The sequence below is a fragment of the Flavobacterium sp. HJJ genome, assembly GCF_015351475.1.
Taxonomy (GTDB): domain Bacteria; phylum Bacteroidota; class Bacteroidia; order Flavobacteriales; family Flavobacteriaceae; genus Flavobacterium; species Flavobacterium marginilacus.
On sequence record NZ_JADKPR010000002.1, the window covers coordinates 1 to 115,343 of the forward strand.

The following is a 115,343-nucleotide window of genomic DNA, read 5'->3' on the forward strand; positions in this document are numbered from 1 at the left end:
CTAAAAATGAGGTAATGAGTATCTGCGGGTGTGGCTATGTGTTTTTAGATAAAATTTGGACTATATAACATGTGTGATTGGTATGATTTATATTACATGACTATCCGCAAAGCATACTAAATGTTTTTTTTGCCACAGATTATACAGATTCTCACAGATTTTACATGCTATTTTTAGAAATCTGTGTTAATCTGTATAATCTGTGGTCAATTTTATCGATTTGGTATTAGTCACGGATAGTGATATTATATGGTGTTTTTGTATCAGGATATAATTCAAATATTATCTACGTTCTTCTTTCTTGAGAATATACATTCATAAACAAGCTGCCCAATTGGAGCAGCTTTTTATTTTTTTTTTAAACTTAAAAACAATTAAAACGAACCACAAGTATTACCTGTAAAAGTAGCTCCAGCACCACCAGTAATATCTGCTTTAACTGCAGATGCTAAAAGAGTTACAATTGTGTACGGAGGTGTAAAAGCAGTATTACTTCCTGCAGTATTTCCTGTAACATTTGTAAAAACATTTCCAATAGCAGTAACCGCCGTATAACCAGTCATTAGATCAATAGGCTGTTTGACATTTTCGAATACATTGTTTTCAACACGGATGCTCGCTTCAAAACCCGCTGCAATACATTTGTTGCTAACAGTACTGTTGAAATAGCTATTTATAATGTGTATTTTTCCAAAACGAACTCTTGGCATTCTTTCTCTACAGCCACTAGCCCACCAGCAACGAGCGAATGTAATTCTCAATTTGCCGCGATCACCAGTTGCTCCATCACTAGAACCAATTAAATTTGAATATCTATGATCGTCAGATCCACCGGAACCTCCTGCTTTTGGCGCTTTTAAGTAGCTGAATTTTGTGTAAGATACAGTAATATAATCAGACATGTTTTTTACATCGAAATTACCATCAACACCGTCTCTAAACTCACAATGATCAACCCATACATTTTGGCAATTATCCAAAGTAGCATTGTCCCAGCCATCGGTATCATATGCACCAGGACCTTCGAAAATTAAATTTCTGATTATAATATTGGTACATCTTTTAATATATATAATACCTGAATTAGCTTTCGTTTGGTCAGTTGAAACAATTTTGGCACCACTAGCCCCATATATTGTTTTTCCAGATTGATCTTGAAAAGCTAATCTACCTGTGGAAGTTGCCGGAATTGTAATAGTACCAGTAACTTTAATCACTTTTACGGCACTATTCTCAATAGCCGATTTTAATTGAGCATAGTTAGTAACTACAGTTTCTGTAGAACTTCCACCTCCAGTTGTTCCGCCATTTTGAGATGCCCAACCAGGGACTGCAGAACAATTTCCAACTTTTGCAGTTAAACTTTTTTGAGTTGTCACTTCGGCATTGTTAGAAATACTAGTTTGGTTCTCTTCAGTTATTTTAAGATCTTCATTAGTACAACTTGCAAAACTGAAAAAAATCGCAAGTAAAAAGGTTGATAATTTTGATTTCATACTTTTTTTTATTTGGTTAATGTTAAGTTATAACACTGCAAATCTGTTAAAAACTTTAGATATAAAAGTTGAACAAGTTCAACTTTTTGTAAAAAAAATTATGGTTTTAATTTTTAATTAACAATATTTTTACATGTATTGTAATTTTTTATATTTTTGCGTAATCGATTACATTTTTTGCATCAATATGTTTTAATAAAAAAACACTTAGAAAAATTTAAGCACATATAAAACTCAACTGACATGTACGAATTACTAAGGAAGAATATAGAACGTAAAATTCCACTCACAAACAATGAATGGAAGACAATCATTGAGAAAACGGAATTTATTAAATTGAAAAAAAATCAGTTTTTACAAATTCAAGATTCAAATAGTAAATACGAAGGTTTTATTTTGAAAGGATCTTTTAAAATTTATATGCTAAAAGAAGATGGAACTGAAAGCGTTTTGTTTTTTGCATTTGAAAATGATTGGCTCTCAGATATTGAAAGCTTCTATTATCAAAAGCCAGCTAAATACAATATAAAAGCTCTCGAAGACAGTGATATATTAGTAATCAATAAGGTCAATAAAATTTTATTATTTGAACAAGTACCAAAATTAATTCAATTTCATACTTTAATGGTTGAGAGAACTAATATTGTTATGCAAGAAAGGCTTCTGGATGTGTTAAACAAGACATCGAAACAACGATATGTGGAGTTTGTAAAAAAATACCCCCACAAAAGTCACAAAATCAACAACAAAAATTTATCATCATACCTTGGAGTTTCCCATGAGTTCTTATCAAAAATTAAAAAAAGTTTTATTTAAAACAATACTGAATGTTTGAGCAATCTTAGAATAAGATAATTCGTTTAATATTTCGAATTAATAAAACACCTCTTCTTAGAGACTCATTTAAACAAGCGTTTTTTACTTTATAGTATCTTAAAACTTAAAAACCCGTTCTGAAACTTTCAGAACGGGTTTTTAATTATAAACTAACTAGCGATTAAGCCAACATAGTCACTGGATTTTCGATGTACTGTTTTAATGTTTGTAAAAACTGTGCTCCAGTGGCACCGTCAATTGTACGGTGATCACAAGCTAATGAAAGCATCATTGTGTTTCCAACTACTATTTGTCCGTTTTTAACAACTGGTTTTTCAACAATAGCTCCAACAGATAAAATTGCAGAGTTTGGCTGGTTGATGATTGAATTAAATTCAGTTATACCAAACATTCCAAGGTTAGAAACTGTAAATGTGCTTCCTTCCATTTCTGCAGGTCCAAGTTTTTTGTTTTTAGCTCTGCCTGCAAGATCTCTAACGCTAGCGCCAATTTGAGAAAGGCTCATTGTATCAGTAAATCTTAAAACAGGAACTACTAATCCATCTTCAACAGCTACAGCTACACCAATATTAACGTGGTGATTGATGATGATAGCATCTTCTTTCCATTGAGAATTGATTTTTGGATGTTTTTTCAATGCTAATGCGCAAGCTTTGATTACCATATCATTGAAAGATACTTTGGTGTCTGGAACGGTATTGATAACTGCTCTTGACTGCATTGCATCATCCATTGCAACTTCAATTACAAGGTTGTAATGAGGAGCAGTGAATAATGATTCAGCTAAACGTTTCGCAATGATTTTACGCATTTGCGAATTTTTGATTTCTTCTGTAAAAACTTCGCCGGCAGGTACAAATACTTTTGGAGCTTCAGTTTTTACAGCTTCTGGAGTTTTTGATGCAACAGCTGCAGGAACAGCTGCAGATGGAGTAAAGTTTTCGATGTCGCTTTTTACGATACGTCCATTTTCGCCAGATCCTTTAACTTGGTTTAATTGAATTCCTTTGTCAGAAGCTATTTTCTTAGCTAATGGTGAAGCTAAAATTCTTTTTCCGTCAACAACAGTTTCAATTGGTTGAGCAGTTTCTGCTGATGCAGTTTTAACTTCTTCTTTTGCAGCAGCAGCTGATGGAGCAGCTCCGCCTGCTTTATAGTTTTCAGCGATTCCGCTAATATCAGTTCCTTCTGGTCCTATAATTGCTAAAAGGCTGTCAACAGGAGCTGTGTTTCCTTCTTGAATTCCAACAAACAATAATGTTCCTTCGTTGAAAGATTCGAATTCCATTGTAGCTTTATCAGTTTCGATTTCGGCTAAAATATCTCCTTCAGCAACTTTATCTCCTACTTTTTTCAACCAAGAAGCAACTGTTCCTTCAGTCATAGTATCGCTCAAACGTGGCATTGTTACTACGATTACTCCTTTTGGTAAAGCTGCTGCTGGAGCAGATGTAGGTGCTTCGGGTGCTTTTGCTTCAGCTGCTGCTGGAGCAGATTCTGCCGGTGCAGGAGCTGTGCCTCCAGCGATTAAAGCAGATACGTCTTCTCCTTCTTTTCCAATAATTGCTAATAAAGAGTCTACTGGTGCAGTTTCTCCTTCTGGTATTCCAATATATAAAAGAGTTCCTTCATTGAAGGATTCAAATTCCATTGTTGCTTTGTCGGTTTCAATTTCTGCAAGGATGTCTCCTTCGCTGATTTTGTCTCCTACTTTTTTAAGCCAAGCTGCTACCGTTCCTTCAGTCATAGTATCGCTCAAGCGGGGCATTGTTACAATTGTTGCCATAATTGATTTATAATTTATGAGGTGTGAATGGATAGTTTTCTTGTTCGTACACTACGTCGTATAGTTGCTGGATTTCTGGATAAGGAGATTCTTCAGCAAACTGAGCGCATTCTTCAACCAAATCTTTAACTCTTTTATCGATTACTTCGATTTCTTCTTGAGTAGCGTATTTTAAATCTAAGATTACATCCAAAACTTGTGTGATTGGATCAATTTTTTTGTATTCTTCAACCTCGTCTTTAGAGCGGTATAATTGTGCATCAGACATAGAGTGGCCTCTGTATCGGTATGTTTTCATTTCAAGGAAAGTAGGTCCGTCACCGCGTCTTGCTCTGTCTATTGCTTCAGTCATTGCTTCAGCAACTTTTACAGGATTCATTCCATCAACTGGACCGCATGGCATTTCATACCCTAAACCTAGTTTCCAGATATCAGTATGGTTTGCTGTTCTTTCTACAGAAGTTCCCATTGCGTATCCATTATTTTCTACGATGAAAACTACTGGAAGTTTCCATAACATCGCCATATTGAATGCTTCGTGTAAAGAGCCCTGACGAGCTGCTCCATCACCAAAATAAGTCATAGTAACTCCGCCAGTTCCATTGTATTTATCTCCAAATGCTAGTCCAGCTCCCAATGGAATCTGACCTCCAACAATTCCATGTCCGCCATAAAAACGGTGCTCTTTAGAAAAGATATGCATTGAACCACCCATTCCTTTGGATGTTCCAGTTGCTTTTCCTAAAAGTTCGGCCATTACACGTCTTGGGTCAACCCCCATGCCAATTGGCTGAACGTGATTTCTGTATGCAGTAATCATTTTGTCTTTTGTCAAGTCCATTGCATGTAAAGCTCCTGCTAAAACTGCCTCTTGACCATTATATAAGTGTAGAAAACCTCTAACTTTTTGCTGAATGTATAATGCTGCAAGTTTGTCTTCAAACTTTCTCCAAAGGAGCATGTCTTCATACCACTTTAAATAAACTTCTTTTGTAACTTCTTTCATCTGAAATAATTCTTTTGCTTAAGTGTTATTGTTTTATCAATCATGACCTAGTAACGCAAAATAGTTTCCTCACCACAAATTTGCGCCCCAGAGGGGTCGGGATGCAAAAATAAGACATTCCTGCTAAGAACTAAAATTTAAAAGCTAATTTTTAGTTTCTTTTTTAAAGTAATTTGTTATCAAACATAAAAGGGAGTAAATTTTTTAGGGATTCAGATTGATGAATTTCTCCTGTCTCGCCAGTATAGTAAATTTTTATAGGGCTGTTCTGACGTACTTCATATTCGGATATTGATTGCCTGCAGGCTCCGCATGGAGGAACCGGAATCACCGTAGGATTATTGTCTGAAGCGGCAGAAATTGCTATTTTTAGTATAGTGGCTTCAGGGTAAAGTGCTCCAGCATGAAATACAGCAACTCTTTCTGCGCAGAGTCCAGAGGGATAAGCTGCGTTTTCTTGATTAGAACCAACAATTATTTCTCCATTGTCTAACAGAATAGCAGCTCCAACTCTGAATTTAGAATAGGGGGCATAGGCATTTTGTCTAATTTCAATTGCTTTTTTTATTAAATTTTGCTCTGCTTCAGGTAATTCTTGAATGGATCCAAAAACATTAATTTTTGAAGTAATTGTTATTTCTTTCATTCGAATATTATTTTAAACGATTTCTATATAATTTAGAATTACGATTTGTGATTATTGCAGTGACAAATGAACAATATAAAACTAAAAAAATCCAATTTCAAAATAATGAAGTTTGGATTTTTTTTAGTTTTTAAATATTAAAATTCACACTACTAATAGTTTTCATATTTTTCTCCAAAATTGAATGATAATGAGAAACGCAGAGTGTTTTCTAAAGGATTTTGAATTTTGGAAGTAGAGAATAAATAAGAAACATCTATTTTGACAGTACTGTATTTAAATCCAGCCCCAAGCGAGAAAAACTCCCGAGATCCTTTGTCTGGGCTTTCATGAAAATATCCAGCGCGAAATGCAAAGGCATCCTGATAAACATATTCTGTTCCAAAAGAATAGGTGATTTCTTTTAATTCCTCACTAAATCCGCCAGGTGCATCCGTAAATGACTTAAACATTCCTGAGAACCAGCCTGTAGAGTTGTATTCAGTTTTAGCAAGATCACTGTCAGTTTTGTTAATTATTCCGTCTCCATTAATGTCAGCTCCTTGATAACTGTCGCCATCGTATGAAACTTGAGGAGTAGGAACCATTAATTTGCTAAATTCCAGATTAACGCCGATGGTGCTGTATTCGTCCAAAATAAAATCAAAACCTCCTCCAAGTCTCATGTTTGCAGGCAGAAAATTGGCATTTATGTCGTCGTTGTCGTAACTCATTTTAGGTCCCATATTCTGAAAATTAAATCCTGCTCTCCATCTTCCATTAAAATCATTATATGCAATTTCTTCAGATTGATAAAACCCTGCAACATCTACAGCAAAACTGCTTGAAGAAGAAGCATCATTATTATCGGTTGCTACTTTAAGGTTAGAATTGATGAAACGTCCGCCGACTGCCATTGAGAATTTTTCGCTTAGCTTCATCGAATAAGATAAGTCAAGCGCAAATTCATTTGGGGATACTCTTTGCACTGGACTGTCAAAATCTTGTCTTAGATCAATATCTCCTAACCCAAAATAACGGAAACTGGCAGCGAATGCACTTTTTTCACTGTATTTATTGTAATATGTTAACTGCGCTAATGAAATGTCATTTACCAAGGCTGTTAAATAGGGAGTGTAGCTTACTGAAAACCCATGCTGATCCGTAGCAAAGGCATATTTGGATGGATTCCATTGCTGCGAAAAGGCATCTGGAGAGGAGGCTACTCCGTTATCGGCCATACCTGCGGCTCTAGCGTCTGCGGCAACTAAAAGAAAAGGAACTGCTACTGTTATAGGTCTTTCTTGGGCATACGTAAAATTAAAGATGTAAAAGAATACGATTAATAAGGACGTTTTTTTCATCACTTTTAAAAAAAATTAATTGGTATAAATATACTATATTATTAAAGAATCACAAGTTTTTCAATCTTTTCAGCTTTCTTGTTTGACAAGACTGCTTTTACTGTGAGCCTGTACACATAAACTCCTTTTCCAATTTTATTTCCAAAATCATCTCGAGCATTCCATGTTATATCTCGCGATAGAAAGCCTGGAGTAGTAATAGTTTGGTTTTTTGTCCAGACTATTTTTCCAGTAATTGTCAATATTTGAATTTGGACTTCTAATGGTTCATTAGGTTTATTATGGGTAAACCAAAACTCAGTATAATTGACACATGGATTAGGGTAATTTAATACATTTGTCAATGTTACTGTTTCGTTGCCAACTACTAAAAATTGTATTTCAGAAGTTGCTGCGTTATTATAAACATCCCAAACAGTAAATGTAATTGTATGAAGACCAGCTTTTAAATTTCTTAAAGGAAAATGTAAATTCCCAGTCATATAACTGTCTAATTCTGTTTGGTAATAATCATTTAATATAATAGGATTGCTTACATCACCGTCTAATACAGCTACTATATCATGGCCAATTCCCCCTGCGGTGTTTATCCCGCTTTCATCCTCCATATTCGCAATAAAAACGGGAGATTCATTGGTTATTCCTCCTGAGACAAAAGTTTCATCATTCATATATAACTTCACTTTTGGGCTATTATTGTCTGTGGCAGCATTTTCATTTATTCCGCCTACTTTTATTGTTGTGTCATAACCTGTGACGTCTTCTGATAATTGATTTTTTTGGGAATAAAAACTTATTTTTCCGCTGCCTAATGGAATACGGATATCTTTCGGGACAATAAAATTACATTCAAACTGTCCATTAATTACAGATGCATTTCCTCTAAAAATTGCTTCGCCTAATGTTGTAAAGTTTATCGACGGGCTGTATCCGTCATTGTTTAAAGTTTTTTTTGTTATTTTCTTATCAAACAGGACTGCAGACAAAGAACCATTGTAATTTGGCATCGGAATATTATTTTCGTCTGTTATTTGTCCTGATATTTTCATTTTAGCTAATGATTTAAAATCAGGAATTGTTTGATTGATTGGGATATCGTTTACTTTTGTAAGTATTACTTTTGGTTTGGGGATAGCAAGGAATAATGCAGGATCTCCTATATATAACACAACATTCGTTGCTGCATTTGGATTTTCATTTTTAGAAACTCTTAAAGCTTCAGCAATAGAAACATATTGATTTGTACCATAAGCGAAAAGATTTTTTGCAAAAACATCATTAAAGTTTTCAGCACTAAATTGCCCAATTTCCCGAATAGTTGAAATTAGAGAAATCGCCCCCCCTTTTGAATTCCAATAAATATACTCTCCAGCGGTAGGTCTTTTTGGGTTATCAAAACGAGAAAATTCGCATGTTATAGTAATAAATAAAGGATATTTGTATTGATTACTTAAGCTTTGACTGTTAGTTTTGTCCCAAATTCGTTCACTTGCCAGTCCATCTTCTCCTCCATGTCCTAAATAATTAAAGACTAATGCTCCTTTTTCAAATTCGTTGTAAAATTCAGATTTTGCAGCTGGATATCTTTCACCGCCCGCAGCGGCTTCTTGTGTGTAGGAATCGAGGAATATTTTGGACACATTTAAAAAAGGTTTTTGAACTTCAATTTCATCAGCCAGAGTATTTTGTCTTGACTGCAAAGTGGCATCTGTAGATTTGTCGGAATCATCCGCAAGAGTTACATAATTATTTCTCCAAGAGCCATAAGCTTTTTTGTTATAATATTCGAAAATCTTATTTATCATTTCATCAGCTTGGGCTGTAGTGCTTACTAACATTCGGCCAACGGCTATGTCAATACCTCCATAATCATTAGTAATATTACCTTCAGAATCGTCCATCAATCCAAAAAAATCATCCGATGCAAAAGAATCTTCACCAATGGTGTTGCTAATTAGGGCTTCATAAATAGGGACAATGTTATTATTGTTAGATATTCTGTTTTTGTAATCGAATGAGGCATCTCCAAAGAGATTTATATATCGTACTTTTTTATCGCTGGAAGATGCATTATTGTAAATGTATTTAATACAGTTTCTGATTGCGGCTATATCTTGTTTACCAGAAGAGAATTCTTGGTAAATAGATTCCAGAGTAAGAACTTTTGTGTTCAAATTTGAATTTGCCCGATGAAAAGCGGCTAGTTTTTCTGCTTGAATTTTTAAGAATTCAGGTGTAATAATTATGTAATCAATATCTTGAAATTGTCCTTGGGTGTTTTTAAATACGGTGCCTTTTATATTGGCGTTGGCTATTTTAGATTTGTTTTCTTTTAGAGGAATATAGTAATCGTTTTGATCAACGGCGATGTATTTTTGCGAATCTCCAAGATTTGCCTTGAATGAAAATGTATTTGCATTCTTGTTTTCTGTTTTTGTTACATTATAAATATCAGTTATATTCCAAATTTGAGATATAGAAGAAGCATTTGTGAAATTATAAGAAACAACGCCAATACTTGAATTTGCTAAGTCGTATTGAAAATGAAATTGTTTTCCATATCCCTGCAGTTTGCTTTTTGCTTTTAATTGTATAAAATCCAAAAAGCCTTTAGAGCCAGGAACACCATTATTATTATAGGTTAATTTGATTTTTATAGTTGAAGAACCTGTAAATGCAGCGTTAGTCAGTTTATTGCTGGAATATTGTATCTCAGAACCTGTATTCAATGAAGCAAATGATACTGTGCCAATATCTGATCCATTAGCAGCAACTTTAAAAGAAGTAGGAGTGTAAGCTGCAGAAGCTAAAACAACATTTGAAGTTACAGGGACAGAAGAGTCAATATTTGGAAAGTCAAATGTGAATTCCTGAGTATCATTAATTTCGAATGATTCTCCAACCCATTGACGTCCAAGCTGGGCTATATTTGTTAAATCAACTTCATGAAATTGCTGGTCATCATATGATGTTAGCGATATAGTGCTTGGTGCTGCTGGTTGTGATACATCCATAATTCTTTTACCGTCATCTCCCTGTATAGTTACGTAATAGTAGGATTTTGTATCATATAAATTAAGGTTAGTCTGGCTTTCTTCATTCCAATCTGATATTCCTTGGCCATAGAATAAAATGTAATCTTCAGAATTGAAAACACCATCGCTTTCTCCTTGAATTTGAATAGCATTTTCAGTTAAATCGGCTGGGTAGTAACTGCTGTTTGCAAGCGGAAGCATTTTGCCTCCGTTACCGTAAATCTTTATTCTTTTGGGATTAACTCCGTTTAGATTGAGTCCGAGCTGCTGCAGGAAATCTTTAGAAATTTTATAAACTCCAGATTTTTCGATATAAAAGCGATACCAGTCTCCGGAACTCAGAACTGAATTGGTAATGCTGGTGCTGTTTTTAATTGATGAATTTTTCTTTGCCGAGCCGCTATTAAGAGTGTATGAAAAGGATTTTATTCTTTTGTACCCTGAATTGTCTCTGATTATTGGAGAAATCTTTAGGAAATTTTGAATACTGTTTCTGGATTTTGTGCTGTAAAGTTTAGTTTTTATTGTAAGAGGAATGCCTGCTGGATTTAAATTTCCAATAAAAGATGGTGCTGCAGATTCGTATATTATGTTAGTAATTTGGATACTATTCGGGTCTAAATCTGAGCTGTTATTTAGATTTAAATTACAATAAACTGCTTGGTTAAAATGATCATAAAAGTAGCTATTCCCTTTAAAAACTGGGGCTTGAGGTTTGTTGCCGACAGATGACGCAGCATTGTTTTCAATCCAGTCTATAACAACATCTCCATTAGTCTGAGAAAACGTTATTAGGGGGAAAAGTATGGTAAAGCAAAAGACTAGATTTTTCATGAAAATGGATAACGATTTGGAGTGTAAATAATTGCTAAAAGTAAATAAAAAATTTTAAAAGTCTTTTTCCTTGTTTTGTGTAATAAAAAATATATTTTTGCGTTTTAATTAGATCTAAAAAAACGTTAAAAATTATATTAAAAAGGGTTTTGCAGTTTAATTTTAATTATTACATTGCACTACCTAAATTTTAATAATTACCTACCAGAAACTATGAGAGTAAATAAGACTATTCCGCTAAAAGTAATGCTATCCCTTGCATTAATATTAGGATTAGCTAGTTGTAGCAAAAAATCTAAATCCGATAGCGCATCAAGAGGCACAGGTTGGAATGTAAGCAGTTCCAAAGGAGGTTTTGCTAAAGGAACAGCGGGTAAACCACAAGAAACAGGTCCAGGATTGGTATTTGTAGAAGGCGGAACTTTTACAAAAGGACTAGTTCAAGACGATGTGATGCACGATTGGAACAATGTACCAAGCCAACAGCACGTCATGTCTTTTTATATGGACGAGACTGAGGTGACAAACTTAATGTATCTTGAATATCTTGAGTGGCTGAAAAAAGTATACCCTCCAACAGAAGAAAATTATAAAAACATTTACGAAGGAGCTTCGCCTGATACACTTGTATGGAGAAATAGATTGGGATATAATGAAACTATGACCAATAACTATTTAAGACATCCTGCTTATGCTAATTATCCTGTTGTTGGGGTAAATTGGGTGCAAGCTGTTGAATTCAGTAAATGGAGAACAGACCGTGTAAATGAAGCGGTACTTGAAAAAAATGGATATTTAAAGAAAAATGCTAAAACATTAGATGTTTCTGCTGAAAGTAATTTCAATACTGAAACTTATTTGGCTTCTCCAACATCTACTTACGGAGGAAACGAAGAAATTCTTTTGAAAGGCAGAGGAGCTCGTAAAAAAGCACCAAAACCAGATAAAGATGGAAATGTTGCTGAAGAGAAAAATGTTTATGCACAAAGATCTTCAGGAATTCTATTGCCAGAATACAGACTGCCAACTGAGTCTGAGTGGGAATACGCAGCAGCTGCTGATGTAGGACAAAGAGAGTATAATATCTATAAAGGTCAAAAGAAATATCCTTGGTCTGGAAGCTACACTCGTTCAGGAAAAAGATCTAATAAAGGTTTCCAATTGGCTAACTTCAAACAAGGTAATGGTGATTACGGCGGAATCGCAGGCTGGTCAGATGACGGAGCTGATATTACAAATGAGGTTAAACAATATCCAGCAAATGATTTTGGATTGTATGATATGGCTGGTAACGTTGCGGAATGGGTTGCTGATGTTTACAGACCTATTGTAGATGTAGAAACTAATGATTTTAATTATTTTAGAGGAAATGTTTATACCAAAAATAAAATTGGTAAAGACGGAAAAATTGAAATTATCACTAATCAAGATATTGTTTATGATACATTAAGCAATGGTAAATTAGTTCCAAAACATTTACCAGGTGAAATAGCTCAAGTACCAGTTGATGATAATGAAACGTATTTAAGACAAAACTTCAGTACTAGTGATAATATCAATTACAGAGACGGTGACAAACAGTCTAGTAAGTATTATAAGTTTACAAGTTCAGATGCTGATAATGGAAAGAAATCAGATAAAGAAATCATGTATAATTCACCTAAACAAAATGTAAAAATTGACAGTTTAGGTAATATGGAAAGAAAATACGATAAGTCTAACAAAAGAACTACTTTGATAAATGATGCTGTTCGTGTATACAAAGGAGGTTCTTGGAGAGATAGAGCTTATTGGTTAGATCCTGCACAAAGAAGATTCTTCCCGCAAGATATGGCTACAGATTATATTGGATTCAGATGTGCTATGTCTAGAGTAGGTTCTAAATCAAATACCAAAAAAACACCAAGAAATTAATTTTTTTTAGATAATACCAATAAAAGCCCTTTCATTAGGGCTTTTATTTTTTAAAATATATTTATATATGGATATTAATTACATTCATAGTCTATTTTTGAAATGCAGTTCGGTTTCAATAGATACACGTAAAATTTGTGCTAATTCATTTTTTGCTGCGATCAAAGGAGATAATTTTGATGCAAACACTTTTGCTAAGGAAGCTTTAGATAAAGGAGCTTCGTATGTATTGATTGATAATAAAGACTATTTTATTGACGAAAGAACTATTTTGGTTGATAATTCTCTGGCTGCACTGCAGGAATTAGCTAAGTTTCACAGGAATTATTTGAAACTGCCAATAATTGCTCTTACCGGAAGCAATGGTAAAACAACGACCAAAGAATTGATAAATGTTGTTCTTTCCAAGAAATTTAAAACCAAAGCAACCATTGGAAATTTAAATAATCATATTGGGGTGCCATTAACATTGTTGTCTTTTAATGAACAGACAGAGATTGGAATTGTAGAAATGGGGGCCAATCATAAAAAAGAAATTGAGTTTCTTTGTGAAATTGCACAGCCGGATTATGGGTATATTACTAATTTTGGTAAAGCACATCTTGAAGGTTTTGGAGGTGTTGAAGGTGTTATTCAGGGGAAAAGTGAGATGTATCAATATCTTTCAAATAATGATAAATTAGCTTTTGTAAATTTAGAAGACCCTATCCAGGTTGAAAAGACAAAAGATTTAAAGTCGTATTCTTTTGGGGTAAATAAAAATGATGCAGATGTAAATATTGATCATATTGAAGCTAATCCTTTTGTAACTGTATCGTATTCACTAAATCAGATTTCATCACATTTAATTGGTTTGTATAACGCTAATAATATAAATGCAGCAATTGCAATAGGGAATTATTTTGGTGTTGAAGGAGGTTCTATTAAAGAGGCTCTCGAAAGTTATATTCCTGAAAACAACAGATCGCAGCTAATAACTAAAGGGACAAATGAAATTATTTTAGACGCATATAATGCAAATCCCAGCAGTATGAAAGTGGCGATTGAAAATTTCGTGCTTTTAGATAAAAAGAAAAAAACACTTTTTCTTGGCGACATGTTTGAATTGGGAGATGAAAGTCTGGCTGAACATAAAGGAGTCTTAGAGCTGCTTGTGAATCAAGATCAGATTGATTGTTATTTTATCGGAAAAGATTTTTATCAAAATAAAATAGCAAAATCAAATTTTTTCTTCTTCGAAAATTTTGAAAATTTTTCTGAAGCCATTAAAGTGAAAAAAATTGATAATAACATGATTCTCATTAAAGGGTCCAGAGGAATGGCTTTGGAACGTACTCTAGAATTCATTTAAAAAGAAAACCAGCATTCAAATGCTGGTTTTCTTTTTTTAAATACTCATTAAAAAGCCTATTAGATTTTCTTTTTTATTCAATCCTAGTTTTTTTCTAAGTCTGTATCTGGCTAACTCAACCCCTCCAATAGAAATGTTCATAATTTCTGCAATTTCTTTTGTAGACATATTCATCAGTAAATAAGTAGATAGGTCTAGTTCTCTTGGTGATATTGTAGGGTATTTCTCTTTAAGTCTTTTTAAAAAATCGAAATGGACATTTTTGATGTGTTTTTCTAAGTCTTTCCAGCTTTTGTCGTTATTAACTTCTTTTACGATGCTTTTGTTTAATTTATTAACTTGAAATTTCATAGGTTCATCTAAATTCTTAGTGTCAATTTCTTTTACTTTTTGTAAAATTCCATTTAGAACCTTATTTTTTTTCACAACCTGCAATGAGTTTGTAACGAGTTCTTTGTCTTTCGCAAGAATTTGAATCTGCAGTTTGTCATTTTTTAACTTCTCAATTTCTTTTTCTAATTCAAATTGTCCTTGGCGTATTTTGGATTCTTTTTCCAGATACAGCCTTCGCTGTTCTATGGTTTCGTAGTATTTGTTTTTTCTTATTTTTAGCTTTACTCTGTTGTATCCAATATAAACAGCTAATATGATAAGTATGAGATAAGTCAAGTATGCTAAAGGGTGCCTGTACCATGGCGGGGAAATTGTGAAGTATAATTTTGCTGGTTCAGATTCCACACCGTAGCTGTTTTTAACCTTAACTTTCATGACATAGTCGCCTTCTCTTAAGTTGGTGTATTCTTTCATTGAACTAGAAGTCCAGTTAGTCCAATTTTCTTCAAAAGGTTCTAATTTATAGGAATAGGCCGTGTTTTGAGAATTCTCGTATATAGGTGACGAAAATGTAAATTTTACTTGATTTGCACTGTAAGCTAAATTGTAATTTTTATTACTGTTAGATAGGTTTCCGGTTACAATAGTATCTTGAAGGGTACTAAAGCTGTCTATATAAACTTTTGGTTTTGTGATAAAATTGTTCGGAATAGTAAAATCAAAATGTGCTAGACCTTCCGTAAGTCCGATGAAAACATTGTTTGGATTTACTGTGTTAATGGATATGTAATCGGTAACTAAATTAGCTGATAAATTAGTGAAAGGAGCTTCTCTTTTGGTATAATTGCCATTCTTGTCTTTTTCAAGCACGCCTAATAATGTATTATGACGATACCATATGTTTCCAATTTTATCTTCTATTATTCTATTTAATTGGTGTGTATTCTTGAATAATGATGATATTTTTTTGTCCTCAAAAAAGATTTCCTGTTCTTTGGAATATCTAAAAAAATGATTTTTTGTCTGAAAATATATTTTATCGTTTAGTTTTTGGATGCTTTCAATACCGTTGTATTTTTTACTAATTTTTGGGTGAATTGTAATTTTTTTAAATTTTTTCAAATCGTCTGATAATTCCATTTGATATAAAACGGAATTTTTTTTAACCCAAAGGAAATCTTCATCTAAATATGTTTCCAGCATGTTAGCTGCTTCATCAAAACCTGCTACAGAATTTTCAAATTCGAATTTATTATTCTTTTTTTTGAATATTGAAAAGCCGTTATAGTTTTCTCCAAGAATACTGCCTGGATGATTTGGAATGCTCAAGAAGCCAAAATACCCCTGATGATTAAGTACCTTCGCAATTCTATTGTTTTCTATTAATAATGCTCCATTATTGCTGGCGCAAAGTAATTGTCCGTCAATAAGCTGAATGTTCCATGCCTGTGAGATTGTGCCTTCTACTCTGTTAAATGGTTTGTCAAAACGCATTTCATCATATTTTTGATAAAAAAGACCTTGATTTGTTGCGACATATAATATGTTTTTGTGAACCAAAGAAGCATAAACGGTTCCCATGTTATAACTATAATCGAAATAAGTAAACGGAGAATTTTCGGTTATAAATGTAATCCCATTATCAAGTCCCAGCCATAGATTGCTGTTTTTGTCGACAAATGATTTTAGGACAGTATTATTTTGGATGCCTTTTTGTCTGTTTAAATGCTGAATTATTTTCCCGTTTAAGTCAGAAATTATAACTCCATTTAGAACGGTATTAAATACAATGAATTTGTTTTTAATCATACATCCGCCTAAGGAAGAGTTTTTTTGAAGATAATCATTAGCCTCAGTACGCCACGGCTGTATTGAATTGTTGTCATATATAAATAATCCGTTTTCTAAAGTGGCTATTATTAGTTTGTCGTTTGGAAGAGGAAATATAGCCCATATTTCAGAATTGTTTAATGCGGCAGTGCCTTTTAACGGGGTGAATTTCTCTTTTGAGTAGGATAATAATCCTAATTTTTTGTCTTGAAAATAAAGTTTATTGTTTACTAAAAATGAAAACTGGAAATTGTTTTTACATTCATAGTAACGTAATTTATTTTTTTTTAGAAAAAACACTTTTGTAAAAGATTGAAAAATCACCTCATCTTGGTAACAATGAATTTTCCAAATTAGATTTATTTTTTTTGAAATGTTTTTGTTTTTTATAAAACCTTGTGATAATGAGTGATAAGTAAGGTTTCCTTTCTCATTGTTTAAAAAATATCCAAACTCATTATTTCCTCCCACATAAATTCTGCCTGAATCATCAGTTTTTAAACTTTGCAAAACGGAGGCGTTAGGGAGCAAAAATTTATGCCAGTTTGTTCCGTCAAATTTTAACAGACCGCTGCCATTGGCAAAGTAAAGATTTCCTTTTTTATCTTGATCGATATCCCAATTTTGAGGTCCTCCTTTATATTCATTTCTTTTATAATTTCTAATGTCTGGTATTCCTAACTCTTTAACTTGTGAATAAGCCGTTCTGGCAGGCAGAATGGCTAATAATAGAGATATTGTGAGTATTGCTGATTTCGTAAATTTCATCTAATTTTTTAATTATTCTGTAATATGTCTTGATTTTTAGGCATCATTGGCAATGCGTATATGTCATTATTTTATTAGTGAATATTTAATGTTTATTATTTATGTAAATGTAGGGTATTTTTTTTAATTAACATATTGATAACAATTCAATTTTAATTTTAAAATATTGATTTAGAGTTATTTGAAAAAAATATGATGTGTTTTTGTAATATATCAATTTGGCATTTGATGGGTTTTTGTTATGTTTATTTTTTATTGATTTTGTTTTTTTTAACTTATTATTGCATCAAATTACTAATTAATTAACCAAAATTTTTAGAAAAATGAAATTAACAAAATTACTTATTTTTTGTGTTTCGTCTTTACTCTTTACGGTAGTCATGCAGGCGCAGGACATTACTATTAATGGAAAAGTAAATGATGAAAAAGGGATGCCTGTCCCAGGAGCAACTATTTTAATTAAAGGGACGCCAACAGCTGTTTCCTCGGATTTTGATGGAAAATTTGAAATTAAGGCTCCTTCTAATGGTGTCTTGGTAATCAGTTTTGTAGGCTATACAACATTGAATATACAAATTAGCGGCAGGACACAAATAACGGCGCAATTGAATCCAGAATCGCAAAACCTGAATGAAGTTGTTGTAGTTGGATACGGAACCCAAAAGAAAATCTTGACAACTGGCGCAAGTCTTAGCTTAAAAGGAAAAGATATTGCGGCATTGAAAACAGGTTCAGCTATGGAAGCTCTTCAAGGGATCGCTCCAGGGGTTAGTGTTACTAGAAATAGTGGTGCTCCAGGTGCAGGTACTAAGGTGACGATTCGTGGACTAGGAACTGCAGGAAATTCAAACCCATTATACATTGTTGATGGTGTATCTGTAGACAATATTGATTATTTAAGCCCTTCAGATATTGGTTCTATCTCTGTATTAAAGGATGCAGCTTCTGCTGCGATTTATGGGTCTAGAGCTGCTAATGGAGTTGTTTTGGTTACTACCGTAAAAGGAGTTAAAGACCGTCCGGCGAAGATTAGTTATGATTATTTCTTCGGTATTCAAAATATATACAAAAACTTAGATCCATTGAATGCACAAGAATACATGTACATAATGGATGAAGGAATGGTTAATGATGGTTTGGCTCCAAATGATTGGCATACAATGCTTACCAATAATACTTGGCTAAATAACACTTATCCTGGAACTGGTACTCAACCAGGAACAGGAACTCAATATGGTGAAGAAATATGGAATAAGCTTCAAGGTGGCTGGCAAGGTACTAACTGGATTAATGAAATGACCAAGAAAGATGCTCCAGTTGTGAATCATGCCTTAAATATTACTGGCGGAACTCAGGATGTGACGTATTCTATGGGTATTTCTTATTATGATCAAGATGGTATTATAGGAGGCAATATTATTGATGCAGGTTATAAAAGGCTTACAGCAAGAATGAATACAGACATTGTATTAAAAAAGAATAGCAGTCATAATATTATTACTGTAGGGGAAAATTTTACTTATACGAATACGCAAAATAGAGCTGTCGCTGCGGGTAATATTTATTATAACGATTTGCACAACGGATTGGTGCAGAATCCTTTGCAACCAGCGTATTGGCAAAATTCTATAGATAAGAATATCAATCAATTTGGTTTTTCTCCAACTTTGGATGGAGTATCTCCATATCAAACCAACCCTTTGGCAGTTATGTATTATCGTAATAATTACAATTACGGTAAAGGAAATTCTATTACAGGAAATGTGTATGCAGAAATAGAGCCTATTAAAGATTTGAAATTTAAATCTGTTTTTGGTATCACATCATGGTTTGGTCATAGTAGATCTATGAATCCAATGTATAATCTAGGGGAAAAGTATAGAGATAATATTGATGGCGCTTCACAAGGAGAATATATGGGAGCAAATACTACTTGGACCAATACACTTACTTATAATAAAAATATTGGAGATCATAATATTTCGGGTTTAATAGGGACTGAATTAATTAGAAATGATTTAAATGATCAGGTTGGCGGTTCAAGAAATGGGTTACTTTTCCCAGGTGATCCAAAATATGCTTACATAAACAATACTAAAGGTGCCGCTACTATAGGCGATATTAGCAATTATGGTGCTGATTATGCAGCTGGAGGCGGAGCTATACAATCATTTATGGCTAGATTACAGTATGATTATAAAGAAAAATATTTGCTATCTGCAACAATGCGTGCTGATGGTTCTTCCAATTTTGCTGCCGGAAACAGATGGGGCTATTTTCCATCAGTATCGGCGGGATGGATTTTAACCAAAGAAGATTTTATGTCCAGCACTTCAGGTTTTCTTGATTATGCTAAATTAAGAGCCAGCTGGGGGCAAAACGGAAATCAATCGATAGATAATTTCATTTACTCTTCTCAAATAGCATATGCATTTCCAGGTTATTTCTTTGGAGACACTAAGCCTGTTTCTGGAACTACTTCGTATCCTCAAAAAGTTGTTAACCCTGATGTTACTTGGGAAACATCAGAGCAATTGGATTTAGGATTAGATGCTCAGCTTTTTAATTCAAAACTGGGATTGACTTTTGATTGGTATAAGAAAACAACTAAAGATTGGTTGGTTGAAGCCCCTATTTTAGGTACGTTCGGTGCTGGTGCACCCTATATAAATGGAGGAGATATTGAAAATAAGGGATTTGAAATTTCTGTTACTTGGAATGATAAAATAGGAGATTTTAAATACGGAATAACTCTTAGTGCAGCTAAAAATAAAAATACAGTTACTAGAATTGCTAATGCTGATGGAATAATTCATGGTGATCCCAATATATTATCACAAGGAACAGGAGAAGTATCTAGAATTGAAGTAGGACAGCCTATTGGTTATTTTTATGGTTATAAAACAGCAGGAATTTTACAAAATCAAGACGAAGTGGATGCTTATGTAGGTCCTGATGGAAAACCATATTTTAAGGATCAGCGCCCGGGTGATGTTCGATTTGTGGATTTAAATAACGATGGAGTTATTGATGAAGATGATAAAACCTATTTAGGAAAACCAAATCCTGATTATGAAGTAGGTCTTCAGTTGAATTTTGAATACAAAGGAGTGTATTTGAACACTACTTTGGCTGGGAAATTTGGGATGCAGGTAATGCAATCCTATAGATCATTTGCAGACAGCCCTACTCAAAATTACACCACGGATATTTTTAATCGCTGGCATGGTGAAGGAACCTCAAATACAATGCCTAGGTTGAGTTCAGTTTCTAATAGAAATACAAATGAAATTTCAGATATTTATATGCATAATGCTGATTATTTGAGGATTAATAACTTAACAATCGGTTATAATTTTAATGAAGTTTTATCAAATGTTAAATTTATTTCCAACCTAAAAATGTATATGGCTGTTAATAACCTTTACACTTTTACTAATTATAAAGGAATGGATCCTGAGGTACGTTTTGCTGGAACTAGTCCTGACGGTTCAGGTGCTCACCCCAAAGGATGGGCATCTGGAATCGATCTTGGATTATATCCACAGGCAAGAACAGTAATGTTTGGAATGAGTGTTGACTTTTAATCTTAAAATTTTGAAAATGAAAAAAATAAAATATTTTATAGCTATTTCAACCATTTTTGTTGCATCTAGCTGTACGGACTACTTAGATACAGAAAATATTTACGGTAAAAGTTTGGAAACTTATTATAAAAATCCAACAGATATCACCGAAGCTATGTCCGGTGTTTACAATGCAATATATACTACCAATAATGGTACTAGTCAAGAACCTATCGCTGCTAACCTTATGGATAATATGATGCTAGGTGGAGGTGGAGCAGATGATAAAGCAGCTAAAGCTGTGGATGTTTTTGAAGATCCTACTGAAGATACATATCGCAATATTTGGGTACAGTCTTATAATGGTATAGCTAGAGCCAATGCTATTATTGAAAATACTGCGAAAGCGGATTTTTCTACCTATTTCAAGACTAAAGCTGAAGCAGATGAATTTAAAAAAACGTCAATTGGTGAAGCAACATTCATGAGAGCCTTTTTCTATTTTAGATTGGCAAAATTCTTTGGGGGTGTTCCATTAATTGTACATGTGAGTGACTCCAAAACTGTTGGGAGATCTACCTATACAGAAACCTTTGCACAAATTGCAACTGATTTAAAGGATGCAATTGCCATGATGCCTGCAAAAGCTTTTCCAAACATTCCTACATCGGAGTATGGGCATGCTAATAAATGGGTTGCTGAGGCCTATTTGGCACGTGTTTTTTTAATGTATACGGGTTATATGACTAATATTGAAAAAACGGCAACAAGTGATTTGCCAACAGTTGGTGGTCCAAGTTTGACAGCTGCCGATGTCACCACTTATTTGAATGATTGTATTGCTAATAGTGGTTATAAATTGGCTGAGGATTTTAGAAATTTATGGCCTTATTCTTATATAAATAAAAGTGCGGGAGCTATTGTATTGCCTTGGGCTGCTACTAATAATTTATCTTGGGTAGGACAGGATGGTTCTCACCCAACTTTTGGTACAGGAAATTACGAGACTATGTTTGTACAGCGATTTTCATTTGGAGATTGGTCATGGGCAAATGGATCCAATTATACTAACAATTTGGCTTTGTATACCTCAATACGTGGTAATTCTTTAACTCCTTTTGGAGAAGGATGGGGCTGGTGTACAGTCAATCCAAAAATATTTAACGAGTGGGCTGATGCAGATCCGAGAAAATTAGGCTCAATCCTTCAAGTTGGTAAAGCAGAGCAGGGTACTGATGGATATACTGCGGGCAAAGGCGATCATGAAACAGGATATTTTAATAAAAAATACACTTCCCTTCAACACCCTGTTCCAGGTACAAGTACCGTTAAAGGAATGTTTGTACAACTGTATGCTTGGTCTAATGCTGATTATCAATTAATGCATGCACAGGATTTTATTTTTATGCGTTTTGCAGATGTATTGTTAATGCATTCTGAGATTACAAAAACGGCGACTGGTATCAATGCAGTAAGATGGAGAGCTGGTAAATTAGCTCCAGTTGGTTATTCTTTAGACGCTTTAAAAGAAGAGCGTTTACACGAATTTGCTTTTGAAGGATTACACTGGTTTGATTTAGTACGTTGGGGTGATGTTAATACTGCGTTCAATGGCTCATTCCCAGTTAAAAATTCAGGAAGTGACGGGACCTATACATTGAAGTATAGACCCGAAACTAAAGGATTGGTAACTATTCCAGAAACAGAAGTAAGATTGGCTAACGGAGCTTATACTCAAAATCCAGGGTGGTAAAATTGATAACGATAAATAATTATAACTATGAAAATTAATAAAATAACATATCTCATTATTGCTTCGTTTATGCTGGTTTTTTCAGCCTGCGAACCAATTGTAGAGGAAGAACATTTAGTAAATAGTACAAATATTGATGGAGTTCAATTAGTAGCTACTCAAAGCACTCCAGGCGGTAATGAAATTACTATTGATATGGTAACTCCTGGTATTACAGGATATTGGTCGAATAAAATCATTGGAAAAAAGCTTACTAATAAAGTGAAATTTGTTTATCCAGTACCCGGAAAAGCTACATTTAAGTATACAGGGTCTTTGGGAGCAGAATTTTTTACAAAAACAATAAATGTTCAGATCGATAAATTGGATCATCCATTAGATCAGGACTACTATGACTTGGTTGGTACAAACACAACAGCAGGTAAAACTTGGGTTTTTGATAAAGGAAATGCTGGGAATCTATGGTGGTTTATGTCACCTCCTGGCAGTCCAGATGGAGCTATGTCAGTTTGGTGGAATGCAGGTGACTGCTGCGGACCTAGTGATGCAAATGGGAAAATGCATTTTGATTTAAATGGTGCTCCAAACTATACACATTACGAAACCAGTAGTGCAGTTGGTACTAAAGGAGCCTTTAATTTAGATGTAATCAACCAAACACTTACAGTTGAAGATGCAACCATGTTAGGATCCGCTGCTGGGAATAAAAATGGTGTGTATACCATTGTTACTTTAACAGCTACCAAAATGGTTCTCTATTTAAGTAATAGTGAAACTTATGGTACAGGTTGGACATTTGTTTTCAGACCAGAATAATTTGAATTAGTTTATTTTCGAAAAAGGAAGATAAAAATGCTTCCTTTTTCGATTTTAAAATTTTAAAAATGCAGTTAATTATATATGAAGATTTAAAAAAACGGATAGACTTTTTTAAATCCTATTTTCATATTAAAATCTAAACCTTGATTCCTTACTTTCTTACAATGAAAAAAAATATTACAATTATATTACTGGTATTAAATTGTCTGATCTGTTTTTCCTGCAGTAAAAATCCAGAGGATTCAACAGATTTAGTAATAAGTACAGGACTAGCAAATTTAAATGTCACTGCAGTTATTGCGGGAATTACGGCTGACAAACCAAATGGTGACGGAAGCGGAAATGTAAATTTTACTATTAATGCAGATAATGCCACTTCTTATAAAATTGATTTTGGAAATGGTGAAATAAAAACAGTGCAGGGAGGCAGTTTTAGTTATAGTTATTCAAATCCTGGAACCCAAACGTATACTGTACGTGTCTTCGCTTATAATCTAAATAAAGAAATTAGTACCACAATCCCAATGACCCTATTTGTTGCATCAAAAACTATTTGGTCCGATGAGTTCAATGTTGACGGTGCACCAAATAGTACTTATTGGGGGTATGATTTAGGAGCAGGCGGCTGGGGAAATAACGAAGAGCAATACTATACAAATAGACCGGAAAATGTAATAGTGAAAGACGGAGTTTTACAAATTAAAACAATTAAAGAAGCGTATCAAGGAAGTAAGTACACGTCTGCAAGGCTTTTAACCAAAGGTAAATTTTCATTCAAATACGGAAAAATTGAATTTAAAGCCAAACTTCCAGTCGGAGGCGGGACTTGGCCTGCACTTTGGATGCTGGGAAATAATATAAGCACAGCGGGCTGGCCGGCTTGTGGTGAAATGGATGTAATGGAACATGTGTACAATCAGTTAAACAAAATTCATGGAACATTTCATTATCCAGATCATTCAGGAGGCAATGCTGTTACAGCATCTAAAATCGTTGCAAATGTTACATCTGAATTCCATATTTATTCAATGGACTGGAGAGCAGATTATATTAAAATATATGTAGATAATGAAAAAATTATAGAATTTCCTAATACGAGTGCTGCACCATTCAATCAGGACTTTTTTATAATTATTAATTGTGCAATTGGAGGCAATTTTGGCGGAACAATTGCATCTGATTTTACTTCTTCAACTTTTGAAATTGATTATGTAAGGGTTTATAATTAATTGTTTTGATTAAGTTAAGTTAGTAGTTTGTGTTTGTTCTTCAGTGAAGGTTTTTATTTGGTTAGTTAATAAAAACCTTTGCGAAGAATGAAAAAATCAGCTTTGAAACAAGAACAGTTTGTTTTTGCAGTTTTAAATTTTATTCTCTAATTCTTATTCTGTGAGTGTTTTTTAATGCTTATTAAATTATGGCATTTCAAGTATTTGAAATTGCTAGCGGAGAATTATTTCTATATATGAACCTAATATGTGAAGAAATTTTATTTATGAATTAATACAATTTAGAAATATTAAAGTAATCCAATTCTAGCTCACTTTCCTTTGGATAGGGCTGGGGTGAGCTGAAAACAAAGGTTTGAGATTTTGGCATTTAAATTAAAAAAAAAACAGCATAAGAAATGAAAAAAAATAGTTTAAAAATTTTCTGTTTCCTGTTAGCGTTTAATTGTTTTTCACAGCAAAAAAACGATAATGAACTGCAAAGAAAAACTAATATTGGTAAAACAATTCAGGTATTTACAACTGCTGAAAATTTAAGTAATCGCTTATCTCCTTCAGCAGAAATAGTTTTTGAAGCCGCATCTCAGCCAGTTGAAACTGAAATTTCTGTAGTAGTGGAACCAAGAATTAAATTTCAAAAATTCATGGGCATAGGCGGAGCTGTTACTGATGCAAGTGCCGAAGTTTTTGCACAATTATCCAAGGAAAAACAGCAGGAATTTTTAAACGCTTATTATACTTCAGATAAAGGTATCGGCTACACATTGTTGAGAACCAGTATTCACAGTTCAGATTTTGGAAGCGGGAGTTATACCTATATCAAGGAAGGAGACAAAGAGTTAAAAACATTTTCTATTGAACCAGATCGAAAGTACCGCATTCCAATGATAAAACGAGCGATCACTGCCGCAGGAGGAAAACTGCTGACTTATGTAGCTCCCTGGAGTCCGCCGGCTTTTATGAAAAATACCAATAATATGCTGAAAGGCGGTGTTTTATTACCTGAGTATAATCAGGTATGGGCAGACTATTATGCCAAGTTTATCAAGGCTTATGAAAAAGAAGGAATTCCTATTTGGGGAACTTCTACCCAAAATGAACCATTAGCAACGCAGACATGGGAATCCTGTTTGTATACAGCGGAAGCAGAAAGGGATTTTATAAAAAAATATTTGGGACCAACATTAAAAAAAGAAGGTTTAGGAGATAAAAAAATTATTGCCTGGGATCACAACCGTGATTTAATGTTCCAAAGAGCCAGTGTCATTTATTCTGATCCTGAAGCGTCAAAATATGTTTGGGGATTAGGTTTTCATTGGTATGAAACCTGGACAGGAGCAGAACAGAATCTTATTAATGTTGCTAAAGTTCATGAAGCATATCCTGATAAAAATTTAATGTTTACCGAAGGCTGCATTGAAAAATTTGATCCTGCAAAATACCAATTTTGGCCAAATGCAGAACGCTATGGAATATCTATGATCAATGATTTTAATAACGGTACAACAGCTTGGACAGACTGGAATATTTTATTGGACCAGAAGGGCGGACCCAACCACGTAGGTAATTTTTGTTTTGCACCCATACATGCAGACACAGCTACAGGCGAATTAATTTACACTCCTTCCTACTATTATATTGGTCATTTTTCAAAGTTTATAAAACCAAATGCCCAAAGAATAAGTTCGGCAGTAAGCAGAACTACTTTGTCCAGCACTTCATTCATCAATACAGACGGAAAAATAGTAACAGTTATCATGAATGCAACAGACGCTTCTATTGATTACAGTTTATATGTGAATAATTCAAAAGCGAAACTCCAGATTCCAGCACATGGAATTCAAACATTGATATATTAATAGATAAAAAATAGAAAGCTTAAGAGCTTCTAAAAAATAATAAAAATGAAAAAGAAAGTTTTATTTATCTGCGCATTGTCTTTTTACAGCGTATCGTGGTCTCAAACGTCCAATACTCAATCAGCCGAAATTAATTCTAAAGTTTCTGAATTGATTTCAAAAATGACTTTGGAAGAAAAAGTGGGACAAATGACTCAGATTACCGTTACCATATTTGAAAAAGACGGCAAGAAAGGAATATTGGATCTCGAAAAATTAAAAGATGGTATTCAAGCCCATCATATTGGTTCTATATTGAATGTGCCAAATCCAGGCGCACCAACGCTGCAGAAATGGCAGGAAACCATGACCACGATAACCAATGAAGCAAATAAAACAAGACTTAAAATTCCTATTTTATATGGTATTGATGCGATTCATGGAGCAAGTTATACAGCAGGAGCAACATTATTTCCGCAGCAGATTGGTCTAGCAGCTACTTTTAATACCGATTTGGTAAAACGCGGCGCACAGATTTCGGCTTACGAAACCAGAGCTTCTTCAATACCTTGGGTTTTTTCACCAGATTTGGATTTTCCAAGAAACCCAGCCTGGTCTAGAATGTGGGAATCTTTTGGAGAAGATGCTTATTTGTCATCTCAAATGGCTGCTGCATTGGTTGATGGTTTTGAAGGAGATAATAATGTTGGATCTAAGTATAGTGTAGCGGCCTGTATGAAACATTACATTGGTTATGGAAGCACTACATCTGGAAAAGACAGAACACCAAGTATTATTCCGGAACGCATTTTAAGACAATATGATTTGACTATTTATCAGGCAGCGATCAAAGCTGGGGCAAAAAGCGTAATGGTAAGTTCCGGAGAAATTAACGGAACTCCCGTACATGCCAGTAAGCATATCATTACTGATATTCTTAAAAATGAATTAGGGTTTACTGGCGTAGTTGTAACAGATTGGCAGGATATCATTTATCTGCACACACGTCATAAAGTTGCCGAAACTAATCGGGATGCTGTCCGTATGGCTGTTATGGCTGGAATTGATATGAGCATGGTTCCCGAAGAATATTCATTTTACACAGACTTAATTGATTTGGTTCAAAAAGGAGAAGTGCCAATGTCGCGCATTGATGATGCGGTTTCACGTATTTTAAAGATGAAATTCGAATTGAATCTGTTCCAAAATACTGTTGCCAATTTAAAAGATTATCCAAAATTCGGATCTGCAGAGCATATTGCGGAAGCTTACAATACAGCTGCTGAATCCATTACACTGCTGAAGAATGACAAGTCGGTGCTGCCATTGGATAAAAATGAAAAAATATTAGTTACAGGTGCAACCGCCAACAGTATGAAATATTTGAACGGTGGCTGGTCTTACACTTGGCAGGGTGAAAACTCAGATACTTATGCAGCAGATAAATTCACCATTCTGGAAGCTTTTCAGAATAAATTAGGGAAGGAAAACGTATTGTATACAAAAGGAGCTAATTTGGATGTTGAAGATGATGCTGAAATTCAGAAAGCAGTTGATTTAGCCAAAAATGCTTCTAAAATTGTATTATGTCTTGGTGAAAAAAATTATACAGAAACACCTGGAAATATCAGCGATTTGTACATGAGTAAATCTCAGGTTAAGCTGGCATTGGCATTGGCAAAATTAAACAAACCGATTGTTTTGGTTTTAAATGAAGGAAGACCAAGATTAATCAGTGAGTTTGAAGATCAGATGAGTGCTGTTTTACAATGCTACCTGCCAGGTAACGAGGGTGCAAGAGCTTTGGCTGATATTCTGTACGGTGATGTAAATCCAAGCGGAAGACTGCCTTATAATTATCCGAAATACCCAAATTCATTAGAAAAATACAATAGAAAATATACAGAAAGCATTGCTGAAGATGAACAAAACAACGATGCTAAATACGAGAAAAGTTATTCACCTCAATTTGAATTTGGCTCTGGTTTGTCTTATACCACTTTTAAATATTCGAACTTAAAAATTGATAAAACTGAAATTTCAAATTCTGATAATGTAAATGTTTCGGTTACGGTTACAAACTCAGGAAGTAAAGCTGGTAAAGAAACCGTTTTATTATACCTTACGGATAATTATGCCAGTATAACCCCCGAATATAAATCATTAAAAAGATTTCAAAAAATCAATTTAGCTCCAAATGAGTCCAAAACAGTGACGTTTACGTTAAACCAAAAAGATTTACAGTTTGTAGACAATGATTTAAAATGGGTTTCAGAAAAAGGAACATTCACTATTCGGATTGCCGATTTGAAACAGGATTTTTTATTGAAATAAGGAATGACAAAAACTGAAAATCTCAAAGCTGATTTAGAAGTTCATCTGTATAAATTGCGTAAATTTATTGGATAAAATAATTCCTTAATAATTGGATAAATGTTTAAAAAAAATAGCACATTAGTAATTTGTTTTGGTTTAATGAACCTTCTCTTAAATGCTCAAACCTTAAAAATAATGACATATAACATCCGGCTTGATATTGCTTCGGATGGAGAAAATGACTGGACACATCGAAAAGACTTTTTTAATGCACAGCTTCAGTTTTACGCACCGGATGTTTTTGGAGTTCAGGAAGCAAAACCAAATCAGGTTTTAGATATAGCGGCGGCGCTTCCGCAGTATGGATATGTGGGGATAGGAAGGGAAGGAGCTGGAAAAGGGGAATCTTCGAATATTTTTTATGCTAAAGAAAAATTCAAAGTAATAGAATCTAACACCTTTTGGTTATCCGAAACGCCGGATGTTATTTCGATAGGCTGGGACGCTGCTTGCAACAGAGTCTGTACTTATGCACTTTTAAAAAATGTGAAGAATAATAAACTGATTTGGGTTTTTAATACGCATTTAGATCATGTTGGAGAACAGGCTAGAACCAAAGGATTAGAACTGATTCTGTCAAGAATTGAAAAATTGAACAGCAGGAAGTATCCCGTAATTTTAATGGGAGATTTTAATTCTGAACCCGAGACAGCCCGAATAATTGCATTGAAGAGCAAAATGGATGATGCCAGAACAGTTTCGAGAGAAAAACCTTTTGGTCCTTATGGAACTTTTAATGGTTTTAAATATCATGAAGCAGTTACACTTTTGATAGATTACATTTTTATATCCAAAGGAAAAGCTATTACTGTGAATAAATATGCTGTTTTATCAGATGCTAAAGATTTGAAATACCCATCGGATCATTTTCCGGTTTTTGCCGAAATTAATTATAAATAGCAGTAAATTTTTTCAAGGATGACATAGTTAATTTTGACTTGCACGTCACTCCTGGAGGCCAGGGAAAGATGCTGCAATATCCGACTGAGATGATTCAAAATCGTCACTCTGGGAGAGTACTGCAAATCAGGATGAAATAGCTTTGCAGTTAATTCATGAGGCTGTTTCACGAGTGAGACAGCCTCTTTTTTATTTATTTTATGCTCATGAAATACCCAATTAAGTTTTCTTTTTGATTCAATTCCAGTTTTTTTCTTAATCGGTATCTGGCCAAATCTACTCCGCCTGTTGATATATTCATGAATTCTGCAATTTCTTTGGTGGACATGTTCATTAATAAATAAGTTGCCAAATCCATTTCCCTAGGAGTAATGGAAGGGTGTTTTTCTTTTAATTTTTTAAGGAACTCGAAATGAACATTTTTTAAGTGTTTTTCAAGATCTTTCCAGCTTTTGTCGGTGGTGACTTCCTTGATGATACTTTTGTTCAGTTTTACAAATTGAGTCTTTGCAGCTTCGTCAAAAGAACTCGTATTGATGTCTCTCAGTCTTTGAATAATTCCGTTTAATATCTTGTTTTTCTTGACAACCTGTAAGGTATTGTTCACCAATTCCTTGTCTTTGGAAAGTAATTTTATCTGCAGTTTTTCATTTTCCAGTTTTTCAATTTCTTTTTCTAATTCATATTGTTCCAGCCTTATTTTAGTTTCTTTTTCTAAATATAATCTTCGCTGTTCCAGTGTTTCAACATATTTGTTTTTTCTTATTTTCATTCTTATTCTAAAACGGGTGTAGTAAACTAAACCGGCGGCCAGCATTAAGTAAAATATGTAGGCGAGCGAATGTCTGTACCATGGAGGAAACACTCTGAATTCAATAGATGTTTCGTCAGATTGAATTCTAAAGCTGTTTCGTGCTTTTACTTTCATTTTATAATTGCCCTCTTTTAAATTTGTGTATTCCTTTATAGTGTTGTTGGACCAATCACTCCAGTTTTCATCAAAACCTTCGAGCTGATAGGAGAATTCTATGTTCTCCAGATTTTCGTATGAAGGGGACGAAAATGTAAACTTCACTTGATTTGAGGAATAAGGGAGTTCATATTTTTCACTTTTATCCTGTTTGTTTCCGAGATATATAGTGTCGCCGGGAAATGTAAAACTTCTTATATGAGCAATTGGTTTTAATGCGGATTTAGCTTCAATAGCCGCGTCATAATGTGCAAGACCATCGGTTAAGCCTATAAAAGTGTTTTTGGAATCTATAGTGTTTATAGACATATAGTTGGCCACTAATTTTCCCGTTAAGTTTGAAAACGGCGTTATAACATGTTTGTATTTGCCGCTGCCCATTTTTATCAGTGCTCCCATTGATTCATTAAAATTGTACCAGATATTCCCATTAGCATCTTCTGTCAGTTTTTTAATTTTTGGAATTGACTTGAAGATATTGGTCATTACGGCATCTTCTTCAAATGTGCCATGAGTTTTAGAATAGGTGTAAAAAATATTATTAGATTGAAAAAAGACTTTGCCGTTTATTTTTTGAAGGCTTCCAGTACCAGAATTTTGTTCTGAAAACTGAGTAAAAGTTTTAATGGTATTGGCTTTGCTTACATCCTTATTCAGCGTAATCTGATGTATGTACTGGTCTTTTTTTAGCCATAAATAATCTTTATCAAGTTCAAATGAATTGGATGATTTATCGATGCCTTCTATTTTATTTCTGAATTTCATCCCTGAATCTGTCTTTTCAAAAATGGAAAAGCCATTGTAATTTGCCCCTATAAAATAGTTGGGATGATTAGGTATTGATTTAAATCCAAAATATCCTTTCGGATCAAGATTTTTAATCATTTTTCCATTCTGCAGGAGCAAAGCACCTTTGTTGCTGGCACATATCAATTCGCCGTTTATTATCTGTACATTCCATGCTTGGGTAGTCGTTCCTTCAATAAGTTTAAAAGACCCTTCTTTGAAATCAGTATCCCAGGGATGGTAAAAAACACCTTGATTGGTTGCGACATATAAATTGCCTTTATACACAACAGAAGAATAAACGGTTCCTAAATTGTAGCTGAATCCAAAATAGGTAAGAAATGAGTTTTCGTTTACATATGCAATTCCGTTATCTAATCCCAGCCATAGATTATTGCTTTTGTCAATGAAAGAAGTAAGTACTGTGTTATTTTGAAGTCCTTTGCTGCGGTCGATGTGCTGTATGATATTTCCGTTTAGGTCACAAATGATAATACCGTCAAGAACCGAGCTGATTACAATGTATTTGTTTTTATAAAGAATACATCCCAGAGAACCATTCTTTTTTATAAAGGTATTGGCCTCGGTATTCCACGGCAGTGCCTGATTATTTGTTATTATAAAAAGACCTTTATCTAAAGTAGCTGCGAGGATTTTATTGTTTTCCAATTCAATCATGCCCCAAATTTCAGAATTATTCAAAGTATTTAATCCTTTAAGGTAATTTAGTTTACCATCTTTATATTCCAAAATTCCTGACGAAATATCTTGTAAGTATAATTTGGAATTAATTAGAAAAGAGAATTGAAACTTTTTTGGAGCATTTATAATTTTAATTTTATTGTCTTTATATATATAGATGCGGTCAAATGCCTGAAAAATTACTTCGTTTTTATAAAGGTGTATTTTCCAGACAAAGTCAATTATGCCTAATTTTTTTTTATCTAATGAATTGGAAATTGAAAAATATTCGAGTTTCCCTTTTGAATTGGCTTTAAAATAACCGAACTCATTATAACAGCCTACATATATTTTACCAGATGAATCTACTTTTAAGCATTTGATAGCATCAGAGTTTTTTGCTTTGTATTTATTCCATTTCGATCCGTCAAATTGTAAAAGGCCGTCATTGTTTCCAAAATAGATATTTCCGTTTTTATCCTGATCAATATTCCAGTTTTGTGTTCCTCCTTTATAATCTGTTCTGCTGTAATTTTTAATAAAGGGAAGGCCAATTTTTTTTACCTGCCCAAAAAAAAGTATAGGCATGTTAAGTAAAATAAATAGTAAAAAATGTCTGGTAAATTTCATGGATAGTTCTTTTTTATTATTTCGGATTGTATATAATCTGGTGTTATTATCTAGAGTATGGTAAAGAGCCTTTTAGATGTTTTTTGTGCTGATTTTCACGGCTGTTTTGCAGATTTTAAGCTAAAGTATCTAATTTATGGTAATTGTAATAATTTTTTTGAATTAATATTTTTTTAAGTAATGTTTTTTGGTTTTTAAAATATTTGTAATCAGATAATTATATTTTTTTTGATAATATTTTGTAATACTGCGATAACGTTATTGATGTGATTTTGTAGTGATTATTAATTCTGAAATTAGAAATTTTAGGTATACTATTGCATCAAATAACTAATTAATTAACCAAAATAATCAGAAAAATGAAATTATTAAAAGCATTTGTTTTTTGTATTTTATCGGTCTTATTTTCAGTTTATGGGTATGCACAGGATGTATCTATAAGTGGAAAAGTGATAGACGAAACGGGGTTGCCAATTCCAGGAGCAACTATATTATTAAAAGGAACTTCAACTGCAGTCGGCAGTGATTTTGACGGTAAGTTCCAAATTAAAGTTCCTAAAAATGGAGTTTTGACAATCAGTTTTGTAGGATATAAAACTGTAGAGACTGTTATTGATGGTCAGACATCACTGCAGGTAAAAATGTATTCTGTATCACAAGACTTAAATGAAGTTGTGGTAGTTGGATACGGTACACAAAAGAAGGTTGTGTTAACCGGAGCAATATCAGGAGTTAAAGCTGCTCAGCTTAAAGATTTACCAATAACTAGAGTAGAACAAGCTTTGCAGGGCAGAGTTTCTGGTGTTACTATAGCAGCAAATGCTGGACAGCCAGGGTCTTCTTCAACAATTCGTGTAAGGGGGATTACTTCAATTGGTAACAATGATCCTCTTTGGGTTGTTGATGGTGTCGTAGTTGATAACGGAGGAATTGGTTTTTTAAACCAAGCTGATATCGAAACTATGGATGTTTTGAAAGACGCAGCATCTCAGGCAATATACGGTGCCCGTGCTGCCGCGGGTGTAATTCTTATTACTACCAAAAAAGGAAAATCGGGTAAGATGAGCGTGTCTTATAATGGATATGCAGGTTTTTCTCAAGCGGCAAGAAAGCTTAATTTATTGGATGCGACTCAGTATACTACACTAATGAACGAGCGTTATGCTAATGGTTATGTTCCATCTCCAACCAATCCTTTTGTACTTCCTTATCAATCTACTACTGCTTATGGAAAAGGAACTGATTGGCAAGATGCCATTTTTAATGACAGTGCAGTGCGGACTGGACATGAATTAAGTTTAAGCGGCGGAAATGATGTTTCAACTTTTTATGCATCTTTTGGATTGTTAGATCAAGAAGGGATTGTTGCTTCTCCAATTTCTAATTATAACAGAAAAAACATTCGTTTAAATTCTACGCACAAAATTATGAAAGGCTTGACTTTTGGTCAGACATTAGGTTATTCTCATGAGAAAAATATCGGATTAGGGAATACTAATAGTGAGTTTGGAGGACCTTTAAGTTCTGCCATTAATCTTGACCCTACAACTCCACTTGTTGTAACAGATCCTGTAGAGGCTAATCTTCCGCCATATAGTAATCAAGCAGGGATTTTTAGAGATGCAAATGGACATCCATATGGTATATCTCAGGTAGTTACTCAGGAAATGAGTAATCCATTAGCTTATATTCAAACGCGATTAGGAAATTACGGATGGTCTGATAATTTTGTTGGGAATGCATATTTAGAGCTGGAAGTGATTAAAGGATTGAAACTGAAAAGTACTGTAGGCGGTAAATTAGCATATTGGGGTTCTGAAAGCTTTAATCCTGTATCATACCTAAACTCTTCAACTATAAATGCTGTGAACAGCTTAGGCAGAGGAACTAATAAAGGTTTTGGATGGACAGTTGAAAATACGATTTCGTATACCAAAAAAATTGAAGACCATACTTTCACCGTTTTGGGCGGTCAGGGAGCGTATGTTGATAATATTTCGTCAGGGACTTATGTAACTTATAAAAATATTCCGGCTGATAATTTTGATGACGCATCATTCAATTATGGTGCTGTAAAAGATAATATTACTGCATCTGCTTACGATGGATATGAGCATGTTGTGACATCTTTGTTTGCTAGAGCTACTTATGATTATAAAGAAAAATATTTATTTACTGGTAATATTCGCCGTGATGGTTCATCTCGCTTTGGTAATAACAATAAATATGGTGTTTTCCCATCATTCTCTTTAGGCTGGGTTCCTACAAATGAAGATTTTTGGCCGCAAAATGATATTGTAACAAGTCTAAAAGTTAGAGGTGGTTACGGAATTGTAGGCAGTGATGCAATTGGTGATTTTAAATATGAAGCTACTGTAAGCGGCGGGCGAAATTACACTTTAGGTAATCAAGGATCGGTTGTAATTGGAACCAGTCCAAATGCGCCGGCTAATCCTGATTTAAAATGGGAGGAAACCAGTCAAAGTAACATCGGATTTGATGCTGTATTTTTCAAAGATCTTAACTTAACAATTGATTTTTATAATAAAAAAACTATTGGTATTCTACAAGATATTAAGCTTCCAGGTTATGTTGGTACTACTGGAAATCCTTCTGCAAATATTGCCGATATGGAAAACAAAGGTATCGATATCGAATTTGGGTATAGAAAAAAAATAGGGCAGGTTAATTTTAAATTGGGAGGTAATATTTCTTATGTCGAAAATAAAGTAACCAATTTAGGTAACGGTATCAAGTTTATAGACGGAAATGCTTCTTTCCAAAGTATGGGTAATATCACTAGAACACAAGTTGGTCATCCAATAAATTCATTTTACGGTTATAAAACTCAAGGAATTTTTCAAAATCAAGATGAAGTTAATGCCTATACAAATTCTTCAGGAGGTTTAGTGCAGCCGAATGCTCAGCCAGGAGATTTTAAATGGCAGGATACAAATAATGATGGAAAAATTACTGATGATGATAAGACTTTTATTGGAAATTCACTTCCTAAATATACTTACGGTATTACATTAAATGTAGATTTCAAAAATTTTGATCTAGTAATCTTTACTCAAGGAGCTGTTGGAAATCAGATTTTTCAAGGGTTAAGAAGGTTAGACATTGGAAATGCTAATTATCAGACATCTGCTTTGGGCCGTTGGACAGGAGAAGGAACTAGTAATTCGTATCCAAAATTATCAACAGTAGATGGAAATAAAAACTTCACAAATGCATCGGATTTTTATTTAGAAGATGGTGATTATTGGAGATTCAAAACGATTCAATTAGGATATAGTTTACCAAGTGATATAATTGGTAAAATAGGATTATCTAAAACTAGAATTTATGTAACAGGTGAAAATTTATTCACATTTACGAAATACACAGGTTACGATCCTGAAATTGGGGGTGGTGTAATTGGAGTTGATAGAGGGTATTATCCGCAGGCAAAATCATTTATGTTGGGCGTTAATTTACAATTTTAAAAAAAAGATTATGAAACTTAAAAATATAAAAAATTTAGGCATTGCTGTTGGAGTACTTTTTACAGTCTCCTCCTGTAGTGAAGAATTCTTACATGTTGAACCTAAGGGTTTAGAATTGGTTGGGAATTATTATAAAAATGAAGATCAGGCTTACTCTGGTTTAGTCGCTGTTTATGATGTTATGGGCAAACAGTCCAGAGGGTTTGAAAACATGATCTGTATGCTGAATGCTGGTTCAGATGATTTTTTTGCTGCCGGCGGCGGAGCAGGAGACGGAGCTGGAATTCATGCATTCGATAATTATACTTTAGATCAGATCAATATACCAGAAAGTTTTTGGAGTGATTTTTATCAAGGGATTTCAAGAGCTAATATTTTATTAGAGAGGCTGCCGGAAACTAGCATGGATGCAGATAAAAAAGCACGCTTTACAGCAGAGACAAAAGCACTTCGAGCTTACTATTATTTTGAGTTAGTGCGTACATTCAAAAATATTCCATTGATTCTGCATTCTATTTCACCATCAGAAACTTATAATATTGTACAAGCTTTGCCAAATGAAGTTTATGCTCAAATAGAAAAGGATTTGATCGAAGCGAAAGCAGTTTTGCCTAATAAACTGTTATCGGCTGATACCGAAGCAGGCCGATTGACTAAGGGTTCTGTGCAGGCTTTATTAGGTAAAGTGTACTTGTATGAAGGGAAAAACAGTTTAGCAGCAGCTGAACTGGCCGAAGTAAACGGTACGCCAGGAGGAACAAGCGTGTATGGATATAAATTATTAAGCAAGTTTGCTGACCTATGGAAAATTAGCAACAAATTTAATTCAGAAGCCATTATTGAAATTACACATACCGACAAGAGCAATGCGGATTGGGGATTTTGGGGCAGCGGTGCCGATGAAGGAAACAGTGTAAATATTATGGTTGGTCCGCGCGGTTATACAAGACCAACAAATTCACCTGCACCAGACTATGTTTCTGGATGGAGTTTTAATACAGTAACACCAGCCTTGTATAATGTTTTAAAAGGTGATCCGCGTTTTGATGCAACCATATTAGATATGAAAGCATTGAAAGCTGATGGAACAGCAGATTGGGCACCTAATTATCAAGATACGGGATATTTCTTAAAAAAATTCGCCCCTTTAAATTCTGATACTTCAACAGGAGGGGGAGCAACAGCATTGAATTACAAACAGGATGTGTATGCGATTCGTTTAGCAGATACTTATTTAATGGAGGCTGAAGCACTTGGAGGAACAGGAGCTAGAGCACAAGCACTATTAGATGCAGTTAGGGCGAGAGTAGGTTTAGCTTCGGTACCTGTTTCTAAGGATGCAATAATGTTAGAAAGAAGAAAAGAATTAGCAGGTGAAGGACACCGTTGGTTTGATCTGGTACGTACTGGTGCTGCGCCGGCAGCTCTGGCTAGTAAAGGTTTTGTGCCTGGTAAAAATGAAATTTGGCCAATACCTTACAATAACATACCGAACACAAAAATTGTTCAAAATCCTAATTACTAATTGTTAAAATCCTATTTTATGAACTTACATATAATTAAAAAGAAGGGAGCATTACTATTGCTTATTGCCGCTGCGATTGTAAATTTCACAAGTTGTCAGCCTGAAGATTCGTTTGCTGACAATGGTTTAACTTCGACAGCAGTTGATGCATCATTTACAATAACTCCAGTTGAGGGCAAAGTAAATGTATACAAACTTGCAGCGCAGCCAAAAGGAGTTTTAAGATCACTTTGGGATACTGGTGATGGATTGGCTGCTGGAAAAATGACTTATGAAATTTCTTTGCCAGATGCAGGAACCTATACTATTTCTCATACAGCTGTAGGGGCAGGTGGTGCAAAAGCTGAAGCTAAACAGCAATTAGTTGTAGCAACTTCAGATCCTGTAAAAGGAAATATCCTTAAAGGAGGAAAACTAGCTAATAGTGATGACTGGGCAAAATGGACGGTTACAAATCCGGCTTCCAGCGCCAGTATTATTTTTGGAAGCGGTTCGGCTACATTGACAGCCAGTGGCTGGGCAGGTAATGGAATATATCAGGCAGTTAATGTTGTAGCAGGAAAAAAGTACGTAATCGATATGGTTACTTCTTCAACTACAGGCTGCAGTAATACTTGGCTTGAAGTGTATTGCGGTTATGCTGTACCAGTAACTGGAACTGATTATTCCGAAGGAGGAAAATTAAGAGCATTAAGTACTTGGGACGGTTGTGCAACTACTGCTTTTTCAGGAAAAATTTCTGCTGTGGGCTGTAAGGCAGAAAACAATTTAGGAATATTTACTGCTACTCAAACAGGTATAGCATATCTGGTAATAAGAGGCGGCGGTGAAGATATGAAAGCTGGTATCAAAATTCAGAATATTGAAATGAGACCGTCTTTGTAATTGTTTTTTAATTAAAGAAATTAATTAGTAGTTAGTTAGGTTGAGTTGGTAAAATGGCCCATTCTCTATGATTATGGGCCATTTTTTTTAATGGAATGTTTTAACGAATAGTGAAAAAATGAAAAAATATCTTTCTAGAATTAATTTAATTATTGTGCTGAACTGCCTGCTGTTTATTTCCTGCAGCGGTTCAAATTCAGATGAGCCGGTAACAGCAGATCAAACACCTGAAAATTTAAAAGTTACAGCTTCAATTGTTGGGGCTACGGCGCAAAATCCAAATGGAGACGGTACCGGTGTTGTAAATTTTACTTTATCGGCGGCTAATGCATCATCATATAAAATTACTCTTGGAAATGGAGAAACAAAAGAAGTGACAAATGGCAGTTTTTCTTATACTTATACCGCATCGGGTACTAATACTTATGTGTTATATGTGTCTGCTTATAATGCTGGTAAATTTGTCAGTACATCGCTCTCTATTACCGTTTTGGTAGAATCCAAGTTAATTTGGGCTGATGAATTTAATACTGATGGCGCACCAGATCCAGCCAAATGGACTTTCCAGATTTGGGATCCGGGACACGTTAACAGCGAACTTCAGTCGTATACCAATCGTCCTGAAAACACAATTGTTCAAGGCGGTGTTCTGAAAATAAAAGCTATTAGAGAAAAATACGGAAAAGGTGACTTCACCTCTGGAAGATTGGAATCCAATGGAAAATTTGATTTCACGTATGGTAAAATTGTAATCAGAGCAAAACTGCCTACTGGTGTTGGGACTTGGCCTGCAGTCTGGATGCTGGGCAGTAATATTGGCAGCGCTGGGTGGCCTGCCTGTGGCGAAGTTGATATTTTAGAATCGGTTGGAAAAGAGATGTATGTCAATCATTCCTCATTACACTCTCCCGGCCGTTCAGGAGCAACTCCAGATACTGGAACTATAAGCGTGCCGAATGATAATACCGAATTCCATATTTACACTGCAGATTGGAGAGCAGGTTATATAAAGTTTTATGTAGATGACAAGCTGTATTACACTTTTATAAATTCGGATAAATTCCCTTTCAACAAAAACTTTTACCTGATTGTCAATTTTGCTATGGGAGGAGTTTGGGGAGGTACTGTAGATCCAAATTTTACGTCTTCAGTTTTTGAGGTGGATTATATAAGAGTGTATAATTAAGAAACTGCAGAGCATTGATTAGTCTGAACTCGATTATTAATTTTTGGAGCAGAAAAATTAGGCATTTTCAGCAAGCATCGTCCCGCTTTCCGTTGCAATCTTTTGTGCCGAACACCGGCACAAAAGGATTTTCACTGCAATCGGGGCTAAAAGGAAACATTATGCTTTTTTGCCGTCATTCAAAAAAAAATACTCGAGATTATCAGGAATAGAAAATCAAATAACAATAATTCAGAATCCAAAACAGATTATTATCTGGTTTTTATCGAATTAATTATAAATAAATAATGAAAAAAATAAATCAATTAGGCAGGCTGTTTTTTATAATAGCATTTTCAGCCATACACATCAGCTGTTCTTCTTCAAATGAAGGAGGAGATACGCCAGCACCAGCACCTACGCCAACTCCTGTTGTAAAAAATGAAGTCGATTTTTGGCTGACGACAGGGAATCAATCAGCACTTTTGCAAAAGCAGACGGGTATTTTAGCCTTTGGGAACAAGGTAAATATTTATCAGAATATTGAAGTTAATGATACTCAAAAGTATCAGTCAATTGATGGTTTTGGATTTACATTAACAGGCGGAAGTGCCCAAGTGATAAATCAGCTGACTGCTCAAAAGAAAAAAGAATTATTGCAGGAATTGTTTGGTTCAGGTGATAATTCAATTGGATTGAGTTATTTGAGAATCAGTATTGGAGCTTCTGATCTGAATGCTTCTCCTTTTACTTATGACGATATGCCGACAGGACAGACAGATATTAGTCTGGCTAATTTTAGTCTGGCTCCTGATATGACCGATTTGATTCCGCTGCTGAAAGAAATTCTGGCGATTAATCCTAATATCAAAATAATGGGTACTCCTTGGTCTGCACCGCTTTGGATGAAAGACAATAATAATTTTGTGGGCGGGAGTCTGCAGCCTAAATATTATGAAGTATATGCTCAGTATTTTGTGAAATTCATTCAAAAAATGAAAGCTGAAGGAATTGTAATCGATGCGGTTACTCCTCAAAACGAACCTTTACACGGGGGTAACAATCCGAGTATGGTAATGACCGCTTTGGAGCAGGCCGATTTTATTAAAAATAATTTAGGACCTGCATTTAAATCGGCCAATATTGCGACAAAGATTATTGCCTATGACCATAATTGTGATAACCCCCAATATCCTATTACGGTTTTAAAAGATGCGGCAGCTTACCCTTTTGTAACTGGTTCAGCATTTCATTTGTACGGAGGTGATATCAGTGCGCTTACAACCGTTCATGATGCATTCCCGGATAAAGATGTTTATTTCACGGAGCAGTACACCTCATCTACAGGCGCATTTGCTGGAGATTTAAAGTGGCAGACCAAAAATGTAATTATCGGCTCAATGCGCAATTGGAGTAAAAATGCTCTGCAGTGGAATCTAGCCAATGACGGTACTTTTGGTCCTCATACACAAGGAGGATGCACAACCTGTAAAGGAGCAATAACAATAAACAGCAGTGAATCATTAAGCCGTAATGTTGGGTATTATGCAGCAGCTCATGCGTCCAAGTTTTTGCCTGCAGGTTCTGTCAGAATTGGGAGCGCAGTTGTAGGCAGTCTGCACAATGTTGCTTTCAAAACTCCAGATGGAAAAAAAGTGCTGCTGGTTGTCAATGATGGAAGCTCTGTCGAATTATTTAATGTTAAATACAATGGAAAATGGATTACTACTTCACTGGAAGGCGGAGCAGTAGGAACATATATTTGGCAATAGAATATCAAAAAAATAAAAATTATCACCTTCATTGATTATGAAAAAAATAACCACCACGGCATTAGTACTGGCCTCTTTTTTTGTTTTTGCACAGCAAAAAAATAAAGCAGCTGTAAATTCTTTTTCCGCAAAAGACAAAACAGTGACAGTATACACTACAGCCGAAAGTACTAATTTGAGATTGTCTAAAACAGATGATCTTAAATTTTCAGAACTGAAGCAGCCTACAGAAAGACAGGTTTGTATTTTTGTAAATCCTGACCAGACTTTTCAGTCCCTATTAGGAATTGGCGGAGCAATAACGGATGCAAGTGCTGAGGTTTTTGCTAAACTGTCCAAAGAAAAACAGCAGGAATTCCTGAACGCATATTACAGTGCCGAAAAAGGGATCGGCTATTCATTGGCACGAACCACAATTCACAGTTCCGATTTTGCTTCTGGGAGTTATACTTATATAAATGAAGGTGATACTGAATTGAAAAGTTTTTCTATCGAACATGATAGAGAATTTAAAATACCGCTGATAAAAAAAGCAACGGAGACTGCAGGCGGAAAAATAATTCTATATGCAAGTCCGTGGAGTCCTCCTGCTTTTATGAAAAGCAATAAAAATATGCTGAAAGGCGGAACACTGCTGCCTGAGTTTTTTCAGCCTTGGGCAGACTATTATACAAAGTTTGTAAAAGCGTATGAAAAAGAAGGAATGCCGATATGGGGAATCACTCTGCAGAACGAACCAATGGCAGTACAAAAATGGGAATCATGTGTTTATTCTGCTGAAGCCGAAAGAGATTTTCTAAAAAATTATCTTGGACCAACTATGAAAAAAGAAGGACTGGGAAACAAAAAAATAATTGTTTGGGATCACAACCGTGATTTGATGCTGCAGAGAGCCAATATTATTTTTAATGATCCCGAAGCTTCAAAATATGCCTGGGGAATTGGATTCCATTGGTATGAAACATGGGCTGGAGGCGACCAGATGTTTGAAAATGTGGGAAAAGTTCATGAAGCATTCCCAAATAAAAACATAATGTTTACTGAAGGCTGTGTAGAGAAATTTGATGCTGCTAAATATCAATTCTGGGCCAATGGAGAACGTTATGGATCATCAATGATTCATGATTTTAATAACGGAACAGTGGGCTGGACAGACTGGAATATTCTTTTGGACGAAAAAGGAGGACCTAATCATGTGGGGAATTTTTGTTTTGCACCAATCCATGCTGATATTAAAAAGGGAGACTTAATTTATACTCCGTCTTATTATTATATAGGACATTTTTCAAAATTTATTCGCCCTGAAGCCAAAAGAGTAAATTCTGCAGTGAGCAGAAGCAGTCTCTTGAGCACTTCATTCTTGAACAAAGACGGAAAAATGGTAACCGTTGTAATGAACCAGAGTGATGCAGCGGTAATCTATAATCTGTGTATAGGAACGCAGGCTACTGAGGTTACAATTCTGCCTAATGCAATACAGACTCTGGTGTATTAATCCCGTAAAGTTGATAGTTATGTGTGATGGGTATGTTGCTGATTTAATATATTTTAGATTGAAGATTAACGATTTGTGATTAAATGATAGATTGCCGATTTTATGAGTTTTTTTTACATCTGAAATCAAAAATCGTTAATCAAAAATCAGAAATCATTTTATCATTCAGTCTTTAACTTAAAGGTACGCCAAAGAGTTCTTTTTATATTAAGATTTTAAAAATAATAGGATGAAAAAAATAATAGTAATTTCTTTTTTGTGCATTGCCGCCGCTTCATTCGGTCAGGGTTTCCTGCATAGAGACGGACAAAACATTGTAGACGGAAACGGTAAAAATATCGTTTTGCGCGGTTTAGGACTTGGCGGCTGGATGGTACAGGAAGGATATATGATTCAAACTGGAGGATTCGCTGGATCACAATACAAAATTAAACAAAAAATTACCGATTTAATTGGTAAGGAAGCCACCGATGAATTCTATAAAGCATACAAAACAAACGGAATCACAAAGAGAGATATTGATTCTTTGGCAGCTTGGGGATTTAACTCTATTCGTTTGCCAATGCATTACAACTTATACACTCCTGCTATTGAGAATGAGAAAGACGGGCAGACTACCTGGTTAGAAGAAGGTTTTAAAATGACCGATGATTTAGTAAAATGGTGCGCTGCCAGCAAAATACATTTAATCTTAGATTTGCATGCTGCTCCTGGAGGCCAAGGGAAAGATGCTGCAATATCCGACTACGATGATTCAAAACCATCACTTTGGGAGAGTACTGCAAATCAAGATAAAATGACAGCATTTTGGGAGAAATTAGCGGAACGTTACAAAGACAATCCATGGATTGGGGGCTATGATATTATCAATGAACCCAATTGGAATTTCACAGAAGCCAATATAAACGGCTGTGATGAAGCTTTAAACGCTCCTTTGAGAGCACTGCAGCTTAGAATTACAAAAGCTATTAGAGCTATTGATACCAATCATTTAATTATCATTGAAGGAAACTGCTGGGGTAATAACTACAATGGAATATTCCCGCTTTGGGACGAAAACATGGCACTGAGTTTTCATAAGTACTGGAATAAAAATGATACGGCTTCAATTCAGACTATGCTGAATTACAGAACACAATACAATGTGCCGATTTGGTTAGGCGAAAGCGGAGAAAACTCAAATGTATGGTTTGAAGAAGCCATTTCATTAATGGAATCCAATAACATCGGCTGGGCTTTTTGGCCAATGAAAAAAATTGAGAATTTAGCAGGAGTAACTTCGGTAACAAAACCGGCTGGTTATGACAAGCTGCTGAATTATTGGAAAAAAGGAGGTGAAAAACCAAAAACAGATTTTGCCAAAAAAGTACTGATGCAAATGGCTGCCAATTATAAAATGGAGCATTTAACTATCAGACAGGATGTAATTGATGCTATGTTCAGACAGGTAAAGACAAATGATACCAAAAAATATAAAAACCATCAGCTTCCAGGAAGAGTATATGCGACTGAGTTTGATTTAGGCCAAAACGGATATGCATACTCGGATAATGATGTGGCGAATTATAACGGAACTAAATTCACGCAATGGAATAAAGGAGGGAAAATGAGAAATGACGGAGTTGATATTGAATCCTGCACGGATATAAACACCAACGGTTTTCAAGTCTCTTTTATCGAAGATAAAGAATGGTTACAGTTTACAGCTGATGTAAAAGAAGAAGGCAGTTTTGATGTCGAAATTCGATATTCCAGCGAGAAAGCAGGCGGAAAATTGTATTTGGAACAAGATAATGTGAGAATTTCAGAATCAATCGTTCTTCCTGTTTCGGGAGGATTAAAAACTTGGAAAACTGTTTTGCTTAAAAATGTTATTCTTAAGAAAGGCATAAATAAAATTCGTGTTAACTTTGAAGGAGGAAATTTTAATCTTAATTTTCTGGAATTTAAAAAGCACTAAAATTAAATAGTGATTTTCAATTAAATATAAAATTTGTAAAATGAAAACAACAGCTACACTAATATTAGCATTCGCTTCTTTTTTTGCTTTTTCACAGCAGCAGACGATAGATCAAAAAGTAGAAACTTTACTGAAGAAAATGACTCTGGAAGAAAAAATCGGTCAGATGAATCAATATACAGGTGACAATACTGCTACGGGTCCGATTACTATTAATGCCAATAAACAAAGCGAAATCAAGAAAGGATTAATTGGTTCGATGCTGAATATTATGGGTACAAAATACACGAGACAATACCAAGAATTAGCAATGCAGTCCCGACTGAAAATTCCATTGTTATTTGGTTTGGATGTCATTCATGGTTACAAAACGACTTTCCCAATTCCGTTGGCCGAAGCGGCAAGCTGGGATTTGACAGCGATTGAACTTTCGGCCAGAATCGCTGCTGTCGAAGCGGCAGCTTCTGGAATTCACTGGACATTTGCGCCGATGGTTGATATTTCCCGTGACCCGCGCTGGGGCAGAGTGATGGAAGGTGCTGGGGAAGACACCTACTTGGGATCCAAAATTGCTTTTTCAAGGGTGAAGGGATTTCAGGGAAATTTGGGTGATGTGAATTCGGTTATGGCCTGTGTAAAACATTTTGCAGCTTATGGAGCAGCCGTTGGCGGACGCGACTACAATTCGGTTGATATGAGTAACAGAATGCTTTGGGAAACTTATCTGCCTCCTTACAAATCAGCACTTGATGCAGGAGCTGCTACGTTTATGAATTCGTTTAACGATCTTAACGGAATACCAGCAAGCGCTAATAATTATTTACTTAGAGATATTCTGAAAGGTAAATGGAACTTTCAGGGATTTGTAGTTTCCGACTGGGGTTCTATTGGCGAAATGGTAAATCACGGATATGTAAAAGACAACAAGGAAGCTGCTCTTGCATCTATAACTGCAGGAAGTGATATGGATATGGAAAGCAATGCCTATCGTTATAATTTGGAGCAATTGGTAAAAGAAAATAAAGTGCCGGTAGCTTTAATCGACGATGCGGTAAAAAGAATTTTACGCAAGAAATTTGAATTGGGACTCTTTGATGATCCATATAAATTCTGCAGTCCGGAAAGAGAGCAGGCTGCATTAAATAATCCCGAACATACAAAAGCAGCTAGAGAAATGGCGGCAAAAAGTATTGTGCTGCTAAAAAATGAAAGAGATGTGCTGCCGCTTTCGAAAGGGCTGAAAACTATCGCATTTATCGGGCCAATGGTTAAGCCCAAAAGAGACAACCACGGATTTTGGGCAGTAGATGTAAAAGATGTGGATTCGACTTATATTGTTTCTCAATGGGAAGGCTTGGAAAACAAAGTAGGCAAAAGAACTAAAATTTTATATGCCAAAGGCTGCGGTGTTGAAGACAAAAGCAAAGAAGGTTTTGCAGATGCACTGAATGTTGCCAGCCAGGCTGAAGTTATTATTTTAAGCATAGGTGAGAATTTCAATAAAAGCGGCGAAGCCAAAAGTAAAAGCAATTTACAGCTGCCAGGCGTTCAGGTGGAATTGATTAAAGAACTTCAAAAAACGGGGAAACCAATTGTTATTCTGATTAATGCAGGAAGACCGCTGGTTTTTGACTGGGTTGCTGATAATATGCCGACAATTGTTTACACTTGGTGGCTGGGATCAGAAGCAGGTAATGCGATTGCCGATGTGCTTTTTGGTGATTATAATCCGTCTGGAAAACTGCCAATGACTTTTCCTAGAACAGAAGGACAGATTCCAATTTATTACAATCATTTCAATACAGGAAGACCTTCTGTAAATGAAGATAAAAACTATAAATCAGCTTATATTGATTTGCCAACTACGCCTAAATTTGCATTTGGATACGGGTTAAGTTATACTACTTTTGGATATTCAGATTTGAAGCTTTCCAAAAAAGTAATGAAGAATAACGAAACCATTACAGTTTCAGTAAACATAACCAATACAGGAAGCGTAAAGGGAGAGGAAGTTGTTCAGTTGTATTTGAGAGACAAAGTTGGGTCTGTGGTGCGCCCGATAATCGAGTTAAAAGATTTTCAGAAAATAGCATTAAACCGCGGAGAAACCAAAACCATTCAGTTTACAATAGACAATCAAAAATTGTCATTTTATAACAATGCATTAGAATTTGTTTCAGAACCAGGCGATTTTGATATAATGATAGGTTCCTCTTCTGCAGATATTCGTGTGAAAGACAGCTTTGAATTAGTAAAATAAACACCTGCTTAGGTAGCACTAGAAAAGCGGTATCATTATTAGTATGGTATCGCTTTTTTTGTGACAAGTATTAAGAGCAGCAGTTTTCGATTCTTCATCAGCATCATTCCTGCTGTGCGTCTCGTCCAAAAAGAGAGAGGCTGGTTTACTGCTTTAGTTTTTCAAAAGCATTTTTGTAAAATACTGCCCAACTGAATCAAAGTGAAAACAAATAGAAAACATCACAGACACAACTTGAGTATTCAAAAAAACTATATAATTTGACTGGTTTTTAGCAGATAAATTAAAAGTCCATTTGATAATTTGTAATAAAAATAATATTTATATATTTGATTAATAACCGTAACAAAGCAGCGACAATTTACCCGATTTTGAGTAGATTGTCGTTGCTTAGTGGCTAGTATAAACGAGTTGCCAGCTATTTTACAAAATCACATATGAAAGAAAATTGGCTTTTTATTAAAACACCAGACCATTACGGAAACCCCGAGATAATTCAGTTTACTGAAGATAACATTGATTATTTTAACGTTGAAAAAAGTGAAGGGACCTTTTTAATAAAAAACGAAAATAGAAATGAAAAACTAACCGAAATAGATCATAAATTTATTAATCCAAATCGAATTAGATTTTTCAAAAAAGGAAAAATTTATAGAGTTTTAAGCGAAGAAAAGTCTACAACAGAAGATTGTATATTTGAAGATGATTACGAAAAACTAAACGCTACTGAAACTGAATTAACAGAAAGTGAAATTCAGAATTTAAAGTTTGAGTTTAATTGGAATGGAGAAAAAATGAATGTTAGATTTAATGAAGTTTTGGACTCGCCAATTATACAAGAAATAAACAAATGTTTGAATAAGGAAGGAAGCAGAATTATTTTAGGAAAACTAAATGAAACACTATTTCTTTCACTTTATACAGATATTTATTTAGACAAACTAATTCCAATAAAATATGTTGACAGAGAAAAGATTATTTTATATGGTTTCCCAAAAGAACCTTATGAAATTAATTGTCCAATAATAGAATAAAAAACAGCTGGTAACACTTGCTAAAATAGATTTGTGCAATTGGCATAATTTAAAAATGGTTTTGTATTTGGAAAGATTAGGCAAATCCGAAAAATGGTCTTAATTTAATCCCAAACCCGCTCTAGTAGCAATACGTTTGCAGACATTATCGCAGAAAAAAGAAAAACATAAAACAAAAAAATGAGAAAAATTATTAAAATTATTTGTGTTTATTTGGTTATAATTTTTTTAAGTAACAGTTGTACACCAGACCATTTATTAATATCTGATATTGATTTCACAAGTGCAAGTATTAAAGAAAGGAAAGACAGAAGAGAATTTAATGATTATTTGCCTACAAGTATATTTAAAAAAGATATTGTTTTTATTATCTCATACCATACAGATTATATTGCAGGAATTGATTTGGGGTTTTCAAACAAGTGTTATGCTTTTACGAAAGGAAGCGTTATTGATAATGATTTATTAGAAAGTTCATATTCAATAAAACTAAATCGTCCTTTTACTTATAACAATAAAATAATAACCGAAAATCAGAATTTATTAGAAATTGACATAAAAAACCAAATATCAATATTTGAAAATTATCAAACATTTAATAATGGTAGTGCAGATAGAGTAATTGAATTCAGCCAAAATTTCAAAAACTTAAGTGTATTTAGTAATGATGATTATAAAATAACTTTTAATTGTAAAACGTCAGATAATAGGGCGTTTGAAAAAAATATTACTGTGAAATTTGAAAATTGAGAAAATAACGATCTGCCAACCGTCGTTTGGCAATATGGCGGGATTTGGTTTAATTTGATGATGGTCTTGTATTTGGGAAGTTTAGGTAAATCCGAAAATAAAGACTTAATTTAAATCCAAACCTCTTTTAGCAAGGGAACGTTAGTTAGAATTGTAAAACAGAGCGTCTACAGAAACAAAAAAATAACAAAATGGGAAAAGTAACACCAGAAGAAATTGCTGATAAATTAGCGAAAGAAGTATTAGAAAATCAAAAAGCTAAACGAATAAAAGTAAGAACATTGATTGGTCATTTTGATTACGAAAAAAGAACCGAAGAAAATGCAACAAGAATAACTCAACTTTTAGCTGACCGAAATATTTTACTAAATCCAAGTATTATGAAACTTGGTGAAACTTGGCAATTGAAACTTGATGACAGAGTTTATCTTTCGGAAAACAAAGAAGAAAATAGAATTATTGAAACTGAAAATATTGAAATTGAAAGTTATGATTATAAGTCGGACAAATGGTTTGATGATATTTTAACTAAACATTTTAGAACTGAAAAAGAAGTGGAAAATAAATTTATTTTACCACTTTTGAATAGATTGAATTATTCTGACGATGACAGATTTGACGGTATGACAATAAATGTCGCAAATGGTTCTCGTTCTTCTGTTCTTGAAGTAGATTTTGCGTTATCTAACACAGAAAATGAAAATTTAGAAGGACAAATTTTATTAGTCGTGGAGGCTAAAAAAGAAGATAGACTTTATAAACAAGTTGAGTTAGACAAAGCACAAAAACAAGTTAAAAGTTATGCAATTTGGTTAAGTTGCAGGTTTGGACTTGTAACAGACAGTAAAACTTTGCAAATCATTGATTTATTTCCAAGAATTAATGAAATGAAAGTTATATTTGAATGCAAAAGAGAAGAATTGAAAGAAAATTTTGGAACAATTTACAATTTAATAAGTAAAAAATCATTGACAAAATATTACGAAAAATTAAACGAAAACTAAAAGAAAAAAACAACGAACAGCTAACAAGGGTTTGGCGAAAGTGGGGCATTCGTACTGAATTGAACATTTGTACTTCTAAAACCCCACTTTCGCCAAGCCCCAAAACGTTAGTTAGAATTGTACTGCAAAACAAGAGAATTCACGTAAGATATTAAAATTTACAGAAATGAATAAAGTAGAAGAAATCCTCAAAATTTTCAATAAAAAGGAATTTAAATCTCCTTTTCGATCAACGATTCCATTGATTACTTTATTCAACCAAAATTATTTTGAGAGCATTGAAATTGAAGGATTACGAAATGAAATTGCAATAAAATATACGTTTGAACACAAAACTCCTGTTTTAAAAGGAAGAGGTTTTCCTTCATGCACAGATTTAATGATTGAATTTGATAATCATAATATTGCAATCGAAGCTAAAAGAACTGAACCAAAATATGAAATTGTAGAAAAGTGGTTGAAAGATATTCCAAATAGAAAGTTAGTGCTTGAAGGTTGGCTTGGCAAAATTAATTCTCACGTGCAATTAGAGATTAAAATAAATGATGTTATGTATTTACCTTATCAATTAATTCATCGAGTAGCATCAGCTTGTTCAGATGGTAAGAAAGCTCACGTTTTATATATTGGTTTTGATCTCGATGATAAAATGAAAGAATATTATATAGATTGCTTGAAAATCATTTCTAAAATCACAAAGCAAAAAATTGACCTATATTTTTATCATTTTTTAATCGAAAAACTAAACGAGCAAAAAAAATTGGAAGAATGTTGGAATTCGGGAGAAAGAGATTTATCCGAAAGCGTAATTAACGGAATTCGGAAAAACAACTTAATGAAAATAGAACAAGAATTTGGGAAAAAAATAAACAACCTCGCTTAACACTTGTGACTGTTGTACAACTAACTCTTAGTTTAATTTTGATTTGTTTTTACAAATATCTAATTATAAACATGTTATACGTCGGTTAAATGCAATTTATGCATTTTGCATTTCTTGACCAATATTACTTATTTTTGAGTTGTGCAACAGCCACACTTGCTACAAGACATTTGGGCATTTGGCTGAATTTAAAAATGGTCTTGTATTTGGAATGTTTTCACAAATCCGAAAATAAGGCTTACTTTAACCCCAAACCTCTTGTAGCAAGGAGCGTTAGTCGTAATATACCCAAATTGGGAGAATAAAACTCAAGAATAATGATCATAAAAAAAGTAATCTTAATTTTTCTATTCTCAACCTTACTATTCTTTTCGGCAAGTTGCAATCAGTCTCAAAAAGAATCAGTTCTTGAGGAAGAACCTAAGTCTGTAATAAATAAAAAAGAAGATATTAAAAACTTTTTTTTATCGAATAAACTTTATCTTCTAGCTCCTGAGTTTAACTCAAAGGATTGTGAATCATTTGGCGAATGTGATTGTTGCAGCAGTAATTATTTATTTTTGGATGATGAGAATTTCATTTGTGTTGATTACTGTTTGGAAGTTGATAATTTTTATACTGGAAAATACAAAATAGAAAATGAAAGAGTGGAATTAAAATATAATTCAACAGTTGTAAACAAGGAATACAATTGGGAAAGTGAAAGCGATACAACTAATATTCAGCCTGAATATTTTTATAAAATTGAAAAATGTAAACCATTTCAATCAACTTGGATAAAATTTAACTGTAAAGAAAAAATCTGTTTTAAAACGACTGAAAAAGAAACAGACTATGCTTCGGTTGATAAAACAAAAACTTATGAGAGTTTCTTGGAGGAATTAAAAAAAGAAGGAATTTTAAAAAGACTTAATGTGAAATAAATACAACGGTTAACACCACAATAGATTTGGACAATGGGCTTAATAAAAAGTTGGTTTTGTATTTGTGAGATTTGCTTCGCCTGTCCGCTATCGCTCGGGTCGCAAATCCGAGTAACGGGCTCAATTTAGCTCCAAATCCCCACTGGAGCTCGTTTGAAGCGAGTACCTGCATGAATTTGAATCACAGCTTGCAGCTACAGTTCATCTTTCGTAAAAATGCTTTAAAACGCTCTAAATATTAGATTACTTCTTTATCTTTAATTCATCCCGATAAATTTTTTAGTACTGATGGAATTAATCATGATAGAATCGCCATTGATTTTTTTAAAGTCCAATGGTTTTACCTCATCTGCAGCATTACTTTCGATAATTAATTCAAGTTCGGCTATTTCGTCAGAGATTGTTCTTTCAATGTGAAGTGGGTAAATTGTATCAGAAACGGTGCTTTCAATAACTAAATCGGATTGAGCAATTAGTTCCCGCATTGATTCTTCATATTCCAAAAATTCTATTTCGTCAGAATCCGCTGCTTCTACAATTTTATTGCCTTCGATAATGATTTCTTTTATAGTTTTTGGATTATAGGCAATTACTGTTTCAGGATTAAAAACTTCAGCATTATTTGCCAAAGAAGGTTTTCCAAATTTTGCTGTACCATTAGTTTCTGTTAAAAAATCATCAGATAATGTGATGTTTTTAAATGAACGGTATGGCAGGTTAACTGTGTTTTTTGCATTAGAAATAGTTGAAAATGATACTAATACAACTCCTAAGATTAAAACTGAATTTTTCATGATTAATGTTTTTTGATTGATGATTGATTGATGATTTATTTTTTAAAATGAGATACCATTATCAATGATATCTCATTTATAATTTCTTCGGTTTATTTTTTTAAAAGTTCGGCAGCTTCGTGAGCATTAGATAGTTCTGCAAATTTTAAAGCAGTAAACCCATTTTTGTCTTTTGCAGTAGAAACGGCACCTTTTGATAATAAAAATTTAATGATTTCGGTTTTGTTATAACGGGCTGCGACCATTAAAGGTGTCATTCCGTTTGAAACTTCATTTATATCTGTACCATATTCGATAAACTTTTTGACACTGTTTAAATCTCCTTTACAGATAGCAATACTCAAGGGAGAAACTGTTTCTGTGTATTCGGTTTTATGTAAACCATTTGAAAATGAATACTGATTTGATGCTGATAAAACACCTGTTGCTGCGATTAAAGCTACTCCTAAATAAACGATTGATTTTTTCATGATAATTAATTTTTTTTGATTGATGATTGATTAATAATTTGGATCATATAATAATATCCTATGCAAATATATGTCTTAAAAAAGGTATTGTGTATCACATAGTACTTAAAATTAACTTTTTATTAACAAATACAATTGTTTTATTGACTTTAACGCAATGAGATTCTTTAGCGGATATTCTAATAGTTTTGATTTTCTCTGAAAATTCTAAGGCCGTTTTGTACTCAAATCTTTTGTCTTAAATTTGCACAACTACAAGCGGCATGCACTGAAATGCAAAGGTTTCATGTTAAATAAAGAGCTAATGAAAGGTATAATTGTTGCTTTATGATTAGGTTTGACAGCAATTGTATTGGCAGAGTTTTTTTGCATGTTGCCAATCAAGTTAAATAAAGAGGAAGTGAAAAAAATGAAAAATACAGCTGGGAACTGGACTATTTGTGAGGAATGTCAGGGGCGTGGGCAAAAAAGACAAAGACTCAGCAAGAAAGTGAAACTTCGTTACCAGGCAGCCGTCGATCAATTTGAAAAAACGAAAGAAGGTGTCTTTCCAGTTCGTCCCAAGGGGCATTTATACTCATGTTTGAATTGTAACGGATCTGGTTTGCTTCCTGCTGCCAGCAGTCCTGTACCCGATAAAGAAAATTACCCGCATGTTGCAATTATTGGAGGAGGCATAGGAGGCGTGGCGCTCGCTGTTGCCTGTTTGCACCGCGGAATTCCATTTACGTTATTTGAGCGAGATACTCATTTTGAAGCCCGGTCACAAGGCTACGGACTTACTTTGCAGCAAGCCAGTAAAGCGATTGAAGGACTGGGGATTTTTTCATTAGAAGAAGGAGTGGTTTCAACAAGGCATTTGGTACATACTACAGAAGGAAAAGTGATTGGGGAATGGGGAGTCCGAAAGTGGATACAGTCAGATGCGAAAACATCTCAGAAAAGATCAAATGTGCATATCGCACGGCAGTCCTTGCGCTTAGCTTTACTGGAACAGCTTGGAGGGCATAATGCAGTACAGTGGGGACATCTGCTAGTGGATTTGAAACAATCGGAGGGAGAAGGCGTTGATTTAAGTTTTTTGGTAAACGGTGAAATAAAAAATTGCAGTGCAGATCTTGTAGTAGGGGCTGACGGTATCCGCAGTTCCGTGCGAAAACTGCTGATTGGCGAGGAAATTGCTCCTTTGCGTTACCTTGGCTGTATTGTAATATTGGGTATTTGTCCTTTGCAGGCTTTGGAAGATAATAGCAGTTCTTTACTGGACTCGGCAACTGTATTTCAAACGGCTAATGGTAACGAAAGGATTTACATGATGCCTTATACATCAGATTCGGTGATGTGGCAGCTTAGTTTTCCAATGACCGAAGAAGAAGCCAGGACATTAAGTGCAAAAGGCACTCAGGCACTCAAGGAAGAAGCATGCCGCAGAACCCAGTGGCACGATCCCATTCCACAGATATTAGAGGCTACATTAGAAACTCAGATTTCAGGTTATCCGGTATATGACCGGGAATTACTAAAGTCAGAATTGCTGAAGAAAGCAGGACAGGTTACACTAATTGGCGATGCTGCTCACCCAATGAGTCCATTCAAAGGACAGGGAGCAAATCAGGCCTTACTGGATGCGCTCATGCTGGCTCGGACAATCACAAGAGAATGCCGGCCTTTATCGCAATGGAGGAAAGCAGGTATTAGAGAAAGTGTTCTGACGGAATTTGAAGCAGAAATGTTAAAGCGAAGTGCTGTCAAAGTAAAAGATTCAGCCGATGCAGCAGAGTTCCTGCATTCCGAAATTGTGCTTCATGAGGGTGATGAGCCGAGAGGGCGGTGTTTGAAGAGAAAATGAAGCATAAAAAAACTCCTTAATTTCTTAAGGAGTTTTTTGGTGGGCGATGAGGGGTTCGAACCCCCGACCCCCTCGGTGTAAACGAGGTGCTCTGAACCAGCTGAGCTAATCGCCCTATTTTACTAGGCTGCTATCATTTCGTGATTGCGAGTGCAAATATAGGCAGGTTTTTCGTTTGTGCAAAACTTTTTCGAAGAAATTTTGCTTTTTATTTTTAAAAAATATTCAGTTTGCTGGTATTTAGTATTTTAAAAAATAAAAAAAATACAATAAAATTGGTTTTAACATTGTCTAAGCAGATAATTGAACCGCAAAAACAATTAAGAGGTTAATTATTACGGTGCAGTTGTTTTTTAAATAATTGCTTTTTAAAAAAAGTCGCAATTAATATCATTATAAAGCTGCCTATGGCTGTAGCTGTTCTGCAGGTGTGATAAAAATCCCAGATTTTAAGGATTTTTACCCAGTTTTTTGGGGGTGAGGTCTGTAGCCAGACTCTAAGCTGAGCATTGATCGGTAAATTCCCAAAATAAGTAATTAAATAGGTTGTTATTGCTAAAATTGCGGCAAAACCAGTCAAAATGCAGATATGCTTTAGTGTTCTTATTCTCCATGTAAACCAAATACAGGTAATAATTGAAATTATCATTAATGATTGAAAAACAATATCATTATGTTTCATTAGAGTAGACCTAAAACTGAGATGAACCAATGTAGGGACTTCCCAAAAAGTTGGTAATATGTTAAATTTCACATAGAAAAAAGTGCCCGCTAGTAAACCTGTCGAAAATAAGGCAATAGCATTTGAAAATTTGTTATTGGAAGTCATTGCAGGTAAAAATTGTTTTGTTATGGAATACTATAGTAAGCTCGTGGTTAGCTCTATAGGCTACAAATATATTGTTTTTTTAGTAATGTCTTAATATGAAAATTTTAGCAGGTAAAGCCAATAGAAATTAGAAATGAAACATTTGAATGATGCTTCTTTGTCTCTTAATAATTAAACTTTCTTGTTTTTGGCTTCAATCCAGCGGGACATGTATTTAGTGCTGGTTAAAGTGTGGTGCTGCAACAATGCCCCAAAGAAATTATCCAAACGATGTTGCGGTAATTGCGTAATCAAAAAATGGATTTTTTCGGCAAAATCGTTTTCAAATAATTCTTTTGAATACCGCTGGTTGATAATAGCGATTCCGTTATGTTGTGCTTCAGTCCAAAGTTTTTGGTCTTGGTACAATTGAGAGGCAGATTTTATGAATTCAGGCACATCATCAGTTACAAATCCGTTCCAGGGTAAATCTCCCTGCATTGATTCGGAACCGATTACTGTGGTAATACTCGGAGTACCGCACTGCATGGCTTCAATCAGTTTTCCTTTAATTCCAGCGCCAAAACGCAATGGAGCCAGAACAATTCTGGCATTTCGCACTACTTCATCGGCATCAGCAGCACGGCCTTTGATGTGAAAACCTTCTTTGGGCTGATGCAGCTGCAATACTTTTTGCGAAGGATATGCTCCATAAATATGAAGTTCAGTTTCGGGCAGCTGTTTTCTCAGCAAAGGCCAGATGGTTTCTTTCAAATACTGAACGGCATTCCAATTGGGTTCGTGAAGAAAATTGCCTATAAACACAAAATCTTTTCTTTCTTGGAAAGCAGGAAGTTTTTCGAAAGTGGTTTCCGAAATCGGTTCCAATAAAAAAGGCAGATAGTACAGTAGTTTTTCGTCTATTTTGAAAGTGGTTTTCAAGAGATCCATTTCAAATTCGGAAATCATTAGTGATAAATCACACCTCAAAATGCTGGCGATTTCTCTTTTAGCAACATCTTCTCTCAGTAAATCAATAAGAGCAAATTCTCGTTTTTCCTTAAATGCCTTTTGTCTCGCCTGTCTCAGACAATGCAGATCTTCGGTGTCTAATATCCGCAGCGCATCAGGGCAGTTCTCGGTAATGCGCCAGCCAAATTGTTCTTCAATCATAAATCGGTCGAATAAAACCACGGCAGGATTCAGTTCTTTGACAAAAGTGTCAAAACTGGAACAATTCAAAGCGATTGATTTTTTATTTATGCCCAATGAAGCTAAGTCAGTCATGAAATCACTGTCCATAGCCGGACTGGCAAATGTTATGCCGAATCCCTGCTGCTGAAATAGTTCAATTAACTGCAGTATTCGGCCGCCTGCAGCTGAAGAATTGGGCTCCGGCCAAACAAAACCAATGATTAAAAGCGTTTGAATTTGGGTCATAAGAATTAATGATAATGTTGCAAAATAATGCATTTTGAGCGGTTAAAGCATCATTTTTGGAGGAAAATCGGCAGGGAATGACTAATTTTGCGGGATTAAATCAACAGTTATGCTTGGATTGAAATTAGCAACCGACCCTCGTTGGGTAAATATAGTGGAAAGTAATATTGAGGAAATATTGACCGATCACGCTTGGTGTGAACAAAAAGCGGCTTCCAATGCCATTAGTTTAATCACTTACAATTCGGAGCTGGAAGAGCTGGTAACGGAGTTATTGGTTATTGCCAAAGAGGAACTGGATCACCTGCAATTGGTGCACAATCTGATAAAAAGCCGAGGCTTGACTTTGGGCAGGGAGCGCAAAGACCATTATGTAAACGAGCTTTTCAAATTCATGAAAAAAGACGGAAGTCGAAAGGATGCTTTGGTAGATAGACTGTTGTTTTCTGCTATGATTGAAGCCCGAAGCTGTGAGCGTTTCAAAGTGCTGTCCGAAAACATAAAAGATGAGGAATTAGCTAAGTTCTACAGAGATCTTATGATTTCAGAGGCAGGGCATTACACTACTTTCCTTGGCTTTGCCCGAAAATATGTAGATAATTTTGACGTAGACAAACGCTGGAAGGAATGGATTGAGTATGAAACCTCGATTATTACCAATTATGGCAAAAATGAAACAGTTCACGGATAATAATTCTTTGGAATAATAAATTTTAGTACTTTAAATTTTATTTATTCAGATAAAAAATATGGCGGCAACCAACTATAAAATACTTTTTTTCAAAATACTAAAATATACAGGAATTACATTCTCAGTTTTATTGGCACTGATGTTTATCACTCCTTTGATTTTTGCAGATAAAATCAGGGAACAGGTGAAGAAAACAGCCAATGAAAAATTAAACGGTGAACTGAATTATAATGAAGCTAACGTTTCTTTTTTTAGGCATTTTCCGTCATTAACTCTTTCTCTGACTGACTTTAAGCTTAATGGCTCGGCTCCTTTTCAAAATGAAAGATTAATTGCTGCCGATGAGGTTGCTTTCGGGATTAATTTGGGCAGTCTTGTTTTTGGGAAAACGATTAAAATCGACCAGATTTTCCTTTCGAATTCACTGATTAATGTGAAAGTAAATGAGAAAGGCGAGGCCAATTATAATGTCTATATCGCTGAGAAGGAAAAGGAAAAAGAGCCAGAAGAAGCATCCGACACAGGCTTGAAACTGGAAGCAATCGAGATTAATAACAGTAAGCTTGTTTATGATGATCAATCTACAGAATTCCATATAGACGCTTTTGGGTTTGATTATTTAGGGAACGGGGATTTTAGCCAAGCCATATTTGCACTGCATTCCAAAGTCAAAATCGGGAAATTGAATGTAATTTATCAAAAAGAACCTTATTTGATGAATAAAAAAGTGGACGGAGATTTGATTACCAAAATAAATACTAATTCACTTTCTTTTGTTTTTGAACAGAATGATCTTTTTATCAATAAACTGCTGGTGGATTTTACTGGAAAATTTGATTTTCTGAAGGATGGCTATAATATGGATTTCAAAATTAAGTCGGATAAAAGTAACCTGAATGATCTTTTTACGGCTTTTCCGCCAAAATACATTACGTGGTTAAAAGATACAGAACTTAAGGGAAATGTTGATTTATTGCTTACTTTGAAAGGCAGATACATCGCTTCGCAAAATATTGGACCAGACTTGAATTTGGACCTTAAAATAAAAGACGGATTTATAAATTATAAAAAAAGTGCTTTTCCGGTTTCAAATCTAAACATCGATGTTGCGACAAAAGTGCCGTCTTTGAATCCAGAACTTTTACAGCTGGACGCCAAAAACCTATCATTAAACATTGAGAAAAATTATCTTAAAACGAAGCTGAAAATGGACGGTCTGTCTGCGCCCGACATTGATTTGGTTTTGAATTCCAATATTGATCTGGAAAAATTAAACCAAGCACTCGGGATTCCGAATGTTGAGTTAAAAGGATTGTTAGTAAGTGATCTGAAAGCAAAAGGAAAGCTTGACCAGAAGCAAAAACTTTTTCCAAACGCCAGCGGTTCACTGAATTTAAAAAACGGATTTGTGAAAACGAAGTATTATCCAAATCCGATTACCAACATCAATGTGGTATCCAAAATAAACAATACGAAAGGAACTTACGACGGACTTTCGGTAGTGCTGGTTCCGGCTGGTTTTACGTTTGAAGGAGAACCTTTTTGGGTAAAAGCCGATTTGAAAAACTTTGATGATTTGAATTATGACATCAAGGCCAAAGGGACTCTGAATATCAGTAAAATTTACAAGGTATTTTCGCAAAAAGGACTGGATGTGGATGGTTTTATCAAAGCCGATTTGGAACTGAAAGGGATTCAGAGCTATGCACAAAAAGGTGATTACAGTAAATTAAAGAATAAAGGAACTCTTGAACTTCGAAACATTAATGTTCAAACGGAATATCTGCCAAAATCATTGCTGATTAAAGAAGGAATTTTTAAATTTAATCAGGATAAAATGTCGTTTAATACATTCTTGGCTTCCTACGGTCAGTCTGATTTCAAGCTGAATGGCTATCTGCAGAATGTATTTAATTTTATGTCTTCCAAAAATGGGACTTTAAGAGGATCGTTTACGTTAAATTCAAAATACATCAATGTTGATGAGTTTATGTCGAGCACATCTACAACTACTACAATTGATAAAATTCCTGCCACTACAGAAAATAGTCCAAAACCTGCAACGCAGGAAACAGGAGTAATTATCATTCCGTCTAATCTGGATCTGCAGTTTTATGCCACAGCACACAAAATCAATTATCAGGGGCTTACTCTGCAGGATGGGAAAGGTGCCGTGAAAATGAAAAACGGAAAAATTGTGATGCAGAATACTGGTTTCAATTTAATTGGCTGTAATGTTACGATGAATGCTGCTTATCAGGCAATAACTCCTAAAAAAGCAGTCTTTGAATACCAGATCAAAGCCACTGATTTTGATATACACCGAGCATACAAGGAAGTAAAAATGTTCAAAGAAATGGCCAGCGCAGCCGAAAGTGCACAGGGAATTGTTTCATTGGATTACAAAATAAAAGGAAGACTGAACCAGCAGATGATGCCTGTTTATCCTTCGCTGATTGGCGGAGGCGTACTTTCGATAAAAGATGTGAAAGTAAAAGGGATGAAAATGTTCAATGCTGTGAGTAAAACCACAAATCATGAATCGATCAAAAACCCTGAACTGTCCAAGGTAGACATCAAATCCACGGTGAAAAACAATATAGTTACTATTGAGCGTTTCAAATTCAAATATGCCGGATTCAGACCCAGAATTGAAGGAACCTCAAGCCTTGACGGCAAACTGAATATCAAAATGCGTTTGGGATTACCGCCGTTTGGAATTTTTGGTATTCCGCTGACGGTTACCGGAACTCAGGACAAACCAAAAATAAAAATGGGCAGTCAGGGTCAGGACATTGAAGAGACCAAAGATGCAGAAGATAATTAATAGAAAGCAGTTGTTGAACACGGCATTCGCCTTTAAAAGTTTCTGACACGAATTACACTAATCTGCACGAATTAAGATTGTTGTTTAATTACACAAAATATTCGAAACAGTAAAAAGTTGTAAAACTTGATTTGAGATAAGAATTAGTGTAGATTAGTGTAATTCGTGTTTATCTTTTTTTTAAATGCGAATGCCGTGTTTGTTGAAACTGATTCTATTATAAAATAACAAAGCTCCCAATCAGTTGGAAGCTTTGTTATTTTAGACATTCTATATACATCGGCGAATCAAAGAAATCTAAAATGGACATATTCTGATTATTTACATTGTCATAGGATTCAATTCGTGCGATTAATTGTTCGCAGCCCTTAAAATAAAATTGAATTTTAGGAAAAATATCACCTCGTACTGCAGTTGATTTAGTGCTTTTAAGATTGTCAAATTCCAGACCGTCTAGGATATTATTATTTGAATCCAGCACATAAAAAACATAGTTTATTTTAGAACTTTCTTCGTCATCATTTTGTTTAGTTGTAAAAATAAGTGTTTTTGAAGGTGTCTCTGACAGAACAAAATAGCCGTTTATTTCTTTAGAATTATTTAATTTATATGTTTTAAATTTAGTTGTTCCAATATGGATATAATTAAAGTCTTTAAATTTAATTCTGCTTTCTGCATCGGAGTTTGGCAGTTTGTAGAGTACTATCTTTTCAGTATTATCAATTCGAAAAAAGTTAGCTTTTATATTAATCTTCGATCCATCATTAGTAAGTATAAAATTCTCTGAAAAAGGCATAGAGAAAGCATTCATGCTAAGAAATAGCATTAAAAAGTGAAATTTTTGCATGTTGTAGATAAATTGTTTTTTGTTTTCAAAACTATACTAATACTATATATCGCTTGTTAATAAACAATAAATCTTACATTAAGAAAGTTTAAATAAATCATAAACAGAAAGATGAGGTTTTATGATTTTAAAGTCTGCTACATTTTGGGAAAAGGAGGCAAAAAAACAGCACAAACGGCATAGTAAGAACGCAATTTGTGCTGTTTGTTATTTTATTTGGAAGCTTCGGGCAGGTTGTGGTATATGTAATCTCCATGCACACCTGTGAATGCTAATTTTAACTGATCGAAAAAAGCCTTACTGTCAGCTTCTTTGGGCCATGTGGCTTTTACCAATTCGTCTTGTTTTAGATTTGATTTTTCAATATCTCCAAAAGAATCATAAAAGTAGGCTTCCATAAAATCCCTGCTGTCTGATCCCCAAGCGTGGCGAAACGGATAATAACCTTTGATAAACGGATCTTTCAGGGTGATTTTTTCATTGTATTCTTTCATGCCTTTTCCTTTGTTATTAAAAGACATTTGGGATTTTCGGATGTAAACAATCATGGGTTCTTTTGTGGCGGCTTTGAATTCTTTCACGCCAATGGTTTCAATAGAACTGTAAATTTCGTCTGAATGATAAGGAGAGTAATAACTTCTTTGTTTATCAAAAAAAGCAGTTCTGGCTTTCTCATCGGGCCAGGCTTTTTTGGCAAGATCATCTGAAATGGCTTCTGCTTTTTCTATATCGTCCCAGTTTTTGTAAACGCTGACTAGAATAATTTCGGTACTGTTTCCAGTGTAATAATGAGTTAGAATTTCAGAGCCGATTATTAAATCATTTTTGCTCGTTACTTTGTCAAAATACTCTTTTTCCGTCGCCTTCCAATCTTTAGGATCCGTATCTAAATTTCTGTGTAGGGTTGTCATTGTAATAAATACAGGCTTTGGGGAATCTTGTTTGGGGAGGTCCTGCGCATAACTGTTTATGCTTAGAAAGAATGTTAAAATTAACATTCCCAGCGAAAAAAAAATTCTCTTTTTCATAATAAACCAAAAATTAAATTATTAATTAACAAAAAACATATATAAATTTAGTAAATTGTTAATCAAGTAGTTATGTGTTTTTGATTTATTTTTTAGGAGAAAAAACAGGAATTGATTAAACCTCTTTGTTTAAAGGCAGTTCAGCCACTACAAAGGTACTGCCGCCTGCATATATGAAATCATTTTTTGCGGCATTATTCTTAGCGGTGGCATAAGCTTCTGATACAGAGCTGTATGTATTTCCTGTTAATTCAAACATTAGAGCTTTCTCTTTTAATATATCAGCATCCAAACCTCTTGGAATATTTGGCCGGCAAAAATAATAAGCAGCATTTTTTGGAAATAATGGCAGTACTTCGTCCAGTTCTTTATCATTGACAACTCCCAGGACAATATGAAGGTTTTCAAAAGTTTCTTTTTGTATTTGTTTCAAAACAATTTCGAGACCGTGTTTGTTGTGTGCTGTATCGCAGATCACTTTTGGATTTGCTCCCAATTGCTGCCATCTGCCAAGCAGGCCGGTGTTTTTTACGACATTCATCAAACCCAATTGTATGTTTTCGCCACTCACTTTAAAATTGGTTTGTTCGTTTAGGATTTTAAAAGTCTCTATAACCGTTTTTTTATTGTGCTGCTGATAATCGCCGATTAAATCAGAAGGAGGAGTTTCTGTAATCAAATCCGATGCAAAATAGATTTCGGCATTGTTTTCTTTGGCTTTTGCTGAAAAAACAGGCTGAGTTTCTGGAGTATATTCGCCTATAACTACTGGAATTTTAGGTTTGATAATTCCTGCTTTTTCACCTGCGATAGATTCCAGCGTATTGCCCAAAAACTGAACATGATCAATCCCGATATTGGTTATTACCGAAACTAGGGGAGTGATAATGTTTGTAGCATCCAGTCTTCCGCCCAATCCCACTTCAATAACAGCAATATCTACATTTTCTTTTACAAAATAATCAAAAGCCAATCCAACGGTCATTTCAAAGAAACTCATATCATTGGCTTCAAAAAAAGATTTATGATGCGCTATGAATTCACAGACAAAATCCTCAGAGATTTCGGCACCATTGATCTTGATGCGCTCCCGAAAATCAATTAAATGCGGGGAAGTGTACAATCCAACTTTATAGCCCGCTTCCTGCAGTATAGAAGAAAGCATATGCGAAGTAGAACCTTTGCCGTTTGTGCCGGCAACGTGCAGACATTTTAGCTTTTTATGCGGACTGTCAAGATGGTCTGCCAGCAAATGGATGTTGGTTAAGTCTTTTTTATAAGCCGATGCTCCCTGCAATTGATACATTGGGAGCTGATTAAACATCCAGTTTGTGGTTTCTTGATAGTTCATTAATTTTTGATAAAATAGTTGTAAATTGAAATAATTTTCCCTTTTTTTAGTTTAATATTACAGTGAAAAATAGTTTTTACAAAATTGAAATATTTTTTAGAATTAACGATTATAAACCCAGAATAAAATATGTTTAGTTTAATACAATTACAAGCTGATACCCTTGCTGCCGCTTCTAGTGCTGTTGTCGAAAAAATTGCGCCAACTACCGAAATCTCTGTTTTAGGGTTCATCCTAAAAGGAGGATTTTTTTTAATACCTATTGCAATCTTACTATTTTATACTTTTTACCTCATTATAGAACGTTATTTGTACATAAATAAAAAAGCCAAAGTAGATCCGCTTATGATGCGCGATGTTAAAGATCACCTGACTTCGGGAAAATTTGATCTGGCGTTTACCATTACAGACCGCTCTAACACCGCTTCAGGAAATGTTATCAAAGAAGGAATCGCGCTGATTGGCCGTCCTATTGCCGAAATCGAATCGAATATGGACCGCGCCGCCGATATCGAAATCGCCGAAATGGAACAGCATCTTGGACAATTGGGACTTATTGCCGGTATTGCACCAACACTAGGATTTATAGGAACAATTTCTGGAGTAATCAAAATTTTCTACAGCATATCTGTGACCGAAAACATTAGTATCGGGAATATCTCTGGAGGACTTTATGAGAAAATGATCAGCAGCGGTTCCGGGCTTATCGTGGGAATCATTGCTTACAGTGCTTACCATTTACTCAACGGAAAAATTGACAGTTATGCATTAAAAGTGCAGAAACAAATATTGGAATTCGTAAATATCATCCAAAAAGCATAAACTATGTCCATCAAAAGAAAAAGAAGATTTCACGCCGAGGTCGCCACTTCGTCCTTGAGTGACATTATGTTTTTTTTACTGCTGTTTTTCCTGATTATTTCCACTTTGGCGAATCCAAACGTGATAAAAATGACACTGCCAAAGGCAAAATCCCATGAAAAAACCAACAAACAATTCATTAGTTTATCAGTTACAGAGGACAAGAAATTCTACATCGACAAACAGCCCGTTGCTTTCGAAGAACTCGAAACTACGTTAATGTCTAAAATTGATACCCAAAAAGATCAAACGGTAGTTGTCCGGATTCCGTTCAATCTTCAGGTTCAGGATTTGGTCGATGTATTGCAGATAGGAGTGAAGAACAATTTAAAATTTGTCATCGCCACAAGTCCCAAATAAAAATTTTAAAAATATTTGGGCGTGCCACCATAAAGAAAAGGAGCCGAATCATCGCAGCGGTGATTCGGCTCCTTTTCTTTATGCTGTCGGGCTATCCGCGTTACTTCGGTAACTTGCTTCTATCTCTCACGCGGAATGCTGCAAAATGAGATATTTGTCTATCCTAACAGGTTTTTTTAACCTGTTAGGTATTATTGTTTTTTAGAAGCAAAATGGGTTTTTGATACCTAACAGTCTTGGAGACCTGTTAGGATTTCTTGTACATAAACAGGTCAGCACAAGGAACAAAGCAAAAGCTTGCATAGTAGTATTACAAAAAAAAGAAAAGCGTAACATTTTAAAAAAGAGTATACTAATAAATTCAAGAACGAACTTAAAAGTATATTTTATGAAAAACATTTCACGACGCACGTTTGTTAATAAATTTGGTTTGGGTGTTGGAGCAGCTGCTGTTATGACAACGCTTCCTTCTTACATAACTTCATCAGAAAAGATTGAGAAACCATATACTGGGAAGAAGTTAAATATAGCGCTTTGCGGTTTAGGAAATTACGCAGGTATGTTAGCCACAGGAATTGAAGCTTCCGAGTACTGCAATTTATCGGGAATAGTAACTGGCACACCTGAAAAAGCGGTAAAGTGGAAGAAACAGTATAATATTCCCGAAAAGAACATTTATAATTATCAGAACTTCGATGAAATTGTCAATAATAAAGATATAGATTTAGTTTATGTTGTTTTACCAAGCGGTCTGCACAAAGAATTTGTAATCCGTTCTGCAAAAGCAGGCAAAAATGTAATTACAGAAAAACCAATGGCAGTTTCTCCTGCCGATTGTGAAGAAATGATAAAAGCCTGCAATGATAATAATGTTCAATTGGCTATTGGTTATCGCCTGCATTATGAACCAACGCATTTGGAAATTAAAAGATTAGGACAGGAAAAAGTTTTTGGACAAGTGCGGTTTATAGAAGCATCGCTAGGTTATAAAACGTATGACACTCTAGATAAAAAAACAATTGTTGATAAGAATAACCGAAGTGAATGGAGACTGAATAAGAAATTAGGCGGAGGCGCTTTAATGGATTTAGGGATTTATTGTATTCAGGCGAGCCGTTACGTTTTAGGTGAAGAACCCATTGCGGTTACTGCACAATTTGGTCCGGTGAACAATAAAGACAGATTTTCGGAGACCGAGGAAAGCATTTCCTGGCAGATGGAATTTCCGAGCGGTGCTGTAGCAAACTGCAATACTTCCTGCGGTTACTATATTGACAGGTTTTATGCATCGGCAGATGAGGGCAGTTTTGAATTAAGCCCCGCATTGAGTTATGGGCCTTTTGTTGGCAGAACATCAGAAAAGGAATTGAAATTTCCTGTAATAAATCAGCAGAAAACACAATTGGATGAAATTTGTAAAGTATTGTTAGAAAATAAAAAACTGCCTGATCATATCACAGGGGAAGAAGGATTAAAGGATATAAAAATTATTAATGCAGTTTATAAAGCAGCACAGACAGGGAAGAAAGTTTTCTTGACATAGAAGGAAATAGCTATACTCGATAAACTTATTATTTTCGTTTTCATTCGAGTGCTTGTTTACGATGAGTACCAGTAGCGGTTATAGGAACGAAGCAATCCCACTATCAAAATCAGATTCAGTAAATTGTAGGAACGGAAATACGGAGTGCGATTGCTTCGCTTCCCGCAAGGACTTGAGTAATTAATTATTTCTGATGTTGAAAGTTGTTCTAAAAAACAAAACCTCTAAACTAGCCCCGGTTGAAGTGGAAATCCTTGTGTGCCGGGGTTCGGCATACAAGATTGCAACGGAAAACGGGACTGCTGTTGATGAAATGCACCAAAGCTGTGCTCCTGATCGTAGGATTAATTCAAACTGAAGTTATAAATAATCTTGCCTATTTGTTTTTCGGGAGCGTCAGAGCTGGCGTTCCATTTGGTATTCATTGCAGCAATTCGAGCCTGGTCTAACAGACATTTTGCGGTATTGGTAGTGCCTTTTATTCCCGCTGTAGCATTGATGGTGTTTCCATTGCGATCAACAGAAATTTCCACAACCACCTTTCCGGATTCGTTGCAGTTATATTTTGGAGCGGGTTTGGATAGCGCTTTTCTGTTACCAAGCGAGTAACCGGAACCGCCTCCAGTGCCTCCGCCAGAACCGCCTCCGCTTCCAGGACCGTAACCGCTGCCATTGCCAATACCGTTTCCTGTTCCGTTACCACCGCCTGTTCCTCCGCCGGAACCTCCCGTGCCATAGTAGCCGGTTGCGGTCAGACTTCCGTTGGATTTTCCTTTGTTGCCGGCAGTATTATCGTCGCCGTCACCTCCTTTTTTGGAACCTTTTAGTATGCTGGACAAGGCATCATTCGTAGAATTGGATACTTTTGGTTTTACGGCTTCGGGTTTAGGAGTTTCCTTGACAACCACTTCGGTTTTTTTAGGTTTCTCTTTCTGTGGGATTACGACACTTTCTTCGGTGGTGTTTTCCTGTGATAAAATGGATTCCTGAGGCGTGCTTTTTGCAGGAGTTTGTTTGGCTTCATTTTGAACATTCAAGACTTCGCTTTGGGTATTTTTGCCTGATCCCAAATCACTGTCGCCAAAATTTATTGTAACACCGCCGCCACCTCCGCCGCTAGCAAGTGCTACATTGTTTTCTGGATTATATGGTGGCCAAAAGCGTAAAAAAAACATTAATAAAAGCAGCATGCCAAAAATAATACTTGACATAATCAAAGATTTTTTCTTATCAGATAGGGAAGAGTTTAAGATAAAACCAAAAAGCAGTCCAAAAAAAAGGAATGTTAGACGGCTAATGTTTCTTGATGCAGTGCTCATTATTTATTATTATGGTATTAGAACGCTGAAAAGTACTAAAAATTGTCAAGAATAAAAAATGAGCTAAGTGTTAAAGATGTGAATTGATAAGAGCTGGTGATAAAAAAATCAGTTAAAGTATTTTAAAGAAACTGTCTGCGTTCAATCAGGATACTCAAAAAAAAAGACTTTCATAAATTTGTGAAGCTGTCATAAAAGTGTACTCTTTTTTTTTAAGCAAATTTTATTTTAACCAAATCATAACCGCCATTGATGAAGCAGATAAAACAATTTTTAATTTTAGTACTTTTTGTCCTTTCATTTATTAAAATTACTGCAGCAAATCCAAATGCACCTTTTAACTTACGCAGTTTTGACAAACAAAATCCTATTGGTACAAATGATAAGCCTTATTTTGGGTGGTATGTAAGCGATACGGATAAAAACGAAATACAATCAGCTTATCAGATTATTGTTTCTTCCAGTCTCGCTAATCTTAAAGCTGACAAAGGAGATGTCTGGGATAGTAAAAAGACCAGTTCGAGAAAATAAAACTATATTTATTTAGAAAAAACGGCTCTTAAAACTGCTACTGATTATTATTGGAAAGTCCGCAGCATGAAAAAATCCAGATAAAACCACTTTGGTTCTGTGACAAACTAACGTATGCCAAAGGAATTTATCCAACGGATAAAGGAGATGTCAAAGCTGACTGGAATTACACAAATAATAATTATCGTTTAAAAATAACTGTTCCTGTCAATTGTACTGCAAAAGTGTACGTGCCAAAATGCGGTAAAAAAGGAACTGCAGTTAAATTGGATAACAAAGAAGTAGCGGCTGTCGAGGAAGGAAATTATCTTTATTTGGACAACATTGGTTCGGGAGAACATTCTTTTGAAAGATAATTTGTTTTTGAAACAAAAAATCGTTTTTTGGTCTTTAAAGAAATGCAGTTTTAAAATATGAATTATAAAATTAAATCAATTCTGTCACTATTCTTTTTAGGAATTTATATAGCTGGAAATGCGCAGAAGAAAGAAAAAATAAATGCCATTTATTCGGGTGTTCCCTGGTATGATGAAAAAGGAAATGTCGTAAGTGCTCATGGTGCCGGACTTATAAAAGATAACGGCCGTTTTTATTTTTTTGGCGAATACAAAAGCGATACAATTATCGATTTTACAGGTTTTAGCTGTTATTCTTCTTCGGATTTATACAATTGGAAATTTGAAAAAATTGTTCTTCCTGTTCAAGGATCCGGAAAATTAGGGCCAGGCCGCATTGGCGAAAGACCAAAAGTGATGAAATGTCCAAAAACAGGCGAGTATATCATGTATATGCATACCGACGACCTGAAGTATAAAGATCAGTGTGTGGGTTATGCTACGTCAAAGACGATCAATGGTATTTATACTTTTCAGGGGCCTTTACTTTTTAACGGAGAACCCATCAAAAAGTGGGATATGGGTACTTTTCAGGATACTGACGGAAGTGGCTACGTTATAACGCATTCTGGTAATTTATATAAACTTAGTGATGATTACAAAAGTGTTACGGAACAGATTGTGAAAGACATGACTAAGCATTGTGAAGCTCCAGTTATTTTCAAAAAAGACAGCATCTATTTTTGGCTGGGTTCTTCTCTGACTTCATGGGAACGAAATGATAATTATTATTTTACGTCAAATTCCTTAAAAGGACCGTGGAAAGCTCATGAGAATTTCGCACCCAAAAATTCATTAACATGGAATTCGCAGTCAACATTTGTATTTCCTGTTGTTGGTTCAAAAGGGACTACCTACTTGTTTGGCGGAGACCGCTGGGCTTTTCCGCGTCAAAAATCGGCGGCGACTTATGTTTGGCAGCCTTTATTGGTAAAAAACGATTCGATTTCTTTGCCTGATTATAAGGAAAATTGGCAGATCAATACTACAACCGGAGAGTGGTCTGATTTAGCTCTGAAAGGGATAATTATTCAAAATTCAGAAACTGATAAAATAAAGTATTCTGATAACTGGAAAAAACAGTCATCGGCAGATTCTTTTTCAGATAACAGTTCTGATGTCAAAGGAGCTTCTTTCTCGGTAAATTTTGACGGAACTCAAATTGGACTTTATGGTACTGCCCGTCCAAACGGAGGTTATGCTCAAATAGAAATTCAGAATAATAATGGAAAAACAATTCATTCGAACCTAATTGAAATGTATTGTAAATACCCTGAATCATCCTTAAAATATTTAAGTCCTGTATTGAAAAAAAGCAGTTATAAACTTATTGTAACCGTTGTAGGGGAACATGGCAACTGGTATAAAAAAGACGGAACAGGATTTGGCAGTACAGGAAATTTTGTTTCTTTAGATAAAATAATCGTTAAATAAAAAACGAATCAAATAGATGTGAAAATCAATTTGATCCGTTTAGAAGAAAGTATAAAAAAAATTATACTAATTGTTTCAGTGCAATTTCAAAAGCGGTTGCACTGATATTTGTTTTGGATGGGTTCAAAGCATGTGTTTTTTCAATGGCATTTTTGATGATTTCAGAAGTGTCATGAAAAATAGCTTCGTCTGTCATCTGTACTTTCTTTTCCATGAAATAAGCAAAAACACGAGCCATACCGCAATTGGAAATAAAATCAGGAATTAGGCTTACTTTATGGTCAACATCCTCCATTATCGGACCAAAGAAAATTGCTGTGTCGGCAAAAGGAACATTCGCACCACAGGAAATTACTTCGAGTCCGTTGGCAATTAAACTATCTATCTGACTTTGTGCAACTAATCTTGACGCTGCACAAGGAGTGAAAATTTCGGCACCAATGTTCCATATTTTTTGATTGATTTCTTCAAACGGAATCATATTCTCGGCTACTAATTTGTTTCCGTCTTTAGCAAGGAATAAAGCTTTTATTTCTTCAAAAGTAAAACCTTCTTCATTGATTAATCCGCCGTCCCGGTCAATAATTCCGATGATTTTGGCTCCCATTTCGGCTAGGTAAAATGCAGCGGCTGATCCTACATTTCCAAAACCCTGTACAATGGCTTTCTTTCCAGCTACAGTTCCGCCATAGGTATTGTAAAAATGACGTACCGCTTCGGCGACTCCGTATCCGGTAATCATATCAGCTATTGTATATTTTCGGGTAACATCGGGCGAGAATTTTGGGTTTTCTATTACTTTGATCACACCTTGGCGTAATTGCCCGATTCTATTGATTTTATCGGCTTCGGTAGGTTTAAAGTGTCCGTTAAAAACACCTTCCTGAGGATGCCAGACACCACATTCTTCTGTCATGGGAATAACTTCGTGAATTTCGTCTACATTTAAATCACCGCCTGTTCCGTAATAACTTTTTAATAAAGGAGAAACTGCTTTGTACCAGCGCTGTAAAACGCCTTTTTTGCGGGGATCATTCGGGTCAAAATTTATCCCGGATTTTGCTCCGCCAATGGCTGGGCCAGAAACCGAAAATTTTACTTCCATGGTTTTTGCCAAAGACAAAACCTCATTCATGTCAAGTCCTTTTCTCATACGGGTTCCTCCGCCTGCGGCACCGCCCCGAAGAGAGTTTATTACTGTCCAGCCTTCGGCTTCTGTTTCAGAATCTTTCCAGTTGAAAATGATTTCAGGAGCTTTATTTTCGAATTTATTTAACAAATCTTTCATTGGGTGTGATATATTTATTTTCGGCAAATATATAAAAGGTTTTATGAGAAAGATATAGTTGTGTATTTTTTTTGAATTTGAATTACCAGCATAAAAAAAGTGCTTTTCTATTTGTTAAATAGATTGAAAAGCACTTTTTGTATTCGGGGCAATTTGAATTAATAATAGCAAACCAGCTGTTTTTTAAAATAAAATGAGCACGACATTATTGGTATGGCAACCAACTTCAATCAATGCTCATTTTGTAGATGTGGTATTAAATCTGTGGTATTAAATCTGTGGTATTAAACTGTTTCAGGAATAATGATATTTTCAGTATTAGATGCCTAATAAACTGTTTTTTAATTCTTCATCGACTGGTTTGTCTCCCAACCATATGCCGAAAAATACTTTTTTGAAATCAAATCCAGGAATTTTTCCCTTAAGTTCACCATTTTTTATAATCCAGATAGAAGTGTCTGCAGGAGAATAGGTTAGTTCGTAAACATCTCCTTTGGTAATGTCGTCAGCTAGGAAACCTTTGAGTAATTCCATTCTTGGTTTAAAAGATTCGAATGTATCACCAGCAGATTTTTCAAATCCTGCATTTATCGCCCGAGTTAATTTACCTGATGAAACTAAAGCTGAGGTAATTTCAATCCGGATTGACATCACTGTATTGTCATTGATAATTTCTTTAGGGTTTTGGGACAACTGGCTTAAATATAAAGCCTGAATATAAACTTCTACCCACATTTTGGATCTGGATCCTGCACCATTCAGCTGTAAAGTCTTGTTTTCAAAACTCATTGTTCTTGGGATAGTTACTCCTTCAAACACAATTTGTTTCTGAGCGATAGCTTCTGATGAAAACAGGGCACAAATAATAAGAGTTAGCGCTAATACTATTTTTTTAGCAGTCATAAATTTTTTTATTTTTGCGCAAAATTAATGCTAAATTGTTATTAATGATGCCTTAAGGGGGTGTTATTTTGTTAAATATGCATATTATAACGTTGTAGTTGGTTATTTTTCATAAAAACATAAGTTGTTAGTAAATAAAGACTTACACCTAAAGTAAGAAAATATTTATTTTTTAAGCTCTTGCAAAAATAGATCTGAAAGGAAAATTGTTATAAAAAATGATGGAGCAGATAAAACAGCTATTTTTTAACAGCTGTAAATTATTCCAGAGCTATGATCATGTAGGGCTCCAGTGACACTTTGAAGTGCATTTACTTCTTCTCTCATTTTTAAGACACCCAATAATCCAAAAATTAGGGCTTCTTTGAATTCTAAAATTTTTGCCGACGGTATAATTATTTGCATTTCGGGAAGATGAAATTGGATTCTTTCAATCAGGAAGTCATTATAGGCACCGCCGCCAGTAATCAGCATACTTCTTTTTTGGTTCTTTTGGGTTTCAAAATTTTCTAAAGCCAATGCTATTTGAATAGAGACATGCTCTGTAAATGTATGCAGTTTATCTTCAATAGAAATAGAATAACGTTCAATCATTGGAAGAATAATTTCCTTTACGAATTCAAATCCCAATGATTTTGGAGGCGGTGTTTTGTAAAAATCCAGTGAATTCAATTCATTTAATAGATCAGGATTGCATTGACCGGTTCTAGAAATTTTACCTTTATCATCATAATCGAATCCTAATTGACTGGCATAAAAATTAAGCACGGTATTTACGGCAGAAATATCAAAAGCAATTCGGATGTTATTCTTTTCAAAAGACACATTCGAAAATCCTCCTAAATTCATGCAGTAATCGTATTCATGAAATAAGATACGGTCACCAATAGGAACTAAAGGTGCGCCTTGTCCTCCCAATTGAACATCCTGAACTCTAAAATCGCAGACTATTTTTTGCTGCACTAATTGCGCAATTTCGGGCAGATTGCCAATTTGAAGTGTAAAACCGTTTTGTGGCTGATGCAGAATAGTATGTCCATGAGAGCAGACTGCATCTAAATTTTCAAGAGCGTGTCTGCTTATAAAATTTGTAATGATTGAAGCGAGCAGCTGTGTATAATTTTTATTTAGCTCCTCAAGCTGAATTTCGGAATAATCAACAGCTGTTTTTAGGATGGAAATCCAATTCAAATCATAGGAAATAGTCTCGCATTCCAGAATTTCAAATGCCCATTTTTCATTTTTTATATGGAATTGAATATGAGCCAAATCGACCCCATCCAGCGAAGTTCCTGACATCACTCCGATAACGTTATAGTAATCTTTTTTCATAGGTCAAATTTACGATTCAAAATTTAAAATTTCATAATTAAAAAATTACCTTTGATAATATTTTTTTAACAAAAACCACACTTTATTTTATATTATTATGAATTTTAATCTAACCGAAGAACAATTAATGATACAGCAGGCAGCGCGGGATTTTGCTCAGGCTGAGCTGCTGGAAGGAGTGATAGAACGAGACGAACACTCCAGATTTCCTGCTGAGCAGGTCAAAAAAATGGCAGAACTTGGGTTTTTAGGAATGATGGTTGATCCAAAATACGGAGGTTCGGGATTGGATAACGTTTCATACGTTTTGGCAATGACCGAAATTGCCAAAGTAGATGCTTCAGCAGCTGTTATTATGTCTGTGAATAATTCTTTGGTTTGCGCCGGATTAGAAAAATATTGTAATGAAGAGCAGAAGATGAAATATCTTGTACCGCTTGCCAAAGGTGACGTAATTGGAGCATTCTGTTTGTCTGAACCTGAAGCTGGATCGGATGCAACTTCTCAAAAAACAACTGCTATTGATAAAGGAGATTATTATTTGCTGAATGGAACCAAAAACTGGATTACCAATGGAAATTCTGCATCAACTTATATCGTAATTGCCCAAACGGATGTAGAAAAAGGACATAAAGGAATCAATGCTTTTATTGTAGAAAAAGGATGGGCTGGATTTGACATTGGTCCAAAAGAAAAGAAAATGGGTATCCGTGGTTCCGACACGCATTCGTTATTGTTTAATGATGTAAAAGTACCAAAGGAAAACAGAATCGGTGCAGATGGTTTTGGATTTAATTTTGCCATGGCAGTTTTAAACGGAGGCCGTATTGGTATCGCTTCGCAGGCTTTGGGAATTGCAACCGGCGCTTATGAACTGGCTTTGAAATATTCACAGGAGCGAAAATCTTTTGGTAAAGAAATTTTCAAACACCAGGCAATAGCTTTTAAATTGGCAGATATGGCGACCCAGATTTCGGCAGCGAGATTATTGTGTCTGAATGCGGCGACTCAAAAAGATGAAGGAAAAGACATTTCGCAATCGGGAGCGATGGCCAAATTATTTGCTTCACAAACTGCTATGGATACGACTATCGAAGCGGTGCAGATTCACGGTGGAAACGGTTATGTGGCCGAATATCACGTAGAACGCATGATGCGAGATGCCAAAATCACTCAGATTTATGAAGGAACTTCCGAAATTCAGCGTATCGTAATTTCGAGAACTTTAATAGCATAAATGTTTTAAAATAGCTTCTAAGTTACTAAGAAGCTTAGTTACTTAGTAACTCAGAGACTAATAAATAAATCCAAACTTGAATTTCGAGTTTGGATTTTTTATTTTATAATGTGTTTTTTGAAATGTGACTTTGTTTATTTTTACATTAAATTAGTAAATCACTTATAAGTAGTTATGTACGAAGAATTAAAATATTGGTACCTTCGGGATCACAAGCTGTTTTGGACATTGAGTATGTCACAAATCAGACAGTTGTGCATTATTACAGGTTTTAAAAAAGCCAAAAAAGGAGATATTATCTATTTTTCTTCCTCAGATGTGCCCAGAGTTTTTCTGCTTAAAAAAGGGAATATCAAAATCGTTGCTGTCGATGAAGATGGAAATGAAACTATCAAAGACATTATTCAAAAAGGAGATTTGTTTGGTGAATTGACATTGGAAAACGATGTGAATTCCAATGAATATGCAAAAGCACTAACAGATGAAATCATTATCTGCAGTTTCTTGTTATCTGATTTTGAAAATTTATTACTTCAAAATCCTAGTCTGGCGTTGTCTTATACCAAGTTTGTAGGATTGAAAATGAAACGGATTAAAAACAGTTATGCTAATTTAATTTCAAAAGATGCCAAAACCAGACTGCATCAATTCCTAAAAGACTGGGCTGAGAGAGAAGGCAGGCGAACCGATAATAGAGTTATTCTTGAAAATTATCTAACCCAAAATGATATGGCGCAGATTATTTGTACTTCCAGACAGACAGCCACTCAATTACTGAATGAGATGGAAACCAATGGTTTATTGCATTATAATCGCAAAGAAATTATTATTGAAGATATTACTAAATTGTAATTTTTGTTTTATAGGACTATCCTTAACTAATACCAAACAGATCGAATAAGCAACAGATTTTAAAAAAAATAGTAATGAAATCTGTGAGAATCTGTGTAATCAGTGGCGAAAATAACACATGGTATTATTTGCGGACAGTCATATTCTTTTAAATTAGCGGGCTCATTTTCATGAAGGAAAATTGTCCATCACCTTGCGCTTATTGTCCATTTTATAAATTTTAAAGCTGTCGCATCTTTGTAATGTCAATAATGACAAGCAATTTTAAAAATAAATAAAATGACAACTACAACATTTTCAGTCCCAACAAGATCAGAAGTTTCAGAAAACAATCAGGCAATTTTTGACAATCTGCAAAAAGCATTAGGATTTGTTCCAAATTTATATGCTGTGATTGCAAATTCAAAAAATGGTTTAGAAAAATACTTAGCCTATCAAAATGCTAAAACATCTTTAAACAATAAAGAAAAAGAAGCGGTAAATTTAATCGTAAGCCAAGTTAATAACTGTGTGTATTGCGTGAGTGCCCACACTGTTATTGGGAAAATGAATGGTTTTACAGACGAACAAATACTCGACATCCGAAAAGGAAAAGCTGCTGATGCAAAATTGAATGCATTAGTACAGCTTGCTGGTGAAATTACTAAAACAAGAGGAGAGGCTAATTCGGATTTAGTGGATGCTTTTTTTGCTCAAGGTTTTACTAATGAAAATTTAGTGGATCTGATACTTCTAATAAGTGATAAAACAGCCATGAACTATTTGCACAATTTGACAAAAGTGCCAGTTGATTTTCCTTTGGCACCATCTTTATAATTTGTGTTTTTAAATAATAACAATAGATTGCAAACCAGTTCAATAAGAGGTGGTTTGCATTATACTTTAATAATTATGAAGCAAAAACATCCACTTCCTCCATTCAATATGGAAACTGCTTTGCAAAAAGTACAGTTAGCCGAAGATGCGTGGAATAGCAAAGATCCAGAACGTGTTGCTTTGGCCTACACTGTTGACACGGAATGGCGCAATCGAACCGATTTCATCAATGGCCGAGATGCTGTAAAAGAATTCCTAAAAGGCAAATGGGAAAAGGAGCTCGATTATAAACTGAAAAAAGAATTATGGGGCTTTCGCGAAAATCGAATGGCAGTTCGTTTTGAATATGAATATAGAAATGTTGATGGGCAATGGTTTCGTGCCTACGGAAATGAAAATTGGGAGTTTGATGAAAATGGCTTGATGCGCAAACGTTTTGCCAGTATCAATGATTTGCCAATAGAAGAGAAAGACAGAAAATTTAAATAAGTAATTTGGGAATACGTTTTTATTTTTATAAAAACACTTCTCATTGGTGTAATTCGTAATTGTTAATTCATAATTATTACTTAGTCATGGCTAAAAACTTTGCAGAAATAGCATTTTCGGATGCTGCCAAAGCGTTACAGGAAGAACATGGTAGCCGAAAAGGGTATGAACGAATGGAAAAGTTCAATATCATTGATGGCTTATCCGAAAATGAAATGGGTTTTATAGCCAATCGGGATAGTTTTTATTTGGCATCTATTGGCGAAAAAAACTATCCTTATATTCAGCATCGTGGCGGACCCAAAGGTTTTGTGAAAGTCTTGGACAAAAACACAATTGGTTTCATCGATTTTTCGGGAAACAAACAATACATATCTGTTGGGAATTTTGCAACCAACAATAATGTAGCATTAATTATGGTGGATTATCCAGCAAGAGCGAGATTGAAAATTTTGGCCAAAGCCGAAATAGTGGAACTCAAAGACAATCCCGAATTATTAGCCAAACTCGATTTGGGTGAATATAAATATCATCCAGAGCGCATGATACTTTTTCATATTGATGCTTTTGATTGGAATTGCCCGCAGCACATCACACCACGATTTACCGTTGAAGAAATACAGCGGGCTTTCGAACCAAAGTTTGCCCATATTCAAAAATTAGAAGAAGAAATAGAAAATCTTAAAAACAAATTAAAAGAAGCAGGTTTAAGCTAAATTTGTTTATAAAAATTATAGTATGATAAATCAATCCGCCTTTACTTTAGTCAATCCGCAAAATGGAAATCTTGCTTTCAAACTTTTTTCTTTTGAGAGCAATTCTTGTTTTGATCACATTCAGCGATTGAATTATTATTCATTAATTTGGGTTCAAAAAGGAAAAGGCAAAGTAAAAGTTGATTTCTCTGAATATGATTTTACAGAAAATCAATTGTTGGCTTTTGCACCTTATCAGCCGTTTATGCTATCACCAGATGATCTATTTGAAGGGAAAGTGATTCATTTTCATCCTGATTTTTTTTGTATCATGAAACACCATGATGAGGTAGCTTGTAATGGGGTTTTGTTCAATAATATTTATGAACCGCCGTATGTAATGGTTGATGAAATGGCTGGAGCTACATTCAATATGGTTTTGGAACAAATGAAAATTGAAATGCAAAATCCGGCAATGGCACAATATGAGTTGCTGATATCTTATTTAAAAATTTTTCTCATTACAGCTTCTCGATTAAAAAAAGAACAACAAGTTGTTGCAACTTCTGTAATAGATGAAAAATCGGCACCATTTGTTCTTCAAAATTTAAGAAATTTCATTGAGCAAAATTTCAAAACCAAACATTCTGCCAGCGATTATGCCGAATTGCTGAATATTTCTCCAAAAGCTTTAGCTAAAATTACCAAAAATCACTTCAATAAAACGTTGACGAATTTAATAGCAGAACGCATTATTATCGAAGCCAAGCGTGAGTTGTACTTAACAAATAAGGCAGTAAAGGAAATTGCCTATGAGCTTGGGTACGAAGATGAGCATTATTTTAGCCGTTTCTTTAAAACCAATGCTGAGGTTTCTCCTCAAACGTATCGCGACACTGTTGGTTTTGCCAAAGCCGTCAGTTAATTTTTCGAAATTTTGCCTCCAATGTAAACTACCCGACATTTTGCCTTTTTTTGCTGATATATATTTGTAATGTAGAAATCAATAAACAAAAATTTATCATGAAAAAAATACTAGTATTACTGTTGGCTGTCTTTGCATTCTCGGCAACATTTGCACAAAGTGCAGGCAAAAAAGTCTCCGAATATAATTTGGAAAATAAAGCAGCCATTCAAGGCTATGATCCTGTATCTTATTTTAAACAAAATAAAGCTGTAAAAGGGAAAAAGGAAATTGCAGCTTCATACGAGGGTATTGTTTATCAATTTTCGTCTGTAACAAATAAAGAAATTTTCTCAAAAAATCCTGCTTCTTTCGAACCACAATATGGAGGCTGGTGCGCCTATGCAATGGGAAGCGCCGGAGAGAAAGTCGAAATCAATCCCGAAACATTCAAAATCATTGACGGAAAATTGTATCTGTTTTATAATGCCTTTTTCAATAATACTTTAAAAAGTTGGAATAAGGACGAAAACAACCTGAAAGCAAAAGCGGATGCTAATTGGAAAAAAATTATAAAATAAGAGATCATGAAAACATCAATTTTAATTTGGATAGTGCGTTTAACGGCAGCAGTTATTTTGCTACAAACGCTTTATTTTAAATTTTCCGGAGCTGAAGAAAGTGTTTATATTTTCTCCACTTTAGGAATGGAACCATACGGAAGAATTGGATCAGGAATTACAGAATTAATTGCGGCTATTTTAATTCTGATTCCCCGAACAACTTTGTTAGGTGCTTTGATGGGAGCCGGTGTTATGCTTGGAGCTATTTTTTCGCATCTTTTTGTATTGGGAATCGAAGTAAAAAATGATGGGGGAGAGTTGTTCATTTTGGCAATAATTACCTTTCTTTGTTGTATTGCGCTGATTTATTGGAATAAAAGTAAAATACCTAATCTGTTTAAATTAAAATTGTAGTATGCTGATTTCATCCATAAATAATAGTTTAAACGAATTGATTGGTCTTCTCAATCAATTGCAAGAAAAAGAATATTCAGAATCTTGTTTCGAATTAAGTGGTGCAAGCATTGGGGAACATACACGGCATATAGTAGAAATGTTTCAGTGTTTGATTCTGAATTATAATTCAGGAATTGTGAATTATGATAAAAGAGAACGAAACGTATTGATACAGACCAATATTGATTTTGCAGTTCAAATTATTTCAGATATCAAAAATAATATTTCTAAAGAAAACAAAAATCTAGAATTACAGCAAATCATAGATGGTGCTGCTGTCAAAATTCAAAGTAATTATTATCGGGAATTGCTGTATAATTTAGAACATTGTATCCATCATCAGGCATTGATAAAAGTGGCGGTTTTGCAATATAAAAATATAACAGTTGATGAAAATTTTGGAGTAGCCCGTTCTACAATTGAATACAGGAAACAATGTGCACAGTAAGTTTTGTTAGTTACAATGATACAATTATCATTACCTCAAATCGTGATGAAAAAATAATCAGACCGAGTGCAATCCCTCCGAAGAACTATTTTTTAAATGGAAAAAATATTATTTATCCTAAAGATCCCAAAGCTGGAGGAACTTGGTATGCAGTTGATGAGAATGGAACGGTTGTAGTCTTATTAAACGGAGCCGATGAAAAGCACGACGTTAAATTGCCTTATCGAAAAAGCCGAGGTTTAATTGTTCTCGAAATGATTAGCAGTGCTTCGCCAAAGGATTTTTGGCACGAAATTGATTTAGATAATATCGAGCCTTTTACCTTAGTTTTATTTCAGGATAAACAGCTTTTTCAGTTGCGCTGGAATGGAATTGAAAAAGCAGCTGTAGATTTGGAGATTGATAAAAATTATATCTGGTCTTCATCTACTTTATATTCTAAAGAAATCCGAGAAGAGAGAGCAAGCTGGTTTTATACTTTTTTAGCTAATAATCCAGTAATTACGGAAGATAAAATGCTTCATTTTCATCGGTATACCGAAAAAGATGACAAGGAACACGGTTTGATTATCAATAGAAATAACGAAATGAAAACCTTGAGTATTACTCAGTCCGTTATTGAGAAAAATAAAGTGATAATTAATCATTTGGATCTGATAGCAGAAAAAGAATACTCCAAAACTTTTATAGCTATTTGATATCATAATCATCCTGATTTTTACTTTTGCCAATCAGAATACAATTAAAACATAACTCTTGAAACTATTCTTTCACAAATTGACCCACTGGGAATACTGGCCTTTTCAAATGGTTTACATACCTATATATTTTTTATGGGCGTATTATTCCATAAAGGCAAAATCCATTTTTTTCTTCAATGCTTCTAATCCGACCATCAAAAATGGAGGTTTTATGATGGAAAGCAAAAAGCAGATTTATAATTTGATTCCCGAAAAATATTATCCCAAAACGGAATTGGTTAGAGCCGGAACTTGTGTTGATGAAATAAGTATGGTATTGGAAAACGCAGGAATCAAATATCCTTTTATTGCCAAGCCTGATATTGGTCTGCGCGGTTCAGCTGTAAAAAAAATAGAAACTCCGGCCGATTTGAAAAAGTATTCTGAAAAAGCTCATTTTGATTTTATTGTGCAAAATCTGATTCCGTATAAAAATGAAATAGGTGTTTTTTATGTACGATATCCACACGAAAAGCAAGGAAGAATTACCGGCATTGTAGCCAAAGAATTTTTAATTGTTACTGGAAATGGTCACGCAACTATTGAAGAATTGATAAAAGAAAATCCTAGATTTGAACTGCAATTAAAAGTATTGAAACAAGAATATGGCAGTAAATTACAGAAGGTTTTGCCTGTGGGCGAAAAAATAAATCTTGTTCCTTATGGAAATCATGCACGTGGTGCTAAATTTCTGGATGTAAGCCATTTGATAACGCCAAAACTTACTGCAGTTTTTAATGAAATGTGTGGTCAGATTTCTGGTTTCCATTTTGGAAGATTGGATATTATGTACAATACTTTTGAAGAATTAGAGCAAGGAAAGAATTTCGCGGTTGTAGAACTGAATGGCGCTGCAAGTGAACCGACACATATTTATGATCCCAAACATTCCTTATTATTTGCTTGGAAGGAATTGGCACGGCATATTACGTATATGTATGAAATTAGTTCCGCTAATTATCAAAATGGATTTCCGTATCTGTCACATAAAGCAGGAATGAAAGAATATCGTCTGCATCAAATGCAGAATAAGAAAATTATAAACTTTCAATAAATGAAAGCTTTTAAAAATATAGCAGTTGGATTTGTGGTGAGTTTTCTAGGCTCACTGCCTCTTGGTTATTTGAATATCATTGGAGTTGAGGTTCTTTCTAAAGTTGGAATAAATCCTTTGATTTTTTATTTGTTAGGAGTTATTGTTGTTGAAGCTGTTGTAATTTATTTCACTGTGATTTTTGCCAATAAATTAGTGAACAATAAAAAGTTAATGAAAGGGATTGATTTCTTTGCTGTGTTTTTTCTTTTTCTGCTGGCTTATTTGTTTTATGCCCATTCGAATCAATCAGTTGAAGAACATAATTATTTAGAAAGTTATGTTCGGTATTCTCCTTTTCTAATCGGAATGGTATTGTGCGGGATGAATTTTCTTCAAATACCGTTTTGGGTGGCTTGGAATTTATATTTGATGAATGCCAATCACATAGTATTGGATAGTAAACTAAAATTTCATTATATTTTTGGAACTTTAGTGGGAACCTTTTGGGGAATGTTATTAGCAATATTAGTACTGGATTCTTTATCGAAGAACACATTTTCTTTTTCGAAATACATTATGCCGATATGTATTCCGCTATTTTTTGTTGTTTTGGCCCTCTTCCAGATTTTTAAAGTCTATAAAAAATACATTAGATAAGAATCAAAGACGATTGACTCATGTCGTATGCCAAAATAAAATAGTTGTTATTATTAAATTGAAAATCACCAATAACAGACCATTTTAGCTTTTCAATGTGTGCTTTTTGTGAGGGTATATTGGTTTTGTTGATAAAAGTAATACCCACAGGAAATTTTCCCCAAAGATGAATCCGCATAAAATCGAAGAAAGGATTAATCAGCCCTTTTCCTCTGTATTTTTTGTCAATGCAGATTGGACCGTATTGAAAAGTATTGGTGTCAGTCATTTTGAAATCTTTGAAAGTAAGATCCGGTAGCATTGGCGTCATATGATTAAAAATCGCCCATTGGCTGAAATATTGCCAGCTTGCTGCAAAAATGTAAGCGATTATTCTGCCATTCTCTTTGGCAACAAATAAACCTTCCTGGCGGATGACTTCCTGTAATTGTTCAACTGAAAAAGGAGTGGTTACAAACCCAGCAGTTTTTTCTTCTTCGGTCATGTTCGAGATCAGATAAATTTCCTGTAATGCCAATACACCTTCAATATCAGTGATTTTTGCTGTTCCAAATTGGATGTGATCAATCATTTTTGCAGATTCTAGTTTTTTGTAAAAATAAAAAAAATGGAGAAGTAATTATTCAGCCAGATAATGGATATTAGTTTTGAAATTTAAAAGTGTGGTTTTTTAACTGTTTTGCTTATTTTTGCCACATGAAAAATATTATTATTACAGGTACTTCAAGAGGAATAGGTTTTGAGTTGGCATTGAAATTTGCTAATGAAGGACATCAGGTACTGGCTTTGTCGAGAAAAGCTAATCAGGAATTACTTTCACATAAAAACATTACTTTTCTTTCTGTTGATTTATCCAATGAAGCCGAGTTGCAGCAAGTGACCGATTTTTTATCTAGTACTTGGAAAAAAATAGATGCAGTTGTCCATAACGCTGGGAGTTTATTACTAAGACCTTTTTCTGAAACCACTCAAAATGATTTCGAGAACATATATAAAGTAAATGTTTTTGGAGTGGCTAATTTGACACGTATCTGCTTGCCTTATTTACAAAAAGGAAGCCACGTAGTCACTATTAGTTCTATGGGAGGAGTACAAGGAAGTCTTAAGTTTGCAGGATTAGCAGCTTATAGTTCCAGTAAAGGAGCGGTAATCACTTTGTCTGAATTATTGGCAGAAGAATATAAAGAGCAGGGGATTTCTTTTAATGTTTTAGCTTTGGGTTCAGTTCAGACCGAAATGCTGCAGGAAGCTTTTCCAGGTTATCAGGCACCTCTTTCGGCTGGTGAAATGGCTAATTATATTTATGATTTCACTCTTACAGGGAATAAATATTTTAATGGTAAAGTGCTGCCGGTTTCTTCTACAAATCCATAAGAATTATAAGTTATGAATTATAAGATATGAGTGAAAGCATTATCAGAATAAAAAGTTTTGAGTTAGCGATAAGAGGCGTTAATTTTTATAAATATTTAGTTTCCGAAAAGAGAGAATTTGTAATGAGTAAACAGTTTTTGCGTTCAGTAACTTCTGTTGGTGCAAATATTCGTGAAGCTGTAAATGCTCAAAGTAAAGCTGATTTTATTCATAAGTTGTCTATTTCGCAAAAAGAGTGTGATGAAACAATGTATTGGTTAGAACTTTTAAAGGAAACAGATTATATTTCTGAAAAGGAATTTAGTACAATTCATCAGTAAAGTAATGAAGTTTTTAAAATCATTAGAAGCATAATCATTACTTCGAAGAAAAATTCATAATTTATAACTCATAACTATTTTGTCAGAGACGCTTTTTAAATATTTGCCTGAACATGCCGTAAAACCAGCTTTTGAACTGATTGTGGCAAATCAGGTGCATCTTAAAATTGTCAATGAACGGCAGACACGTCATGGCGATTATAGAAAAGGACCGAGCGGGAAACACGAAATTACAGTAAACGCAAGTCTTAATAAATACAGGTTTTTGATAACACTGATTCATGAGATTTCGCATTTGGTGGCATTTGAAAAATACGGAAGAAATATTAAACCTCATGGAGATGAATGGAAATATTCTTTTCAAAGGCTGATGATGCCGTTTATCCGGCCAGAGATTTTTCCCAGTCATTTACTGCCTTTGCTGGCAAGACATTTTAAAAATCCGTCTGCAAGCAGTGATACAGATGTTACATTAGCGTTAGCTTTAAAGCAGTATGATAAACCCAATGATAAAAGTTATATCTTTGAAATTCCTTACGGAAGTGTTTTTAGAATTTCCAATGGGAAGATTTTTAAGAAAATAGCAATACGAACCAAGCGTTACGAATGCTTAGAAATAAGTTCCGGACGATTGTATTTATTTAATCCAAATGCTGAGGTTGAGTTGCTGCCAAATTAATAAAAGCTGTTAGAAGGCTATAAAAAGAAGTTAAAAATGAACAAAAACTATTACGCAATACTTATGGCAGGAGGGATCGGTTCCCGATTTTGGCCGGTAAGTACGAAAGAGTTCCCAAAACAGTTTCATGACATGCTGGGTTCTGGAGAAACTTTAATTCAGAAGACATTCAGCCGATTGTCACAAATTATTCCGAAAGAGAATATTTTGATTTTGACGCATGAGAGTTATAATAATTTGATTTTAGAACAACTGCCAATGGTGAAACAAGAGCAGATTGTTTTGGAGCCTGCAATGAGAAATACAGCACCTTGTATTTTGTATGCCTCATTAAAAATTAAAAAAATGAATCCAAATGCTGTGATGGTAGTCGCTCCAAGTGATCATTGGATTGAAGACGAAATGCAGTTTGTGGCCAATTTACAGCGTTCTTTTGATTTGTGCGAAAGAGAAGAATCGCTGATGACTTTAGGTATTTTGCCAACAGCTCCAAATACAGGTTATGGTTATATTGAATTTGACAAATTAGACAGTCGCTCGATAAAAAAAGTTGTGCAGTTTAGAGAAAAACCAGATTCAAAAACAGCCAGACGATTTATACAAAGCAGAAATTATTTGTGGAATGCAGGTATTTTTATGTGGAGTGTTAAATCTATTTTGAAAGCTTTTGAAGAATTTCAGCCTGAAATGTATGCTCATTTTATGAAAGGGTTTGATGTATATAATTCAGAGGATGAACATGCTTTTATACAGGAAAATTATCCAAATGCTGATAATATTTCCATAGATTATGCGATTATGGAAAATGCTCAAAATGTGTATGTGCTTCCTGCAACTTTTGATTGGAATGACTTAGGGACTTGGGGATCACTGCATGAAAAACTGCCAAAAGACGATAATAATAATGCAGTAGTAAATGCTACGGTATTATTGCAGAATTCATCCAATAATATTGTAAGAACGGCTTTAGGGAAACAAGTAATTGTTGACGGATTGGATGATTATATTATTGTTGATAAAGATTCAGTTTTATTGATTTATCCAAAAAGTAAAGAACAGGAAATAAAAGGAATTGTTTCTCAGCTGAAATAACCGAAATATATTTTACTTAAAAAGGGCCACAATAATTTAATTGCGGCCCTTTTTAGTTTTACTCCAAAGATGATGGTGTATTTATATATTTTGCTGAAGAGATTATTCTTTTAAATGCGCTTCTCTGACTTTTTTGAACAATTCTGAAGAATAAACAAATTCTACGATGGCTTCATTGTTGGTTCTGAAAATCTCTTCTTTATTTCCCTGCCAGGCTTTAACGCCATTTTTTAGAAATAAAATATTATCGCCAATTTCCATAACAGAGTTCATATCATGTGTGTTTACGACAGTTGTAATATTGTATTCTACCGTTATTTCCTTGATGAGGTTATCAATTAAAATTGCCGTATTGGGGTCTAATCCCGAATTTGGTTCATCACAAAATAGATATTTAGGATTGTTTACGATGGCTCTTGCGATTGCAACCCTTTTTTGCATTCCTCCCGAAATTTCAGAAGGTAATTTTTTATGTGCGCCCACAAGATTTACTCTTTCTAAAACAAAATCTACTCGTTTCTGGATTTTTAATTTGCTGTCATTGGTGAACATTCTTAAAGGGAAAGCTACATTCTCGGCAACAGTCATGCTGTCAAAAAGGGCACTTCCTTGAAAGAGCATTCCGATTTCTGTACGTATTTCTCTTTTTTCGTCAGCATTTAAATCTGAATAAATCCGTCCGTCAAATGATATGGTTCCTGCCTCTGGAGTATGGATTCCCAATAATGATTTCAATAAAACAGTTTTCCCAGACCCACTCTGGCCAATAATTAAATTGGTTTTGCCTGCTTCAAAAACACTGGAAATCCCTTTCAGAATTTTGACGCCGTTAAATGATTTTTCTATATTTTTTATTTCTATCATTTTGTTAAGAGTAATTGGGTAATAACATAATTGAGTACAATAATGGTAACCGAAGTCCAAACAAAGGATACGGTACTTGCCTTACCTACTTCAAGTGCCCCGCCTTTCATATAATAACCATGAAAAGAAGGAATGGTTGCTAAAAGCATACCAAAAATAAATGTTTTAGTGAAAGAATATACAACATGAAAAGGAAGGAAATCCCGCTGAATTCCTTCGATAAAATCAACATCGGCACCAAAACCGCCATAAACGGTAGCGATATATCCGCCAGCTATGCCCAAAAACATTCCAATTCCGATAAGGAATGGATATAAAAGCAATGCTATTATTTTTGGGAAAACCAAATAATTAAGAGAGTTAACTCCCATAACTTCTAGAGCGTCAATTTGTTCTGTAACGCGCATTGATCCTATGCTCGATGTTATAAATGAACCCATTTTTCCTGCCATAATGATGGACATAAATGTTGGTGCAAATTCTAAAATCACCGATTGACGGGTGGCATATCCAATAAGATATTTAGGAATGAAAGAATTAGTTAAGTTCAAAGCAGTCTGTATAGAAACAACACCGCCAACGAAGAATGAAATGAATGCAACAATTCCTAATGAATCAATAATTAAATCATCGACTTCTTTGAAGATTAAACCTTTCATAACAGACCATTTTGTTGGCTTTCTGAAGATTTCTTTCCACATTAAAAAATATTTCCCAATTTGGGATAAATAGCGAATGAGCATCATTTTCTAGTATTCAGTTTACGGGTTACAGTATTCAGAAAAGAATACAGGTATGCAAAAATACTGTATTTTGTTGGAATTTTTGTTTTTAATTACCAAAGGGTAAATATTAAAACAATTTCTCTTTCATTTTTTGCAGGCGATAATTGCGTATGAATTTTGCCTGTTCATTAGTAACCAACAAAGGAGTTTTTGCCGATTTTGCTTTCCAAAAACCTTGGATGTAATCGAGAAAAAGAAGTGGTTTTTTCTTCATCATTGCCAATTTTGCTGAAGCAATTGCAGTTATCCAGAAGCCATAGCCAAGTGTGTAAAATGCTTCACCTTGTTTGTAGCGCGCAGTTTTGTTGTAATTTGCACCCGTAGGTTTAAGATGTTTTACGTGCAAAGAAGCATCGGTAACAACCTTCCAATTGTAATATTTGCAAAGCAGTTCGTCAACCGTATCCCAGCCCATTGCAGGTTTTAATCCGCCAATTTGTTTAAAAGTTTCTTTTCGATATGCTTTCAGTGCGCCTCTGATGTGATCTTTGTCGGTTAGGTTTTCAAGAACCCAGTCGCCGTTTTTTTCGATATAGCAAAATCCGCCGGCCATTCCGATTCGGTCATCCGATTCAAAATGTTTGATTACGGTTTCAAAATAATTAGAAGGAAAAATTAAATCGGCATCAATTTTTACGATTAAATCATAATCTTCGTCCAAAGTTTCAAATCCTTTCTGAAAAGCCTGAATCACTTTACTTCCCGGTAAATGAATTGTTTCCGAAGTTTTATTTACCAGACTAATAAACGGATTTTCTTTGGCGAAAGCCGAAACAATCTCCGCAGTTTTATCAGTAGAATTGTCATTTACTACAACAACTTTGGCCGGCAAAACGGTTTGATTTGCTAAACTGTTTAAGGTTAGCTGAATGAAGGTTTCTTCGTTGTAGGTTGGAATAACTATGTAATAACGCATAAGTAAGTCTTTTTTTCAACTCTATTTTGGCGATGTGGCGGATTAAGAAAGCGTAATCTTTCGGTTAATGACTTTTCCCAAGTACAAAAACCATCTTCAAATTAAGCCAAATCCCGCCATATTGCAACGGCGGTTGGGCGATGTTTTTTTAATTCAGCGAATATCCAATTATTAAATTCAATGAATTAGTTTTAGCCTCTCCATCTCCCCAAATTTTATTTTTACTTGATTTAGCTAAACCTAGATTTTCTCTTATTTCTATAAAAATTGAGTTTCTTTCGTTTATTTCAATTGTTTTTCCGAATCCTATCGATAATCCAAAATCAGTTTTATTATAACTATTTGTTGTTTCAGTCGTTTGTGATTCTTTGACTGATCTATTCAAATACAAACTTTCCACCAAATTTGATTTTAATAAATATCCAATAAATGGACCACCATTTACAAAAAAACTATTTTTGTTGCTGAAATTATATTTTATCATTATTGGTAATACTAAATAGTCATGATTTCTTTTAGATCTCAATTCATCGAATCCTCCAGAGATTGGATCGGGATTTACATTTACATTTATTGTTTCAAGCGTCGTTTTTGACTTTTGACTTTTTCGTTCATAATTAAATTCTAATTTTAAACTCAATTTTTCTTTAATTTGATATTCAAAATTTAGTCCTCCCAAAAAAGCAAATGCAGGATTTTCAGAATAATAAGAACTAATATTAGCAGGGATATCATAACCTCTAAAATTAGAATAATTTAATCCGCCTTGAATTCCAAATTTAATTTTTGAATTTTGTGAATAATTTAGTAATGAAATTAATAGAAATAAAATGCTCAAAAATAATTTTCTCATAGTTTTGTTTTCTGTTTTTTAGTTTTGTTTTTACATTTTTTGATGTAAAATATCTCCCGACTATTTTCTTTCTGCGTAAACTATATAATATCTCGGCGTGAAAAATCGTAATAAGGGACGGAAACCAATTTTTTTAACCGGATGAGTAAATTTCTCTCTGTCAATGATTTTCCAGCCTGTTTTTTCTAATAACCAATCCAATTGCCAGTCTTCAAATTCATGATAATGTCTGTCCCACATATCAGTTTTACTACGGTAGGCAGAAGAAAACCAAAGGCGCAATGGAATTGAAATTAATAATTTATCTGATTTTATTTCACTTAAAATAGTATACGGATTGAGCAGATGTTCAAAAATTTCAAAAGCAGTAACGACATCCTGCTTTCCTTCTGAAAAAACATTTTGATTCATGTCTAAATCTTCACCAGTGGTGTTTTTTACAGAATAGCCTTCTTCTTTCATAATTTTAGAAAAAGGATTGTCAACACCAAGATCTAATATGGTTTGCGAAGGAGATACATGTTTTTTTAAAAATTCTAAAGTATGCTTGAATCGTTTATTGGGAAATGTTTTTTCGTACATGATTTTAATTTTTGACTACGCTTTTGCTTTAGCGTCTGCAAATATAAAGATTCTCTTTCTTATACTGTTTGTAATTTAATATTTGTCCCAATATTATTTGAGTTTAGAAATGTATTTTTTTATTTCTAAAACAAAAGCCCACTGCACTAAAAAAAGTGAGCGGGCTTACAAAAAACGTACAGGGGTAATCTTAATATCGATAGACAAATGCATTAATATTCATACCAGCTCCTACCGAAGCAAAAATGACAATGTCACCTTTGTTTATTTCCTGATCTTCAATTTGTCCTCTAATCAGCAGGTCAAAAAGGGTGGGAACGGTTGCTACACTGCTGTTTCCTAATTCATGGATGCACATTGGCATAATATTTTTTGGAGGAGTCTGCCCGTGCAATTTGTAAAAACGGTGAATGATGGCTTCGTCCATTTTCTCATTAGCCTGATGAATCAGAATTTTTTTGACATCCTCAATAGCAATTCCGCTCTTTTCTAAACAGCTTTTCATCGCTGCTGGAACCTGACTTAGTGCAAATTCATATATTTTACGGCCATACATTTTGATGTATTTAGTGTCCGGATCTAACTCTGGATTGTATGATTTTCCGAAGAAAAGGAAATTAGCTTCTTCAGCAGCATAAGTTGCGCTTTCATAAGACAGCATTCCAGCTTCATCATCAGAGGCTTCTATAATCGAAGCACCAGCGCCGTCAGAGTAAATCATCGAATCTCTATCGTGGGCATCAACTACTCTGGATAAAGTTTCGCCTCCTATAACAAGACATTTTTTTGCCATGCCCGATTTTATAAAAGCATTGGCCTGCAGTACGCCTTCAATCCATCCAGGACAGCCAAAAAGAATATCGTAAGCGACACACCTTGGGTTTTTAATCTGTAATTTATGTTTAACTCTTGTTGCAAGACTTGGTATAATATCGGATTGGTTTGTTCCGTATTTTACATCACCAAAGTTATGTGCAAAAATGATATAATCTAATGTTTCTGGATCTACGCCTGCATTTTCAATTGCTTTTTGAGAAGCAAAAAAAGCTAAATCAGAAGAGGTATAATGATCCTCGGCATACCTTCTTTTTTCGATACCGGTAATGCTTTTGAATTTGTTAATTACAACTTCATTTGGGTAAGCAAATGGAGAACCGTCTTCATTAAGGAAAACATGTTCGCTAAAATCAGTATTGCTAATTTTTTTCTCAGGAATATAGCTTCCTATACCAGTTATTTTTATTTTCATTTTGATAATTTCCAGAATAAATTTTGGCTAAATTAATTATAATAAATGTATAATAGTTAATATATTTATTATGCATGCATATAATTATGGAATAATAAATATATGGCAAAAATATTGAATATTTTTTAATGAAAATGATTAAATAATGCGTTTTATTCTTAGAATAGGTATAAATAACAAACAGAGTTCTTTTTGTTATAAAGTTGTTTTTTGTTGTTTTAAAAGGATAAATATCATTTTATTTTAACTAAAAAATGCGTGGTTTTTATTATTTAGCAAAACCAATTGATACCTATCGCAGTAATTCGAAAACGTTTTTAATAAATTTAAAAATAAATATTTGACTATAATAAAGAACCCTTTCAGTTTGTAGCTGAAAGGGTTTTGTATAATCTAAAATCTGCTGAAATTCTAGCTCTCCATGTATGCTTCAATCGGCGCACAGCTGCAAACCAGATTTCTGTCTCCGTAAGCATCGTCAATACGACGTACAGACGGCCAGAATTTGTTGTCAGCGATGTAATCCAAAGGATAAGCTGCTTTCTCTCTGGTGTATGGTAAATCCCAAGAATCAGAAGTTAACATCGCCAAAGTATGAGGAGCATTTTTCAATGGATTGTTTTTGTCTTCAGCAGTTGCTTCTTCAATTTCCTGTCTGATAGCAATCAAAGCGTCGCAGAAACGGTCTAATTCGGCTAAATCTTCAGATTCAGTAGGTTCGATCATTAGTGTTCCGGCAACTGGGAAAGAAACCGTTGGAGCGTGGAAACCGTAGTCCATTAGACGTTTTGCGATATCGCCAACTTCGATTCCGTTTTGTTTGAATGCACGGCAATCCAAAATCATTTCGTGGGCAGCTCTTCCGCACTCACCAGTGTAAAGAATTGGATAGTGTCCTTCAAAACGTGCTTTCATATAGTTAGCATTCAAGATTGCATGTTCAGTAGCACTTTTTAATCCTTCAGCTCCCATCATTGTAATGTAACCGTAAGAAATTAAACAAACCAAAGCAGATCCATAAGGAGCAGATGAAATTGCTGTAATTGCCTGCTCGCCGCCAACATTTAAGATTGGGTTTGTTGGCAGGAACGGAACTAATTTTTCGTTCACACAAATTGGTCCAACACCAGGTCCGCCACCTCCGTGAGGAATAGCGAATGTTTTGTGTAAGTTTAAGTGACAAACGTCAGCACCGATAGTCGCAGGGTTTGTTAAACCTACTTGTGCATTCATATTGGCACCGTCCATGTAAACCAATCCGCCGTTATCGTGGATTAATTTTGTGATTTCGATAATTGAAGATTCGAAAACTCCATGAGTAGAAGGATACGTTACCATCAAACAAGATAAATCATCTTTGTGTTCAATCGCTTTTTCTCTTAAATCTTCTACGTCAATATTTCCTTCCGGAGTCGTTTTAGTCACAATGATTTTCATTCCGGCCATCGCTGCAGAAGCAGGATTTGTTCCGTGAGCCGATGAAGGAATCAAACATACATTACGGTGACCATCGTTTCTAGAAAGGTGGTAAGCACGAATTGCCATTAAACCAGCATATTCTCCCTGAGCTCCCGAGTTTGGCTGTAAAGTTGTTCCGGCAAAACCAGTAATTACATTTAACTGCTGCTCTAATTTTTTAAGCATTGTAAGGTAACCTTCAACTTGATTAACTGGTGCAAATGGGTGAATGCTGTTCCAGTTTGGCATTGATAAAGGCAGCATTTCAGAAGCTGCGTTTAATTTCATCGTACAAGAACCTAACGAAATCATCGAGTGATTCAATGATAAATCTTTACGTTCCAATTTTTTGATATAACGCATTAACTGACTTTCTGAATGATGATTGTTGAAAACATCATGCGTTAAGAAAGTAGATGTTCTTTTTAATGAAGCCGGTAACTGACTTCTTTCACTTAATTCTGAAACTGTGAAAGTTTCTTTTCCTAAAGCTTCAGCAAAAATCGCAATAATTTGGTTGATGTCTGTAACTGAAGTCGTTTCGTTAAATGAAATCGAAATGCTGTCGGCATCAGGATAAAAGAAGTTTACTTTGTTTTTCTCCGCTGTGGCTTTTACTTTTTGAGCGTCTGCTTTTACTAAAATAGTATCAAAGTAAGCTGTATTGGTTTGGTAAACTCCTAATTTATTTAAAGCTTCAGCAGCCGTAACTGCCGATGCGTGAACTTTGTTTGCAATATATTTTAAACCTTTTGGTCCGTGGTAAACTGCGTACATTCCGGCCATAACTGCTAATAAAACCTGAGCAGTGCAAATGTTCGAAGTTGCTTTTTCACGTTTGATGTGCTGTTCGCGAGTTCCTAAAGCCATACGTAAAGCACGGTTTCCGTTTGCATCAACAGAAACTCCGATGATACGGCCCGGCATAGATCTTTTGTATTCGTCTTTTGTTGCAAAATAAGCTGCGTGAGGACCACCGTAACCCATTGGTACACCAAAACGCTGTGTAGTTCCAACAACAACCGCAGCTCCCATTTCTCCTGGAGAAGTTAAAGTCGCTAATGATAAAATGTCAGCGGCAAACGCAACTTTAATTTCATTTTCTTTTGCTTTAGCAACAAAAGCGCCGTAATCGTTTACCTGACCATATTTTCCTGGGTATTGTAAAATCGCTCCGAAGAACTCATTTGAAAAATCAAAATTTTCGTGATTTCCAACAACTAATTCAATTCCGATTGGAGTGGAACGAGTCTGCAGTACAGATAAAGTTTGAGGTAAAATTTCTTCAGAAACGAAGAATTTGTGCGTATTGTTTTTCTTTTGATCGCGAGTACGAACATCAAATAATAACGCCATAGCTTCTGCAGCAGCCGTTCCTTCATCAAGTAAAGAAGCGTTTGCGATTTCCATTCCAGTTAATTCGATAACGGTAGTCTGGAAATTTAAAATAGCTTCAAGACGGCCTTGAGCAATTTCTGCCTGATAAGGAGTATAAGCTGTATACCATCCTGGGTTTTCAAAAATGTTTCTTTGAATAGGAGCCGGAACGATAGTTGGGTGATAACCCAAACCAATATATGATTTAAATGTTTTGTTTTTCTTCCCTAATTCGCGAATATGATTTGCAAATTCGAATTCTGTCATTGCAGGATCTAAATTCAACGGTGCTTTTAAACGAATGTCGTCAGGAAGGGTTTCGTAAACAAGTTGTTCGATCGATTCAACTCCAATGGTTTGTAACATGTGTTGAAGATCTGTTTCTCTTGGACCAATGTGTCTTAAAGCAAAAGCATCTGTTTTCATTTGTAGCTATCTATTTTTAAAAAAGAAATGTAATCTGCAAAGTATATTCTTCATTTGAATTAAGTTTATACCAAGATTATTACATTTTACAGTAAATGTGTTGTTTTTTTGTGGCGCAAAATTAAGTATTATTAATAATTTAATGGGTATTTTTAACTTCAATTTTTGTGAAATTTATAACTAAAGAGTTGATTTGTTAATAATTAATTATATTTACGAAATGAAGCTATTGAAACAGCTATTAAATTTTTACCTGAACAGCAGTATTCATGTGGCTTTGTCCTGTTATGCACTGGTGCGGATTACGTTTCATGTGTTTCATATTCAGTACGATAATCCGATGGCTTTATTTGTTTTTTTTGGAACAATTGTAGGGTATAATTTTGTTAAATATGATGCCTTGGTCCGGGTGAAGAAAAAACCGATTGGGAATTTATTGAAGATTATTGCTCTTTGTAGTTTGATTTCGATTGTTTTGGTTGGATATTATTTTTTTCAGTTAAAACGGATTACTCAGATAGTTTCGTTCGGAATTCTGGCTATTACAGCATTATACACACTTCCTTTTTTCCCTAACAGGAGTAATGCCCGAAACTGGGCTGGTGTAAAAATTTATATAGTATCTCTTTGTTGGGTGGGAGCGACTTTGGTTTTACCTTTAATAAATGCCGAAATCCCGTTTACATCTGATTTTTTCATAAAATGCATTCAGCGGTTTATTCTAGTTTTCGTACTGATTTTGGTTTTTGAAATTATTGATTTGGCCAATGATGATCCGCATTTAAAGACCGTTCCGCAGATGATTGGTGTAAAAAAGACGAAACTTTTAGGTTTTTTATTGTTGATACCTTTTTGGTTTTTGGAAATTTTTATATCAACATTCAATTATCATGATGCTTTGATAAATCTTGTTATGGTGGTTATACTAATGCTTTTTATTGCATTTGCAAATCCAAACCGCTCCAAATATTACACTTCATTTTGGGTCGAAGCAGTGCCTGTTTTTTGGTGGCTGATGCTGGCTTATAATTAGAAAAATAATAATTACTGTTTATATAATCCTAATCAGGGTCACGGCATTCGCATTTAAAAAAAGATAAACACGAATTTCACCAATTAACACTAATTCTTATCAAAATTGAAATCAAATTTTACAACTTTTTACAGTTTCGAATATTTTGTGTAATTAAACAGCAATCTTAAATTCGTGCAGATTAGTGTAATTCGTGTCAGAAACTTTTAAAAGCGAATGCCGTGCCGTGAATCAGGGTATTCGCTTTAAAACTTTTAAATTCTATATACCCAAAGTATAAAAAAATGGCACACAGATGACAAGGATATAACGGATCTTGCACAGATTCCAGCTAAATTCTTAACGGATTTGTTAAAAAATCTGTTCTAATCTGTTTTATGCATGGAATCCGTGGCTAATTTAACTGTTTTACAAAATGATAAAGCAATATTTATTTTTAAAAGAGAATGTCTTGAATCCTAACTTTTATTCTCTTGTGCTATAAATATAGTGTCTTGTGCTAAAAATATACGAACTTGTGCATTGTATTTTGAGATTTAAAGCTTTTTTAATTTCTTTTGTTTAGAATTTAGTTAGGATCATTGTAATAGCATCGTATTGAAATCAAATTATATAACAATTTGATTTTAAGTGTTTTTTGTGAAATTGATACTTTTAACTTTCCGAATTACTTAAATGTTTGGATGGTCAAAAAATAGATTTGTTCTTATAAAGATTTTTTTTAGTAATATCTTCATTTATAATAGAAAACTCTTTTGAACTAAATTGTAAATTTGAGTTTAATCACTAAAAACGTAAAGTTGTGGAAAGAAAAAAAGTAAAGTGTTGTATTCCTAGTTTAATCTTTGGATTTATTTATATAGTGAATACGCAGTATCTTATCACAAATTCCAGAAAAAATTTTGCAGGATAAAATTTTGTTTCGTTTTTGGAAGATTAAGTAGATTACACAATATGGATTTATAAGCAATAATTGAATTCTAAAATAGACTTTTTTCACAACATCATAGATAAATTTCACAATCAAATTAAATAGTATTTCATTTTTTTTAAATTAAAAAACAAATTATTATGAGCGAAACAATTACAAAAAAGGCAAACATTATTAACTCTCCGGGGACTCAATTAAGTATTGAATCTTTTTTTCCTTGTGATGGGAATATATGTTTTTTAAACAATAGAGGTAAAAATCCACTTCCGCCTCTTGTTCAAGCAAACTTCGTTGCAAACGATAACGATATATCAGTTTCTGTTGTTATTTTTATTGAGTCTACTATTACTATAACAGAAAACGATCTTAACGTTACTTGGGATAATAATGTTTTAAGACCAGCATTTTACATTTCTTACAATGATACTAATAGTCCATCGACGACTTTTAATGGCTATCAAGTTAGTTTTACCTTAACGAGCGCACATTTATTAGGGATGAAGCCAGAAATAATAAAAGTGTTTCTATGGGATTCAGATCCAGAAACGTCAAGAGGTACTGAAACGTCTGTACAAACCGGTGTGTAAGAAATAAGTTGAAATAAAAAACAGAGCTTTATTTAAGTTCTGTTTTTTATTTTAACTAAATTGCTAGCTAAAATTAGCAAATGAAAGTTTTTTATAGAATATTAATATTTTGTTTTTTATTTTTTTCTCAATTATTTTTTTCTCAAAAAAGCTATAGCACTTTTGAAAAAGAAATTATAATAAAAAGTAGAAAATTCATTAGTGAGCCTAATTTTAATAAAGCACGATCTTTTTTTTTACAAAAAGAATGGGACTCTACTTTAGTTTACTCAATGAAACAATTAAGTACTGGAAATAAAAATAAAGAGATTGAGAATTTCTGTCATTTTTTTAGAGGATTCAGTTTTAAAGAAAAAAAAATTTTTATTGAGAGTAAAAAAGAATTTACTTTAATTTCTAAATATTTTGAATTTTATAACCATATCAAAATGTTTCTTGGTGATATTTCATTAGAACAAAAAGAATTTCAAAAAGCAATTAATTATTTCAAAGAGATTGAACTTGTAAAAGATAATAATCTTCTAGGTATAGAGAAAAGTAGCGTTAAGTATAATTTAGGAATTTGCTATATGCATCTTGAGGAGTTTGATAAGGCTGAATTTTATTTGCTCAAAAGTATCAAATTATATGAACAACAAAGAGATTCTTTATTGCTCGTCAATGCTTATGGAGATGTTGCTAATTTATATTATCTTCAATACAAAGACAATCTCGCCATTCCCTATTTTGAGAAAGCCTATGCTTTATCTAAAAAAATCAAAAATTTCGATTTAAAAAGAAGAGCAGCTCGCAATATGTCTGCTGTTGAGAAAAACCGTAATAATTTTGCAAAAGCATTAAAGTATAGAGAAGAATCCGATCAATGGAAAGATTCTTTGAACAATCAAAATAAAATATGGGAAGTTGCGGAGTTAGAAAAGAAATTTGCAGTTAAACAAAAACAAAAAGAAGTGAGCTTGTTACAAGCAGAAAACAAAATAAAAGTTACCGAGAGAAATGGGCTTTTTTATTCTGCTATTGTTTTGTTGTTATTACTTGGAGTATCTGTCTATTTTTATAAAGAAAAAATAAAAACCAACAAAATCATCTTAGCTCAAAAAGAAACCCTAGATGAGTTGAATGCCACAAAAGACAGGCTTTTTTCTATAGTAAGTCATGATTTGCGTTCCTCGGTACATGCTATGAAAACCAGTAATGCCAGGTTATTAGAAAAAGTAGCCACAAAAGATCTGGAAGAAATTGATACCATATTGCATCAAAATAGTGGTATTGCAAACAGTACTTACAATTTATTAGATAACCTTTTGCACTGGGCATTATTGCAAACAAAACAGGCTTATTTTGAAATCACTTCTTTGCGTTTATTTTTTATAGTAGAGCAAGTGGCATACAATTATCAGCCTTTGATGGCAGAGAAAAATATTCTTTTTGAAAATACAATCTCCAAAAAAGATTTCGTTCTTGCCGATCAGGAATCGCTAAAATTACTGCTGCGAAATTTTTTTGACAATGCTATTAAATTTTCAAATGAAAATGGATTTATAAAAATTTATACTCAAAACGATAGTGATACCTATTGCGATTTAATTATTGAAGACAATGGTATTGGCATGAGTGGCGATACTATTGCAAATCTTCTTAAAGACAGTACATTGTTATCTAAAAAACAAAATGAAAAGAGCATAGGTACAGGTCTAGGCTTACAGTTGTGTAAGTCAATGATTAAAAAGAATAACGGAAAATTAGATATAAAAAGCGAGTTAGGAAAAGGAACAAAATTCATTGTATCTTTGCTTAAAACGCCGCCTCATGAACAAAATTAACCTGCTGATTGTTGAAGATACTCCATCAGAAAGTGATGCCCTTATTAAAGTACTTGAAGCCAATAACTATAATGTAGTTGGTGTAGCTGCAAATCATAAAGATGCTTTAGCTCTTTTTTGCAGCAACAAAATAGACATCGCTATTGTAGATATTTTTCTAAATGGTTCTCCAGAAGGTATTGCATTTGCCGAAACCATAAATGTATTGCCCAATGCTCCAAAACCTTTGGTTTTTTTAACAAGTTCTACTGACATGCATATTTTTGAAAGAGCAAAACTTACCAAGCCTTTCAGTTATCTGATGAAACCATTTAATGAGCTAGAACTTTTATTCGCTCTTGAACTTGCCGTCGAAAAATTTTATGGACAAAAAGATGTTTTTCTGAGTGATGAAGAAAATACCGTTATTAGTGAAGAATTTTTATTCATTAAAAAAGGGAAATCACTCAAAAAAGTGCATCTGCAGGATATTATTTATATTGAGGTAGAAGAAAAATATTGCAATATAGTTACTGAAAAAGAAAAGTTTTTAATTCTAATTTCATTAACTAAAATACTAGAGTTGCTTGATGCAAAACTTTTTTATAGAACACATAGAAATTATATTGTAAACATTCAAAAAATAACAGAAATTATTCCTATAGACAATCTTATTTTTTTGATTGGGGGACACAAGGTAACTCTCAGCGAGAAATATAAAGATATTTTAAAGAGAGTCCGTACTCTAAGATAATATACTTCAAAAACGATCTTAAAGGAGAGCTATTTTTTGATCCATGTAAAATCTTAAATTTATTGGTTCAGATTTGTAAAGAAAGACTTAAAAGACAATTACTGTTTTTTAAGTCTTTTTTTTGTGCTAATTTTTTACACTTTCGTGGATAAGAAGGCTTTGCTTGTTCCATTTTTATAATTAAAAAAGTGGAGTCGTATTAGTTTTACATATGAAATAAAAAGCTAGCTAGATTTTTTCTAATTTTTTTCAGCTTAATGATTCAAAAGCATAAACCCGACTGTGCTAACAGTATTTTTAGAATGACTTGTTGAAATATATTAATGCGAAAATAAATGTAAACAGTGGAGTTCAGAAACCACTATAAAAACGGGGCGGTACCTGAAAAGCCTTATGAGTAGGGATAAATAAATAAATTTTAGAAATCATGGAACAATCAAGATTTAATTTAGTTAAAGGGTCTCGACAAAGAGTAGATATAATGTTTTTGGCTGATGCGACAGGCAGTATGGCAAATTGTATAGCTAAAGTACAAAAGAACATTATTGAAGCATGGAATGTGTTTTCAAAATCAACAAATTGGGACGTTCAACTAGGAGTTGCTTTTTATAGAGATAACGGTGATGCTGTGCCATTTAAAGTCTTACAAAAGATTACTGGCAATCAGAAACTTATTCAAGATGCAGTAAATGCGCTGATTCCTATGGGAGGAGGAGACATACCTGAAGGACAAATGGGAGCGTTAACTCAGATAGGAATTTTGAGTAATACTGGTTGGCGTCCTGGCGCAACTAGGATAGTAGCTTGGTTTGGGGATGTCTATGGTCATAATCCTGACAAGATTAATGGAGTAACTTATACTCAAGTTGGAGCAATTGCCTCACTTGTAGAACGTAATATAAACGTATGCGCCTTTAGTATGGCTCCTTATAATCAATTGGATTCTACAGGTCAGGCAACAGCTATTACAACAGCCTGTGATGGAGAATCACATGTGATGTTAAATGTTGCTACCCAAGGAGTTGTTACAACAATTTTTAATTATATAAAAGGTGTTGAAGTATAATAATTTTTAGAATAAAAGAAAACACCTTAGATACCATTTTTTCAATTTTATGTTACTATAAAAAACTAAGGTGTCATCTTGTTCCAAAACTGCACTTCCTTATGAATAAAAAAGGCTTCCTTATTTTTTTTTAAAATACAGTAATTCGGTGGTTTTGTTAAAGAAATAAAAGCTAGCTAGATTTATTTTTAATTTTTTTCCAATTAATTATTCAAAAGCATAAACCCGACTGTGCTATCAGTATTTTTTAAATGACTTGTTGAAATATATTAATGCGAAAATAAATGTAAACAGTGGAGTTCAGAAACCACTATAAAAACGGGGCGAATCCAGAAAAGCCTTATGAGTAGGGATAAAAAATTAAATTATAGAAATTATGTCTGATTTAAATACATACAATTATACAATAAATTTAACACCATATTGGACAAATAATCCCAATACAGTTTTGAATATTACATATTATACTACTTCTGGATATGCTTACAGTGCAACAATTACAGGGCCTGGTATTAATACACCTATTTCTTTTCCTAATAATAATTTTGGATTTAATAGTATTGTAATCCCAGCTTCAGTATATGCACCAGGAATTACACTACAATATGCTATATCAATTCAAACTAACTCTAGTAGTTTGGATGGTCAAGTACAAAATAGTATGGAAATTGGGACTAAATCAAATGGTGATGCTATAACATATCAAGGATTTTTATTTTCTAATGATGCTGGATCTGATAATGATTGGAATGATTGTGTAATTAGTTTAGCATTATTTAATTCATCAACAGATAATTAATTAGTTTAATGCAAATGCAGTTACGGCATGAGTTTTAAATCCACAATTGCAACGATAATAGTTTTGTTTCAAATTAGTAAACATCTTTTGTTTTTATAAAAAAAGGCTGTCCTTACTTTTCGGACAGCCTCTTTTAGAATGAAATTATTCATTAACTATTAATTGTTCTATGTTTTGACTCTCTTTTGCTTTTCTTTTTCCTCTAAAGAAAAAATATAAATTTAAGAATAGCATAAGTCCAAGATAAATAGAAAAACCACCTATTTTATAACTTAATTTTTCGACTAATTCCTGATAATTGTTTTGATATAACTGAATTTCGAGAATCATTAAAGCAAAACCAATATTGAGCAGATAAAAGCCTGTTTCGAAAAGTTTGTTGGTTGCCTGAGCGATTTCTTCTCTTCCTTTGAAGATATCCAGCATAAATATTTTTCCGTTTTTGAAAAGTGTTTTAGAAACATAATAAGTAAGGAATAAAGCGATTGGTAAATAGACAGCGTACCCGATTAAGATTTTTGTAGTTTCCATGATAATAAGTATTTAAGTGTTATTTAATTAATTTGTGAATGTATTTGGTTAATATTAAAATGTTTGTGTAATGCAGTACCGAAATAATAAAAATGATGACTGCGGTTTTGGTGCCGATGGTTTCTATCAATTGGGGTGAAGAAGTTATTTTTTGCCAGGAAATTAGGGTCATGGCGCAGTAACCAATATTTAAAAGATAATATCCCAAGAGTAATACCTGATTGATTTTTTGGCAGATGTCTGCGTGGTTTGGAATTAATTCTGCCACATAAATATTTCCGTTTTTGTAGCATATTTTTCCAACTTTCAGGATAATGAAAATCGTAATGCTGAGGTAAATTAAATACCCGATAATGTTGAAATTCATAATTATTTATTTTTAAATTTTTAAACTTTCAGAAAAAAATGAAACTTAGTGGTAAATTTTTTTACTGCTATTTAATTCGTTTTTATTGTTTTTTATTTGTCCCATTGAATAACCAGTAGAAATTTAATCTAATTATCAAATATTTAGTGTTGGCTATTTCATAATTTTTAAAACCAATTTACCTAACCAGTTTTCGTTGAATTCTGTCATTTTGTCTAAGACATTATCAGCTTTTAAAACAAAATCATACAATTTAGTAGTTTGGTCAACAAAGTGTTTTTCTTCGGCTGAATCTTTTGCTTCAATTGTCGAAACCTCTTTTAGGATTTTAAGCGCAGGTTTGATTTCTCTCCTGCTTCTTTCTCTCGAAATTTTGGAAGCCAATTCGTCTAAATCTTTTTCAGCAGTAAAAAACTCTTTTCTTTCGCCGGCTTTGTATTCTTTGTAGACAATTCCCCAGTCCATTAATGCTCTTAGGTTCATGCTGGCGTTACCGCGTGAAATTTGTAATTCTTCCATGATGTCTTCCATAGAAACCGCTTTGTTGGAGACCATTAATAAAGCATGGATCTGCGCCATGGTTTTATTAATTCCCCATTGAGAACCTAATGCTCCCCAGGTTTGTACGAATTTATTTTTTGCCTCTTTGAATTCCATTTTTGGATTTATTTCCTTTTGTTGGAGCAAATGTAAACAAAAGTTTTTAAACTTTCAAAAATAATTGAAAGTTTGTTTTAAAAAAATCATTCCAAAAGTAAAGTAGTAATTATCTTATGCTTGATTTTGTTTCTTTCATAACTGAAATTTTTTGTTCTGCAGCATTTTTTTAATTAATTCTATAAGTCTAGTATAGTTTTGATGTAGAAAATAAAAAGAGAAGGATTTTATTTGTTTGTTATTGATTATCAAATGAATATAAGGTGTTTTTTTTCTGATTTAAAACAAAGTTTATTGATTTAATTAAAAATACAATTAAAAAAGTGGAGCAGATCCCACTTAAAAAAACGAGGCGGTTCTGAAAAGCCTAACGAGTAAGATAAAAATAAAATTTAGAAATCATGGCAGATTTATTAGCAGGTGCTTATTTAGCAAAAGGGACAATTGGAAATGTTGGAACACCAGGTGCTCCAATCGCAACATTTAGTTTAGTGGTGGTACCATCACAGCATACCGTAACAGGTACAGTAATAATTACTCAGGCAGTAAGCGGTCCTGACAGCCACATTGTTGTTCAGGTAAAAGGAAAAATATATGCAGCCGGATTAGGAAAATATACACAATTAGTTAGTCTGCAAGGGCAGTATGTGCATTCAGTTCCTCCTCCGGCAATTGGTTCTTTCTTGGCTGAGTTCAATGCTCATTTAGCTATTGATAATGCGTGGAATGGAGTTGGAGGTTTCTCATACTGGAGACACACTATTGAAAACGTACCGGTTAAAGCAGTAAATACCTTAAAAGAGCAAGCAGTTTAAGATAATTTTTTACTGACTAATTTAAAAAGATTGCCTAATTCAGGTAATCTTTTTTGTTTTAACAATAAATAAAAACCGAAGCGTTTCTGCCTCGGTTTTTATAAATGTTTAAAAAGTTTAATAATTTAGAAATCTATAAAAGACCTGCTCTTTTCAGCAAAGCATCCGGTTTTGGTTCCTGTCCTCTAAAGCGTTTGTATAAAATCATTGGATGTTCGGTTCCGCCTTTTGAAAGGACATTTTCTTTGAATTTATCAGCCACTTCTTTGTTGAAAATTCCTTTCTCCTGAAAATATTCGAATGCGTCTGCGTCAAGAACTTCGGCCCATTTGTAACTGTAATAGCCAGAAGAATAACCTCCTTGGAAAATATGTGAAAAGGCTGTGCTGATTGCATTTTCCTTTACATCTGGATACAATTGCGTAGAGGCAAAATATTCTGTCTCAAAGGCTTTTATATCGGTAATGTTGGTTGGATCTTGCCCGTGCCAGCCCATATCCAGTAATCCAAAACTCAGTTGGCGCATCGTTGCCATTCCTTCCTGGAAACTAGCACTCTCCTTGATTTTTTCTACATATTCCTGTGGAATAACTTCCCCGGTTTCATAATGGTGTGCAAACAGAGCCAAAGCTTCTGGTTCATAGCACCAGTTTTCCATAATCTGGCTTGGCAGTTCCACAAAGTCCCAATATACCGATGTCCCCGAAAGATTTGGATAAACAGTATCGGCCAGCATTCCGTGTAAGCCATGACCAAATTCGTGGAATAGGGTTGTTACTTCATTAAATGTCAATAACGACGGTTTGGTTTCGGTAGGTTTTGTAAAGTTGCAGACATTTGAAATGTGCGGTCTTTCGTTTACGCCGTCTTTGATGTATTGTGATTTGAACGAAGTCATCCAAGCACCGTTTCGCTTTCCTTTTCTTGGAAAGAAATCAGCGTAGAAAAGCGCAACCAATTCATTGTTTTTGTCTTTTACTTCATAGGTAGTAACTTCTTCGTGGTATTTGTCGATGTCAAAAATTTCAGTAAAAGTCAAACCAAACAATTTTCCTGCTATGGTAAAAGCACCGTTCAGCACTTTTTCCAATTGGAAATAGGGTTTCAGTTTCTCGTCATCTAAATTAAATAACTGCTGTTTCAGTTTTTCCGAATAGTAAGTGCCGTCCCATTTTTCAAGCTGTTCTATACCGTCCAGTTCTTTTGCGAAAGCTGATAATTGTTCAAATTCTTTTTGGGCAGCAGGCTTGGCTTTTGCTAATAAATCATTTAAAAACGATTTTACTTTCTCCGGACTTTCGGCCATGCGTTCTTCTAGAACAAAATTTGCGTGGGTTTTGTATCCTAAAAGATTAGCTCTTTCAAAGCGCAGTTTAGCAATTTTTAAAACGATTTCCTGATTGTCGAATTCGTTATTCTGAAAACATCTTGCTCCAAAAGCAAGAGCTATTTTTTTACGCAGTTCGCGGTTGTCTGCATACGTCACAAAAGGCAGGTAACTAGGGTGGTCCAAAGTGAAAATCCAGCCTTCTTTTTCTTGGGCTTTCGCCAATGAACGAGCCGCTTCGATAGTTCCTTCTGGTAAGCCGGCTAAATCATTTTCGTCAGTAAGATGCAGTTCGAAAGCATTGGTTTCGGCCAAAGCATTTTCGCCAAACTGTAAACTCAATTTGGACAATTCTTTGTCGATTTCCCTTAACTGATTTTTCTTTTCTTCCGGCAGATTAGCTCCGTTTCTGGAAAAGCTTTTGTATTGTTTGTCAAGAAGTGTTGTTTGTTCTGGATTTAAATTCAAAGATTCTCTTTGATCGTAAACTGTTTTTACTTTGGCAAATAAAGCAGTATTCAAGCGGATATCATTTCCAAATTCAGATAATAACGGCGAAACTTCCTGAGCAATTTTTTGCATTTCGTCACTCGTTTCTGCCGAATTTAAGTTGAAAAAGATATTTGAAATCCGGTCCAAAGTATCGCCGCTAAATGACAAAGCTTCAATAGTGTTTTGAAAAGTCGGGTTTTCTGCATTGTTAATTATTGCATCAATTTCGGCTTTGGCCATATCAATTGCTTCCTGAAATGCAGGAAGATAATCTTCGTTTTTTATTTGTGAAAATGGCGCTGTATCTAGCCTGGTGTCAAATTTATTGAGTAGTATATTCATAATTATAAGATCTGTTTTGTTCCAAATATTAGGAGTTTATTTTTTTGTCTGAAATTGAAAAAAAATAAACTTCATTAAAATTTAAAAGTAAAATGTATTTAATCGATATTTTGTGTATTTTTGTCGAATAATTAATTTCTTTAATAGAATTAATACTGTCAAAAAAACAAACTCTTTTTGTCCCTAACCTAAAAGAAAAAAGTATTGAAAATGCTAAATTTCCCCGAGTTTAGAATTTTGCAATATCAAAAAAAAGCTCCGTATTTTAGGAGCTTTTTTTTATTTATTCAAGTTTTCCGAAGATTGATAAACGGCTTTTTTCAGTCCTTCTTTGTAGGCGATGATTTTGTCTAAAACAGTTTTATCGGCACTTCCTATAATTTGTGCAGCAAGGATTCCGGCATTTTTTGCTCCGTTTAAAGCAACAGTTGCTACTGGTACACCGCCAGGCATTTGTAAAATAGATAAAACACTGTCCCAGCCATCAATAGAATTGCTTGATTTTACAGGAACTCCAATTACAGGAAGCGGTGACATCGAAGCTACCATTCCAGGTAAATGCGCTGCGCCTCCAGCTCCAGCAATAATTGCCGAAATTCCGCGATTGTGTGCGTTCATACTGAAATCAAACAGTTTTTCGGGTGTTCTGTGTGCCGAAACGATGTCGACTTCGGTTTCTATGTTAAAACTTTTTAAAATATCTATGGCATCCTGCATTACCGGCATATCCGAAATGCTTCCCATTATTACAGCTACTTTGCTCATTTGTTTTTTTATTTAAAGATTAAATGATTGAAAAATCTAAAAAATACTGCATCCATCTTTAAATTTTTCAATCTTTAAATTTTTTAATTATCTGGATATCACTCTAATCGTATTCTTAACATCGGCTGCGATGCGTCTTGCTTCGGCCATATCTTCATTGACAATGGTTACGTGTCCCATTTTGCGGAAAGGGCGGGTTTGTTTTTTGCCGTAAATGTGCGGGGTAACGCCGTTCCAGCCCAAAATAGTTTCGATGTTTTCATAAATCACGTCGCCAGAAAAACCTTCGGCACCGACTAAGTTTACCATAATTCCGGCAGCTTTACTGTCTGTGTTTCCAAGAGGTAAATCAAGAATAGCGCGCAGATGATTTTCAAACTGCGAAGTATAGCTAGCCTCGATTGAGTAATGTCCTGAGTTGTGCGGACGCGGTGCTACTTCGTTTACCAGAATTTCATCATCTTTGGTTTGGAACATTTCAACTGCCAAAAGGCCAACATGATTAAATTGCTGCGATACATTCAATGCAATCGCTCTTGCTTTTTCGGCAACTTTATCATCAATCCTGGCTGGGCAGATCACATATTCTACCTGATTGGCTTCTGGATGAAATTCCATTTCTACAACTGGGTAGGTTTTGATTTCGCCGGAAGGACTTTGGCAGACAATTACAGCTAATTCATTTTTGAAAGGCACCATTGTTTCAGCAATGCATTCTACATTTGGTAAATTTTCTAAATCAGCTGTCTGCCGAATGATTTTTACGCCGTTTCCGTCATATCCAAATTCAGTACATTTCCATACAAAAGGAAGCTGAATATTTGCTTCTACTAAATCAACTACTAAGTTTTTTAGAGTAGAATAACGCTTGAAAGGAGCTGTCGGGATATTATTTTTGATATAAAAATCCTTTTGGATTCCTTTATTTTGTATGAGTTTTAGCGTTTTTGGAGAAGGATATACTTTTTTGCCTTCATTTTCCAGCTTTTCAAGCGCCTCAAGATTTACCAGCTCAATTTCAAAGGTCAAAACATCTACTTGTTTTCCAAAATTGTAAACAGTTTCAAAATCCATCAAATCGCCTTGTACAAAATGGTTACAGGCAATTTTACTTGGAGCTTCGTCACTTGGGTCTAAAACGTAAGTTTGAATATCAAATTTTCGGGTGTCAGACAGCAGCATTTTGCCAAGCTGTCCGCCGCCTAAGATTCCTAATTTAAAATCAGAAGAAAAATAGTTCATTGTGATTGTATTTACATTGTCTGCTCAGCACATTGCCAGCAACTGCAAAGATACTTTTTCCTAATCGAATAGGAAAATGCTATTTTATTTTCTTCAAAACTTCTTTGGCAACGGCTTTATAAGCGGCACTGTGATTTGGAAAATCTTTTGTGGCAATAGTTTTCAATTCGGGATGAATCCAGTCATAATGCTGTCCTAATAGGTAAAAAGTTCTCATTGAATAAGCTTTGGACGCTACTTTGGTATCGTTAATCAGCCAGTCAAAAGAACTTTCGATGATTGCTTCCAGATGCTTTTCAGAAAGCTGTATTTCACTTTTTTTATAATGAGAATGAATCAGCAGCTGACAGATTTTGGCAACGGGGCGAATGGCGCTTTCATCTTTCAGGTTTTTGATATTGGAACAAAAATAATCCAGATGATTTTCAATCCATTCCAGTTTTTGGTAACAGACAAATTCCAAAATCCAGCAGGCTTTGGCCGAATTTTTATTTGAAACCTGAAAACACAGCCGAATTAATTCAGGGAAAAGTTCTGGATTATACAGTACTTCATCAGCATATTTTTGTCGGTTTTCTCTATGTCCTGTTATATAATCTAAATTTTTCTGGAATTCGCTGACCATCATTTCTGTTTTTGATTTAAAAGTACAAATCAATTGACAATTGTCAAAAGTGAAATCCCTATCTTTGCCAAATATTTTAAAATATAAAACTGTGATACAACTACACGATAAACAATTTGTTCCGTTTATTTCTGCCAAAGAGATAAACTTTGCTATCGAAAAAATGGCAGCACAGATAGAAGACGATTTTTTTGATGAAACGCCGATTTTTATTGGAGTACTGAATGGTTCTTTTATGGTAGTTTCTGATTTTTTAAAATTATACAAAAAACCGTGCGAAGTTTCTTTTATCAAATTAGCTTCTTATGAGGGGACATCCTCTACCGATTCTGTTAAGCAGTTAATAGGGCTGAATCAGGACTTAACAGGCCGTACCGTAATTGTTATAGAAGATATTATCGACACAGGAAATACATTAGAGGAACTGAAAAAATTGTTCAAAAGCCAGAATGTAAAACATTTTAAAATAGCAACACTTTTTTTCAAACCGGATGCTTTCAAAAAAGATCTGAAAATTGATTATATTGGAATCCGGATTCCAAATAAATTCATCGTAGGTTTTGGATTGGATTACGATGGATTGGGCAGAAATCTGCCAGAAGTGTATCAGTTAAAAGAGTAACCAAAAAACTAAAAATAGTAAAAACCACATATAAAAAAGGAATGATTAATATAATTTTATTTGGAAAGCCGGGAGCAGGAAAAGGAACTCAGGCAGAATTTTTAAAAGAAAAATACAAATTAACACATATTTCAACCGGAGATGTTTTTCGTTACAATCTGAAAAATGATACACCGCTTGGTAAAGAAGCAAGAGTTTTTATGGATGCCGGGGATTTGGTTCCAGATGAATTAACAACCAAAATGCTTATTGATGAGGTGAACAAACACTTGGATTCCAACGGAATTTTATTCGACGGTTATCCAAGAACTATCGCTCAGGCTGAAGCACTGGATGCTTTTTTACCGACAATTGGTTCAAACGTTGCTGCTACAGTAGCTTTGGAAGCTGATGACAATATTTTGGTTGCCAGATTATTGGAAAGAGGAAAAACAAGCGGAAGAGTTGATGATCAGGACGAAGAAAAAATCAGAAACCGTTATCAGGAATATAATGAAAAAACGGCTCCGCTGATAGGATATTATAAGGATCAAAATAAGTTTCATGCAGTAAACGGGATAGGAACTATTCAGGAAATTACTGAAAGACTTACAGCGGTTATCGATAATTTATAGGAGCATTCTCCAGCTGTACATTACAAGTCACAGCTATAAAAAACTAATTTTTCTATGTCATAAAAGGAGAAGTAAGAAGGAATCATCCTGTTTCTCTCTCTTTTGGAGAGGGTCGGGATGAAGATCTGCTCTTTTATAACAGGAAAAATTAGTTTTTTATAGCTATGAGCTTTTCACTTCCATCTGGGCTATTAAAATAAGAATGCATAACAAAAGGATTGCATAAATCCAAAGTATAAACGAATTATCTAAACATTGGAAATAGTTATAATATTTTTTCTAATACTCTTAAATGGGGTTTTCTCTATGTCTGAAATTGCATTGATTTCGGCTCGAAAAAACAGATTGGAAACCGCAGCAAAAAAAGGAAACAAAAATGCCCAGACTGCTTTGGATTTGGCCAATTCACCGAATAAGTTTTTGTCAACAGTACAAATAGGAATTACACTTATTGGAATACTGACAGGGATTTACAGCGGCGATAAAATTACTGCCGATGTTGAAGCTTTTGTAAAAGGATTTCAGATACTGATTCCTTATGCTCATTCAATTGCCGTTGGGATTGTTGTTGTTGTATTGACTTTTTTTTCATTGGTATTAGGAGAATTACTTCCTAAAAGAATTGGATTAAACTATCCAGAAGGAATTGCCAAAGCAGTGGCTTTGCCAATGAAAATAATTTCTATAATAACAGCACCTTTTATATGGCTGTTAACTACTTCTACTGATTTCTTACTGGATATTCTGCAAATAAAACCTACCGCCGACGGAAAAGTAACAGAGGAAGAGATAAAAGCAATTATCAAGGAGGGTACCGAAGGAGGAGAAGTTCAGGAAATAGAGCAGGATATTGTAGAGCGTGTTTTTCATATTGGAGATAGAAAAATAAATTCGTTAATGACTCACAGAAAATCAGTGATGATGCTGCCATTACATGCTGATAAAAGCAAAGTAAGAGGTTTTATGATTAAAGAACTGCATTCTGTTTACCCGGTTTATAATGAAAACCACGATGATATCGTTGGAGTTGTCAATTTGAAAAACATTTTTGCTAATGTTGATAATGACAATTTTAATCTGGCAGAAATTATGACTGATGCCCCATTTATGATGGAGCAGACAACTGCTTATAAGGCATTGGAACAATTCAAAAAAACAGGAATTCATTATGCATTGGTTTCCGATGAATATGGAGTTTTTCAAGGAATTATTACGCTGAATGATATTCTGGAAGCTTTGGTTGGAAACGCTTCCGATTTCTATAAAGACGATTTTCAGTTAATTGAAAGAGAAGACGGAACCTGGATGGTAGACGGGCATTATTCACTGCACGATTTCCTTACCTATTTCGAGCTGGATGATTTGATAAATGATTATGAAGTGACCACTCTAAGTGGTTTAATAATGACGGAGTTATCACATATTCCGAAAGAAGGCGAAAAGCTGATTTGGCAAAGATTTGTGCTGGAAGTTATCGATATGGATGGCGTGAAGATCGATAAAGTAATGGTGAGAGCCTTAAAAGATTAAATTTAGTTTAAAAATAGTTTAAGGTTTTAAGTTTAAAGTTGATAGATTTTCTATTAAACGATTAAACGATTAAACGATTAAACTTTAGATTTAAACTTTTAAACAAAAGAAAATGACAGAGGGAAATTTTGTAGATTACGTAAAAATTTATGTTTCTTCCGGAAAAGGAGGAAAGGGGTCTACGCATTTGCATAGAGAAAAATTCATCCAATATGGAGGTCCAGATGGAGGTGATGGAGGTCGTGGCGGACATGTTTATTTGGTAGGGAATAAGGATCTTTGGACTTTATTTCACTTAAAATTTGCCCGTCATATCAAAGCAGGTCACGGAGGTGATGGAGGAGGAGACAGAAGTACAGGTGCTGATGGTGATGATAAATATATTGAAGTTCCTCTTGGAACTGTCGTGAAAGATAAAGAAACAGGCGAAACATTGTTTGAGATTACCGAGGATGGTGAAAAACAAATACTTGCCAAAGGAGGAAAAGGAGGTTTAGGAAACTGGCATTTTAGAAGTTCAACGAATCAGACGCCTCGTTATTCACAGCCAGGTTTGCCAGGTTTGGAAATGGATGTGATTTTGGAATTAAAAGTTTTGGCAGATGTTGGTTTGGTAGGTTTTCCAAATGCTGGAAAATCAACACTATTGTCTGTATTGACATCAGCAAAACCAAAAATTGCAGATTATCCATTTACGACTTTGAAACCAAATCTTGGAATTGTAGCTTACAGGGATTTCCAATCGTTTGTAATTGCCGATATTCCGGGAATTATTGAAGGTGCTGCCGAAGGTAAAGGGCTTGGTCATTATTTCCTGCGCCATATCGAGCGTAATTCGACTCTATTGTTTTTAGTTCCTGTGGATACGCCAAATATCAAGGAAGAGTATGATGTTTTGGTAAATGAACTGACTAAATACAATCCGGAAATGCTGGATAAAGAACGCCTTTTGGTGATTTCGAAAATCGATATGCTGGATGATGAATTGAAAGCCGAATTGAAAACACAATTAGACGAAGAATTCAAAGGTATTCCTTATTTGTTTATTTCATCGGTTGCACAGCAGGGATTAACAGAGCTGAAAGACAAGCTTTGGAAAATGCTGAATGAGTAAAATATATTTTTAAAACATATAAAAACCACTAATGAATTCGATTTGTTAGTGGTTTTTTTTAGACTTGAAATGAAGGTTTATTTATGGTGATTAAATCTAAATTAACACTATTTCTTTTGTTATATTTAACCAGTAAAGATTGTGATATATGATAGATATGGCAAGATTATGACGAGTCTAAAAGGTGACAGTATGGGTTGGGATGGTAATTATAATAACAATCCGATGCCTTCCTCGGATTATTGGTTTGAATTAATTACAGAAGAAGGAAAGAGACTTAAAGGACATTTCTCTTTGAAAAGATAAGCTATAAATATTGAATGACAAAAAAATGTATAAAAACTTAAAAAACGTTTCAGTGATGAAACGTTTTTTTATCACGTTATTCGCTTTTAAAGTTTCTGACACGAATTACACTAATTTACACGAATTAAGATTGCTATTTAATTACACAAAATATTTGAAACTGTAAAATTGGTTTCAATTTTGATAAGAATTAGTGTTAATTAGTGAAATTCGTGTTTATCTTTTTTTTAATGCGAATGCCGTGTTTTTTCATTTTTAGCCTCACTAGATTATTGTTTCTTCTTTTTTTAGAATAATTAAAAATCGAAATCAGGCTGCATAAGAAAAGTATCAGTCATTATAAGTATCAAATAAATACTGCAGTGTGTCGTTGATATTATTGGCTTTTATAGTTGGATATTTTATGTGGGAATCCAGCCAGTTTTCGATTATTAAATGAAAATCATCACCTATTTCATAAAGCACAGGAACGCCCATTTTTTTGAGTGCTGCGGCATTGCATTCCTGTTCATAGTGCTGTCTGATTGGAATCGAAAGTATTTTTTTGCCAAGATATAAAGCTTCAGCAGGAGTTTCAAATCCTCCGCCAGTGATAATTCCTTCGCAGTTAATCAGGCTTTTGTTAAAGAGGTCTTTATTGACGGGATAATACGTCACATTTTTTATAGTATGTTTGTTTTTTGTTTCTTCCAAAAACCAATGAAACTTTAAATTAGGAAGTTTATTGAATGTTTTTTCCAAGCAGTCTTTTTGAAATGAAGGAAGATAAACTGTAATATGGTCTTTGTTTTTTGGATCGGCATTTACGATTTCGTCTTTGATGACGGGAGGATAAATAAAATCATCGTACTTATCAAAATGCAGTCCGATGTTTTTAGGAGACGGTGCATAATGTTTCAGAATCATTTCTCCCATCATACTTTTCTTTTCGGGTCTTGGAGTATTTGGCGAAATAAAACTGGCTTGGTGTCCAAATTGTATTGAGTTCACTTTCTGCAGTTTGGAAGCTAATGAGGTAATGGAATCAAAATCATTAATGACAACATCATAATTTTTTAGCGGTAAAGCATTGGCATCGTCATAAATTTGCTTTGGTTTTATGTTTTTGGCAATATCCCAGTAATTTAAACCTCCGCATTTGCTGTAATGAAGGCTGCAGCCGGCGCTTCTGAATTTTATGGGTAAATCGATGTCCAGAGTTGCATTGTTGCCGCTTAGAAAAAAATCGACTTCTCCAAATTTTTGCAGATAAGGATATAATTGTATGGCTCTGCTGATGTGGCCGTTTCCTGTTGCCTGTATTGCGTAAAATATTTTCATTGTTAGCTTTTTAGGTTAAGAAAGAATTTTGTTGACAATGTCATTTACTTCTTTGTCTTCAGATAAATCAGGGTCTTTGTAATGTTCTTTTTTATAATGGTAAAGGCTCCATTTTCCTTTTTTATATTCTAATGAAGTAAGGTTTTCTATCCAGTCGCCGCTATTCAGATACAATACTTTTCCGTGTTCATTTTCAATTTCTTTCATTTGCGGTTTGTGAATATGTCCGCAGACTACGTAACTGTATTTTTTTTGGATGGCTATTTCGGCAGCTGTGGTTTCAAAATTGGAAACAAAAGAGACCGCTTTTTTGACGCTGTCTTTGATCATTTTGGAGTAGCTTCTTTTTTCTTTGCCCAAAAGTTCTAGAAACCAATTAATCAAACTGTTAATCAGAATCAATAAATCATAGCCTTTCCCGCCAAGTTTGGCTAGTATTTTGGCATAGCCTTTGGTTGAAGAATCAAATACATCTCCGTGGAAAATCCAGGTTTTTTTGCCGTCCAAATCAAGAATGATTTTGTCCAATAATTCGAAATTGCCCAAAATAAAGTCTGAGTATTTTCGTAAAGTTTCATCGTGGTTTCCAGTAATGTAAATAACCCGAGTGCCTTGATTGGACATTTTTATGATTTGTCTTAAAACATTCATGTGGGCAACAGGAAAGTAACTTTTGGTAAAACTCCAGATATCGATGATGTCACCGTTTAAAATCAATGTCTGAGGATTTATTGATTTTAAATACTGCAATAATTCTTTGGCTTGACATCCGTAAGTGCCTAAGTGAACATCGCTTATAACAACTAAGGGGATTTTTCTTCGTCTTTTCATTTTTAGTTTTTACGAAAGTAAAACCGCTATGTTATCCCAATGTGTTTTTAGTATTATTTGT

96 protein-coding genes and 1 tRNA gene are annotated in these 115,343 nt (G+C 34.3%); 60 read left to right on the top strand and 37 right to left on the bottom strand.

Annotated features, from left to right (window positions below):
• Positions 1-374: 374 nt before the first annotated feature.
• The gene (locus IRZ80_RS01730) at positions 375-1,496 is read right to left on the bottom strand and encodes a polysaccharide lyase family 1 protein (protein ID WP_194639654.1); all 1,122 of its coding nucleotides are present in this window, start codon (positions 1,494-1,496) and stop codon (positions 375-377) included.
• Positions 1,497-1,739: 243 nt separating this feature from the next.
• Between IRZ80_RS01730 and IRZ80_RS01735 the strand changes: the two genes are divergently transcribed.
• Entirely contained in the window at positions 1,740-2,312 is a 573-nt protein-coding gene (locus IRZ80_RS01735) for a Crp/Fnr family transcriptional regulator (protein ID WP_194639656.1), read from the top strand.
• A gap of 181 nt (positions 2,313-2,493) precedes the next feature.
• On the opposite strand, the gene IRZ80_RS01740 is transcribed toward IRZ80_RS01735, so the two are convergent.
• The 5 genes from IRZ80_RS01740 to porU all read right to left on the bottom strand — a co-directional run bounded on the left by IRZ80_RS01740 (position 2,494) and on the right by porU (position 10,983).
• The gene (locus tag IRZ80_RS01740; RefSeq protein ID WP_194639658.1) at positions 2,494-4,119 is read right to left on the bottom strand and encodes a pyruvate dehydrogenase complex dihydrolipoamide acetyltransferase; all 1,626 of its coding nucleotides are present in this window, start codon (positions 4,117-4,119) and stop codon (positions 2,494-2,496) included.
• Between the two features lie 7 nt (positions 4,120-4,126).
• The gene (gene pdhA, locus IRZ80_RS01745) at positions 4,127-5,125 is read right to left on the bottom strand and encodes a pyruvate dehydrogenase (acetyl-transferring) E1 component subunit alpha (RefSeq protein ID WP_194639660.1); all 999 of its coding nucleotides are present in this window, start codon (positions 5,123-5,125) and stop codon (positions 4,127-4,129) included.
• Between the two features lie 163 nt (positions 5,126-5,288).
• Positions 5,289-5,771 carry a cytidine deaminase gene (gene cdd, locus IRZ80_RS01750; protein ID WP_194639662.1) on the bottom strand — a complete coding sequence of 161 codons (483 nt, stop codon included), beginning with the start codon at positions 5,769-5,771 and terminating at the stop codon, positions 5,289-5,291.
• Between the two features lie 152 nt (positions 5,772-5,923).
• Positions 5,924-7,114, bottom strand: a complete 1,191-nt coding sequence (gene porV, locus IRZ80_RS01755) for a type IX secretion system outer membrane channel protein PorV (RefSeq protein ID WP_194639664.1) — start codon at positions 7,112-7,114, stop codon at positions 5,924-5,926.
• 41 nt (positions 7,115-7,155) lie between these two features.
• Entirely contained in the window at positions 7,156-10,983 is a 3,828-nt protein-coding gene (gene porU, locus IRZ80_RS01760) for a type IX secretion system sortase PorU (RefSeq protein WP_194639676.1), read from the bottom strand.
• 213 nt (positions 10,984-11,196) lie between these two features.
• Between porU and gldJ the strand changes: the two genes are divergently transcribed.
• Positions 11,197-12,897 carry a gliding motility lipoprotein GldJ gene (gene gldJ, locus IRZ80_RS01765; protein WP_194639678.1) on the top strand — a complete coding sequence of 567 codons (1,701 nt, stop codon included), beginning with the start codon at positions 11,197-11,199 and terminating at the stop codon, positions 12,895-12,897.
• A 67-nt stretch (positions 12,898-12,964) separates the two neighbouring features.
• The gene (locus IRZ80_RS01770; protein ID WP_194639680.1) at positions 12,965-14,248 is read left to right on the top strand and encodes a UDP-N-acetylmuramoyl-tripeptide--D-alanyl-D-alanine ligase; all 1,284 of its coding nucleotides are present in this window, start codon (positions 12,965-12,967) and stop codon (positions 14,246-14,248) included.
• A gap of 36 nt (positions 14,249-14,284) precedes the next feature.
• Here the strand turns inward: IRZ80_RS01770 and IRZ80_RS01775 are convergent, their stop codons facing one another.
• Positions 14,285-17,179, bottom strand: coding sequence for a triple tyrosine motif-containing protein (locus IRZ80_RS01775; protein ID WP_194639682.1), 2,895 nt, complete (start codon positions 17,177-17,179; stop codon positions 14,285-14,287).
• A 323-nt stretch (positions 17,180-17,502) separates the two neighbouring features.
• Between IRZ80_RS01775 and IRZ80_RS01780 the strand changes: the two genes are divergently transcribed.
• The 7 genes from IRZ80_RS01780 (at position 17,503) to IRZ80_RS01810 (ending at position 29,660) form a co-directional block, all read left to right on the top strand.
• Positions 17,503-20,766: a SusC/RagA family TonB-linked outer membrane protein gene (locus IRZ80_RS01780; protein ID WP_194639684.1), complete on the top strand. Its 3,264-nt coding sequence runs from the start codon at positions 17,503-17,505 to the stop codon at positions 20,764-20,766.
• 16 nt (positions 20,767-20,782) lie between these two features.
• A complete protein-coding gene (locus tag IRZ80_RS01785; RefSeq protein WP_194639694.1) occupies positions 20,783-22,498 on the top strand; it encodes a RagB/SusD family nutrient uptake outer membrane protein in 1,716 nt (571 codons plus the stop codon).
• A 27-nt stretch (positions 22,499-22,525) separates the two neighbouring features.
• A complete protein-coding gene (locus tag IRZ80_RS01790; protein WP_194639696.1) occupies positions 22,526-23,314 on the top strand; it encodes a hypothetical protein in 789 nt (262 codons plus the stop codon).
• Between the two features lie 167 nt (positions 23,315-23,481).
• Positions 23,482-24,546, top strand: coding sequence for a family 16 glycosylhydrolase (locus IRZ80_RS01795; RefSeq protein WP_194639698.1), 1,065 nt, complete (start codon positions 23,482-23,484; stop codon positions 24,544-24,546).
• Positions 24,547-24,944: 398 nt separating this feature from the next.
• Entirely contained in the window at positions 24,945-26,405 is a 1,461-nt protein-coding gene (locus tag IRZ80_RS01800) for a glycoside hydrolase family 30 protein (protein WP_194639700.1), read from the top strand.
• A gap of 45 nt (positions 26,406-26,450) precedes the next feature.
• Positions 26,451-28,718 (top strand): glycoside hydrolase family 3 N-terminal domain-containing protein, encoded by a 2,268-nt coding sequence (locus IRZ80_RS01805; protein ID WP_194639702.1) that lies wholly within the window; start codon positions 26,451-26,453, stop codon positions 28,716-28,718.
• A 177-nt stretch (positions 28,719-28,895) separates the two neighbouring features.
• On the top strand, positions 28,896-29,660 hold the full coding sequence (locus IRZ80_RS01810) for an endonuclease/exonuclease/phosphatase family protein (protein ID WP_317174704.1): 765 nt from the start codon (positions 28,896-28,898) through the stop codon (positions 29,658-29,660).
• A 193-nt stretch (positions 29,661-29,853) separates the two neighbouring features.
• Here the strand turns inward: IRZ80_RS01810 and IRZ80_RS01815 are convergent, their stop codons facing one another.
• Positions 29,854-32,727 carry a triple tyrosine motif-containing protein gene (locus IRZ80_RS01815; RefSeq protein WP_194639706.1) on the bottom strand — a complete coding sequence of 958 codons (2,874 nt, stop codon included), beginning with the start codon at positions 32,725-32,727 and terminating at the stop codon, positions 29,854-29,856.
• Positions 32,728-33,086: 359 nt separating this feature from the next.
• Between IRZ80_RS01815 and IRZ80_RS01820 the strand changes: the two genes are divergently transcribed.
• The 13 genes from IRZ80_RS01820 (at position 33,087) to IRZ80_RS01880 (ending at position 51,871) form a co-directional block, all read left to right on the top strand.
• A complete protein-coding gene (locus tag IRZ80_RS01820) occupies positions 33,087-36,215 on the top strand; it encodes a SusC/RagA family TonB-linked outer membrane protein (RefSeq protein ID WP_194639708.1) in 3,129 nt (1,042 codons plus the stop codon).
• Between the two features lie 10 nt (positions 36,216-36,225).
• Positions 36,226-37,740 (top strand): RagB/SusD family nutrient uptake outer membrane protein, encoded by a 1,515-nt coding sequence (locus tag IRZ80_RS01825; RefSeq protein ID WP_194639710.1) that lies wholly within the window; start codon positions 36,226-36,228, stop codon positions 37,738-37,740.
• 18 nt (positions 37,741-37,758) lie between these two features.
• Positions 37,759-38,625: a hypothetical protein gene (locus tag IRZ80_RS01830; protein WP_194639712.1), complete on the top strand. Its 867-nt coding sequence runs from the start codon at positions 37,759-37,761 to the stop codon at positions 38,623-38,625.
• Between the two features lie 118 nt (positions 38,626-38,743).
• The gene (locus IRZ80_RS01835; RefSeq protein WP_194639713.1) at positions 38,744-39,811 is read left to right on the top strand and encodes a glycoside hydrolase family 16 protein; all 1,068 of its coding nucleotides are present in this window, start codon (positions 38,744-38,746) and stop codon (positions 39,809-39,811) included.
• Positions 39,812-40,098: 287 nt separating this feature from the next.
• On the top strand, positions 40,099-41,562 hold the full coding sequence (locus tag IRZ80_RS01840) for a glycoside hydrolase family 30 protein (protein WP_194639715.1): 1,464 nt from the start codon (positions 40,099-40,101) through the stop codon (positions 41,560-41,562).
• A gap of 37 nt (positions 41,563-41,599) precedes the next feature.
• Positions 41,600-43,057 (top strand): glycoside hydrolase family 30 protein, encoded by a 1,458-nt coding sequence (locus IRZ80_RS01845; protein WP_194639717.1) that lies wholly within the window; start codon positions 41,600-41,602, stop codon positions 43,055-43,057.
• A gap of 229 nt (positions 43,058-43,286) precedes the next feature.
• On the top strand, positions 43,287-45,017 hold the full coding sequence (locus IRZ80_RS01850) for a cellulase family glycosylhydrolase (RefSeq protein ID WP_194639720.1): 1,731 nt from the start codon (positions 43,287-43,289) through the stop codon (positions 45,015-45,017).
• Positions 45,018-45,057: 40 nt separating this feature from the next.
• Positions 45,058-47,277: a beta-glucosidase BglX gene (gene bglX / locus IRZ80_RS01855; protein ID WP_194639722.1), complete on the top strand. Its 2,220-nt coding sequence runs from the start codon at positions 45,058-45,060 to the stop codon at positions 47,275-47,277.
• Between the two features lie 437 nt (positions 47,278-47,714).
• Positions 47,715-48,311 (top strand): hypothetical protein, encoded by a 597-nt coding sequence (locus IRZ80_RS01860; protein WP_194639724.1) that lies wholly within the window; start codon positions 47,715-47,717, stop codon positions 48,309-48,311.
• A 180-nt stretch (positions 48,312-48,491) separates the two neighbouring features.
• Positions 48,492-49,061: a hypothetical protein gene (locus IRZ80_RS01865; protein ID WP_194639726.1), complete on the top strand. Its 570-nt coding sequence runs from the start codon at positions 48,492-48,494 to the stop codon at positions 49,059-49,061.
• Positions 49,062-49,252: 191 nt separating this feature from the next.
• On the top strand, positions 49,253-50,065 hold the full coding sequence (locus IRZ80_RS01870) for a type I restriction enzyme HsdR N-terminal domain-containing protein (RefSeq protein ID WP_194639728.1): 813 nt from the start codon (positions 49,253-49,255) through the stop codon (positions 50,063-50,065).
• 166 nt (positions 50,066-50,231) lie between these two features.
• A complete protein-coding gene (locus tag IRZ80_RS01875) occupies positions 50,232-50,948 on the top strand; it encodes a DUF6946 family protein (protein ID WP_194639730.1) in 717 nt (238 codons plus the stop codon).
• 317 nt (positions 50,949-51,265) lie between these two features.
• Positions 51,266-51,871: a hypothetical protein gene (locus IRZ80_RS01880; protein WP_194639731.1), complete on the top strand. Its 606-nt coding sequence runs from the start codon at positions 51,266-51,268 to the stop codon at positions 51,869-51,871.
• Between the two features lie 257 nt (positions 51,872-52,128).
• On the opposite strand, the gene IRZ80_RS01885 is transcribed toward IRZ80_RS01880, so the two are convergent.
• Both IRZ80_RS01885 and IRZ80_RS01890 read right to left on the bottom strand, forming a co-directional pair.
• The gene (locus IRZ80_RS01885; RefSeq protein WP_194639734.1) at positions 52,129-52,665 is read right to left on the bottom strand and encodes a hypothetical protein; all 537 of its coding nucleotides are present in this window, start codon (positions 52,663-52,665) and stop codon (positions 52,129-52,131) included.
• 92 nt (positions 52,666-52,757) lie between these two features.
• A complete protein-coding gene (locus IRZ80_RS01890; RefSeq protein ID WP_194639735.1) occupies positions 52,758-53,135 on the bottom strand; it encodes an ankyrin repeat domain-containing protein in 378 nt (125 codons plus the stop codon).
• A 409-nt stretch (positions 53,136-53,544) separates the two neighbouring features.
• On the opposite strand from IRZ80_RS01890, the gene IRZ80_RS01895 reads away from it, so the two are divergent.
• The gene (locus IRZ80_RS01895; protein WP_194639737.1) at positions 53,545-54,984 is read left to right on the top strand and encodes an FAD-dependent oxidoreductase; all 1,440 of its coding nucleotides are present in this window, start codon (positions 53,545-53,547) and stop codon (positions 54,982-54,984) included.
• Positions 54,985-55,021: 37 nt separating this feature from the next.
• Here IRZ80_RS01895 and IRZ80_RS01900 read toward each other — a convergent pair.
• The 3 genes from IRZ80_RS01900 to IRZ80_RS01910 form a co-directional block, all read right to left on the bottom strand.
• A tRNA-Val gene (locus tag IRZ80_RS01900) sits at positions 55,022-55,099 on the bottom strand.
• A 213-nt stretch (positions 55,100-55,312) separates the two neighbouring features.
• Positions 55,313-55,813, bottom strand: coding sequence for a DUF1772 domain-containing protein (locus IRZ80_RS01905; protein ID WP_194639739.1), 501 nt, complete (start codon positions 55,811-55,813; stop codon positions 55,313-55,315).
• A 171-nt stretch (positions 55,814-55,984) separates the two neighbouring features.
• Positions 55,985-57,232 (bottom strand): glycosyltransferase, encoded by a 1,248-nt coding sequence (locus IRZ80_RS01910; protein WP_194639741.1) that lies wholly within the window; start codon positions 57,230-57,232, stop codon positions 55,985-55,987.
• A 109-nt stretch (positions 57,233-57,341) separates the two neighbouring features.
• Here IRZ80_RS01910 and IRZ80_RS01915 point away from each other — a divergent pair, with 109 nt between their 5' ends.
• Positions 57,342-57,923: a tRNA-(ms[2]io[6]A)-hydroxylase gene (locus IRZ80_RS01915; RefSeq protein ID WP_194639742.1), complete on the top strand. Its 582-nt coding sequence runs from the start codon at positions 57,342-57,344 to the stop codon at positions 57,921-57,923.
• 58 nt (positions 57,924-57,981) lie between these two features.
• On the top strand, positions 57,982-60,750 hold the full coding sequence (locus tag IRZ80_RS01920) for an AsmA-like C-terminal region-containing protein (protein ID WP_194639744.1): 2,769 nt from the start codon (positions 57,982-57,984) through the stop codon (positions 60,748-60,750).
• A gap of 256 nt (positions 60,751-61,006) precedes the next feature.
• On the opposite strand, the gene IRZ80_RS01925 is transcribed toward IRZ80_RS01920, so the two are convergent.
• The 3 genes from IRZ80_RS01925 to IRZ80_RS01935 form a co-directional block, all read right to left on the bottom strand.
• Positions 61,007-61,576 carry a hypothetical protein gene (locus IRZ80_RS01925; protein ID WP_194639746.1) on the bottom strand — a complete coding sequence of 190 codons (570 nt, stop codon included), beginning with the start codon at positions 61,574-61,576 and terminating at the stop codon, positions 61,007-61,009.
• 233 nt (positions 61,577-61,809) lie between these two features.
• A complete protein-coding gene (locus IRZ80_RS01930; protein WP_194639748.1) occupies positions 61,810-62,508 on the bottom strand; it encodes a hypothetical protein in 699 nt (232 codons plus the stop codon).
• A 232-nt stretch (positions 62,509-62,740) separates the two neighbouring features.
• The gene (locus IRZ80_RS01935) at positions 62,741-63,976 is read right to left on the bottom strand and encodes a bifunctional folylpolyglutamate synthase/dihydrofolate synthase (RefSeq protein WP_194639750.1); all 1,236 of its coding nucleotides are present in this window, start codon (positions 63,974-63,976) and stop codon (positions 62,741-62,743) included.
• 129 nt (positions 63,977-64,105) lie between these two features.
• Here IRZ80_RS01935 and IRZ80_RS01940 point away from each other — a divergent pair, with 129 nt between their 5' ends.
• The 3 genes from IRZ80_RS01940 (at position 64,106) to IRZ80_RS01950 (ending at position 66,740) form a co-directional block, all read left to right on the top strand.
• A complete protein-coding gene (locus tag IRZ80_RS01940; RefSeq protein WP_194639752.1) occupies positions 64,106-64,798 on the top strand; it encodes a MotA/TolQ/ExbB proton channel family protein in 693 nt (230 codons plus the stop codon).
• A 3-nt stretch (positions 64,799-64,801) separates the two neighbouring features.
• Positions 64,802-65,197: an ExbD/TolR family protein gene (locus IRZ80_RS01945; RefSeq protein ID WP_194639753.1), complete on the top strand. Its 396-nt coding sequence runs from the start codon at positions 64,802-64,804 to the stop codon at positions 65,195-65,197.
• A 388-nt stretch (positions 65,198-65,585) separates the two neighbouring features.
• Complete coding sequence (locus IRZ80_RS01950; RefSeq protein WP_194639756.1) at positions 65,586-66,740, top strand: Gfo/Idh/MocA family protein; 1,155 nt, start codon at positions 65,586-65,588, stop codon at positions 66,738-66,740.
• A gap of 344 nt (positions 66,741-67,084) precedes the next feature.
• On the opposite strand, the gene IRZ80_RS01955 is transcribed toward IRZ80_RS01950, so the two are convergent.
• Positions 67,085-67,951: an energy transducer TonB gene (locus tag IRZ80_RS01955; RefSeq protein WP_194639758.1), complete on the bottom strand. Its 867-nt coding sequence runs from the start codon at positions 67,949-67,951 to the stop codon at positions 67,085-67,087.
• Between the two features lie 360 nt (positions 67,952-68,311).
• Between IRZ80_RS01955 and IRZ80_RS01960 the strand changes: the two genes are divergently transcribed.
• Genes IRZ80_RS01960 through IRZ80_RS01970 form a run of 3 tightly spaced genes read left to right on the top strand, consistent with a single transcriptional unit; the run spans position 68,312 to position 70,419 of the window.
• The gene (locus IRZ80_RS01960) at positions 68,312-68,590 is read left to right on the top strand and encodes a hypothetical protein (protein ID WP_194639760.1); all 279 of its coding nucleotides are present in this window, start codon (positions 68,312-68,314) and stop codon (positions 68,588-68,590) included.
• Positions 68,591-68,640: 50 nt separating this feature from the next.
• The gene (locus IRZ80_RS01965) at positions 68,641-68,946 is read left to right on the top strand and encodes an alpha-L-rhamnosidase C-terminal domain-containing protein (protein ID WP_194639762.1); all 306 of its coding nucleotides are present in this window, start codon (positions 68,641-68,643) and stop codon (positions 68,944-68,946) included.
• Between the two features lie 57 nt (positions 68,947-69,003).
• On the top strand, positions 69,004-70,419 hold the full coding sequence (locus tag IRZ80_RS01970; protein WP_194639764.1) for a family 43 glycosylhydrolase: 1,416 nt from the start codon (positions 69,004-69,006) through the stop codon (positions 70,417-70,419).
• Between the two features lie 61 nt (positions 70,420-70,480).
• On the opposite strand, the gene IRZ80_RS01975 is transcribed toward IRZ80_RS01970, so the two are convergent.
• The 3 genes from IRZ80_RS01975 to IRZ80_RS01985 all read right to left on the bottom strand — a co-directional run bounded on the left by IRZ80_RS01975 (position 70,481) and on the right by IRZ80_RS01985 (position 73,942).
• The gene (locus IRZ80_RS01975; RefSeq protein WP_194639765.1) at positions 70,481-71,707 is read right to left on the bottom strand and encodes a Glu/Leu/Phe/Val dehydrogenase dimerization domain-containing protein; all 1,227 of its coding nucleotides are present in this window, start codon (positions 71,705-71,707) and stop codon (positions 70,481-70,483) included.
• Between the two features lie 318 nt (positions 71,708-72,025).
• Positions 72,026-72,610, bottom strand: coding sequence for a chalcone isomerase family protein (locus IRZ80_RS01980; RefSeq protein WP_194639767.1), 585 nt, complete (start codon positions 72,608-72,610; stop codon positions 72,026-72,028).
• A 246-nt stretch (positions 72,611-72,856) separates the two neighbouring features.
• Positions 72,857-73,942, bottom strand: a complete 1,086-nt coding sequence (locus tag IRZ80_RS01985; RefSeq protein WP_194639769.1) for an anhydro-N-acetylmuramic acid kinase — start codon at positions 73,940-73,942, stop codon at positions 72,857-72,859.
• Positions 73,943-74,039: 97 nt separating this feature from the next.
• Between IRZ80_RS01985 and IRZ80_RS01990 the strand changes: the two genes are divergently transcribed.
• The 12 genes from IRZ80_RS01990 (at position 74,040) to IRZ80_RS02045 (ending at position 82,835) form a co-directional block, all read left to right on the top strand.
• A complete protein-coding gene (locus IRZ80_RS01990) occupies positions 74,040-75,179 on the top strand; it encodes an acyl-CoA dehydrogenase family protein (RefSeq protein ID WP_194639771.1) in 1,140 nt (379 codons plus the stop codon).
• Positions 75,180-75,353: 174 nt separating this feature from the next.
• On the top strand, positions 75,354-76,031 hold the full coding sequence (locus IRZ80_RS01995; RefSeq protein WP_194639773.1) for a Crp/Fnr family transcriptional regulator: 678 nt from the start codon (positions 75,354-75,356) through the stop codon (positions 76,029-76,031).
• A gap of 279 nt (positions 76,032-76,310) precedes the next feature.
• On the top strand, positions 76,311-76,847 hold the full coding sequence (locus IRZ80_RS02000; RefSeq protein ID WP_194639774.1) for a carboxymuconolactone decarboxylase family protein: 537 nt from the start codon (positions 76,311-76,313) through the stop codon (positions 76,845-76,847).
• A gap of 75 nt (positions 76,848-76,922) precedes the next feature.
• Positions 76,923-77,336: a DUF1348 family protein gene (locus tag IRZ80_RS02005; RefSeq protein WP_194639775.1), complete on the top strand. Its 414-nt coding sequence runs from the start codon at positions 76,923-76,925 to the stop codon at positions 77,334-77,336.
• An 86-nt stretch (positions 77,337-77,422) separates the two neighbouring features.
• Entirely contained in the window at positions 77,423-78,052 is a 630-nt protein-coding gene (locus IRZ80_RS02010; protein ID WP_194639776.1) for a pyridoxamine 5'-phosphate oxidase family protein, read from the top strand.
• 22 nt (positions 78,053-78,074) lie between these two features.
• Entirely contained in the window at positions 78,075-78,956 is an 882-nt protein-coding gene (locus IRZ80_RS02015) for a helix-turn-helix domain-containing protein (RefSeq protein WP_194639777.1), read from the top strand.
• A 98-nt stretch (positions 78,957-79,054) separates the two neighbouring features.
• Positions 79,055-79,516 (top strand): YHS domain-containing (seleno)protein, encoded by a 462-nt coding sequence (locus IRZ80_RS02020; RefSeq protein WP_194639778.1) that lies wholly within the window; start codon positions 79,055-79,057, stop codon positions 79,514-79,516.
• Positions 79,517-79,522: 6 nt separating this feature from the next.
• Positions 79,523-79,912: a DoxX family protein gene (locus IRZ80_RS02025; protein ID WP_194639779.1), complete on the top strand. Its 390-nt coding sequence runs from the start codon at positions 79,523-79,525 to the stop codon at positions 79,910-79,912.
• A gap of 1 nt (position 79,913) precedes the next feature.
• Positions 79,914-80,402, top strand: a complete 489-nt coding sequence (locus IRZ80_RS02030; protein ID WP_194639780.1) for a DinB family protein — start codon at positions 79,914-79,916, stop codon at positions 80,400-80,402.
• A complete protein-coding gene (locus IRZ80_RS02035) occupies positions 80,390-81,100 on the top strand; it encodes an NRDE family protein (protein WP_194639791.1) in 711 nt (236 codons plus the stop codon). Before IRZ80_RS02030 ends, IRZ80_RS02035 begins: the two co-directional genes overlap by 13 nt.
• A gap of 58 nt (positions 81,101-81,158) precedes the next feature.
• Positions 81,159-82,196 carry a D-alanine--D-alanine ligase gene (locus IRZ80_RS02040; protein WP_194639793.1) on the top strand — a complete coding sequence of 346 codons (1,038 nt, stop codon included), beginning with the start codon at positions 81,159-81,161 and terminating at the stop codon, positions 82,194-82,196.
• The gene (locus tag IRZ80_RS02045; protein WP_194639795.1) at positions 82,197-82,835 is read left to right on the top strand and encodes a hypothetical protein; all 639 of its coding nucleotides are present in this window, start codon (positions 82,197-82,199) and stop codon (positions 82,833-82,835) included. It begins immediately after the preceding gene.
• Here the strand turns inward: IRZ80_RS02045 and IRZ80_RS02050 are convergent.
• Positions 82,828-83,406 carry a GNAT family acetyltransferase gene (locus IRZ80_RS02050; protein ID WP_194639796.1) on the bottom strand — a complete coding sequence of 193 codons (579 nt, stop codon included), beginning with the start codon at positions 83,404-83,406 and terminating at the stop codon, positions 82,828-82,830. The genes IRZ80_RS02045 and IRZ80_RS02050 overlap by 8 nt on opposite strands.
• 125 nt (positions 83,407-83,531) lie before the next feature.
• Here IRZ80_RS02050 and IRZ80_RS02055 point away from each other — a divergent pair, with 125 nt between their 5' ends.
• The 4 genes from IRZ80_RS02055 to IRZ80_RS02070 all read left to right on the top strand — a co-directional run bounded on the left by IRZ80_RS02055 (position 83,532) and on the right by IRZ80_RS02070 (position 86,300).
• On the top strand, positions 83,532-84,209 hold the full coding sequence (locus IRZ80_RS02055; protein ID WP_194639798.1) for an SDR family NAD(P)-dependent oxidoreductase: 678 nt from the start codon (positions 83,532-83,534) through the stop codon (positions 84,207-84,209).
• Between the two features lie 26 nt (positions 84,210-84,235).
• Complete coding sequence (locus IRZ80_RS02060; protein WP_194639800.1) at positions 84,236-84,529, top strand: four helix bundle protein; 294 nt, start codon at positions 84,236-84,238, stop codon at positions 84,527-84,529.
• Between the two features lie 79 nt (positions 84,530-84,608).
• Complete coding sequence (locus IRZ80_RS02065; protein ID WP_194639802.1) at positions 84,609-85,208, top strand: SprT-like domain-containing protein; 600 nt, start codon at positions 84,609-84,611, stop codon at positions 85,206-85,208.
• A 36-nt stretch (positions 85,209-85,244) separates the two neighbouring features.
• Complete coding sequence (locus IRZ80_RS02070) at positions 85,245-86,300, top strand: mannose-1-phosphate guanylyltransferase (RefSeq protein ID WP_194639804.1); 1,056 nt, start codon at positions 85,245-85,247, stop codon at positions 86,298-86,300.
• A 102-nt stretch (positions 86,301-86,402) separates the two neighbouring features.
• Here the strand turns inward: IRZ80_RS02070 and IRZ80_RS02075 are convergent, their stop codons facing one another.
• The 7 genes from IRZ80_RS02075 to gcvP all read right to left on the bottom strand — a co-directional run bounded on the left by IRZ80_RS02075 (position 86,403) and on the right by gcvP (position 94,810).
• A complete protein-coding gene (locus IRZ80_RS02075; protein WP_194639806.1) occupies positions 86,403-87,164 on the bottom strand; it encodes an ABC transporter ATP-binding protein in 762 nt (253 codons plus the stop codon).
• Positions 87,161-87,910, bottom strand: coding sequence for an MlaE family ABC transporter permease (locus tag IRZ80_RS02080; RefSeq protein ID WP_194639808.1), 750 nt, complete (start codon positions 87,908-87,910; stop codon positions 87,161-87,163). The genes IRZ80_RS02075 and IRZ80_RS02080 overlap by 4 nt, the downstream gene beginning before the upstream one ends.
• 106 nt (positions 87,911-88,016) lie before the next feature.
• Positions 88,017-88,865, bottom strand: coding sequence for a glycosyltransferase (locus tag IRZ80_RS02085; RefSeq protein WP_194639810.1), 849 nt, complete (start codon positions 88,863-88,865; stop codon positions 88,017-88,019).
• 148 nt (positions 88,866-89,013) lie between these two features.
• Positions 89,014-89,718 (bottom strand): porin family protein, encoded by a 705-nt coding sequence (locus IRZ80_RS02090; RefSeq protein ID WP_194639812.1) that lies wholly within the window; start codon positions 89,716-89,718, stop codon positions 89,014-89,016.
• 60 nt (positions 89,719-89,778) lie between these two features.
• Positions 89,779-90,300, bottom strand: coding sequence for a methyltransferase domain-containing protein (locus IRZ80_RS02095; RefSeq protein WP_194639814.1), 522 nt, complete (start codon positions 90,298-90,300; stop codon positions 89,779-89,781).
• Between the two features lie 190 nt (positions 90,301-90,490).
• Complete coding sequence (locus tag IRZ80_RS02100; RefSeq protein ID WP_194639816.1) at positions 90,491-91,549, bottom strand: 3-oxoacyl-ACP synthase III family protein; 1,059 nt, start codon at positions 91,547-91,549, stop codon at positions 90,491-90,493.
• Positions 91,550-91,960: 411 nt separating this feature from the next.
• Positions 91,961-94,810: an aminomethyl-transferring glycine dehydrogenase gene (gene gcvP / locus IRZ80_RS02105; RefSeq protein WP_194639818.1), complete on the bottom strand. Its 2,850-nt coding sequence runs from the start codon at positions 94,808-94,810 to the stop codon at positions 91,961-91,963.
• 220 nt (positions 94,811-95,030) lie between these two features.
• Here gcvP and IRZ80_RS02110 point away from each other — a divergent pair, with 220 nt between their 5' ends.
• The 6 genes from IRZ80_RS02110 (at position 95,031) to IRZ80_RS02135 (ending at position 101,782) form a co-directional block, all read left to right on the top strand.
• A complete protein-coding gene (locus tag IRZ80_RS02110; RefSeq protein WP_194639819.1) occupies positions 95,031-95,843 on the top strand; it encodes a hypothetical protein in 813 nt (270 codons plus the stop codon).
• A 1,071-nt stretch (positions 95,844-96,914) separates the two neighbouring features.
• Positions 96,915-97,361, top strand: a complete 447-nt coding sequence (locus IRZ80_RS02115; RefSeq protein ID WP_194639821.1) for a hypothetical protein — start codon at positions 96,915-96,917, stop codon at positions 97,359-97,361.
• An 80-nt stretch (positions 97,362-97,441) separates the two neighbouring features.
• Positions 97,442-99,184 (top strand): tetratricopeptide repeat-containing sensor histidine kinase, encoded by a 1,743-nt coding sequence (locus IRZ80_RS02120; RefSeq protein WP_194639823.1) that lies wholly within the window; start codon positions 97,442-97,444, stop codon positions 99,182-99,184.
• A complete protein-coding gene (locus IRZ80_RS02125) occupies positions 99,171-99,917 on the top strand; it encodes a LytR/AlgR family response regulator transcription factor (protein ID WP_194639825.1) in 747 nt (248 codons plus the stop codon). The genes IRZ80_RS02120 and IRZ80_RS02125 overlap by 14 nt, the downstream gene beginning before the upstream one ends.
• 427 nt (positions 99,918-100,344) lie before the next feature.
• Complete coding sequence (locus IRZ80_RS02130) at positions 100,345-100,983, top strand: VWA domain-containing protein (protein ID WP_194639826.1); 639 nt, start codon at positions 100,345-100,347, stop codon at positions 100,981-100,983.
• Positions 100,984-101,359: 376 nt separating this feature from the next.
• Positions 101,360-101,782 (top strand): hypothetical protein, encoded by a 423-nt coding sequence (locus IRZ80_RS02135; protein ID WP_194639828.1) that lies wholly within the window; start codon positions 101,360-101,362, stop codon positions 101,780-101,782.
• A 144-nt stretch (positions 101,783-101,926) separates the two neighbouring features.
• On the opposite strand, the gene IRZ80_RS02140 is transcribed toward IRZ80_RS02135, so the two are convergent.
• The 3 genes from IRZ80_RS02140 to IRZ80_RS02150 form a co-directional block, all read right to left on the bottom strand.
• Positions 101,927-102,313 carry a hypothetical protein gene (locus tag IRZ80_RS02140; protein ID WP_194639830.1) on the bottom strand — a complete coding sequence of 129 codons (387 nt, stop codon included), beginning with the start codon at positions 102,311-102,313 and terminating at the stop codon, positions 101,927-101,929.
• 19 nt (positions 102,314-102,332) lie between these two features.
• On the bottom strand, positions 102,333-102,680 hold the full coding sequence (locus tag IRZ80_RS02145; RefSeq protein WP_194639832.1) for a hypothetical protein: 348 nt from the start codon (positions 102,678-102,680) through the stop codon (positions 102,333-102,335).
• Between the two features lie 153 nt (positions 102,681-102,833).
• The gene (locus IRZ80_RS02150; RefSeq protein WP_194639833.1) at positions 102,834-103,337 is read right to left on the bottom strand and encodes a GbsR/MarR family transcriptional regulator; all 504 of its coding nucleotides are present in this window, start codon (positions 103,335-103,337) and stop codon (positions 102,834-102,836) included.
• A 401-nt stretch (positions 103,338-103,738) separates the two neighbouring features.
• On the opposite strand from IRZ80_RS02150, the gene IRZ80_RS02155 reads away from it, so the two are divergent.
• A complete protein-coding gene (locus IRZ80_RS02155) occupies positions 103,739-104,152 on the top strand; it encodes a DUF1842 domain-containing protein (protein ID WP_194639835.1) in 414 nt (137 codons plus the stop codon).
• Between the two features lie 133 nt (positions 104,153-104,285).
• Here IRZ80_RS02155 and IRZ80_RS02160 read toward each other — a convergent pair whose 3' ends face one another.
• The 4 genes from IRZ80_RS02160 to IRZ80_RS02175 form a co-directional block, all read right to left on the bottom strand.
• A complete protein-coding gene (locus tag IRZ80_RS02160) occupies positions 104,286-106,313 on the bottom strand; it encodes a M3 family metallopeptidase (RefSeq protein WP_194639837.1) in 2,028 nt (675 codons plus the stop codon).
• A gap of 279 nt (positions 106,314-106,592) precedes the next feature.
• A complete protein-coding gene (gene purE / locus IRZ80_RS02165; RefSeq protein ID WP_194639839.1) occupies positions 106,593-107,078 on the bottom strand; it encodes a 5-(carboxyamino)imidazole ribonucleotide mutase in 486 nt (161 codons plus the stop codon).
• Between the two features lie 87 nt (positions 107,079-107,165).
• Complete coding sequence (locus tag IRZ80_RS02170; protein WP_194639841.1) at positions 107,166-108,320, bottom strand: 5-(carboxyamino)imidazole ribonucleotide synthase; 1,155 nt, start codon at positions 108,318-108,320, stop codon at positions 107,166-107,168.
• Between the two features lie 79 nt (positions 108,321-108,399).
• The gene (locus IRZ80_RS02175) at positions 108,400-108,948 is read right to left on the bottom strand and encodes a hypothetical protein (RefSeq protein WP_228520774.1); all 549 of its coding nucleotides are present in this window, start codon (positions 108,946-108,948) and stop codon (positions 108,400-108,402) included.
• 88 nt (positions 108,949-109,036) lie between these two features.
• Between IRZ80_RS02175 and hpt the strand changes: the two genes are divergently transcribed.
• From hpt to IRZ80_RS02200, 5 genes are all read left to right on the top strand, one after another.
• The gene (hpt, locus tag IRZ80_RS02180) at positions 109,037-109,567 is read left to right on the top strand and encodes a hypoxanthine phosphoribosyltransferase (protein ID WP_194639843.1); all 531 of its coding nucleotides are present in this window, start codon (positions 109,037-109,039) and stop codon (positions 109,565-109,567) included.
• A 41-nt stretch (positions 109,568-109,608) separates the two neighbouring features.
• The gene (locus tag IRZ80_RS02185; RefSeq protein WP_194639845.1) at positions 109,609-110,181 is read left to right on the top strand and encodes an adenylate kinase; all 573 of its coding nucleotides are present in this window, start codon (positions 109,609-109,611) and stop codon (positions 110,179-110,181) included.
• Between the two features lie 306 nt (positions 110,182-110,487).
• Positions 110,488-111,711 carry a hemolysin family protein gene (locus tag IRZ80_RS02190; protein WP_281637332.1) on the top strand — a complete coding sequence of 408 codons (1,224 nt, stop codon included), beginning with the start codon at positions 110,488-110,490 and terminating at the stop codon, positions 111,709-111,711.
• Positions 111,712-111,823: 112 nt separating this feature from the next.
• A complete protein-coding gene (obgE, locus tag IRZ80_RS02195; protein ID WP_194639849.1) occupies positions 111,824-112,825 on the top strand; it encodes a GTPase ObgE in 1,002 nt (333 codons plus the stop codon).
• 141 nt (positions 112,826-112,966) lie between these two features.
• Positions 112,967-113,131: a T9SS type B sorting domain-containing protein gene (locus IRZ80_RS02200; RefSeq protein WP_317174709.1), complete on the top strand. Its 165-nt coding sequence runs from the start codon at positions 112,967-112,969 to the stop codon at positions 113,129-113,131.
• Between the two features lie 330 nt (positions 113,132-113,461).
• On the opposite strand, the gene IRZ80_RS02205 is transcribed toward IRZ80_RS02200, so the two are convergent.
• Together IRZ80_RS02205 and IRZ80_RS02210 are read right to left on the bottom strand one after the other, a co-directional pair.
• Positions 113,462-114,451, bottom strand: a complete 990-nt coding sequence (locus IRZ80_RS02205) for a glycosyltransferase family protein (protein WP_194639852.1) — start codon at positions 114,449-114,451, stop codon at positions 113,462-113,464.
• Between the two features lie 15 nt (positions 114,452-114,466).
• Positions 114,467-115,282 (bottom strand): UDP-2,3-diacylglucosamine diphosphatase, encoded by an 816-nt coding sequence (locus tag IRZ80_RS02210; protein WP_194639854.1) that lies wholly within the window; start codon positions 115,280-115,282, stop codon positions 114,467-114,469.
• Positions 115,283-115,343: the final 61 nt, after the last annotated feature.

What these genes read in the sequence shown, in the direction of transcription:
- IRZ80_RS02070 (WP_194639804.1), top strand. Translation starts at nt 85,245, where the DNA reads ATGAACAAAAACTATTACGCAATACTTATGGCAGGAGGGATCGGTTCC.
- IRZ80_RS02205 (WP_194639852.1), bottom strand. Translation starts at nt 114,451, where the DNA reads ATGAAAATATTTTACGCAATACAGGCAACAGGAAACGGCCACATCAGC.
- IRZ80_RS01955 (WP_194639758.1), bottom strand. Translation starts at nt 67,951, where the DNA reads ATGTCAAGTATTATTTTTGGCATGCTGCTTTTATTAATGTTTTTTTTA.
- bglX (WP_194639722.1), top strand. Translation starts at nt 45,058, where the DNA reads ATGAAAACAACAGCTACACTAATATTAGCATTCGCTTCTTTTTTTGCT.
- IRZ80_RS01920 (WP_194639744.1), top strand. Translation starts at nt 57,982, where the DNA reads ATGGCGGCAACCAACTATAAAATACTTTTTTTCAAAATACTAAAATAT.
- IRZ80_RS02000 (WP_194639774.1), top strand. Translation starts at nt 76,311, where the DNA reads ATGACAACTACAACATTTTCAGTCCCAACAAGATCAGAAGTTTCAGAA.
- IRZ80_RS02100 (WP_194639816.1), bottom strand. Translation starts at nt 91,549, where the DNA reads ATGAAAATAAAAATAACTGGTATAGGAAGCTATATTCCTGAGAAAAAA.
- IRZ80_RS02115 (WP_194639821.1), top strand. Translation starts at nt 96,915, where the DNA reads ATGAGCGAAACAATTACAAAAAAGGCAAACATTATTAACTCTCCGGGG.
- IRZ80_RS02045 (WP_194639795.1), top strand. Translation starts at nt 82,197, where the DNA reads ATGAAAGCTTTTAAAAATATAGCAGTTGGATTTGTGGTGAGTTTTCTA.
- porU (WP_194639676.1), bottom strand. Translation starts at nt 10,983, where the DNA reads ATGAAAAATCTAGTCTTTTGCTTTACCATACTTTTCCCCCTAATAACG.
- IRZ80_RS01905 (WP_194639739.1), bottom strand. Translation starts at nt 55,813, where the DNA reads ATGACTTCCAATAACAAATTTTCAAATGCTATTGCCTTATTTTCGACA.
- purE (WP_194639839.1), bottom strand. Translation starts at nt 107,078, where the DNA reads ATGAGCAAAGTAGCTGTAATAATGGGAAGCATTTCGGATATGCCGGTA.
- IRZ80_RS01880 (WP_194639731.1), top strand. Translation starts at nt 51,266, where the DNA reads ATGATCATAAAAAAAGTAATCTTAATTTTTCTATTCTCAACCTTACTA.
- IRZ80_RS02130 (WP_194639826.1), top strand. Translation starts at nt 100,345, where the DNA reads ATGGAACAATCAAGATTTAATTTAGTTAAAGGGTCTCGACAAAGAGTA.
- IRZ80_RS02015 (WP_194639777.1), top strand. Translation starts at nt 78,075, where the DNA reads ATGATAAATCAATCCGCCTTTACTTTAGTCAATCCGCAAAATGGAAAT.
- IRZ80_RS02110 (WP_194639819.1), top strand. Translation starts at nt 95,031, where the DNA reads ATGAAGCTATTGAAACAGCTATTAAATTTTTACCTGAACAGCAGTATT.
- IRZ80_RS02125 (WP_194639825.1), top strand. Translation starts at nt 99,171, where the DNA reads ATGAACAAAATTAACCTGCTGATTGTTGAAGATACTCCATCAGAAAGT.
- IRZ80_RS01790 (WP_194639696.1), top strand. Translation starts at nt 22,526, where the DNA reads ATGAAAATTAATAAAATAACATATCTCATTATTGCTTCGTTTATGCTG.
- IRZ80_RS02060 (WP_194639800.1), top strand. Translation starts at nt 84,236, where the DNA reads ATGAGTGAAAGCATTATCAGAATAAAAAGTTTTGAGTTAGCGATAAGA.
- IRZ80_RS01770 (WP_194639680.1), top strand. Translation starts at nt 12,965, where the DNA reads ATGGATATTAATTACATTCATAGTCTATTTTTGAAATGCAGTTCGGTT.
- gcvP (WP_194639818.1), bottom strand. Translation starts at nt 94,810, where the DNA reads ATGAAAACAGATGCTTTTGCTTTAAGACACATTGGTCCAAGAGAAACA.
- IRZ80_RS01865 (WP_194639726.1), top strand. Translation starts at nt 48,492, where the DNA reads ATGAGAAAAATTATTAAAATTATTTGTGTTTATTTGGTTATAATTTTT.
- IRZ80_RS01935 (WP_194639750.1), bottom strand. Translation starts at nt 63,976, where the DNA reads ATGAACTATCAAGAAACCACAAACTGGATGTTTAATCAGCTCCCAATG.
- IRZ80_RS01830 (WP_194639712.1), top strand. Translation starts at nt 37,759, where the DNA reads ATGAACTTACATATAATTAAAAAGAAGGGAGCATTACTATTGCTTATT.
- IRZ80_RS01845 (WP_194639717.1), top strand. Translation starts at nt 41,600, where the DNA reads ATGAAAAAAATAACCACCACGGCATTAGTACTGGCCTCTTTTTTTGTT.
- IRZ80_RS01810 (WP_317174704.1), top strand. Translation starts at nt 28,896, where the DNA reads ATGACATATAACATCCGGCTTGATATTGCTTCGGATGGAGAAAATGAC.
- IRZ80_RS02030 (WP_194639780.1), top strand. Translation starts at nt 79,914, where the DNA reads ATGCTGATTTCATCCATAAATAATAGTTTAAACGAATTGATTGGTCTT.
- IRZ80_RS02135 (WP_194639828.1), top strand. Translation starts at nt 101,360, where the DNA reads ATGTCTGATTTAAATACATACAATTATACAATAAATTTAACACCATAT.
- IRZ80_RS01800 (WP_194639700.1), top strand. Translation starts at nt 24,945, where the DNA reads ATGAAAAAAAATAGTTTAAAAATTTTCTGTTTCCTGTTAGCGTTTAAT.
- IRZ80_RS01735 (WP_194639656.1), top strand. Translation starts at nt 1,740, where the DNA reads ATGTACGAATTACTAAGGAAGAATATAGAACGTAAAATTCCACTCACA.
- IRZ80_RS01915 (WP_194639742.1), top strand. Translation starts at nt 57,342, where the DNA reads ATGCTTGGATTGAAATTAGCAACCGACCCTCGTTGGGTAAATATAGTG.
- IRZ80_RS01885 (WP_194639734.1), bottom strand. Translation starts at nt 52,665, where the DNA reads ATGAAAAATTCAGTTTTAATCTTAGGAGTTGTATTAGTATCATTTTCA.
- IRZ80_RS02145 (WP_194639832.1), bottom strand. Translation starts at nt 102,680, where the DNA reads ATGAATTTCAACATTATCGGGTATTTAATTTACCTCAGCATTACGATT.
- obgE (WP_194639849.1), top strand. Translation starts at nt 111,824, where the DNA reads ATGACAGAGGGAAATTTTGTAGATTACGTAAAAATTTATGTTTCTTCC.
- IRZ80_RS02175 (WP_228520774.1), bottom strand. Translation starts at nt 108,948, where the DNA reads ATGATGGTCAGCGAATTCCAGAAAAATTTAGATTATATAACAGGACAT.
- IRZ80_RS02095 (WP_194639814.1), bottom strand. Translation starts at nt 90,300, where the DNA reads ATGTACGAAAAAACATTTCCCAATAAACGATTCAAGCATACTTTAGAA.
- IRZ80_RS01870 (WP_194639728.1), top strand. Translation starts at nt 49,253, where the DNA reads ATGGGAAAAGTAACACCAGAAGAAATTGCTGATAAATTAGCGAAAGAA.
- IRZ80_RS02155 (WP_194639835.1), top strand. Translation starts at nt 103,739, where the DNA reads ATGGCAGATTTATTAGCAGGTGCTTATTTAGCAAAAGGGACAATTGGA.
- IRZ80_RS01740 (WP_194639658.1), bottom strand. Translation starts at nt 4,119, where the DNA reads ATGGCAACAATTGTAACAATGCCCCGCTTGAGCGATACTATGACTGAA.
- IRZ80_RS01730 (WP_194639654.1), bottom strand. Translation starts at nt 1,496, where the DNA reads ATGAAATCAAAATTATCAACCTTTTTACTTGCGATTTTTTTCAGTTTT.
- IRZ80_RS01995 (WP_194639773.1), top strand. Translation starts at nt 75,354, where the DNA reads ATGTACGAAGAATTAAAATATTGGTACCTTCGGGATCACAAGCTGTTT.
- IRZ80_RS02020 (WP_194639778.1), top strand. Translation starts at nt 79,055, where the DNA reads ATGAAAAAAATACTAGTATTACTGTTGGCTGTCTTTGCATTCTCGGCA.
- IRZ80_RS02085 (WP_194639810.1), bottom strand. Translation starts at nt 88,865, where the DNA reads ATGCGTTATTACATAGTTATTCCAACCTACAACGAAGAAACCTTCATT.
- pdhA (WP_194639660.1), bottom strand. Translation starts at nt 5,125, where the DNA reads ATGAAAGAAGTTACAAAAGAAGTTTATTTAAAGTGGTATGAAGACATG.
- IRZ80_RS02170 (WP_194639841.1), bottom strand. Translation starts at nt 108,320, where the DNA reads ATGAACTATTTTTCTTCTGATTTTAAATTAGGAATCTTAGGCGGCGGA.
- IRZ80_RS01895 (WP_194639737.1), top strand. Translation starts at nt 53,545, where the DNA reads ATGAAAAATACAGCTGGGAACTGGACTATTTGTGAGGAATGTCAGGGG.
- IRZ80_RS01970 (WP_194639764.1), top strand. Translation starts at nt 69,004, where the DNA reads ATGAATTATAAAATTAAATCAATTCTGTCACTATTCTTTTTAGGAATT.
- IRZ80_RS01945 (WP_194639753.1), top strand. Translation starts at nt 64,802, where the DNA reads ATGTCCATCAAAAGAAAAAGAAGATTTCACGCCGAGGTCGCCACTTCG.
- IRZ80_RS02050 (WP_194639796.1), bottom strand. Translation starts at nt 83,406, where the DNA reads ATGATTGATCACATCCAATTTGGAACAGCAAAAATCACTGATATTGAA.
- IRZ80_RS01780 (WP_194639684.1), top strand. Translation starts at nt 17,503, where the DNA reads ATGAAATTAACAAAATTACTTATTTTTTGTGTTTCGTCTTTACTCTTT.
- IRZ80_RS01875 (WP_194639730.1), top strand. Translation starts at nt 50,232, where the DNA reads ATGAATAAAGTAGAAGAAATCCTCAAAATTTTCAATAAAAAGGAATTT.
- IRZ80_RS01930 (WP_194639748.1), bottom strand. Translation starts at nt 62,508, where the DNA reads ATGACAACCCTACACAGAAATTTAGATACGGATCCTAAAGATTGGAAG.
- IRZ80_RS02025 (WP_194639779.1), top strand. Translation starts at nt 79,523, where the DNA reads ATGAAAACATCAATTTTAATTTGGATAGTGCGTTTAACGGCAGCAGTT.
- IRZ80_RS01940 (WP_194639752.1), top strand. Translation starts at nt 64,106, where the DNA reads ATGTTTAGTTTAATACAATTACAAGCTGATACCCTTGCTGCCGCTTCT.
- IRZ80_RS02075 (WP_194639806.1), bottom strand. Translation starts at nt 87,164, where the DNA reads ATGATAGAAATAAAAAATATAGAAAAATCATTTAACGGCGTCAAAATT.
- IRZ80_RS02210 (WP_194639854.1), bottom strand. Translation starts at nt 115,282, where the DNA reads ATGAAAAGACGAAGAAAAATCCCCTTAGTTGTTATAAGCGATGTTCAC.
- IRZ80_RS01815 (WP_194639706.1), bottom strand. Translation starts at nt 32,727, where the DNA reads ATGAAATTTACCAGACATTTTTTACTATTTATTTTACTTAACATGCCT.
- IRZ80_RS01825 (WP_194639710.1), top strand. Translation starts at nt 36,226, where the DNA reads ATGAAACTTAAAAATATAAAAAATTTAGGCATTGCTGTTGGAGTACTT.
- IRZ80_RS02185 (WP_194639845.1), top strand. Translation starts at nt 109,609, where the DNA reads ATGATTAATATAATTTTATTTGGAAAGCCGGGAGCAGGAAAAGGAACT.
- IRZ80_RS02010 (WP_194639776.1), top strand. Translation starts at nt 77,423, where the DNA reads ATGGCTAAAAACTTTGCAGAAATAGCATTTTCGGATGCTGCCAAAGCG.
- IRZ80_RS01975 (WP_194639765.1), bottom strand. Translation starts at nt 71,707, where the DNA reads ATGAAAGATTTGTTAAATAAATTCGAAAATAAAGCTCCTGAAATCATT.
- IRZ80_RS02080 (WP_194639808.1), bottom strand. Translation starts at nt 87,910, where the DNA reads ATGATGCTCATTCGCTATTTATCCCAAATTGGGAAATATTTTTTAATG.
- IRZ80_RS01985 (WP_194639769.1), bottom strand. Translation starts at nt 73,942, where the DNA reads ATGAAAAAAGATTACTATAACGTTATCGGAGTGATGTCAGGAACTTCG.
- IRZ80_RS01925 (WP_194639746.1), bottom strand. Translation starts at nt 61,576, where the DNA reads ATGCTATTTCTTAGCATGAATGCTTTCTCTATGCCTTTTTCAGAGAAT.
- IRZ80_RS02140 (WP_194639830.1), bottom strand. Translation starts at nt 102,313, where the DNA reads ATGGAAACTACAAAAATCTTAATCGGGTACGCTGTCTATTTACCAATC.
- IRZ80_RS01795 (WP_194639698.1), top strand. Translation starts at nt 23,482, where the DNA reads ATGAAAAAAAATATTACAATTATATTACTGGTATTAAATTGTCTGATC.
- IRZ80_RS01950 (WP_194639756.1), top strand. Translation starts at nt 65,586, where the DNA reads ATGAAAAACATTTCACGACGCACGTTTGTTAATAAATTTGGTTTGGGT.
- IRZ80_RS02150 (WP_194639833.1), bottom strand. Translation starts at nt 103,337, where the DNA reads ATGGAATTCAAAGAGGCAAAAAATAAATTCGTACAAACCTGGGGAGCA.
- IRZ80_RS01775 (WP_194639682.1), bottom strand. Translation starts at nt 17,179, where the DNA reads ATGAAATTTACGAAATCAGCAATACTCACAATATCTCTATTATTAGCC.
- IRZ80_RS01910 (WP_194639741.1), bottom strand. Translation starts at nt 57,232, where the DNA reads ATGACCCAAATTCAAACGCTTTTAATCATTGGTTTTGTTTGGCCGGAG.
- gldJ (WP_194639678.1), top strand. Translation starts at nt 11,197, where the DNA reads ATGAGAGTAAATAAGACTATTCCGCTAAAAGTAATGCTATCCCTTGCA.
- IRZ80_RS02005 (WP_194639775.1), top strand. Translation starts at nt 76,923, where the DNA reads ATGAAGCAAAAACATCCACTTCCTCCATTCAATATGGAAACTGCTTTG.
- porV (WP_194639664.1), bottom strand. Translation starts at nt 7,114, where the DNA reads ATGAAAAAAACGTCCTTATTAATCGTATTCTTTTACATCTTTAATTTT.
- IRZ80_RS01850 (WP_194639720.1), top strand. Translation starts at nt 43,287, where the DNA reads ATGAAAAAAATAATAGTAATTTCTTTTTTGTGCATTGCCGCCGCTTCA.
- IRZ80_RS02160 (WP_194639837.1), bottom strand. Translation starts at nt 106,313, where the DNA reads ATGAATATACTACTCAATAAATTTGACACCAGGCTAGATACAGCGCCA.
- IRZ80_RS01980 (WP_194639767.1), bottom strand. Translation starts at nt 72,610, where the DNA reads ATGACTGCTAAAAAAATAGTATTAGCGCTAACTCTTATTATTTGTGCC.
- IRZ80_RS02055 (WP_194639798.1), top strand. Translation starts at nt 83,532, where the DNA reads ATGAAAAATATTATTATTACAGGTACTTCAAGAGGAATAGGTTTTGAG.
- IRZ80_RS02120 (WP_194639823.1), top strand. Translation starts at nt 97,442, where the DNA reads ATGAAAGTTTTTTATAGAATATTAATATTTTGTTTTTTATTTTTTTCT.
- IRZ80_RS01840 (WP_194639715.1), top strand. Translation starts at nt 40,099, where the DNA reads ATGAAAAAAATAAATCAATTAGGCAGGCTGTTTTTTATAATAGCATTT.
- IRZ80_RS01890 (WP_194639735.1), bottom strand. Translation starts at nt 53,135, where the DNA reads ATGAAAAAATCAATCGTTTATTTAGGAGTAGCTTTAATCGCAGCAACA.
- cdd (WP_194639662.1), bottom strand. Translation starts at nt 5,771, where the DNA reads ATGAAAGAAATAACAATTACTTCAAAAATTAATGTTTTTGGATCCATT.
- IRZ80_RS01960 (WP_194639760.1), top strand. Translation starts at nt 68,312, where the DNA reads ATGAAGCAGATAAAACAATTTTTAATTTTAGTACTTTTTGTCCTTTCA.
- IRZ80_RS02090 (WP_194639812.1), bottom strand. Translation starts at nt 89,718, where the DNA reads ATGAGAAAATTATTTTTGAGCATTTTATTTCTATTAATTTCATTACTA.
- IRZ80_RS01860 (WP_194639724.1), top strand. Translation starts at nt 47,715, where the DNA reads ATGAAAGAAAATTGGCTTTTTATTAAAACACCAGACCATTACGGAAAC.
- IRZ80_RS02035 (WP_194639791.1), top strand. Translation starts at nt 80,390, where the DNA reads ATGTGCACAGTAAGTTTTGTTAGTTACAATGATACAATTATCATTACC.
- IRZ80_RS01820 (WP_194639708.1), top strand. Translation starts at nt 33,087, where the DNA reads ATGAAATTATTAAAAGCATTTGTTTTTTGTATTTTATCGGTCTTATTT.
- IRZ80_RS01990 (WP_194639771.1), top strand. Translation starts at nt 74,040, where the DNA reads ATGAATTTTAATCTAACCGAAGAACAATTAATGATACAGCAGGCAGCG.
- IRZ80_RS01785 (WP_194639694.1), top strand. Translation starts at nt 20,783, where the DNA reads ATGAAAAAAATAAAATATTTTATAGCTATTTCAACCATTTTTGTTGCA.
- IRZ80_RS01805 (WP_194639702.1), top strand. Translation starts at nt 26,451, where the DNA reads ATGAAAAAGAAAGTTTTATTTATCTGCGCATTGTCTTTTTACAGCGTA.
- IRZ80_RS01835 (WP_194639713.1), top strand. Translation starts at nt 38,744, where the DNA reads ATGAAAAAATATCTTTCTAGAATTAATTTAATTATTGTGCTGAACTGC.
- IRZ80_RS02190 (WP_281637332.1), top strand. Translation starts at nt 110,488, where the DNA reads ATGTCTGAAATTGCATTGATTTCGGCTCGAAAAAACAGATTGGAAACC.